The 109,114-nt window shown below is 63.5% G+C and carries 117 protein-coding genes, 1 pseudogene and 1 riboswitch; of the genes and pseudogenes, 57 read left to right on the plus strand and 61 right to left on the minus strand.

From position 1 onward, the window contains the following. The 6 genes and pseudogenes from J2Y68_RS09580 to J2Y68_RS09605 form a co-directional block, all read right to left on the minus strand. Window positions 1-734, minus strand: a pseudogene (locus J2Y68_RS09580) (urocanate hydratase); the annotation flags it as partial. A 44-nt stretch (window positions 735-778) separates the two neighbouring features. Continuing rightward, the gene (locus tag J2Y68_RS09585) at window positions 779-1,693 is read right to left on the minus strand and encodes an ABC transporter substrate-binding protein (RefSeq protein WP_309992636.1); all 915 of its coding nucleotides are present in this window, start codon (window positions 1,691-1,693) and stop codon (window positions 779-781) included. Between the two features lie 72 nt (window positions 1,694-1,765). Then, a complete protein-coding gene (locus tag J2Y68_RS09590; protein WP_309992638.1) occupies window positions 1,766-2,518 on the minus strand; it encodes an ABC transporter permease in 753 nt (250 codons plus the stop codon). Next, window positions 2,479-3,129: an ABC transporter permease gene (locus J2Y68_RS09595; RefSeq protein ID WP_211710713.1), complete on the minus strand. Its 651-nt coding sequence runs from the start codon at window positions 3,127-3,129 to the stop codon at window positions 2,479-2,481. Before J2Y68_RS09595 ends, J2Y68_RS09590 begins: the two co-directional genes overlap by 40 nt. Further along, entirely contained in the window at window positions 3,126-4,232 is a 1,107-nt protein-coding gene (locus J2Y68_RS09600; RefSeq protein ID WP_309992642.1) for an ATP-binding cassette domain-containing protein, read from the minus strand. The genes J2Y68_RS09595 and J2Y68_RS09600 overlap by 4 nt, the downstream gene beginning before the upstream one ends. Beyond that, a complete protein-coding gene (locus J2Y68_RS09605) occupies window positions 4,229-4,915 on the minus strand; it encodes an IclR family transcriptional regulator (RefSeq protein ID WP_309992644.1) in 687 nt (228 codons plus the stop codon). The genes J2Y68_RS09600 and J2Y68_RS09605 overlap by 4 nt, the downstream gene beginning before the upstream one ends. A 245-nt stretch (window positions 4,916-5,160) precedes the next feature. Between J2Y68_RS09605 and J2Y68_RS09610 the strand changes: the two genes are divergently transcribed. From J2Y68_RS09610 to J2Y68_RS09620, 3 genes are all read left to right on the plus strand, one after another. Continuing rightward, window positions 5,161-6,360 carry an allantoate amidohydrolase gene (locus tag J2Y68_RS09610; RefSeq protein WP_309992647.1) on the plus strand — a complete coding sequence of 400 codons (1,200 nt, stop codon included), beginning with the start codon at window positions 5,161-5,163 and terminating at the stop codon, window positions 6,358-6,360. Then, window positions 6,357-7,712 (plus strand): formimidoylglutamate deiminase, encoded by a 1,356-nt coding sequence (locus J2Y68_RS09615; RefSeq protein WP_309992649.1) that lies wholly within the window; start codon window positions 6,357-6,359, stop codon window positions 7,710-7,712. Before J2Y68_RS09610 ends, J2Y68_RS09615 begins: the two co-directional genes overlap by 4 nt. Window positions 7,713-8,044: 332 nt before the next feature. Beyond that, complete coding sequence (locus J2Y68_RS09620) at window positions 8,045-9,514, plus strand: sugar porter family MFS transporter (protein ID WP_309992652.1); 1,470 nt, start codon at window positions 8,045-8,047, stop codon at window positions 9,512-9,514. 54 nt (window positions 9,515-9,568) lie between these two features. Here the strand turns inward: J2Y68_RS09620 and J2Y68_RS09625 are convergent, their stop codons facing one another. The 3 genes from J2Y68_RS09625 to J2Y68_RS09635 all read right to left on the minus strand — a co-directional run bounded on the left by J2Y68_RS09625 (window position 9,569) and on the right by J2Y68_RS09635 (window position 11,836). Further along, window positions 9,569-10,807 (minus strand): MFS transporter, encoded by a 1,239-nt coding sequence (locus J2Y68_RS09625; RefSeq protein ID WP_309992654.1) that lies wholly within the window; start codon window positions 10,805-10,807, stop codon window positions 9,569-9,571. 32 nt (window positions 10,808-10,839) lie between these two features. After that, a complete protein-coding gene (locus J2Y68_RS09630) occupies window positions 10,840-11,283 on the minus strand; it encodes a MarR family winged helix-turn-helix transcriptional regulator (protein ID WP_309992655.1) in 444 nt (147 codons plus the stop codon). 82 nt (window positions 11,284-11,365) lie between these two features. Beyond that, window positions 11,366-11,836, minus strand: a complete 471-nt coding sequence (locus tag J2Y68_RS09635) for a GNAT family N-acetyltransferase (RefSeq protein ID WP_309993647.1) — start codon at window positions 11,834-11,836, stop codon at window positions 11,366-11,368. A gap of 138 nt (window positions 11,837-11,974) precedes the next feature. On the opposite strand from J2Y68_RS09635, the gene J2Y68_RS09640 reads away from it, so the two are divergent. From J2Y68_RS09640 to cycA, 5 genes are all read left to right on the plus strand, one after another. Further along, window positions 11,975-12,304: a PadR family transcriptional regulator gene (locus tag J2Y68_RS09640; RefSeq protein WP_309992658.1), complete on the plus strand. Its 330-nt coding sequence runs from the start codon at window positions 11,975-11,977 to the stop codon at window positions 12,302-12,304. A 1-nt stretch (window position 12,305) separates the two neighbouring features. Continuing rightward, window positions 12,306-12,671, plus strand: coding sequence for a DUF1048 domain-containing protein (locus J2Y68_RS09645; RefSeq protein ID WP_309992662.1), 366 nt, complete (start codon window positions 12,306-12,308; stop codon window positions 12,669-12,671). Continuing rightward, entirely contained in the window at window positions 12,668-13,462 is a 795-nt protein-coding gene (locus tag J2Y68_RS09650) for an ABC transporter ATP-binding protein (RefSeq protein ID WP_309992664.1), read from the plus strand. The genes J2Y68_RS09645 and J2Y68_RS09650 overlap by 4 nt, the downstream gene beginning before the upstream one ends. Continuing rightward, window positions 13,459-14,220 carry an ABC transporter permease gene (locus J2Y68_RS09655; protein ID WP_309992667.1) on the plus strand — a complete coding sequence of 254 codons (762 nt, stop codon included), beginning with the start codon at window positions 13,459-13,461 and terminating at the stop codon, window positions 14,218-14,220. Before J2Y68_RS09650 ends, J2Y68_RS09655 begins: the two co-directional genes overlap by 4 nt. Window positions 14,221-14,381: 161 nt before the next feature. Continuing rightward, entirely contained in the window at window positions 14,382-15,842 is a 1,461-nt protein-coding gene (gene cycA, locus J2Y68_RS09660) for a D-serine/D-alanine/glycine transporter (RefSeq protein ID WP_309992669.1), read from the plus strand. Window positions 15,843-15,923: 81 nt separating this feature from the next. Here the strand turns inward: cycA and J2Y68_RS09665 are convergent, their stop codons facing one another. The 3 genes from J2Y68_RS09665 to J2Y68_RS09675 form a co-directional block, all read right to left on the minus strand. Beyond that, entirely contained in the window at window positions 15,924-17,072 is a 1,149-nt protein-coding gene (locus J2Y68_RS09665) for a mannitol-1-phosphate 5-dehydrogenase (protein ID WP_309992672.1), read from the minus strand. After that, window positions 17,072-19,105, minus strand: a complete 2,034-nt coding sequence (locus tag J2Y68_RS09670; protein WP_309992674.1) for a PTS mannitol transporter subunit IICBA — start codon at window positions 19,103-19,105, stop codon at window positions 17,072-17,074. The genes J2Y68_RS09665 and J2Y68_RS09670 overlap by 1 nt, the downstream gene beginning before the upstream one ends. 66 nt (window positions 19,106-19,171) lie before the next feature. Further along, complete coding sequence (locus J2Y68_RS09675) at window positions 19,172-19,894, minus strand: TetR/AcrR family transcriptional regulator (RefSeq protein ID WP_211710727.1); 723 nt, start codon at window positions 19,892-19,894, stop codon at window positions 19,172-19,174. A 117-nt stretch (window positions 19,895-20,011) separates the two neighbouring features. On the opposite strand from J2Y68_RS09675, the gene ptsP reads away from it, so the two are divergent. The 5 genes from ptsP to J2Y68_RS09700 all read left to right on the plus strand — a co-directional run bounded on the left by ptsP (window position 20,012) and on the right by J2Y68_RS09700 (window position 23,603). Then, complete coding sequence (gene ptsP, locus J2Y68_RS09680; RefSeq protein WP_309992678.1) at window positions 20,012-21,697, plus strand: phosphoenolpyruvate--protein phosphotransferase; 1,686 nt, start codon at window positions 20,012-20,014, stop codon at window positions 21,695-21,697. 32 nt (window positions 21,698-21,729) lie between these two features. Next, window positions 21,730-22,008 (plus strand): HPr family phosphocarrier protein, encoded by a 279-nt coding sequence (locus J2Y68_RS09685; protein ID WP_309992680.1) that lies wholly within the window; start codon window positions 21,730-21,732, stop codon window positions 22,006-22,008. Between the two features lie 24 nt (window positions 22,009-22,032). Next, entirely contained in the window at window positions 22,033-22,434 is a 402-nt protein-coding gene (locus tag J2Y68_RS09690; protein WP_211710730.1) for a helix-turn-helix domain-containing protein, read from the plus strand. Beyond that, entirely contained in the window at window positions 22,415-23,224 is an 810-nt protein-coding gene (locus tag J2Y68_RS09695; protein WP_309992684.1) for an alpha/beta fold hydrolase, read from the plus strand. Before J2Y68_RS09690 ends, J2Y68_RS09695 begins: the two co-directional genes overlap by 20 nt. Before the next feature lie 115 nt (window positions 23,225-23,339). Next, a complete protein-coding gene (locus tag J2Y68_RS09700) occupies window positions 23,340-23,603 on the plus strand; it encodes a DUF6480 family protein (protein WP_235521087.1) in 264 nt (87 codons plus the stop codon). Between the two features lie 63 nt (window positions 23,604-23,666). On the opposite strand, the gene J2Y68_RS09705 is transcribed toward J2Y68_RS09700, so the two are convergent. Further along, window positions 23,667-24,731, minus strand: coding sequence for an ATP-dependent DNA ligase (locus J2Y68_RS09705; protein ID WP_309992687.1), 1,065 nt, complete (start codon window positions 24,729-24,731; stop codon window positions 23,667-23,669). A 46-nt stretch (window positions 24,732-24,777) separates the two neighbouring features. On the opposite strand from J2Y68_RS09705, the gene J2Y68_RS09710 reads away from it, so the two are divergent. Continuing rightward, window positions 24,778-25,023 (plus strand): hypothetical protein, encoded by a 246-nt coding sequence (locus tag J2Y68_RS09710; RefSeq protein WP_309992690.1) that lies wholly within the window; start codon window positions 24,778-24,780, stop codon window positions 25,021-25,023. A 114-nt stretch (window positions 25,024-25,137) separates the two neighbouring features. Beyond that, a riboswitch (cyclic di-AMP (ydaO/yuaA leader) is annotated at window positions 25,138-25,283 on the plus strand. 2 nt (window positions 25,284-25,285) lie between these two features. Continuing rightward, window positions 25,286-26,428, plus strand: coding sequence for a hypothetical protein (locus J2Y68_RS09715; protein ID WP_309992692.1), 1,143 nt, complete (start codon window positions 25,286-25,288; stop codon window positions 26,426-26,428). 159 nt (window positions 26,429-26,587) lie between these two features. On the opposite strand, the gene J2Y68_RS09720 is transcribed toward J2Y68_RS09715, so the two are convergent. Next, on the minus strand, window positions 26,588-27,805 hold the full coding sequence (locus J2Y68_RS09720; RefSeq protein ID WP_397334968.1) for a PucR family transcriptional regulator: 1,218 nt from the start codon (window positions 27,803-27,805) through the stop codon (window positions 26,588-26,590). A 205-nt stretch (window positions 27,806-28,010) separates the two neighbouring features. On the opposite strand from J2Y68_RS09720, the gene ald reads away from it, so the two are divergent. Beyond that, window positions 28,011-29,129, plus strand: coding sequence for an alanine dehydrogenase (gene ald, locus J2Y68_RS09725; RefSeq protein ID WP_018780201.1), 1,119 nt, complete (start codon window positions 28,011-28,013; stop codon window positions 29,127-29,129). Between the two features lie 84 nt (window positions 29,130-29,213). Here ald and J2Y68_RS09730 read toward each other — a convergent pair whose 3' ends face one another. The 3 genes from J2Y68_RS09730 to J2Y68_RS09740 form a co-directional block, all read right to left on the minus strand. Next, window positions 29,214-30,029, minus strand: coding sequence for a hypothetical protein (locus tag J2Y68_RS09730; protein WP_309992701.1), 816 nt, complete (start codon window positions 30,027-30,029; stop codon window positions 29,214-29,216). Further along, window positions 30,026-30,577, minus strand: a complete 552-nt coding sequence (locus J2Y68_RS09735) for an RNA polymerase sigma factor (RefSeq protein ID WP_309992703.1) — start codon at window positions 30,575-30,577, stop codon at window positions 30,026-30,028. Before J2Y68_RS09735 ends, J2Y68_RS09730 begins: the two co-directional genes overlap by 4 nt. Before the next feature lie 87 nt (window positions 30,578-30,664). Beyond that, window positions 30,665-31,396 (minus strand): hypothetical protein, encoded by a 732-nt coding sequence (locus J2Y68_RS09740; protein WP_309992705.1) that lies wholly within the window; start codon window positions 31,394-31,396, stop codon window positions 30,665-30,667. A gap of 264 nt (window positions 31,397-31,660) precedes the next feature. On the opposite strand from J2Y68_RS09740, the gene J2Y68_RS09745 reads away from it, so the two are divergent. Further along, entirely contained in the window at window positions 31,661-32,854 is a 1,194-nt protein-coding gene (locus J2Y68_RS09745; RefSeq protein WP_309992708.1) for a hypothetical protein, read from the plus strand. A 17-nt stretch (window positions 32,855-32,871) separates the two neighbouring features. Further along, complete coding sequence (locus J2Y68_RS09750) at window positions 32,872-33,372, plus strand: hypothetical protein (RefSeq protein WP_309992710.1); 501 nt, start codon at window positions 32,872-32,874, stop codon at window positions 33,370-33,372. On the opposite strand, the gene J2Y68_RS09755 is transcribed toward J2Y68_RS09750, so the two are convergent. From J2Y68_RS09755 to J2Y68_RS09780, 6 genes are all read right to left on the minus strand, one after another. Then, the gene (locus J2Y68_RS09755) at window positions 33,338-34,384 is read right to left on the minus strand and encodes a Gfo/Idh/MocA family protein (RefSeq protein ID WP_309992712.1); all 1,047 of its coding nucleotides are present in this window, start codon (window positions 34,382-34,384) and stop codon (window positions 33,338-33,340) included. The two genes, J2Y68_RS09750 and J2Y68_RS09755, sit on opposite strands and share 35 nt — an antisense overlap. A gap of 196 nt (window positions 34,385-34,580) precedes the next feature. Further along, window positions 34,581-36,308 (minus strand): ABC transporter family substrate-binding protein, encoded by a 1,728-nt coding sequence (locus J2Y68_RS09760; RefSeq protein WP_309992714.1) that lies wholly within the window; start codon window positions 36,306-36,308, stop codon window positions 34,581-34,583. A 78-nt stretch (window positions 36,309-36,386) separates the two neighbouring features. Beyond that, the gene (locus tag J2Y68_RS09765; protein ID WP_309992717.1) at window positions 36,387-38,546 is read right to left on the minus strand and encodes an ABC transporter ATP-binding protein; all 2,160 of its coding nucleotides are present in this window, start codon (window positions 38,544-38,546) and stop codon (window positions 36,387-36,389) included. Continuing rightward, window positions 38,543-39,514, minus strand: a complete 972-nt coding sequence (locus J2Y68_RS09770; protein WP_211710745.1) for an ABC transporter permease — start codon at window positions 39,512-39,514, stop codon at window positions 38,543-38,545. Before J2Y68_RS09770 ends, J2Y68_RS09765 begins: the two co-directional genes overlap by 4 nt. Beyond that, window positions 39,514-40,497 carry an ABC transporter permease gene (locus tag J2Y68_RS09775; RefSeq protein ID WP_309992720.1) on the minus strand — a complete coding sequence of 328 codons (984 nt, stop codon included), beginning with the start codon at window positions 40,495-40,497 and terminating at the stop codon, window positions 39,514-39,516. Before J2Y68_RS09775 ends, J2Y68_RS09770 begins: the two co-directional genes overlap by 1 nt. A 306-nt stretch (window positions 40,498-40,803) precedes the next feature. After that, window positions 40,804-41,409 (minus strand): TetR/AcrR family transcriptional regulator, encoded by a 606-nt coding sequence (locus J2Y68_RS09780; RefSeq protein WP_309992723.1) that lies wholly within the window; start codon window positions 41,407-41,409, stop codon window positions 40,804-40,806. A gap of 96 nt (window positions 41,410-41,505) precedes the next feature. On the opposite strand from J2Y68_RS09780, the gene J2Y68_RS09785 reads away from it, so the two are divergent. Both J2Y68_RS09785 and J2Y68_RS09790 read left to right on the plus strand, forming a co-directional pair. Next, window positions 41,506-42,072 (plus strand): NAD(P)H-dependent oxidoreductase, encoded by a 567-nt coding sequence (locus J2Y68_RS09785; RefSeq protein ID WP_235521117.1) that lies wholly within the window; start codon window positions 41,506-41,508, stop codon window positions 42,070-42,072. A 218-nt stretch (window positions 42,073-42,290) separates the two neighbouring features. Further along, entirely contained in the window at window positions 42,291-43,094 is an 804-nt protein-coding gene (locus J2Y68_RS09790; RefSeq protein ID WP_309992726.1) for a GerMN domain-containing protein, read from the plus strand. 104 nt (window positions 43,095-43,198) lie between these two features. On the opposite strand, the gene J2Y68_RS09795 is transcribed toward J2Y68_RS09790, so the two are convergent. The 3 genes from J2Y68_RS09795 to J2Y68_RS09805 all read right to left on the minus strand — a co-directional run bounded on the left by J2Y68_RS09795 (window position 43,199) and on the right by J2Y68_RS09805 (window position 45,710). Continuing rightward, window positions 43,199-43,738 carry a hypothetical protein gene (locus J2Y68_RS09795; protein WP_309992729.1) on the minus strand — a complete coding sequence of 180 codons (540 nt, stop codon included), beginning with the start codon at window positions 43,736-43,738 and terminating at the stop codon, window positions 43,199-43,201. After that, window positions 43,719-44,765 carry a hypothetical protein gene (locus tag J2Y68_RS09800; protein ID WP_309992732.1) on the minus strand — a complete coding sequence of 349 codons (1,047 nt, stop codon included), beginning with the start codon at window positions 44,763-44,765 and terminating at the stop codon, window positions 43,719-43,721. Before J2Y68_RS09800 ends, J2Y68_RS09795 begins: the two co-directional genes overlap by 20 nt. A 96-nt stretch (window positions 44,766-44,861) precedes the next feature. Then, a complete protein-coding gene (locus tag J2Y68_RS09805) occupies window positions 44,862-45,710 on the minus strand; it encodes an isocitrate lyase/PEP mutase family protein (protein WP_309992733.1) in 849 nt (282 codons plus the stop codon). Window positions 45,711-45,820: 110 nt separating this feature from the next. On the opposite strand from J2Y68_RS09805, the gene J2Y68_RS09810 reads away from it, so the two are divergent. From J2Y68_RS09810 to J2Y68_RS09820, 3 genes are all read left to right on the plus strand, one after another. Next, entirely contained in the window at window positions 45,821-47,128 is a 1,308-nt protein-coding gene (locus J2Y68_RS09810; RefSeq protein WP_309992736.1) for an aminotransferase-like domain-containing protein, read from the plus strand. Continuing rightward, complete coding sequence (locus J2Y68_RS09815; RefSeq protein ID WP_211710752.1) at window positions 47,125-47,553, plus strand: universal stress protein; 429 nt, start codon at window positions 47,125-47,127, stop codon at window positions 47,551-47,553. Before J2Y68_RS09810 ends, J2Y68_RS09815 begins: the two co-directional genes overlap by 4 nt. A 170-nt stretch (window positions 47,554-47,723) precedes the next feature. Continuing rightward, entirely contained in the window at window positions 47,724-48,035 is a 312-nt protein-coding gene (locus J2Y68_RS09820) for a hypothetical protein (RefSeq protein WP_309993650.1), read from the plus strand. Here J2Y68_RS09820 and J2Y68_RS09825 read toward each other — a convergent pair. Further along, entirely contained in the window at window positions 48,032-49,471 is a 1,440-nt protein-coding gene (locus tag J2Y68_RS09825; protein WP_309992739.1) for an APC family permease, read from the minus strand. The genes J2Y68_RS09820 and J2Y68_RS09825 overlap by 4 nt on opposite strands. 222 nt (window positions 49,472-49,693) lie before the next feature. Here J2Y68_RS09825 and J2Y68_RS09830 point away from each other — a divergent pair, with 222 nt between their 5' ends. Beyond that, window positions 49,694-50,794: an amidohydrolase family protein gene (locus J2Y68_RS09830; protein ID WP_309992741.1), complete on the plus strand. Its 1,101-nt coding sequence runs from the start codon at window positions 49,694-49,696 to the stop codon at window positions 50,792-50,794. On the opposite strand, the gene J2Y68_RS09835 is transcribed toward J2Y68_RS09830, so the two are convergent. The 5 genes from J2Y68_RS09835 to J2Y68_RS09855 all read right to left on the minus strand — a co-directional run bounded on the left by J2Y68_RS09835 (window position 50,791) and on the right by J2Y68_RS09855 (window position 56,558). Next, window positions 50,791-51,357, minus strand: coding sequence for a phosphatase PAP2 family protein (locus J2Y68_RS09835; RefSeq protein WP_309992744.1), 567 nt, complete (start codon window positions 51,355-51,357; stop codon window positions 50,791-50,793). The two genes, J2Y68_RS09830 and J2Y68_RS09835, sit on opposite strands and share 4 nt — an antisense overlap. A 109-nt stretch (window positions 51,358-51,466) precedes the next feature. Next, the gene (locus tag J2Y68_RS09840; RefSeq protein WP_309992746.1) at window positions 51,467-53,059 is read right to left on the minus strand and encodes a dihydrolipoamide acetyltransferase family protein; all 1,593 of its coding nucleotides are present in this window, start codon (window positions 53,057-53,059) and stop codon (window positions 51,467-51,469) included. A gap of 55 nt (window positions 53,060-53,114) precedes the next feature. Further along, a complete protein-coding gene (locus J2Y68_RS09845; protein WP_309992748.1) occupies window positions 53,115-54,095 on the minus strand; it encodes an alpha-ketoacid dehydrogenase subunit beta in 981 nt (326 codons plus the stop codon). Beyond that, the gene (pdhA, locus tag J2Y68_RS09850) at window positions 54,095-55,288 is read right to left on the minus strand and encodes a pyruvate dehydrogenase (acetyl-transferring) E1 component subunit alpha (protein WP_309992750.1); all 1,194 of its coding nucleotides are present in this window, start codon (window positions 55,286-55,288) and stop codon (window positions 54,095-54,097) included. The genes J2Y68_RS09845 and pdhA overlap by 1 nt, the downstream gene beginning before the upstream one ends. Before the next feature lie 151 nt (window positions 55,289-55,439). Then, window positions 55,440-56,558, minus strand: a complete 1,119-nt coding sequence (locus J2Y68_RS09855) for a histidinol-phosphate transaminase (RefSeq protein ID WP_309992755.1) — start codon at window positions 56,556-56,558, stop codon at window positions 55,440-55,442. A 72-nt stretch (window positions 56,559-56,630) separates the two neighbouring features. Between J2Y68_RS09855 and J2Y68_RS09860 the strand changes: the two genes are divergently transcribed. Further along, window positions 56,631-57,059 carry a phage holin family protein gene (locus J2Y68_RS09860; protein ID WP_309992757.1) on the plus strand — a complete coding sequence of 143 codons (429 nt, stop codon included), beginning with the start codon at window positions 56,631-56,633 and terminating at the stop codon, window positions 57,057-57,059. 11 nt (window positions 57,060-57,070) lie between these two features. Here J2Y68_RS09860 and J2Y68_RS09865 read toward each other — a convergent pair whose 3' ends face one another. Both J2Y68_RS09865 and J2Y68_RS09870 read right to left on the minus strand, forming a co-directional pair. Beyond that, a complete protein-coding gene (locus J2Y68_RS09865) occupies window positions 57,071-58,420 on the minus strand; it encodes a hypothetical protein (protein WP_309992759.1) in 1,350 nt (449 codons plus the stop codon). Continuing rightward, window positions 58,420-58,731, minus strand: coding sequence for a hypothetical protein (locus tag J2Y68_RS09870; protein WP_309992761.1), 312 nt, complete (start codon window positions 58,729-58,731; stop codon window positions 58,420-58,422). Before J2Y68_RS09870 ends, J2Y68_RS09865 begins: the two co-directional genes overlap by 1 nt. Window positions 58,732-58,905: 174 nt before the next feature. Between J2Y68_RS09870 and purB the strand changes: the two genes are divergently transcribed. The 4 genes from purB (at window position 58,906) to J2Y68_RS09890 (ending at window position 62,414) form a co-directional block, all read left to right on the plus strand. Further along, window positions 58,906-60,312 (plus strand): adenylosuccinate lyase, encoded by a 1,407-nt coding sequence (purB, locus tag J2Y68_RS09875; protein ID WP_309992764.1) that lies wholly within the window; start codon window positions 58,906-58,908, stop codon window positions 60,310-60,312. Window positions 60,313-60,568: 256 nt separating this feature from the next. Then, window positions 60,569-61,231 (plus strand): histidine phosphatase family protein, encoded by a 663-nt coding sequence (locus J2Y68_RS09880; protein WP_309992766.1) that lies wholly within the window; start codon window positions 60,569-60,571, stop codon window positions 61,229-61,231. Between the two features lie 183 nt (window positions 61,232-61,414). Continuing rightward, a complete protein-coding gene (locus J2Y68_RS09885) occupies window positions 61,415-61,918 on the plus strand; it encodes a GNAT family N-acetyltransferase (RefSeq protein ID WP_309992769.1) in 504 nt (167 codons plus the stop codon). A 61-nt stretch (window positions 61,919-61,979) separates the two neighbouring features. Then, window positions 61,980-62,414: an acyl-CoA thioesterase gene (locus tag J2Y68_RS09890; RefSeq protein ID WP_159706417.1), complete on the plus strand. Its 435-nt coding sequence runs from the start codon at window positions 61,980-61,982 to the stop codon at window positions 62,412-62,414. Window positions 62,415-62,582: 168 nt separating this feature from the next. Here J2Y68_RS09890 and J2Y68_RS09895 read toward each other — a convergent pair whose 3' ends face one another. From J2Y68_RS09895 to J2Y68_RS09920, 6 genes are all read right to left on the minus strand, one after another. Then, a complete protein-coding gene (locus J2Y68_RS09895) occupies window positions 62,583-62,816 on the minus strand; it encodes a hypothetical protein (RefSeq protein ID WP_207595360.1) in 234 nt (77 codons plus the stop codon). A gap of 146 nt (window positions 62,817-62,962) precedes the next feature. Next, window positions 62,963-63,712, minus strand: a complete 750-nt coding sequence (locus tag J2Y68_RS09900) for an SDR family oxidoreductase (protein WP_309992774.1) — start codon at window positions 63,710-63,712, stop codon at window positions 62,963-62,965. Window positions 63,713-63,797: 85 nt separating this feature from the next. Next, window positions 63,798-65,138, minus strand: coding sequence for an MFS transporter (locus J2Y68_RS09905; RefSeq protein WP_231340885.1), 1,341 nt, complete (start codon window positions 65,136-65,138; stop codon window positions 63,798-63,800). A 55-nt stretch (window positions 65,139-65,193) separates the two neighbouring features. Then, complete coding sequence (locus J2Y68_RS09910) at window positions 65,194-66,207, minus strand: 5-oxoprolinase subunit C family protein (RefSeq protein ID WP_309992778.1); 1,014 nt, start codon at window positions 66,205-66,207, stop codon at window positions 65,194-65,196. Continuing rightward, on the minus strand, window positions 66,204-66,941 hold the full coding sequence (locus J2Y68_RS09915; RefSeq protein WP_309992780.1) for a 5-oxoprolinase subunit B family protein: 738 nt from the start codon (window positions 66,939-66,941) through the stop codon (window positions 66,204-66,206). Before J2Y68_RS09915 ends, J2Y68_RS09910 begins: the two co-directional genes overlap by 4 nt. Window position 66,942: 1 nt before the next feature. Continuing rightward, window positions 66,943-67,731, minus strand: a complete 789-nt coding sequence (locus J2Y68_RS09920; protein ID WP_309992783.1) for a LamB/YcsF family protein — start codon at window positions 67,729-67,731, stop codon at window positions 66,943-66,945. 332 nt (window positions 67,732-68,063) lie between these two features. Here J2Y68_RS09920 and J2Y68_RS09925 point away from each other — a divergent pair, with 332 nt between their 5' ends. Then, window positions 68,064-69,017, plus strand: a complete 954-nt coding sequence (locus J2Y68_RS09925; RefSeq protein WP_309992785.1) for a LysR substrate-binding domain-containing protein — start codon at window positions 68,064-68,066, stop codon at window positions 69,015-69,017. A gap of 124 nt (window positions 69,018-69,141) precedes the next feature. After that, window positions 69,142-69,363, plus strand: coding sequence for a hypothetical protein (locus J2Y68_RS09930; protein ID WP_309992788.1), 222 nt, complete (start codon window positions 69,142-69,144; stop codon window positions 69,361-69,363). Window positions 69,364-69,531: 168 nt separating this feature from the next. Here the strand turns inward: J2Y68_RS09930 and J2Y68_RS09935 are convergent, their stop codons facing one another. Together J2Y68_RS09935 and J2Y68_RS09940 are read right to left on the minus strand one after the other, a co-directional pair. Then, complete coding sequence (locus tag J2Y68_RS09935) at window positions 69,532-70,206, minus strand: 4-carboxy-4-hydroxy-2-oxoadipate aldolase/oxaloacetate decarboxylase (RefSeq protein WP_309992790.1); 675 nt, start codon at window positions 70,204-70,206, stop codon at window positions 69,532-69,534. A gap of 22 nt (window positions 70,207-70,228) precedes the next feature. Then, entirely contained in the window at window positions 70,229-71,437 is a 1,209-nt protein-coding gene (locus J2Y68_RS09940) for an aspartate transaminase (RefSeq protein WP_309992793.1), read from the minus strand. Window positions 71,438-71,744: 307 nt separating this feature from the next. On the opposite strand from J2Y68_RS09940, the gene J2Y68_RS09945 reads away from it, so the two are divergent. Next, window positions 71,745-72,314, plus strand: coding sequence for a hypothetical protein (locus tag J2Y68_RS09945; RefSeq protein ID WP_309992795.1), 570 nt, complete (start codon window positions 71,745-71,747; stop codon window positions 72,312-72,314). Window positions 72,315-72,345: 31 nt separating this feature from the next. Continuing rightward, the gene (locus tag J2Y68_RS09950; protein ID WP_309992798.1) at window positions 72,346-72,702 is read left to right on the plus strand and encodes a nuclear transport factor 2 family protein; all 357 of its coding nucleotides are present in this window, start codon (window positions 72,346-72,348) and stop codon (window positions 72,700-72,702) included. A gap of 1 nt (window position 72,703) precedes the next feature. On the opposite strand, the gene J2Y68_RS09955 is transcribed toward J2Y68_RS09950, so the two are convergent. From J2Y68_RS09955 to J2Y68_RS09990, 8 genes are all read right to left on the minus strand, one after another. Further along, on the minus strand, window positions 72,704-74,134 hold the full coding sequence (locus J2Y68_RS09955) for an MFS transporter (RefSeq protein WP_309992800.1): 1,431 nt from the start codon (window positions 74,132-74,134) through the stop codon (window positions 72,704-72,706). Window positions 74,135-74,196: 62 nt separating this feature from the next. Next, window positions 74,197-75,690, minus strand: coding sequence for an NAD-dependent succinate-semialdehyde dehydrogenase (locus J2Y68_RS09960; RefSeq protein ID WP_309992803.1), 1,494 nt, complete (start codon window positions 75,688-75,690; stop codon window positions 74,197-74,199). 70 nt (window positions 75,691-75,760) lie between these two features. Continuing rightward, on the minus strand, window positions 75,761-76,564 hold the full coding sequence (locus tag J2Y68_RS09965) for an HpcH/HpaI aldolase/citrate lyase family protein (protein ID WP_309992805.1): 804 nt from the start codon (window positions 76,562-76,564) through the stop codon (window positions 75,761-75,763). Further along, window positions 76,549-77,334, minus strand: coding sequence for a 2-oxo-hept-4-ene-1,7-dioate hydratase (gene hpaH / locus J2Y68_RS09970; protein ID WP_018779811.1), 786 nt, complete (start codon window positions 77,332-77,334; stop codon window positions 76,549-76,551). Before hpaH ends, J2Y68_RS09965 begins: the two co-directional genes overlap by 16 nt. 3 nt (window positions 77,335-77,337) lie before the next feature. Beyond that, window positions 77,338-78,432 (minus strand): 3,4-dihydroxyphenylacetate 2,3-dioxygenase, encoded by a 1,095-nt coding sequence (gene hpaD / locus J2Y68_RS09975; RefSeq protein ID WP_309992807.1) that lies wholly within the window; start codon window positions 78,430-78,432, stop codon window positions 77,338-77,340. Between the two features lie 28 nt (window positions 78,433-78,460). Then, complete coding sequence (gene hpaE, locus J2Y68_RS09980) at window positions 78,461-79,972, minus strand: 5-carboxymethyl-2-hydroxymuconate semialdehyde dehydrogenase (RefSeq protein ID WP_309992808.1); 1,512 nt, start codon at window positions 79,970-79,972, stop codon at window positions 78,461-78,463. An 85-nt stretch (window positions 79,973-80,057) separates the two neighbouring features. Continuing rightward, on the minus strand, window positions 80,058-80,711 hold the full coding sequence (locus J2Y68_RS09985) for a GntR family transcriptional regulator (RefSeq protein WP_309992810.1): 654 nt from the start codon (window positions 80,709-80,711) through the stop codon (window positions 80,058-80,060). After that, entirely contained in the window at window positions 80,704-82,227 is a 1,524-nt protein-coding gene (locus J2Y68_RS09990; RefSeq protein ID WP_309992812.1) for a fumarylacetoacetate hydrolase family protein, read from the minus strand. Before J2Y68_RS09990 ends, J2Y68_RS09985 begins: the two co-directional genes overlap by 8 nt. Window positions 82,228-82,405: 178 nt before the next feature. On the opposite strand from J2Y68_RS09990, the gene J2Y68_RS09995 reads away from it, so the two are divergent. Continuing rightward, a complete protein-coding gene (locus tag J2Y68_RS09995; protein WP_309992815.1) occupies window positions 82,406-83,110 on the plus strand; it encodes an alpha/beta fold hydrolase in 705 nt (234 codons plus the stop codon). On the opposite strand, the gene J2Y68_RS10000 is transcribed toward J2Y68_RS09995, so the two are convergent. Continuing rightward, window positions 83,107-83,529 (minus strand): hypothetical protein, encoded by a 423-nt coding sequence (locus J2Y68_RS10000; RefSeq protein WP_309992818.1) that lies wholly within the window; start codon window positions 83,527-83,529, stop codon window positions 83,107-83,109. The genes J2Y68_RS09995 and J2Y68_RS10000 overlap by 4 nt on opposite strands. A gap of 574 nt (window positions 83,530-84,103) precedes the next feature. Between J2Y68_RS10000 and J2Y68_RS10005 the strand changes: the two genes are divergently transcribed. After that, window positions 84,104-84,373 carry a GlsB/YeaQ/YmgE family stress response membrane protein gene (locus tag J2Y68_RS10005; RefSeq protein WP_309992821.1) on the plus strand — a complete coding sequence of 90 codons (270 nt, stop codon included), beginning with the start codon at window positions 84,104-84,106 and terminating at the stop codon, window positions 84,371-84,373. Further along, complete coding sequence (locus J2Y68_RS10010) at window positions 84,366-84,626, plus strand: hypothetical protein (RefSeq protein ID WP_211710777.1); 261 nt, start codon at window positions 84,366-84,368, stop codon at window positions 84,624-84,626. Before J2Y68_RS10005 ends, J2Y68_RS10010 begins: the two co-directional genes overlap by 8 nt. Before the next feature lie 186 nt (window positions 84,627-84,812). Here the strand turns inward: J2Y68_RS10010 and J2Y68_RS10015 are convergent, their stop codons facing one another. From J2Y68_RS10015 to J2Y68_RS10025, 3 genes are all read right to left on the minus strand, one after another. Further along, complete coding sequence (locus J2Y68_RS10015; protein ID WP_309992825.1) at window positions 84,813-85,616, minus strand: DUF1206 domain-containing protein; 804 nt, start codon at window positions 85,614-85,616, stop codon at window positions 84,813-84,815. 134 nt (window positions 85,617-85,750) lie between these two features. Further along, entirely contained in the window at window positions 85,751-85,954 is a 204-nt protein-coding gene (locus tag J2Y68_RS10020; protein ID WP_211711779.1) for a hypothetical protein, read from the minus strand. A 147-nt stretch (window positions 85,955-86,101) separates the two neighbouring features. Further along, a complete protein-coding gene (locus tag J2Y68_RS10025) occupies window positions 86,102-86,380 on the minus strand; it encodes a hypothetical protein (RefSeq protein WP_309992828.1) in 279 nt (92 codons plus the stop codon). Window positions 86,381-86,570: 190 nt separating this feature from the next. On the opposite strand from J2Y68_RS10025, the gene J2Y68_RS10030 reads away from it, so the two are divergent. From J2Y68_RS10030 to J2Y68_RS10090, 13 genes are all read left to right on the plus strand, one after another. Continuing rightward, window positions 86,571-87,047: an Asp23/Gls24 family envelope stress response protein gene (locus J2Y68_RS10030; protein WP_309992830.1), complete on the plus strand. Its 477-nt coding sequence runs from the start codon at window positions 86,571-86,573 to the stop codon at window positions 87,045-87,047. Next, window positions 87,044-87,235 carry a DUF2273 domain-containing protein gene (locus tag J2Y68_RS10035; protein ID WP_309992833.1) on the plus strand — a complete coding sequence of 64 codons (192 nt, stop codon included), beginning with the start codon at window positions 87,044-87,046 and terminating at the stop codon, window positions 87,233-87,235. Before J2Y68_RS10030 ends, J2Y68_RS10035 begins: the two co-directional genes overlap by 4 nt. Further along, window positions 87,232-87,609, plus strand: coding sequence for a hypothetical protein (locus tag J2Y68_RS10040; RefSeq protein WP_309992835.1), 378 nt, complete (start codon window positions 87,232-87,234; stop codon window positions 87,607-87,609). The genes J2Y68_RS10035 and J2Y68_RS10040 overlap by 4 nt, the downstream gene beginning before the upstream one ends. After that, window positions 87,606-88,187 (plus strand): Asp23/Gls24 family envelope stress response protein, encoded by a 582-nt coding sequence (locus J2Y68_RS10045; protein WP_309992838.1) that lies wholly within the window; start codon window positions 87,606-87,608, stop codon window positions 88,185-88,187. Before J2Y68_RS10040 ends, J2Y68_RS10045 begins: the two co-directional genes overlap by 4 nt. Then, window positions 88,184-88,789 carry a hypothetical protein gene (locus J2Y68_RS10050; RefSeq protein WP_309992840.1) on the plus strand — a complete coding sequence of 202 codons (606 nt, stop codon included), beginning with the start codon at window positions 88,184-88,186 and terminating at the stop codon, window positions 88,787-88,789. The genes J2Y68_RS10045 and J2Y68_RS10050 overlap by 4 nt, the downstream gene beginning before the upstream one ends. A 47-nt stretch (window positions 88,790-88,836) precedes the next feature. After that, window positions 88,837-89,421: an RNA polymerase sigma factor gene (locus J2Y68_RS10055; protein WP_309992843.1), complete on the plus strand. Its 585-nt coding sequence runs from the start codon at window positions 88,837-88,839 to the stop codon at window positions 89,419-89,421. Next, window positions 89,412-90,026, plus strand: a complete 615-nt coding sequence (locus tag J2Y68_RS10060; protein WP_309992845.1) for an Asp23/Gls24 family envelope stress response protein — start codon at window positions 89,412-89,414, stop codon at window positions 90,024-90,026. Before J2Y68_RS10055 ends, J2Y68_RS10060 begins: the two co-directional genes overlap by 10 nt. Next, entirely contained in the window at window positions 90,023-90,373 is a 351-nt protein-coding gene (locus J2Y68_RS10065) for a hypothetical protein (RefSeq protein WP_309992846.1), read from the plus strand. Before J2Y68_RS10060 ends, J2Y68_RS10065 begins: the two co-directional genes overlap by 4 nt. 83 nt (window positions 90,374-90,456) lie before the next feature. Further along, entirely contained in the window at window positions 90,457-91,554 is a 1,098-nt protein-coding gene (locus J2Y68_RS10070; protein WP_309992847.1) for a substrate-binding domain-containing protein, read from the plus strand. A gap of 137 nt (window positions 91,555-91,691) precedes the next feature. Beyond that, complete coding sequence (locus J2Y68_RS10075) at window positions 91,692-93,005, plus strand: sugar ABC transporter substrate-binding protein (protein ID WP_309992849.1); 1,314 nt, start codon at window positions 91,692-91,694, stop codon at window positions 93,003-93,005. Between the two features lie 59 nt (window positions 93,006-93,064). Further along, complete coding sequence (locus J2Y68_RS10080; RefSeq protein ID WP_309992850.1) at window positions 93,065-94,012, plus strand: carbohydrate ABC transporter permease; 948 nt, start codon at window positions 93,065-93,067, stop codon at window positions 94,010-94,012. Beyond that, complete coding sequence (locus J2Y68_RS10085; protein ID WP_309992851.1) at window positions 94,009-94,920, plus strand: carbohydrate ABC transporter permease; 912 nt, start codon at window positions 94,009-94,011, stop codon at window positions 94,918-94,920. The genes J2Y68_RS10080 and J2Y68_RS10085 overlap by 4 nt, the downstream gene beginning before the upstream one ends. After that, a complete protein-coding gene (locus tag J2Y68_RS10090; protein WP_309992853.1) occupies window positions 94,917-95,921 on the plus strand; it encodes a hydroxyacid dehydrogenase in 1,005 nt (334 codons plus the stop codon). The genes J2Y68_RS10085 and J2Y68_RS10090 overlap by 4 nt, the downstream gene beginning before the upstream one ends. Window positions 95,922-95,977: 56 nt before the next feature. Here the strand turns inward: J2Y68_RS10090 and J2Y68_RS10095 are convergent, their stop codons facing one another. Continuing rightward, window positions 95,978-96,376, minus strand: a complete 399-nt coding sequence (locus J2Y68_RS10095) for a DUF7793 family protein (RefSeq protein ID WP_309992854.1) — start codon at window positions 96,374-96,376, stop codon at window positions 95,978-95,980. A gap of 216 nt (window positions 96,377-96,592) precedes the next feature. Here J2Y68_RS10095 and J2Y68_RS10100 point away from each other — a divergent pair, with 216 nt between their 5' ends. Continuing rightward, on the plus strand, window positions 96,593-97,822 hold the full coding sequence (locus J2Y68_RS10100; protein WP_309992855.1) for a GAF domain-containing sensor histidine kinase: 1,230 nt from the start codon (window positions 96,593-96,595) through the stop codon (window positions 97,820-97,822). Window positions 97,823-97,892: 70 nt separating this feature from the next. Here J2Y68_RS10100 and J2Y68_RS10105 read toward each other — a convergent pair whose 3' ends face one another. Beyond that, on the minus strand, window positions 97,893-99,245 hold the full coding sequence (locus tag J2Y68_RS10105) for a serine/threonine-protein kinase (protein WP_309992856.1): 1,353 nt from the start codon (window positions 99,243-99,245) through the stop codon (window positions 97,893-97,895). A 448-nt stretch (window positions 99,246-99,693) separates the two neighbouring features. On the opposite strand from J2Y68_RS10105, the gene J2Y68_RS10110 reads away from it, so the two are divergent. After that, entirely contained in the window at window positions 99,694-99,843 is a 150-nt protein-coding gene (locus J2Y68_RS10110) for a hypothetical protein (RefSeq protein ID WP_309992857.1), read from the plus strand. A gap of 119 nt (window positions 99,844-99,962) precedes the next feature. Beyond that, window positions 99,963-100,556: a histidine phosphatase family protein gene (locus J2Y68_RS10115; protein WP_309992860.1), complete on the plus strand. Its 594-nt coding sequence runs from the start codon at window positions 99,963-99,965 to the stop codon at window positions 100,554-100,556. A gap of 23 nt (window positions 100,557-100,579) precedes the next feature. On the opposite strand, the gene J2Y68_RS10120 is transcribed toward J2Y68_RS10115, so the two are convergent. Together J2Y68_RS10120 and J2Y68_RS10125 are read right to left on the minus strand one after the other, a co-directional pair. After that, window positions 100,580-100,864: a hypothetical protein gene (locus J2Y68_RS10120; protein ID WP_309992862.1), complete on the minus strand. Its 285-nt coding sequence runs from the start codon at window positions 100,862-100,864 to the stop codon at window positions 100,580-100,582. Between the two features lie 28 nt (window positions 100,865-100,892). Beyond that, window positions 100,893-101,525 (minus strand): TetR family transcriptional regulator, encoded by a 633-nt coding sequence (locus J2Y68_RS10125; protein WP_309992865.1) that lies wholly within the window; start codon window positions 101,523-101,525, stop codon window positions 100,893-100,895. Window positions 101,526-101,629: 104 nt separating this feature from the next. On the opposite strand from J2Y68_RS10125, the gene J2Y68_RS10130 reads away from it, so the two are divergent. Together J2Y68_RS10130 and J2Y68_RS10135 are read left to right on the plus strand one after the other, a co-directional pair. After that, on the plus strand, window positions 101,630-103,165 hold the full coding sequence (locus tag J2Y68_RS10130) for an APC family permease (protein WP_309992868.1): 1,536 nt from the start codon (window positions 101,630-101,632) through the stop codon (window positions 103,163-103,165). After that, the gene (locus J2Y68_RS10135) at window positions 103,166-104,074 is read left to right on the plus strand and encodes a carbon-nitrogen hydrolase family protein (protein ID WP_309992869.1); all 909 of its coding nucleotides are present in this window, start codon (window positions 103,166-103,168) and stop codon (window positions 104,072-104,074) included. It abuts the gene before it with no gap. Window positions 104,075-104,152: 78 nt separating this feature from the next. Here the strand turns inward: J2Y68_RS10135 and J2Y68_RS10140 are convergent, their stop codons facing one another. After that, complete coding sequence (locus J2Y68_RS10140) at window positions 104,153-104,383, minus strand: DUF6458 family protein (RefSeq protein WP_211711755.1); 231 nt, start codon at window positions 104,381-104,383, stop codon at window positions 104,153-104,155. Between the two features lie 109 nt (window positions 104,384-104,492). Further along, window positions 104,493-105,392, minus strand: coding sequence for an SDR family oxidoreductase (locus tag J2Y68_RS10145; RefSeq protein ID WP_309992872.1), 900 nt, complete (start codon window positions 105,390-105,392; stop codon window positions 104,493-104,495). A 111-nt stretch (window positions 105,393-105,503) separates the two neighbouring features. On the opposite strand from J2Y68_RS10145, the gene J2Y68_RS10150 reads away from it, so the two are divergent. From J2Y68_RS10150 to J2Y68_RS10160, 3 genes are read left to right on the plus strand one after another with little or no spacing between them, the layout of a single operon-like run. Continuing rightward, window positions 105,504-106,106, plus strand: coding sequence for a helix-turn-helix domain-containing protein (locus tag J2Y68_RS10150; RefSeq protein ID WP_309992873.1), 603 nt, complete (start codon window positions 105,504-105,506; stop codon window positions 106,104-106,106). After that, the gene (locus J2Y68_RS10155; protein ID WP_309992875.1) at window positions 106,103-107,029 is read left to right on the plus strand and encodes an EamA family transporter; all 927 of its coding nucleotides are present in this window, start codon (window positions 106,103-106,105) and stop codon (window positions 107,027-107,029) included. The genes J2Y68_RS10150 and J2Y68_RS10155 overlap by 4 nt, the downstream gene beginning before the upstream one ends. Window positions 107,030-107,074: 45 nt before the next feature. Beyond that, window positions 107,075-108,934: a glycoside hydrolase family 15 protein gene (locus tag J2Y68_RS10160; protein WP_309992878.1), complete on the plus strand. Its 1,860-nt coding sequence runs from the start codon at window positions 107,075-107,077 to the stop codon at window positions 108,932-108,934. Here the strand turns inward: J2Y68_RS10160 and J2Y68_RS10165 are convergent. Next, entirely contained in the window at window positions 108,903-109,103 is a 201-nt protein-coding gene (locus tag J2Y68_RS10165) for a hypothetical protein (RefSeq protein ID WP_309992879.1), read from the minus strand. The genes J2Y68_RS10160 and J2Y68_RS10165 overlap by 32 nt on opposite strands. Window positions 109,104-109,114: the final 11 nt, after the last annotated feature.

Genomic DNA, 109,114 nt, shown 5'->3' on the forward strand with positions numbered 1-109,114 from the left:
ATCGCGGTATCCAGGTCCGTTTCGACCTCGTCCAGGTACCGCTTGCCGGCACGGCGGCGCAAACGGGTTTCGTCAACATCAACAATCAGGCACGCACCATCGTTCAGGGTCACAGCCAGCGGCTGCGCACCGCCCATGCCACCACACCCACCAGTCAACGTCAGGGTGCCCGCCAACGGACCCTCATTTGAGCCTTCCGTGGCACCGGCCGCCGCCGGTACCGGGTGAGGACCCGTGTTCTCCCTGGCGGCGGCGAGCTTATTTCCGACCGCAGCGAACGTCTCATACGTGCCCTGCAGGATGCCCTGCGTACCAATATAGATCCAGGAACCAGCCGTCATCTGGCCGTACATCATCAGGCCCTCGGCCTCCAGGCGGCGGAACTCCGGCCACGTCGCCCAATCCCCCACAAGGTTCGAGTTAGCCAACAACACCCGCGGCGCCCACTCATTGGTCCGGAACACACCCACCGGCTTGCCGGACTGGACCAGGAGGGTCTCGTCCTTTTCCATGGTTTCCAGGGTCCGGGTGATCGCATCGAAAGCGGCCCAAGAACGGACGGCGCGGCCCGTGCCGCCATACACCACCAAGTCATCGGGGCGCTCAGCAACCTCGGGATCCAGGTTATTCATCAGCATCCGCAACGGCGCTTCGGTCTGCCACGACTTGGCAGTAAGTTCAGTACCCCGCGCGGCCTTGACCGGACGGGCACCAGTAGTGAAATCGGCGGTCATTCTTTACTCCTAAAAAGCCGGTATTCCAGGTAATAACAGTGGGCTTAGCCCAGGTTCTTGTTCTTGAGCCATTCCTTGGCGATTTCGCCGATGTCTTCGAACTTGGCCACGCGGCCGTTCATCTTGATCAGGTCCTCAGTGGTGAGCGCAGCAGATACCTTGTCCAAGGTTTCCTTGACGGTGCCAGTGGACTTCTTCTGGTTGATGACCGGAACGATGTTCTCCGAGAGGAAGAGGTTCTTGTTGTCTTCAAGTGCCACAAGGTTGTTTTCCGCCAGGGCAGGATCGGTGCTGAAGAGGTCGGCAACCTGGATCTGACCCGAAAGCAGGGCGTTCAGCGTAAGCGGACCGCCGGCGTCGAGCGCTGAAAATTCCTTGAACTCAAGGTTGTAGACGGACTTCAGCCCGGCCACGCCGTTGAGGCGGGTCTTCCACTCCGGCGGCCCGCCGAGGACGAGGTCCTTGGCAACGGGCTGGAGGTCCTCGATGGTCTTGAGCTTGTACTGGTCGGCGATTTCCTTCTTGACGGTCAGGACATCCTTGTCCTCCGCCTCGGATGCCGTGAGCGCAGTCAGGCCGGACGGGATCTTGGTGGCGAGTTCCTTGGTGACGTCCTCGGAAGACACTGCCTTCGTGCCGGAGTCAAGGTACTGCAGGAGGGCTCCGCCGTACTCGGGCATGAGGTCGATGGAGCCGTCCTTGAGGGCAGGGATGGTGACTTCACGGCTGCCGATGCTCGGCTTCTCGGTGACCTCGACGCCCTTTGCCTTGAGGGCCTCGGCGTAGATCTTGGCGATCAGCTGGCTCTCCGGGAAGTCCGCAGAGCCGACGATGATGCTGTCACCCGAGGCTCCCGCTGCGGCTGTGTTGGACGTACTCATGGGGTCCCCGCCGCCGCAGGCGCTCAGGGTGATGGCGGTAACCGCCGCGAGGGTGAAACCGGTCAGGTACTTCTTCATGTCAACTCTCCTGGTTTGGCGCTCACAGGGCATGCGGCGGCCAGATGGGGGGTGTGGTGGGAGGTGAAGCGATTAGACCGTGGCGGGGGTTTTCACGGTCTCGGCTGCGGGAGCCGACTTGATGGTGCGCCGTGTCAGTCCTGGTGAGACAACCCGGCGGGTGATGAACGCGAGAAGCTGGTCGAAGAACAGGGCCAGCAGGGCAACGAGGACGGCGCCGGCAACCATTTGGCTGTAGTCGTTCTGGGCCTTGCCGTCGATCAGAAGACGGCCGAGGCCGCCGAGCGAAATGTATGCGGCGATGGTGGCCGTCGAGATGATTTGCAGCAGAGCGCTCCGGACACCGGACAAAACCAGCGGAAGTGAGCACGGCAACTGGACATCCGTGAGGATCTTCATGGTGCGGAAGCCCATGCCTTTGGCAGCGTCGACGGCGGCAGCATCCACTGCGCGCACGCCGGCATAGGTGTTGGTCAGGATGGGCGGCACCGCCAGCAACACCAGCACGATGAGGCTCGGCAGGATGTAACCCATCCGGGACGGGAACGCGGGCGAGATCAGCAGGACCAATAAAATGAGCAGGCCGACGCTGGGAAGTGCCCGGAGTGCGTTGGCCAGTCCTGCGATCATGAACACACCCTTGCCCGTGACGCCGATGTAGATGCCCAGGGGTATGGCGATGACGGCAGCTACGGCCAGTGCGATGAGGGAGTAGAGGAGGTGCTCGGCGATCAGGGTTGGGATGCCGTCGGCGCCGCTCCAATGTGCCGGGTCGAACAAGTAGTTCACGATGCCACCACCTTGGGGGTCCACGGTGTCAGCCACCGGTTGATGAGGATGATCAGCCCGTCCAGGATCATGGCCAGGACCACGCAGAGGACGATGCCCGCGATGATCGGGGTGAAGAAGCGGAGCTGGAAGCCCTGTGTGAAGAGCGAGCCAAGTTGGGGAATGCCCAGCAGCGCGGCTACGGAAACGAGGCTGACGTTGGAGACGGCGGCAACGCGCAATCCGGCGCAAATGACCGGGACGCCAACGGGAAGCTCCACCTTCAGGAGGCTCTGGTACCCGCGGTAACCCATGGCCTTGGCAGCCTGCACGGTGTCCTCGGGAACGGAATCCAGCGCGTCGGCCACTACCCGGACCAGAAGAGCCACGGTGTAGATGGTCAGTGCAGCCACGATGTTGAGCGGATCAAGGATCTTGGTGCCCAGGACCAGCGGGAGCAACACGAACAAGGCAAGCGAGGGAACCGTGTAGAGCAGCCCCGCCACGCCCACAAGGAGCGGGTAAATGCGGCGGCTCCGGTGCGCCCACCAGCCAAGGGGCAAGGCAATGAGCAGCCCCAGGATCAGCGGGGTGACGGCCAACAGGACGTGCCAGCCGAGCAGGAACACGATGTTGTCGAACTGGCGGCCCAGCCATTCAAAGTTCATCGCGCCGTCTCCAGGTGGGGTTCGGCTTCGATGGCCTTGACCACGTCGGTGGCTGTCACGGTGCCGATCAGTTCGCCATGCTCATTGACCACCACACCTCGCCGGCTCGGCGAAGAGAGGGCTGCGTCAAGGAGTTGGCGCATGGTGCCGGAGGCCGCTGCAGGAATGCCGCTGAGGTTCAGGTGTTCGCGCTTCAGCTCACCGGTAACCTGCTCCGGCTGCGCCCACCCGAGCGGCTTCCTGCCGCCGTCGACTACCAACACCCAAGCACCCGACGCCTTGGCGCGGGCCTCATCTGCGGAGGCACCAAGCTGGACAACGGCTTCTTCAGCGATGGCCACGGCCCCGGCAGTTTTGGTGAACCCGAGGGAACGGTAGCCGCGGTCACGGCCAACGAAATCGGCAACGAATTCGTCCGCGGGCGAGGTAAGCAGCTCGGAAGGCGTAGCCATCTGTGCCAGCTTGCCGCCAACACGCATCACGGCCACCTGGTCGCCAAGCTTAAGGGCTTCGTCGATGTCGTGCGTGACCATAATGATGGTCTTGCCGATCTCACGCTGCAAACGAAGGAACTCCTCCTGCAGCTGACCGCGAACCACGGGATCCACGGCACTGAAGGGCTCGTCCATCAGCATGAACGCCGGGTCCGAGGCGAGCGCCCTGGCCACGCCCACGCGCTGCTGCTGGCCACCGGAAAGCTGCCACGGATAGCGCTTGGCGAAGCTGGCGGGGAGGCCCACCCGCTCCATCAGTTCCAGTGCGGTGGTCCGGGCCTTCTGGCGGCTTTCGCCGAGGAGGACCGGCATGGTGGCAACGTTGTCCACGATTGTTTTGTGCGGGAAGAGCCCGGCGTGCTGGATGACGTAACCAATCCGGCGGCGGAGCAACGCTGCGTCCATGCCGGAAGTAGGTTCGTCGTCGAGGTAGATGGTGCCACTGGTGGGTTCGATGAGGCGGTTGATCATCCTCAGCGAGGTGGTCTTACCGCAGCCGGAGGGACCAACCAGGATGGTCAGCTTTCCGGTGGGCGCTTCCAGATTGAGGCCGTCGACGGCGACAGTACCGTCGGGGTAGGCCTTGGTGACGTTTTCAAACTTGATCATTTTGCTTCCATGCTTTCCTGGGGTAGCTCATGGTTGTCGGTGTTCAGGGTGAGGATGTTGTCAGCTTCCTCAACCAGTTGCTGGCCGATCTTGAGGGCCTTCAGCTCATCCACGCGATAGCTGGGAACCACGATGCTCAGTGAAGCCACCGTTCGGCCTCCCATCACCACGGGCGCGGCAATGGCCGTAACGTCGTCCTCCACACCGCTGCGAACCACGGCAAAGCCACGCTCGGGCTGTTCGCCCTTGAGTACCTGGCCGGACGCTGTGCCTTCGAGTGGGATACTCCGCCCGACCCAGCTTGAGTGCCTGATCGAGTGGGTTCCCTCAACGATTGCGATGTAGATTCCCGTGTCCCCCACCCCGGGAATGCTCAGATAGCAGGACTCGCGCGTTGTTGCCACGAGCCGCTTCATGGCCGGCGTGCACAACGAAACAAGTGATTCCTTGCCGAGCGCGAGCGCACCCAGCTGGATGATGCTGGCACCCGGACGGAAGTTGCCGCCGTCGTCCCTCGAGACAAAGCCGACGCCTTCAAGGGTGCGCAGAAGGCGAAGAGCCGTGCTGGGCGAGAGGTCCGCAACCCGTGCGGCGTCACTCAATGCAATGGCTCCCTCGGAGCACACGGCCCCCAAGAGCGCGAGCGCACGCTCTACCGTCCGGGTCGAAGAATCTGCTGCCATTGCCTGGCCTGCTTTCAAGTGGTCTGGATCACCATGTCTTGCCACTTAGTAAAAACCACTTTTCACAGCATGGCAAGAGTCTTCGGTAAATTTCGCGGGATTCCGGGAAATATGTCGCGTCACATCACCGTGGTGTGACGCCGACGTTTCCAGCTCGCTAAATACGGATCACCAGCCACGAAACCCTTGCCATGTGATGAAAACTACTTTTTACTTGGTGGCAGTCGTCAATATCGGAGGAACACGTGGAAACCGTCAATAAGCTCCTTGGGTCCATCAAGGACGTAGGCCGGGATGGCGTGCGCGGAGGCTACTCCAGGGCCGTATATACAACACCCGAACTCGATCTCCGGGAGTGGTTCAAAGAGCAAGCTACGCAGCGGGGCCTGGACGTCGAGACGGACCGCAACGGCATCATCTGGGCCTGGTGGGGCGAGCCGCAGGACGGGGCGCTGGTCACAGGAAGCCACCTCGATTCAGTCCCCGGCGGAGGCGCTTTCGACGGACCCCTCGGCGTCGCTTCCGCACTGGCCGCCGTCGACATCCTCAAAGACCGCGGGCTCCAGCCGCGGCGCTCCTTGGCAGTCACAGTCTTTCCGGAGGAAGAAGGGTCCCGTTTCGGCGTGGCATGCCTGGGTTCCAGGCTCCTGACGGGTGCGATCGACGTCGACAAGGCGCTGAACCTCCGCGACGTCAACGGTGACACTTTCGCGGATGTCGCACGGTCCAACGGCCTGGATCCCCAGCATGTCGGCCCTGATCCGGAAGCGATGGCGCGAATCGGTGACTTTGTGGAACTGCACGTGGAGCAAGGCAAGGGACTGGGGCAGGATGGTCCGGCCATCGCCGTCGGAAGTTCCATCCTGGGTCACGGGCGCTGGAAGATCAGCGTCAGCGGACAAGGAAACCACGCGGGCACCACGCTGATGGCAGACCGCGCTGATCCGATGGTAGCTGCAGCCCAGATCGTCCTGGCTGTGCGCGACACCGCAGCCAGGCAGCCGGACGCCAGGGCAACGGTGGGCCGCTTGACCCCTGTTCCCGGCGGCACCAACGTGATCGCATCCCGCGTGGACCTGTGGCTTGATGCCCGCCACCCGGATGACGCCGTAACCGCCCACCTGATTGAGGCAATCTATGCCACAGCGCGGGAAGTCGCCGCAGCTGAAGGTTGCACCGCGAGCCTCACCGAGGAGTCATACAGCGGGACCGTTCATTTTGACTCGGAACTAAGCCGTCGGATCGGTGGCCTGCTGCCCGGAGCGCCGGTGCTGGCCACGGGTGCCGGGCATGACGCTGGCGTGCTGGCCGGATACGTACCCTCCGCCATGCTTTTTGTCCGCAATCCCAGCGGTATCTCGCATTCGCCCGAAGAATACGTCGCCGATGAAGACGCTTCGTCCGGAACCGTTGCCCTCGCGGATGTTTTGGCTGGCCTCCTGTGAACGCGTTCTGGTGTGAAACGGCGATCATCGCGTCCAAGAGCGGGTCACGGGAGCCCGAGGCCGCTTCTGGAGTGCGCTTGGAAACCCACGACGGACGGATCACCAGTGTCACCGCAGGCACCCAGCCTCAGCCCGGCGACAGAAGACTGGAGGGCATCGTCTTCCCGGCAGCTGCCAACGCCCACTCGCACGCCTTCCACAGAGTCCTGCGTGGGCGCACCCATGAAGGGCGTGGGGACTTCTGGGTGTGGCGGGAGCAGATGTATACGAGCGCTTCGGAGCTGACCCCGGAGAAATACGAAAAGCTTGCGACCGCCGTTTTTGCGGAGATGGTGGTGACCGGCTTCAGCAGTGTTGCGGAGTTCCACTACGTCCACCACCAGCCCGATGGTGCGCCTTATCCGGAGCCCCACGCCATGGAATTGGCGCTGGCCCGCGCCGCCATGGCGGCCGGAATCCGCCTGACCCTTTTGGATACCCTGTACCTGGCCGGCGGAATCGGAACGCCTCTCAGCCCCGAGCAGGCACGGTTCGGAGACTCGGACGTCCATGCATGGCTGGACCGCCTGGCCTCGCTCCGAGCTGCCATAGCCGGGAGTTTTCCTGCGGATCGCGTGAGCGTCGGGGCTGCCTTGCACTCGGTGCGGGCGGTCCCCGAGGAGGACCTGAAGGTGGTGGCCACGAAATTGCCGGCAGACATTCCTCTCCACATTCACCTGAGCGAACAACCTGCCGAGAACGAGGCTTGCCTTGAAGCGTATGGCACTACCCCTGCTGGCCTCCTGGGGCGTCACGGGCTGTTGACGGGCAGGCTCTCAGCCGTTCACTCCACGCACCTGACTCCGGAGGACATCATTTCGCTTGGCGAAGCCGGCACCACCGTGGTGATGTGCCCGAGCACCGAAGCGGACCTCGCAGATGGGATTGGCCCGGCGAGGGAGCTTTCCGACGCGGGAGCAACGATCGCCCTGGGTACCGACCAGCACGCAGTGATCGATCCATGGACTGAAATGCGGTCCCTTGAACACGGGGAGCGGTTAGGCAGCGGTCAGCGCGGGAGGTTCTCGCCGCAGGAATTGCTGCGGGCCGCAACCGAAGGAGCAGCCCGTTCCATGGCCACCCCGGTGGCTGGCCCGGTCCTTGAAGTGGGCGGTGTTTGCGACCTCATGGTCATCGATCCTGCCTCCACGCGCACCGCCGGATCGCGGCCCCTGCAGATGGCATTCAGCGCGACAGCCAGCGACGTCACCGAGGTGGTCATCGCTGGGGAGCTGCTCGCCTCGAACGGCGTGCACGCACGGCTGGGCAAACCTGGCACCGTGCTGGCGGAGGCGTTGAAGGACCTCTCCTAGCGCTGGCACTCCGGCTGACAAGCGGCCGACGGCGGCCCTTGGGTTTGGCACCAGACTCAAGGGCCGCCGTCGTGCTTTGTGTTCAATTAGTTGATCCAACAGGAAGGTTTAGCCCCCGAAAATGCCACGCCAGCGCTCACAGGGAACACACAGCTGACAGCCAGAGCCTGTTGCGTTAAGGAAGTGAACACAGGTCATCTGACACGGCTTGACTGGAACTTGCGTGATGGGCCGTGCCACACTGTGTAGCGCGAGTGCACCGGCGTCCCCGTCGGAACAGCCGACGACGTCCCGCACTGCGATCCCACACCACCATTCCCAAAGGGAGTCCCATGTCCAGTTCCAGCACCGAAGGCGCACCCCCAGTTTCGCGGAAGGTGATCGGCCTGGCCGTTGCCGGCGCGGTGGGCGGCTTCCTCTTCGGCTTCGATTCGTCCGTGGTCAACGGCGCCGTGGACGCAATGGCGGACGAGTTCGTCATGAGCGAGGCCGTAACGGGCTTCGCAGTCGCTGTCGCCTTGTTGGGCTGTGCCGCCGGCGCCTACCTGGCCGGAAAGGTAGCCGACCGTTACGGACGCATCCCTGCCATGAAGATCGGCGCGCTCCTGTTCCTTGTGAGTGCTGTGGGAACCGGCCTGGCGTTCAGCGTGTGGGACCTTGTCTTCTGGCGCTTGGTGGGCGGTTTGGGCATTGGACTGGCGTCCGTCATTGCTCCCGCGTACATTTCCGAGATCTCCCCCCGCCACGTGCGCGGGCGCCTTGCTTCGCTTCAGCAACTGGCCATCACCACCGGTATCTTCGCCGCGCTCCTGTCCGACGCAGTCCTTGCCAACTCGGCCGGCGGCGCCGGTGGAATGCTGTGGCTGGGGATCGAAGCCTGGCGCTGGATGTTCATAGCTTGCGCCATTCCGGCTGCCGTGTACGGGTTGATTGCGTTCCGCTTGCCCGAGTCCCCGCACTTCCTGGTGCTTAACGGCAAGGAAGACCAGGCCCGCACCATCTTCCAGAGGCTTATCCCGGGTGACGACATCGAACGGCACATCCGTGAGATCCGTGAGTCCATCCAGCAGGAAAAGCTCTCCACCAAGAAGGGCTCCCTCCGCGGCAACCGATTCGGCCTGCTTCCCGTGGTGTGGATCGGCATCATCCTGTCGGTCCTGCAGCAGTTCGTGGGCATCAACGTGATCTTCTACTACTCAACGACTCTCTGGAAGGCAGTCGGGTTCCAGGAAAAGGACTCCTTGACCATCTCCGTCGCCACCTCAGTCACCAACATCCTGGTTACACTGGTGGCCATCGCCCTGGTGGACCGCATCGGCCGCCGCCCTATCCTGCTGACCGGTTCGATCGGCATGGCCGTGTCCCTGGCTGTCATGGCGTTGGCGTTCTCCTCGGCAACCGGAACGGGTTCCGAGATCTCACTGCCCGGCGCCTGGGGTCCCGTCGCCCTGGTGGCGGCCAACGTCTTCGTCATCAGCTTCGGAGCTTCCTGGGGTCCACTGGTGTGGGTCCTGCTGGGCGAGATCTTCCCATCCCGTATCCGTGCCCGCGCCCTGGGCCTGGCAGCGGCCGCTCAATGGATCGCGAACTTTGCCATCACGCTCAGCTTCCCCATCATGGCGGCGGGTTCGTTGCCCCTGACGTATGCCATGTACGCAGCGTTCGCGGCGGCGTCGTTCTTCTTTGTGATGTTCAAGGTTCCCGAGACGAACGGCATGTCCCTTGAGCAGGCCGAGACACTGTTCGTTCCCAAGGGGGCGCCGGTAGCGCCGCTGCCGGTCACCTCGGACGAAACCAAGTAGACGCACAACGAGCCCCGCGGATTACCGCGGGGCTCGTTTGTTTGGTTGGAAGCGTTACACCAGGTGCGGCTCGTGCGAACTGAGGTAACTGCGGCCTCCGAAGGCTACGAGGATCGCGATCACCATGGCAACGGCGCCTGCAAAGAACGGAACCTGCGGGCCGAAGTGCTCGCCGAGCTGGGCCGCCGCGAACGGGGCCAGCGCACCACCCATCCAACGCACAAAGTTGTAGCCCGCCGACGCGACGGGTCGCGGCGAATCCGAGACGCCCATGGCCAGCTCGGTGTAGACCGTGTTGTTGATGCCCAGCAGGGCACCTGCCACGATGACAAGCACGACGACGGCAGTCACTGAGTGCCCGGCGGCCAGTCCCAGCCCGATCAAGTCGAGCATCAGGGCAGCGAGAGTGCCGGTCAGGACCTTGACGGCACCGAAGCGCTTCTGCAACACGGGAGCAACGAACACGGAGAAAACGGCCACAGCGACGCCCCACCCGAAGAACACTCCCCCGATCCCGTAGGCGTCCATGCCCAGGATGAAGGGCGTGAAGGCCAGGATGGTGAAGAAGCCGTAGTTGTAGAACAGTGCGCTGGCCGCAGTGGTGCGGAGGCCTTTGTGCCCAAGCGCCAGGAGCGGGTCGCGGAGCCGGGATTTCTTTGCCGGGGCAGGTGTTTTAGGCAGCAATGCCAGCAGGGCAATAAAGGCTGCAGCCATGAGGACTGCCGTGCCGAAGAACGGCGCGCGCCACTGCCAGCCGCCAAGGAGTGCTCCGAGCAGCGGGCCAAGCGAGATGCCCAAGCCGAGGGCTGCTTCGTACAGGATGATGGCTGTGCCGGTTCCACCGCTGGCCACTCCCACGATCACAGCCAAGGCAGTTGCCACGAACAACGCGTTGCCGAGTCCCCAGCCGGCGCGGAAGCCCACCAGCTGTTCAACACTGCCGGACAAACCGGAGAGCGACGCGAACACCACGATGATCGCCAAACCGATCAGCAGCGTCTTCTTGCCGCCGATGCGGGAGGACACGAAACCACTGATCAGCATCGCCACGGCGGTCACCAGGAAGTAGCTGGTGAACAGCAACGAGACTTCGCTGGTGGACGCCTCGAGGTTCTTGGCTATCGCCGGGAGGATCGGGTCCACGAGCCCGATGCCCATGAACGCGAAAACTGCCGCGAGCGCGGTGGCCCATACAGCCTTCGGCTGTTTGAGGAGGGATGCTTTCTCAGCCTCGAGGGTGTTTTCGATGGTTGTTTCGGCGCTTGCTGAAGCGTCAGCCAACTGGCGTGACATTCAATGGCTCCTTGTCGGTGCGTTGATTCTGGTTAGTTCTGGAATGAGCTGTTGAGCTTGGCGATCACGGGCAGGGCGGCCGCGAGCTGCTCAATCTCTTGGCTGTCGAGGCCCTGGAGCAGTTCGGCCACCATGGCGTTGCGCCGCTGGTTGGCGGATTCGACGGCGGCTGCCCCTGCCTTGGTGATGGCTACCTGGACAGCGCGGGAATCGTCGGGGTCGGGCTGTCGAGTGACTAGACCTGCGCGCTCGAGCTTGATGATCTGCTCCGTTGCACTGGGCACCTTGATCCCCAGGTTCTTGGCGATATCTCCCACCCGGAGGCCGGCGTCGAAGATCATGGAGAGCAGGCTCAGCTGCGCGGCGGTGAGTTCACCTTCTGGGTCCAGTCGGCGGAACATGTACACGCCCAGGCGCAAGGCCTCGCGGAATTCCTGGGCGAGGTTGGTGAGGGCGTTATCCGAAGTGCTCGTCATATTTAGGTAGCCTAATAGTTAGGGTACCTAAAAGTCAAAAGCGGCTTTGTCATCCAGGGCCCCAAAGGGGCCTCCTTGCGGGCTAGAGCGTGAGCTTCATACCTTCGTGGCTCGCAACAAATCCCAGGCGCTCATAGAAGCGGTGCGCTGCGGTCCTCGACTTATCGGTAGTCAGCTGCACCAGCGAACAGCCGCGCTCCCGGGCCTGGTCGATCGCCCATTGGATCATGAGCGCGCCAACGCCTTTCCCACGCAGCACGTCGGACACGCGCACGGCCTCGATCTGCGAGCGCCAGGAACCCTTGCGGGACAAGCCTGGAATGTAGCTGACCTGGAAGGTGGCCACCACATCGCCGTTGAGTTCACCCACCACCAGAAGGTGGGCCGGGTCGGCGTCGATCGCGTCAAAGGCACGCTCGTACGGCGCCGGATCGTCGGCACTTTCGCGGGCGGCGCCCAGCCGGTCATCGGCGAGCAACGCGAGAATCTGGGGCAGATCGCCCTTGCGGGCGCGCCGCAGGGAAAACAATCCACCCTCGACGGCGGCGGTCATCAAAGCGGGCGCGGCAGCAGGTTCCGTAGTCACTACCCCAGCATGCCATTTGCTTGGAACTTAGTGTTGCTAAGTACCGGTACTTAGTTCTACTATGTAGTGGTAGCTAGTAATACTGAGTAGCGAGGGAGGTGTCCGATGGGCAAGCAAATGACGGAGATGCTCAAAGGCACATTGGAGGGCATCGTCTTGGCCCTCCTGACCGGAAAGGCAGCGTACGGGTATGAAATCACCACGTTGCTCCGGGAGCAGGGCTTCACCGAGATCGCTGAGGGCACCGTGTACGCGCTGCTGGTCAGGATCGAACAAAAGGGGCTGGTGGACGTCGAGAAGCGGCCGTCCGAAAAGGGGCCACCCCGGAAGGTGTACACGCTCAACGCTCAAGGCAAAACCGAACTGAACGAATTCTGGAACACATGGAGCTTCTTGTCCGAACGGCTTGAACAGCTCCGCAAGGAAGGGAACTGACATGGCAGCAAAATGGATCGAACTGGTCACCGGATCGCTCGAACAGAAGAAGCAGTACAAGCAAGCCAAGGCACGGCTGGATGCCTTGCCCGAGCCATACCTCACCGTGGCAACCGCCTTCAACCGGTACCTGATGTACTACGGCGGCGTGACCGAGGGCGACACCATGGTCCAGATGTTCACGGACTTCGCAGACCTGTGGGAGCGCGCCGCCGTCGACGGCACACCTGTCAGCGAGATCGTCGGCGACGATCCCATCGAATTCGCAGAGACCTTCGCCCAGGCCTATGGCGGGAAGCGCTGGATCGACAAGGAACGCGAGCGCCTGCAGAAGGCGGTCAACAAAGCGAAAGAGGCAGAGTCATGACATCAACTGCAATCCGTGTTCAGGGTATCGAGAAATCCTACAAGGATCTCCATGTTCTCCGCGGGGTGGACTTCGAGGTAGCGTCAGGCAGCATCTTCGCCCTTCTCGGCTCCAATGGCGCGGGCAAGACCACTATGGTGAAGATCCTATCCACGCTGCTCACAGCGGATGGCGGAACGGCCGCCGTCGAGGGTTTCGACGTCGCCGCCGAGTCGCTCCAGGTGAGGCAGTCCATCAGCCTCACCGGTCAGTTCGCCGCAGTGGACGAGGTCTTGACCGGCAAGGAGAACCTGGTGCTCGTGGCGAAGCTGCGGCACTTGAAGAACGCCGGGCAGATCGCGGACGAGCTCCTGGCGCAGTTCAGCCTCACCGAGGCCGGGCCCCGCAAGGTGGCAACGTACTCCGGCGGTATGCGACGCCGGCTGGACATCGCCATGAGCCTGATCGGCAACCCGAAGGTGATCTTCCTGGACGAGCCCACCACCGGACTCGACCCGGAAGCCCGACTGGAGGTGTGGCAGATCGTCAAGAACCTTGCCAACAAGGGCACCACTGTCCTGCTCACCACCCAGTACCTCGACGAAGCCGAGCAGCTGGCAGACCGCATCGCCATCCTTCACGAGGGACGCATCATCGCCAACGGCACGCTCCAGGAGCTGAAGCAGCTGTTGCCGCCAGCCAAGGTGGAATACGTGGAGAAGCAACCAAGCCTGGAGGACATCTTCCTGGCGCTCGTGGGCACCGGCAACGAGTCAACCCACAGCAACGAGTCAGTAAAGGACAGGTCATGAACACCCACTTCTTCGCCGACACCTCTGTCCTGCTGGGCCGCTCCATGCGGCATATCTTCCGCAGCGTGGACACCATCATCACCACCGCAATCACCCCGATAGCCCTGATGCTGCTGTTCGTCTACGTGTTCGGCGGCGCCATCAGGACCGACACAGAGAACTACGTCAACTACCTGCTCCCCGGCATCATGCTCATCGCCATCGCTTCGGGCATCGCCTACACCGCGGTCCGCTTGTTCACCGACATGCAGAGCGGGATCTTCGAACGCTTCCAGTCCATGCCGATCGCACGCTCGTCAGTGCTGTGGGCACACGTCCTGACCTCACTGGTGGCCAACGGGCTCTCGCTGGTGATCATCGTGCTGGTGGCGCTCCTCATGGGGTTCCGCACCTCGGCCAACGTGCTGGAATGGCTCGCTGTTGCAGGAATCCTGGCATTATTCACCCTGGCCCTCACCTGGATCGCCATCATCGCAGGCCTCTCCGCCAAGTCGGTAGATGGCGCCGGCGGCTTCTCCTACCCGCTGATCTTCCTGCCGTTCATCAGCTCGGCCTTTGTCCCCACAGAGACAATGCCGGGTCCGGTTCGCTGGTTTGCGGAGAATCAACCGGTCACGTCGATTGTGAACACCATCCAGGATCTGTTCGCGCAGCGCCCGGCGGGCGGCGACATCTGGGTAGCCCTGGCCTGGTGCTTGGGCATCCTGATCCTCGCCTACGCATTTGCCACCGCGGCCTATAAGCGCCACATCGCCTGATTCCACCAGCCAAAACAACGGTCTAAGCTCCCCTTCTGATCAGGGGAGCTTTCGCCATGCAGACCGATTCGCCATTGGTCAGACATTAGCTATAGCTTTATCGAACACATTTGTAACGGCCGTCACTATTGTGGCGGGTCCTTCGAAGGGTTCTTGAACTAATGTCCGACCAGACAACACAGGGGCGACTCCGCGCCTCCAGCAGGGACAGCGAGCCCCACCTGTCACGCTCGCTCAGCAACCGCCACATCCAACTCCTGGCCATCGGCGGTGCCATCGGAACGGGCCTCTTCATGGGCTCCGGCAAGACCATCTCTGTTGCCGGTCCCTCCGTAATCTTCGTGTACATGATCATCGGCTTCATGCTCTTCTTCGTGATGCGGGCCATGGGCCAGCTCCTGCTGTCCAACCTGAACTACAAGTCCTTCAGCGACTTCGCGGGCGACCTCCTGGGCCCGTGGGCCGGCTTCTTCACCGGTTGGACGTACTGGTTCTGCTGGGTAGTCACCGGCGTTGCGGACGTCATCGCGATCGCAGGCTACGCCAACGAGCTCTGGCCGGGAATCCAGCTATGGATCCCGGGCCTGGCCACCATCATCATCCTGCTCCTGCTCAACCTGCCCACCGTCAAGGCGTTCGGTGAGACCGAATTCTGGTTTGCCCTCATCAAGATCGTGGCCATCGTGGCACTGATCGTAGTGGGCCTGGTCATGATCTTCACCGGTTTCCAATCCAACGCCGGCACCGCGAGCTTCACCAACCTCTGGAGCCACGGCGGGTTCTTCCCCAAGGAATTCATGGGCTTCGTAGCTGGGTTCCAGATCGCCGTGTTTGCGTTCGTGGGCATCGAATTGGTGGGCACAGCCGCCGCTGAAACCAAGAACCCGGAGCACAACCTCCCCCGCGCCATCAACGCCATCCCCCTGCGTGTCATGCTCTTCTACGTGGGCGCCCTCATCATCCTGATGTCCGTCACCCCATGGACCGAGTTCAAAGCAGGCCAAAGCCCGTTCATCGCCATGTTCTCCCTTGCAGGGCTTGGCATGGCTGCCACCGTTGTGAACCTCGTAGTCCTCACGTCCGCTATGTCCTCGGCCAACTCCGGCATCTATTCGACGTCGCGCATGGTCTACGGCCTGGCCAACGACGGCGACGCACCCAAGCTCTTCGGCCGGCTCTCGAGCCGCAAAGTACCCCAAAACGCACTCTTCCTCTCGTGCGTGCTGCTGCTGGCCGGCGTCGCGCTCCTCTATGCAGGCAAGGACGTTGGCGTTGCCTTCGACATGGTGACCACCGTGTCCGCCGTCTGCTTCATGTTCGTCTGGTCCATCATCCTGGCCAGCTACCTCGTGTACCGCAAACGCCGGCCCGAGCAGCACGCCGCTTCACCGTTCAAGATGCCCGGCGGCATCCCCATGGTCTGGGTGGTCTTTGCTTTCTTCGCGTTCCTCGTCTGGGCCCTGACCACGCAGCCGGACACATTCACGGCACTGCTGGTGACACCCATTTGGTTCGCGATCCTCGGCGTTGCCTACGCGGTGGTCCGCAAGTCCCCGCTGCACCAGGCCCGCGTGGCCGAATGGAAGGCGATGTCCGAAGCGGAAACCGCGGCAGCGCGCTAGACCCCGCACCCGAAAAAGCCCGACGTCGGGCACTCACTTGAGTGCTCGACGTCGGCCCTTTATGTGGAACGTGAGAGAGCGTCAGAGCTCGGCTTGGCGGTCCTCCACGAGCTTCTGCAGCGCCGCGAAAAGCGGGTGCGCAGGCGTCAGTTCCGTGACACGCTCGACGACGGCGGCCGCGTCCAGCTCGGACAACATGTTGGCGAGCTCCACGGCTTCGTCGTCGGCTCCGTCATCAAACCGCAGGGCCGCGGACATTGCCTCAAGCAGTGCCACGGGGGTGACACCGCGCTCGGCGAGCTCAGCTGCCGGACCAACGAACCGCTCGTGCCGGCCGAGCTTACGCAGGGGCGCGCGGCCCACGCGGTTTACGGTATCGGGGAGGTGCGGGTTGGAGAAGCGCGACAGGATCTTCTGCACATACGCCTCCTGCTCGGCCTCGACGAAACCGTGCTTGGCCACCAGGAGTTCCTTGGTCTCCTCCAGCACAGCCCGGACCTTGGCGGCCACCGAAGGATCGGCCATGGCGTCCGAAATCTTCTCAACGCCGGCCGCGTAACCGAAGTAGGCCGCAGAAGCGTGGCCGGTGTTCACGGTGAACAGCTTCCGCTCGATGTACGGTCCCAAGTCGTCCACGAACGTGGCGCCCGGGATCACCGGCGCGTTGCCCTTGAAGGGCGTGCGGTCGATGACCCACTCGTAGAACGTCTCCACCGTGACATCCAGGCCCTGGCCCGGCGCCTGGTTGGGGACGATTCGGTCCACCGCGGTGTCGGCGAAAACGGCGACGGCGTCAAGATCCCCGGCGGAGTCATCCCAGGCAGCCCGGATCTCGGCGTGCAGCAGATGGGTGGCATTGATGGCGTTCTCGCACGCCATCACCTGCAAGGGCGGCAAATCCGTGGGGCGGGCAGCCAGCCCGCGGGCTATCACAGGCGCCACGAACTTCAGGATGTGGGGCCCCACAGCGGTGGTGACCACATCCGCCGTCGAGATTTCCTCCACAACGGTGGCTTCCTGCGTAGCCGAGTTCAAAGCCCGGAAGCCTTCGACAGTTTTCACCGAAGGGTTGTCGCCCACCTCATGGACGTCATAGCTGGTGGCCTCCGCAAGCTGGCTGATCAGGGCGTCCGCGACATCGGCGAACACCACCTCATAGCCCGCTTCGTGGAGCAGCAACCCCACGAAGCCGCGCCCGATATTACCTGCCCCGAAATGGACTGCCTTCACTATGCGTTGACCTTTCCGAACAGCTCCAGGACTTCCTCAACCGTGGTGGCCTCCTCCAACTGGGCAACCTGCGCCTTGTTGGTGAAGATCTTCGCGATGGAGGACAGGATGTGGAGGTGTTCGTTGTTAATGCCGGCAACGCCGACCACGAACTTCACTTGCTTGCCGCCCCAATCGATGCCCTCGGGGTAGCGGATGATGGACACTGCCGAGTGCATGATGTGCTCTTTGGCATCGTTGGTGCCGTGCGGAATGGCCAGGAAGCTGCCCATGTAGGTGGACACGGATTCTTCGCGTTCGTGCATGGCGTGGACGTAGCTCATGTCCACTGCACCACGGTCCAGCAGGAGCTGCCCGGCTTCGTCGATCGCCGAGTCGCGGTCCCGTGCCTTGCCGGCCAGGATCACGCTCTCGCGCAACAGTACGGATTTACCTTCGACGTCGGTGGCTGGCTCGGCGGCATGTGCACCATGGGCGGCGGCTGCTTCAGTTGTGGCAGCGGCTGGTTCCGTGATCGTGCCCGTACCCGAAGCCACGTCTTCGCTGTTGCTGGAGCGGACCAGGTCGACGATTTCGTCGTACTTGGGGCTGTTCATGAAGTTGTCCACCGAGTAGTGCACGGCGCTGGAGGTTCGGGGCTGCGCACGTTCGGTGAGGTCCTGGTGCGTGACCACAACGTCATAGCTGTCGCTGAGGTTGGCGATGGCCGAGTTGGTGACCTTGACGTCCGGGAAGCCGGCAGCCTTGATCTTGTTGCGCAGGACCGAGGCTCCCATGGCGCTGGAACCCATACCGGCGTCGCAGGCGAAGACGATGGTCTGCACGGGGCGAGTCAGGACAGTGCCTTCACCCTGGGCAGCGACCCTGTCACCCACCAGCGCGGAGGAAACGGAGCTCTTCTTCCCCTTCATTGCCTCCATACGGGACGTGGCTGCGGACAGATCGTCCTCACCATTGTTTTTGGAGGTGCGGAGAATCAGCGAGGCAATAAGGAAGGACACGGTAGTTGCAAGGACCACCGCGAGGATGACGCCAACGTAGCTGTCGCGTGATGTCTGGGCAATGACCGCAATGATGGAACCTGGAGCAGCAGGTGCCACCAGGCCGGAGTTGGTGATGGCCAGGGTTGCGATACCGGTCATGCCGCCACCAATGGCAGCGAGGATCAGGATGGGCTTCATCAGGACGTACGGGAAATAGATCTCGTGGATGCCGCCCAGGAAGTGGATGATCGCAGCACCGGGAGCCGAAGCCCTTGCCGCGCCACGGCCAAAGAACATGTACGCCAGCAGGATGCCCAGGCCCGGGCCGGGGTTGGCTTCGAGCAGGAACAGGATGGACTTGCCCTGGTCCAGCGATTGCTGGATGCCCAAGGGAGTCAGCACGCCGTGGTTGATGGCGTTGTTCAGGAAGAGGACCTTGGCAGGTTCGATGAAAATGCTGGTCAGCGGGAGCAAGCCGTTGTCCACCAGGAACTGGACCACTGAACCCGCGCCGGCGGTGAAGGCCTTGACCACAGGGGTGAGGCCGTAGAACCCGAGCAGGGTCAAAATCCCGCCCCAGATACCGGCGGAGAAGTTGTTGACAAGCATCTCGAAGCCGGGCCGGATCTTGCCGTCCCAGATGCTGTCGATCTTCTTCATGGTCCAGCCGCCCAGCGGGCCCATGATCATGGCGCCAATGAACATGGGGATGCCGGTGCCAACGATCACGCCCATGGTGGCAATGGCACCCACCACGCCGCCTCGAACGTCGTAGACCATCCGGCCACCGGTGTAGGCGATCAGCAGGGGAAGCAGGTAGTTGACCATGGGACCCACAAGGCCCACATTGGCTACGCCGTCAGCGTTGGTGCCGAAGCCACCGAGCGCAGGAACCGGAATCCAGCCCTTCTCGATGAACAGGGCTGTGATGAGGCCCCAGGCGATGAAAGCGCCAATGTTGGGCATGATCATGCCGGACAGGAATGTTCCGAACTTTTGGACGCCAACGCGGGCGCTGGTACGGGGCTTCGCAACTGTCTCTGTTGCCATGTGAATTCCTAACGTGTGTCCCGCGGCGGCGCGGGGTCAGTCGATACAGATCGAGCGAGAACAGCCTTAGGAGCTGCTGGAAATGCGGTGAAGCCACTCAAGGAAAAGCTTCAGTTCAGAGCTGGATAGTTGGTCCGAATGCGAGGCCTGCAGTGCCGCATTCAGGGCGATTGCCGCAACAACAACCGAGGACTTACCGGAGTCTTCCGCTGCGGCGCCACGGGCGGTGTCCGTGGAGACGGCAAAAATCATGGAATCCCGGGTCATCGTTGAGAGCTCGAGGTTCCGTTCCTCTACCGGTTCTGCGATCAGCATGAGCGTGACGCCCACGTTGGCCGCCAGGATGCTTCGGGCCGCTTCGCGGGGCGGCACGTTGATCTGACCGGAGATAGCGGCCTTGTTCAGCATCTCTTCCAGAAGCGCTTCAGCATCGGCCACGATTGCTGGGCGGCTTTCCGGCCTGATGTTGCCGAACATCACCAGATACAGGTGGGGTTGGGTCAGCCCGAACTGGACGTGGTTGTCCCACATCCGCCGGACGTCTTCCAAGGGCTCCCCGGACGGTGCAAAATCCCGCTCCCCCGCCACATACTCTTCGAAACCGGCGGAAACGACGGCGTCGAAGAGCCCTTCTTTGTCGCCAAAGTGGTGGTAGAGCGTTGGCGCCGTGACCCCGGCAAGCTTGGTGATCTGACGCGTTGAGACCGCTGACCCCTCCGAATTCGCCAGCAATTCGGCAGCTGCGCGAAGCAACCGAATTTTGGGCGGAAGCTGGTCATCGAAACTCATAACCGCTACCCTAGCACCTATAGCGTTGCTATATGAAGTGGCTCACAAGAGTTATTTATGGGGCTCCCGGTGCCGTCGCCGGTGGGTCTGAACCAACAAGCAGGAACAGAGGATTCAGTGCAGAATTTCCAAGGCGTAGGGGTAAGCCCTGGCCGCATCATTGGTTCCGTCCGCCAGATGCCCAAGCCGGTGAGCGAACCGCCGTCGGGCGAACGGTTGGCCGAGGGCGTAGCTCCGGAAGACGCCGTCGCCGGCTTGAAAGCGGCAGCCCAATCGGTCCACGACGAACTCAAGAGCCGCGCGGACACCGCCTCGGGCGATGGCAAAGCCGTCCTTGAAGCCACGGCCCTCATGGCCAAGGACACCATGCTCCTGAAATCGGCGGCCAAACTCATCAACGCGGGTTCCTCGGCTGAACGCGCCATCTGGGAAGCCGGCGCATCCGTCTCCGAAATGCTGCACAACCTCGGCGGCTACATGGCTGAACGCGCCACGGATGTCCTGGACGTTCGTGCACGCATCGTCGCCGAACTTCGCGGCGTGCCCGCGCCCGGCATCCCGTCCTCCGAGACCCCCTTCATCCTGGTGGCCGAGGACCTCGCCCCCGCCGACACCGCGACGCTGAATCCGGCCGTGGTGCTCGCCTTGGTAACGTCCGGCGGCGGACCGCAGTCGCACACCGCGATCATCGCCCGCTCACTCGGCCTGCCGGCAGTCGTAGCCGCCCACGGCGTGGACTCGATCGCCGACGGTTCCGAGGTTTACGTGGACGGCGCGGCGGGATCCGTCGCCCTCGAGCCCGGCGAGGAACAGCGTGCCGCTGCGACCGCTTGGGCGGAAACGTCCGCCACGCTCGCCGAATTCGACGGAAACGGCACGACGGCGGACGGTCATCTGGTACCGCTCCTCGCCAACGTTGGTGGAGCCAAGGATGCCGTGGCAGCCGCTGGCCTCGGAGCACAGGGAGTCGGCCTGTTCCGCACCGAGTTCTGCTTCCTTGAACGCGACACCGAACCCTCCGTGGACGAGCAAGCTGCAGCGTACAAGGCCGTGTTTGACGCATTCCCGGGCAAGAAAGTGGTCCTCCGCACGCTCGATGCCGGTGCGGACAAGCCACTCCCCTTCCTCACGGACGCCACCGAACCCAACCCTGCACTCGGTGTGCGTGGGTACCGTACGGACTTCACCACGCCGGGCGTCCTCGAGCGCCAGCTTGAAGCAATCGCCCGGGCGGCCTCCGAATCCGAAGCAGACGTGTGGGTCATGGCTCCCATGATCTCCACGGCCGCCGAAGCCGGACGTTTTGCCTCGCTGTGTGCTGCGGCCGGAATTCAGACGCCGGGCGTCATGGTGGAAGTCCCCTCAGCCGCATTGACCGCAGCCACCGTCCTTCGCGAAGTCGGATTCGCCTCCCTTGGCACCAACGACCTCACGCAATACGCCATGGCCGCCGACCGCCAGCTCGGGCCCCTCGCAGAACTGAACACCCCCTGGCAGCCCGCAGTCCTCCGACTCGTGCAGCTCACGGTGGAAGGTTCAGCCCAGGAGGGCAACAACAAGCCGGTGGGTGTCTGCGGTGAGGCAGCCGCGGACCCGGCCCTCGCCGTCGTACTGACCGGGCTGGGTGTCACCACGCTGTCCATGACCGCGCGCTCGTTGGCCGCCGTCGGCACTGTGTTGAAGACGGTCACGCTGGAACAGGCACAGGAGCTGGCCCGCCTTGCCCTGTCAGCCCCCAGCGCCACCGAAGCACGCGACTGGGTCCGCGCCAAGCTCCCCGTGCTTGAAGAGCTCGGCCTCTAGCCCCTATCCATCCGGAATACCAGGAGAAACCCATGCCTGAACGCACAGCTACCATCGCCAGCCGCTCCGGCTTGCACGCCCGGCCCGCCGCCCTCTTCGCCGAGGCTGCGGGCGAACAGCCCGTGGAGGTCACCATTGCCATGCAGGGTGCCCCTGCCGATGACGCCCTCGACGCCGCCAGCATCCTTTCGCTCATGACGCTCGGTGCCGCCAAGGGCGACGTTGTGGTGTTGCGGGCCGAGGGGGAAGGTGCCGACGCTGCGCTGGACGCACTGGTGAAGCTGTTGGAGACGGACCTGGACGCGGAGTAGCTTCTTCCGGGCTAGGCTTCTGGCATGGCACTGATAGCTCCCCGCGTCACGGCCGGGCTCCCCGCCGACGACGCCCGGAATCTCGCGCGTTCCCTCCAGGACAGCAATGACATCACCGTGTTCGTGGACGGCACAGTCCACCGCCTGCCCGATCAGGCGAGGGACGCCGTCGTGGACCTCCTCGCGCGACTGGGCCGGGGCGAAACGGTGACGGTCAGCAGCGTGGAGGAAATGCTCACCACATCCCAGGCAGCGGAACTCGCGGGCATCTCGCATACGTACCTGCGCAACATGACTGATCGAGGCGAGATTCCAGTGGAGTACCGGGGTACACATCGTCGGATCCGGCAGGCCGCAATTATGGAGTGGCTGGAAACGCAGAGAAAGAAGCAGTCCGGGGATGGCGATGACCACATCAGCGAGTAGGCAGCGGCCCACGTTTGAGGCGGCGGACGTCGAGATTTCGGGCCTGACCGGCCGGATCCACTGGACCGAAGGGACACCGGCGCCGGGCGAAGGCTCCGGGAACGAACCGGCGTACGTCCTGATCCACGGCATTGGAGTATCGCATCGGTACTTGGCGCGGCTCCACGCCGCCCTCGCCGCCCACGCGCCAACCTATTCTTTTGACCTTCCCGGTTTCGGGGGGACCGCCAGGCCGGGCCGACAACTCCAGGTGGAGGATTACGGCGCTTTCATCGCGGAGGCCCTGGCGTCGCGGGGCATCGAATCGTACGTCCTGGTGGGTCATTCCATGGGAGTGCAGTTTGCCATCGAAGCGGCATTGCATGCGCCCGAGCGGGTTCAGCGCCTGGTGTTGATGGGGCCGGTGGTCGATTCCAGGTACAAGAGCGTCTTCCGGCAATCACTGGCGCTCACCTTGGACGGTGTCCTTCGCGAGAGTCCTTCGTCCAACTGGATCGTGGTCTCCGACTACTTCCGTTGCGGACTCCGCTGGTACCTCACGGAGCTCCCTGTGATGATGGGCTATCCCACGGAAAAGCGGCTGGCCGGCATCAAGGTGCCGGTGCTGGTCCTGCGTGGGAGCCGCGACCAGGTGGCGGGCCCTGACTGGTCACTGCGGCTTTCCCGAACCGTGGACCAAGGACGCCTGGTGGAGATTCCCGGGGTGGGACACGTGGCGCAGCACATGCGTCCGCAAGCGGTGGCGGATGCCATCCGCAGCTTCGTCGCCGCGACCACGCAGCGCAGTTAGGCGCTGGGGCACGACGTCGGAGCAAGGGTTGGGTGCCCCTTGTTGGTCCCGGTTGGATCAGGCTAGGCTGGCCAGGCAAGCGAATAGTAAGTCTGCTTACGAAAGGGTTTGAACCATGACCAGCTATGACCCGGAAGACGATCCCCAAACCTTCGGCGTGAGCGGCGCGACCGGACCCTTCGACACCACCGCCGATGCCGACAGCATCCACGAAGATCCAGACATGCGCCAGGACGAGGACGATGATCCCGCGGCCTCCGCCAACCCTGATCCCCTGGACGGCAACGTCACTGGATTGGAGCCAGGTGGCGGGGTACCCCCGGGTGAAACGCCGCCGGCCGAAGGCAGCATGAGCAGCGACCAAGGACACGAAGAGTAGCTACGTCGCCAACCCGCTGTTACGTTGCGGGCCAGCAACGTAACAGCGGTCTGGCAACGTGCCCTACGGCAGGCTCAGGATCTCCCCAAGATCGTAATCCGCAGGCTCCTCCAACTGCGCGTACGTGCAGCTTTCCGGAGTCCTGTCCGGGCGCCAGCGGCGGAACTGCGTGGTGTGGCGGAACCTGTCGCCCTCCATGTAGTCGTACGCCACTTCGATCACGAGCTCGGGGCGCAGTGGCACAAACGAGAAGTCCTTACCCCCGCTCCACCGGCTTTGCGCACCAGGCATCCGCGAACCACCGGCAGCCTCGTCCTGCTTGGCCCACTCGCCCCACGGATGATCGCCCAGATCCACCCGGTACGGCTCAAGCTCGGCAACCAGCGCTTCACGCTTGGCCATGGGGAATGACGCCACCACGCCCACGTGGTGCAGCCGACCGGCGTCGTCGTGAAGCCCCAACAGCATGGAACCCACCACTTTCGCCGTCTTGTGCCATCGGAACCCGGCCACCACGCAATCCGCCGTCCGAACATGCTTGGTCTTGAACATCACGCGCTTATTTGGTTGATAGGTTCCACCCAACGGCTTGGAAAGAATCCCGTCCAGGCCCGCGCCCTCCAACTGCACGAACCACTCCTTGGCCCGCTCGAGATCCGTTACTGCTGGAGTGACGTAGACAGGGGGTTCGGCCTTGGCAAGCGCGGATTCCAGGATGGCCCGGCGCTCTGAGAACGGCTTGCCCATCAGGTCTTCCTCGCCCAAGGCCAGGATGTCGAACGCGATCATGGAGGACGGCGTTTTCTCGGCCAGCATCCGGACCCTGCTGTCGGCGGGATGGATCCGTTGTTGGAGGACCTCGAATTCCAGCCTGTTGCCCTCGATCAGGACGATTTCACCGTCGATCACGCATTTCTCCGGCAGGTTCTTCCTCAGCGCCTCAACCAGCTCGGGAAAGTAGCGCGTCATGGGCTTCTCGTTGCGGCTGCCCAGAATGACCTCGTCACCGTCCTTGAAGACAATGGTTCGGAACCCATCCCACTTGGGCTCGTAGTGCCCCACGTCGGGAATGTCCGGAACTGATTTGGCAAGCATGGGCGAGACGGGCGGCATCACTGGCAGGTCCATAGGAAATGTCTACCCTGCCGTCGGACGCCGAAGCTAGTCTTAGTCGGTGGATATCTTGGCCGTGTTGGCGGCAGTTCTCGGAGTTCCAGTGCTCCTGGCGGGCTTATGGTTCTGGATAGCGCGGCAACACCGGCGGGGATCAGGGCGTGCAGCGGTGGGCGGCATGCTGGGAATTGCCGACGAGATCTTCCGGCCGGAAACACACCAGGCCCACCAAATCCAGAAGATCCAGTACGAGCTGCCGGCTCCCGCGCCGGCCCCGAAGCCTAGGCGCACAGAGCCTCCCGCCTAGCTCGACGTACCGTCCGTTACATTAATGTGACTTTACTTTCCGGCTCATGTACCGTCGTAGGGCGACCCGTATCTCCGCTGGGCCGCTTCCGGATTGACGCCGAGCTCTGCCGCAATCCGGGATCCGCCAGACCCGCGGCAGAGGCGGGGGACCCACAGTTCCCGGGCTTGTTTCCAAGCCCTCGGGGTGAAGCCGCTGAGGCGGCCGGACGGCCTCGTCCGAACCCGACAGCTAACCTCGAAGGCGTTGAGAGGCAACCACCATGTCCCCAACCATGGATCAGCCGCGCCGCGCCCAGATCGAACGCGAGCGCACCAAACCAACCGGACGCCGTCGGGCCGAACCCAGCGGATCCCCCACCGGACCAGCAGCAGCGCCTGAGGCACCAAGCACGACGCCGGAAGCCGCCGCTGCTGCCAAGCCCACCACGCGCGCGGCCGCCCGTGCAGCGGAGCGGGAACGGGCAGCCCGGGCTGAAGCCGAACCCGCAGAACCGGCCACCGCCGCGATCCCGGCAGTACAGGCAGCCCAAGCCGCGGCTCCAAGGTCGACCACACCGGGCCCTCCCACTGCAGCCATCCCCATCGTTCCGCCGGCAGCCCCCAAGCCGGGGACACAGCAGGCCACGCAGCCGGAGCCCACCACGGCAGCCATCCCCGTAGTGGCCGTTGGCAGCAAAGCACCTACTCCCAGTCCGGCCAGGACTGGCTTTGGATCTACGGGCTCGTTCAACCGTGAACCACAGGCCGTCCTTAGGAAGGCCGCCTCGGTCAAGCACATGAGCCAGCGCATGGCCGTGGTCGCCGGCGCCGTCGGACTGGTCCTCACGGCAGGAGGCCTCGGCCAAGCACTTGAGCTGCCGTTCTTCGGCCATGAAACGCCAGCCCAGGATGCGAGCGGCCAGGGCGACCGGCAGTCAGCTTCAGCTGCGCCGGGGCCTCGCGCTTCCTATTCCACCGCGTCTTCGCCGTCGGCCTCGGGCGCGGCAGCGCCAACAGCTTCCTCCGCATCCGCAGCCGGCCAGCCGGCGACTGTCCCGGAGGCACCTTCTGTAGTGTCGCCGTCGTCGGTTCCGGCCCCTCACGTCTCGCTTGCGGACCCTGTGTGGGTTCCTTCGGCAGCGCCATCGGCAGCCAACCCTGCGCCAGGCACGTCCGCGGCAGTACCGACGCAGCCCGCCCCGGCTCCCACCGATGTGCCCGCCGATACGATCACCACGCCCCCGTCTCCGGTCCCGACAACCACGCCCGCGCCGACCGTCACCCCGACCCCGACGCCCACCCCGACACCGACCCAAACGCCTAAGCCGCGGCCTACCGGAAACCCCAACACCGGTACCAACCCGCAATCCACTGGAACGGCCCTCGACACGATCCTCGACGCGGCCAAGAAAGTAGTGAAGTGAGCACGCGGCTACCCCGCACGGCTACGCCCGTCGGCTGGCATGGCCGGTACTGCACCAGCAGCCGGACCGCTACCTTTCGGCGAAGGGTGGGCCGTTGGAGCTGCCAGCGGATGAGGCGTTCCTAGGGGTCCGATCCCGGGAACAGGGCGCGCAGGACGCCTAGATCCTGGGGCGCCGTGCCCAGCGGTGTGCCTTGAGTGCCGCGTGCAGTTCAAGCCGGATCGCGCCACTCAACGGGTCAGCCCCGATGAGCTGGCGGATCCGGCCGAGCCGGTTGTAGATGCTGCTCCTGTGAAGGTGGAGCTTCGCTGCGACATCCTGGACGGAACTGTCATTGTCGTAGAGCAGCTCCAGGACCGGCAGGAGCTCGCCGTTCCTGTCCTGGTCCTCCAACGTCCTGTAGTGGACCGATCCGGTGTCATCCCAGCCACCGGGTGCCAACAGGCGATCAAAAAGTTGGTAGACGCCTACTGCCCGGCTTTCCACGAGCTCGCCCAGCGGCAGGTCCACCGCGGCAGCCTGGGCCGCCACCTTGGACTGGCGGTACGCACCAGCGAGCTGCCGGATCACCTGGAATGGTTCACTGATGCCCAGGATGACCCGGTCCACGGTCCTACCGGCCCGTTTGGCGAGCTCCAGTTGGTAGTGCACCAGCACCTGCGCGTGGTCAGCCCGTCCACCGGATTCCCGGAACAGGACCACCGAATGCGTCTCTGTTCCGGCACTGAACAGGGCAGCGTTGACACCTATCGTGGACTGCAGTGCCGCGGAGCGGTGGGTCAAGGTTGCCGCGATGGGGTCGACGGCGGACCCGGCACCGTCCGGGTCCAGGATGGTCACCAGTTGCCACGGACCCCGCCCTTGGATTTCCTTCCATCCGGCAACGGCCGCCACCGCGTTGGATTCGCCGTTGCAAGCCGAAAGGAACTCCTGTTCGCGGCGGCGGCGAAACTCTGATTCGGCCGTGTTTGAGTCAAGGAGCAGCCCCGCCAGCAGGTCCAGTTCGTCCCGTACCCCAGGCAATTCGGCGAGTATCGCCGTCGCGCTTTGCTCTTCGACATCCAGTTGCACCCACAGGTAGCCGACGCGGAATCCGCGGACCAGGAGAGGGACGCAGACCCGGCCCAACATCCCTAGTTCATCGTTGGCGGGGACTACCACTGGACGCACTGCCGTGGAGATGCCGTGGGAGAGCTGCCATGCGCTGACGTCGGTGGGGACGCGCTTGCTGAGCAGGAAGTTCACGCGCACGCGGTCGGCGTGGGATTGGTTGGAGCTGTAGGCGAGGAGGACGCCGTCGAGGTCTTCCAGTGACAAGCCGCGGCCAAGCTTCAGTGCGACGCGTTCTACGATCTGTTCCACGTCCTGCTGCATCAGGAAAGCGTACCAACAGGAGGCGACACCTGACGCTCCACTGCTCGACAAATGTCGAGCGCAGTGCCTCAGGATCGTTGGATTTCCGGGCTTTGCGTGCTGGGCGCCCCGGCATTCCATGTCGCCTGCCTCACAGCCGGATTTATTCTGGAATCACAGCCCGCAGCAAACTTTCGGCCGAACAGGCCGCTAACGATGGAGCCAGCAAATGATCATCGGCGTCCCCAAAGAAATCAAGAACAACGAGTTCCGCGTAGCCATCACGGCTGCCGGTGTCCACGAATTCCGCACCCACGGACACACCGTTCTGGTTGAGCGCGGCGCAGGCCTCGGCTCGGGCATTACCGACGAGGAATACTCGATCGCCGGCGCTGAAATCGTCAACGAAGCTGACGACGTCTGGGGCCGCGCGGACATGGTCATGAAGGTCAAGGAGCCCATCGCGGCCGAGTACCACCGCTTCCGCAAGGGTCTGATCCTCTTCACCTACCTGCACCTCGCCGCAGAGCCCGAGCTCACCGCCGAGCTCATCAACTCCGGCGTCACGGCCATCGCTTACGAAACCGTGCAGGAAGGCCGCACACTTCCGCTGCTCGCTCCCATGTCCGAGGTCGCGGGCCGCCTGTCCGTCGTGGTCGGGGCTTCCTCCCTCATGGCCCCGGCCGGCGGCAAGGGCGTCCTCCTGGGCGGAGTACCGGGCGTCCGTCCGGCCAAGGTTGTCGTCCTCGGTGCTGGTGTTGCGGGAACCAACGCCGCTGCCATGGCGCTGGGCCTCGGTGCTGATGTCACCATCATGGACATCAACATCAACCGGCTGCGCGAACTCGACGCCCTCTACCAGGGCCGCCTGAAGACCGTTGCCTCCAACGCCTACGAGATCGAGAAGTCAGTCATCGACGCAGATCTCGTGATCGGCTCCGTCCTGATCCCGGGTGCCAAGGCTCCCAAGTTGGTCACCAATGAACTTGTCTCCCGCATGAAGCCGGGCTCGGTTCTGGTGGACATCGCTGTGGACCAGGGCGGCTGCTTCGAGGACACGCACCCCACCACCCACCAGGAACCGACGTACAAGGTCCACAACTCGATCTTCTACTGCGTTGCCAACATGCCTGGCGCTGTTCCGAACACCTCCACGTACGCACTGACCAACGTCACATTGCGCTACGCCGTGGCACTGGCCAACCTGGGCGTCAAGGCCGCCTTCGATCGCGACCCCGCCCTGGCTGCCGGCCTCAACATCGCCGCCGGCCACGTGGCACACCACTCCGTTTCCGAGGCGCACAACCTGCCCCTCGTGAACGACTGGCACAGTCTGGTTTCCGCCTAGCGTTTGAACCGTCGTTGGCCCGCTGTTTCGTTGCTGCCCAGCAACGGAACAGCGGGCTTTCCACGTATTAGCGGCCGAGTTCGTCTACGGTGTGTTCGGAACCTTCGGAACTGCGTGAGTGGGAACAGGCACAGGGAGGTCCGACGGGCGGAGTTGTGACGGATCGATAGTGGATGGATCGATGGCAGGCGGCGTCACGGGCACCACCGGGGGCGTGGGAATAACGCCCTTGCCTGGCACATCGCGCTGGGGAGCCTTGGGGGTTTGCGGTGGTACCGCCCCACCAGGCTGCGGAACGCCAGCAGGGACTCCCGGGGCCGAAGACTCCGGGGCCGGTACTGGCTGGCTCTGCGCAGGAGTCGGCTGGGCTTCTTCCAGTGGTGGCTGCGGGCTCGAACCGCCCGGGGCGCCTTGCTGGGGAGCATGCCCTGAGCCCGGAGCCAACTGCGAGGCCACCGATCCGATTGCTGCTCCAAGATGCTCGAAAGCACCCGGAATTCCGCCTTCGGACGCGGCCGCTGCTGTGGCGCCGCCGGCCAAAGACACGGCAACAGCGAGGCCGGCGATGGTCGTGCGACGCTTCTTCCGCCGGCGTGCAGCAAGCTCATCCACACGGACCGGGACTTGGCTCGGGTCAACAGTGGCAAGAACCGCGGTCGGTGCCCCAGACCACGCGGAGGGACCATCCGCCGTCGTGAGCTGCCGGGTGACGGCCGCATGGCCGCCGCTCATCAAGGCCCGGACGGCGTCGGACGGCAAAGGCGCGGTGCTGGCCAACGCGCGGAGTTCCAGCAGTTCGGTGCGGAGCGCGGCGTCGCCTTCGTGGCCGGAACCGGCCAACAGCTGGTCGATCGCCTGCTGGTGGTGACGTCCGCCTTGCGGGGCGCTGTGTTCGCTCATGATGTGCCGTTCGTTCGTTGTGCCCGTTTCTTCAATGCGCCCAAGGCCCTGCGTTGCAACTGCTTCACGGCGCCCTGGGACTTGCCCATGATGGCCGCTGTCTCCTCCACGGAAAGGTCCGCTACCACCCTCAGTGCCAGGACATCCCTGTAGTCGTCCGCCAGGCCCTCCAGGAGCTCCGTTACCCCCAAGCCGGAGGTCCGCCCAAATGCCTGATCCTCGGCCGACGGGGCGCGGCGGCCGTCCAGGTCCGGCTCGTAGGGAGTGGAACCGGGCGTTCGGGCACGCTTGCGGTAGTGGTCCACCATCCGGGCATGCGCGATGGAGAACAAGAGTGCCTTGGCCCCTTGGAGCCCGCCCTGCAGGGTTTCCAGCTGCGGATGGAGGGCCAGGAAGACGTCCTGCGTAACGGCTTCGGGGTCATCCACGCCCCGGGCCCGGAGGTAGCCAAAGACCGGCCCGGCGAAGCTGTTGTAGGCGGCCGTGAAGAGCAGCGCGGGGTCGTCATGATCCGCCTGCACATATTCATCAGCTAAAGGGTCAAGCACCCGTGGACGCCTCCATCCCACGTTACGTAGCGGGGCTCCTTGTCCTAAGCCAAGGAGCCCCGCCCTTAAACCGTAGCCGCTGCCCGCTTAGCGGACAGAATCGAGTGGAGCGCCCGGAACGGCCGGAACGTGGCTGGGAACCTGCGCCGGGACCGCGGGACCTGCGGGGACAGCGGGCGTTGCGGGGACCGCGGGCGTTGCGGGGACCGCGGGCACGGCTGGGACGGCCGGAACCGCGGGCATGGCCGGACGCCCGGACGTCACTGAAGCACCGACGTCGGCGTTTGCCTTGGCGGAGCCGTCCACTTTCAGGCCCGCGGCCTTGCCGGCGTCGACGACGGCGTGGCAATGCGCCTCAACCTTTGCATCGCCCCCCGCGGCGATCGCCAGGGACTTGAAGCCCGGAACAGTGGTGTCGGACTTCAGTCCGCCATTGAGGAATGACGTGCAGAGGCCGAAAGCCTCGGGTGAGGTGGCGAGGGCGTGCTCGGCTGTGGCCTTCGCGTCGGATACAGCGTCGGCTGCCTTTCCTTGGCCAGCCCCGGCAGCGTCGGTGGCCTTGGACTGCGCGGTCCCGACGGCGTCAGTCACCTTGGACTTGGCCGTTTCGGCAGTGGCGGCTGCTTCAGAGGTGGCTGTTTTGGCGGTGTTCCCGTCGAGCGGTGCCGGCGCGCCAACAAGATCGTGCGCCGTCTGCTGGAAACCGGTGGGGAGCGCTCCGTTGAAGGCAGCTACGCCTGTTCCGCCAGCCGCTACGGCTCCCGCGGCCAGGACGCCCGCGGCGACTTTGCTGGTGGCAAGGACAGTGAAAAAGGACATGAAACCCTCCGAAAAACTTGGGATTGCCCCGGCAGCTGTTGGGTCGCTGCCGGATGATCAGTGCACGGACGTGGCCCGCACACCACCTACATCGCTTGAGGCTGCCGCGAGGTTACGCACATGGTGAAAGTTTTTCGGCTGGCTTTACCCACACCGGTAGTTCTCCCCATGGCAGCCCCGTTCCGCAGTAGTCATGCTCGGGAGACGCCTGGCACCAAACTGGTCTGCAGGTTTTCTAATGTCGCTACGTTCAGGGGATGCGTGATGGGACAAGGATTGGTAGGCGCCGACGTCGGAGACCTCCGGCGGCTCTCGGCTGTAATGGACTCTGAGGCCCAAAAGATCAGCGACCTGCGGCTGCAGCTCAACGCATTGATCCAGCAAGGCAACTACTGGCGGGGTAACGACGCCGACCGCTTCCGCAGCGCCTGGCACAGTGATCTCCAAGGCCGGCTGGGCGCCGCTGCAGCATGCCTCAAGGACAACGCGCGTGCCCTGAAACTCAATGCCGAACAGCAGGAGCAAGCCTCCCTGGGCGGACCGGGACGTGGGCTGGGTGACGGAAAGGGCAGGAGCGGCTCAGAGACTCTGGGCTTCACGTTTGATCCCACCACCTACGGTCCCGTCACGGTTGAAGGCGAAGGTTCATTCGACAGCCAGGCAACAGGGGAAGCGCACGGTTCCATGGGCCCGGACGGGATCGCAGTTGGCGGCTCCGGTGAAGCATCCACCGGCGGGCAGATGACGTGGACGGCGAAGGGCGAGTACGGGCCCATGGACACCACTGTCACCAACGAGACGTTCGTCGGAGCGCGCGCCGACGGCGAGTTCGAGGCCAGCGTGCCGTTCGGGCTGGGACTCCCCAACGCCAGCGCCAAGGGCGAAGCGTTTGCAGGGGCCGAGAACACCACCACGGTTCGTTCCGACTTCTTTGACGGTTGGGTTACCAACACCTCCACAACCCGGGCCATGACCGGGGTAGAGGCCAGTGCCCATGCCAACGCGAGCAGCCCCTTCCTCTTTTCCGCCGGCGGTGAGGGGTTCGCCGGTCAAAAAATCACCACGGACAATGAAACGGAGTTTGCCGGAGGCTTGTTCAGTGTGGGCCAGGGCGGAGAAATACGCGCCGGTGCCTGGGCCAGTGCCGGCGAAGGCGAAGTCAGCGTCAAGAACAAAGACGTCACAGGCAGCGCGTTCAGCGCCGGAGCCGGTGCGGAACTGACCGGAAGCCAATACGTGGAAGTGCTGGGGCAGAAAATAACCCTCAACGGCACAGTAGCTGCGGGCGCAGGTGAGAGTCACTTCTACACCGTCTCCCTGGACGAAGACGGCCTCACACTCGGCGCCGGCGCCAAGATCACCGCAGAGCTGGGCCTTGGCGCTGGCGGGCAGATCACGCTCAGCCCCAAGGGATTCGTGGACTCCGTCACCGGATTCATCGACTTCGTCAACAACTAGCCTCCGAAAGGGCTCCCGTGACATCGCAGCAGGTTTTCCCGTCCGAAGCATTCCCCGCGTACCCCACCATCAAGCTCAACCCACCCGCCGGCTGGACCCAGCAAGTAGTCCCCGAAGCGGTGGGCGCACTGATGGCACCGGCCACGGAAGGCAACTACACGGCGAATGTGGTCATCTCCGTGTCGCGCCGCCGGCCGGGGTACGGACTCCAGGACATCGCCGCTTCCGTGGACCGGTTCCTGGATTCCTTGCCGGAGGCTGTCCTGCTCGGCACAGAGCCGGTGACCATCAACGGCCGCGATTGGTACGTCCGGGAAGCCCGCTACACCCACCCCCAGGCCGGGCCCCTGGCGCAGTTCACGGCCGTCACCGTGGTGGATCAGGAGGCTTCTGCGGATGTTGTCCAGCTGACGGGAAGTTGCCAGCCGCTGGAGGGCAACAACGACCTGAAGGCGATTTACTCGGTAGTTGCGAGCGCCGAAATCACACCAGCCCCCGGGCCTGCTCAATCAGTTTGAGTACCGCCACCGAATCAGCCGGATCAACAGGCAACGGCCGCGCTGAAGCCGTACCGCCGTCGTCGAGCTTGCCTGCCAGCAACCGGTAGAACTCTGGATAGGCCCCCCGTTCAGTGGGGACCGCGGTGCGCTCGCCGTCCACCGCCAGGGTTCCATGGTTTTGTGGCGGCTCGACGCCGTACTCCGGGTCCGTGGGCAGCCCGCCGCCGGACAGGTAGGGTTCCTGCGGGTCGGCCCCGAACTTCACGAAACCGCCACGGGTGCCCAGAACCCGGAAGCGTGGACCGGGCAGCTGGCTGGTGAGGTTGATGGTCACGTGGCTGACCACTCCGGATCCGTGTTCCAGGACCAGGAAGACGTCGTCGTCGGCGCTCTCCTGGGGGCGGCGGGCCCGGATCTCCGCGTGAGTCACTTCAGCGGGCCCGAAGAACCGTAAAGCCAGGTCCAGCACATGGGTGCCGAGGTCGAAGAGGACCCCGCCCCCGTCCTCTGCCGTGGCACTGGCCTTCCACTCCTTCGCGATCGCCGGAGCCCACCGCTCCATCGCGGCTTCGAACCTGGTCACCGTCCCCAGCGTGCCGGCGTCGAGCAGCTTCTGCACGGTTAGGGCGTCGGCGTCCCACCGGCGGTTTTGGTAGACCGTGAGGACGCGGCCCAGTTGCGCGGCCAGGTTGATCAACTCCTCGCCTTGGAAACTGTGGACTACGAACGGTTTGTCCACGACGACGTCGAGGCCGGCTTCCAGCGCCGCTTTCGCGAGCGGGTAGTGGGTTGCGGGCGGTGTGCCTATAACGAGCAGGTCCAGCTGGTCCGCGAGGGCCAGGATGTCGTTGGGGGTGTCGACGATCTTTACCTGCGGGTACCGGTCCTTCGCTTTGGCTTGGCGTGCTGCGTCCGATGTTGCGATGACGGCGAGCTCGTACGCGGGGTTGGCCTCGATGAAAGGAGCATGGAAGACGCTGCCGGAGAGCCCGAAACCGGCAACGGCCGTGCGGATTGGCGTGGAAGTCATGTCCCTAGGCTACCGACCCTCTCTCACGTAACAGCCCCTTCCCGGGATCCCTCTCTCACCGGGTGAGAGAGGGATCGGCCCAAACGGGAGGGATGTGAGGGAGGGTTGGGGGGTATGGCGAAGGCCGGGAACCGCCCCCGAACCTTGTGAAAAGTTTGGGGAGGATCCCGGCCTTCAGGAAACTACAGCGGGAAGGCTACTTCTTGGCGCCCTTTTCCCAGCCGAGGGTTGTCCAGTCCGGAACATTGGAGAGGCTCTTGAACAGGGACGGGCCGTAGTTGGCCAGGCCCGTGCGCACGAACTGGATCTCCGGGCCGTTCAGGACGGTGCCCATGGAGTAGTACTTCTCCATGTGCTTCTTCTCTACGTCCATGGCGGCCTTGTTGCGCTCTTTGTCATCGGAGATGGTCGCCAGGCGCTTGATTTCGGCGTCGAGCTCGGCATCGCCCAGGCCGTTTTCGTTGGTGGTTGAGTCGTAGTACTGCTTCACGGCGTCAGTGGCGTCCGGACCCACGGTGTAACCGGAGATGGTGAGGTCGAACTCGCGGCCGCCGATGACCTTGCCGAAGTCGGCGTCACCGCGCTGGTCGATGGTCACGTCCATGCCGGCAGCCTTGAGCTGGTTCTGCAGCGTCTGCGAGGTTGCGGCTGCGGTGGGGTCATCACCGAAGTTGGTGATCTTGAAGGCGATAGGAGTGCCGTCCTTGGCCATGATCCCCTTGTCGTTGGCTGTGTAGCCAGCGTCGGTCAGGACCTTCTTGGCAGCCTCGGCACCGGTGTCCTTCACGGGGTAGTTGTCCTGGTAGTACTGGGAGAACGGCATCAGCATCATGGAGCCCGAGCTCTCTTCGGACCAGTTCAGGCCGTTGAAGCGGACGTCGCGGATGGCCTTGCGGTCGACGGCGGTGAAAATCGCCTTACGCACGGCAACATCGGTCAGGGCCGGCCGCTTGGCGTTGATGTTGAGTCCACCGGCAAAGAGGCGCTGGCCACGGCGGACCTCGGAGTTAGTGGTGCCTTCCAGCTGCTTGTAGCGGCCCAGGGTACGGCCGTTGGCGGCGTCGATCTCACCGTTCTTGAAGGCAGCGATGGTTGCACTCGGTTCCATCTGGCGCCAAATGACCTTGTCCAGCACCGGCTTCTGTCCCCACCACTTGTCGTTGGGGATCATGGTGACGGTCTTGGCGGTGGTGTCGTAGTTCTCCACCTTGAAGGGACCGGCCATCCATTCGGGGTGCATCTCACCGGCGAAACCCTTGTTGAAGATTTCCGGAGTGTTGATAGCCGGGTGGATCAGGCCGAAGAAGAGGCCTTCCAGCGGGAAGACGGGCTGCGTGGTGGTGACAATGACTTCTTTGTCGTTGGCGCCGGCCTTGACCGAATCCACGAATGCGTAAGCGCCCGCGGTGACAATGTCGATCGACTTGTCTTCGCCGCGGAGCATCTTCCAGGTGTTCTCGAAGGTCTTGACGTCGATGGGGGTCCCATCGTTCCAGGTTGCCTTGTCGTTCACCTTGATGGTGATGGTCTGCTTGCCGTCTTTTACTTCGCTCTTGACGTCTTCGCAGAAGTCCTTATTCGGCGAGGCCTTGCCGTCGAAGTCCAGCTTCCAGCAGCCGCCAATCCCGCCGCTGCTGATGGAAGCGGTGTTGACGGGAGTCATGAGCGCTGAATTGTCAGCGCTGTTGCCCACATTGGAGAATCCGTTGAAGTCGGGACCAATGCTGCCTACGCCCAAGGTGACCGTGCCACCCTGTTCCAGGTCCTTCGCTTCCTTGGCGTTGACGCTGATCAGCTTGCTGATGTCGCCGCCACTTTCTTCTGCCTTCTGGGAGGCAGGACCCGACGGCGTTCCCCCGCCGCAAGCGGTCAGCATGAGCGTCGCTGCGAGCGCTACGCCGCCGATCGTCGTGTACTTCTTCATGGTTTGCCCTTCATGTTTACGACTTGGAATATCTTTGCGAGTTGAGACCAGGGATATATGTCAATGCGTCATGTGTTGTCAGGCATGCACCACCAGCATGTCGGCATCTATTTCTCCGTCCGGGAAGAAGCAGGCGAAGTCCTGAGCCCCTTCGGAAGCCAGTGGCGGCTCCAGAGTAAGGCACTTCTCCTGCTTCCCCGCGGGAAGCGCGGCGAATACGGGACAACGTGTAGCGAAGTTACATCCCTTGGGCGCATCAAGCGGGCTGGGCAGGTCGCCCTGCAGGATGATGCGTTCGCGGGTGCGTTCGAGGTTCGGGTCCGGAACCGGGATGGCAGAGAGCAGGGCACGGGTGTAGGGGTGGCGTGGGTTGTCGAAGACTTCGTCTACGTCACCGGTCTCCACGATCTTGCCCAGGTACATCACGGCCACGCGGTCTGAAATGTGCCGGACCACCGAGAGGTCGTGGGCCACCATGAGGTAGCTCAGGCCCAGTTCGGCGCGGAGCTTGTCCAGCAGGTTGATCACGCCAGCCTGCACTGAAACGTCCAAAGCAGAGACCGGCTCGTCCAGGACCACCAGCTTGGGGTTGACGGCGAGTGCCCGGGCGATGCCGATGCGTTGGCGTTGGCCGCCGGAGAACTGGTTGGGGAAGCGGTTGACGTGGTCCGGTTGCAGGCCCACCAGCTTCATGAGCTCCATGATGCGTTTCCTGATGGCGGGCTTGGGCATCCCCAGGTTTTCCAAGGGCTCGGCCAGGACTTCGTAAACCGTGAAGCGTGGATCCAGGGCTCCCGTGGGGTCCTGGAAGACCATCTGCATTTCCTTGCGCATGGCCATCTTGGTCTTGTGGTCCGTGGCGACCTTGTTGCTGACTCCGCCGATAATAACTTCGCCCACCTGGTCCGGGTGGAACTCCATGATTTCCAGCAAAGTGGTGGTCTTACCGCAGCCGGACTCACCCACGATCGAGACGCATTCACCCTCGCGGATGTCGAAGCTCAGCCCATCCACGGCCTTTACCGTGCCAATGCGCCGTTTGATGAGTGCACCCTTGAGCAGCGGGAAGTGCTTCTTCACGTCCTTGAGTTCCAGGACCTTTTCGCGCTCGAGGCGGGCCACGCCGTCGAACTTTGAAACGGGCTTGGGCGGTGCCTGGAAAATCTTGTGTGCGTCGGCATCGCCGCTCAGCTGATCGGCCTTGATGCAGGCTGCCTTATGTCCAAGCGTCTGGCCCTCAACACCCGGCACGGAGAGGAGCTCCGGTTCGCCGTGCAGGCAGGCGTCGCTGACCATCGGGCAGCGGGCCGCGAAGGAGCATCCGATGACGGGCAGCGCCAGGTTGGGCGGCGTCCCTTCGATGGGTACCAGCGACTGCTTGTCCGAGGAGTCCACGCGTGGAACGGCTCCCAGCAGGCCCAAGGTGTAGGGCATGCGCGGGTTGTAGTAGATGTCCTCCACGGTGCCGGTCTCCACCGGTTTGCCCGCATACATGACCATGATGTCGTCGGCCATGCCCGCGACGACGCCGAGGTCGTGCGTGATCATGACGACGGCGGCGCCGGTCTCCTCCTGCGCGGTGTGCAGGACCTCCAGCACCTGCGCCTGGATGGTGACGTCCAACGCCGTCGTGGGTTCATCGGCAATGAGGACGCGGGGATCGTTGGCGATCGCGATGGCGATCATGACGCGCTGGCGCATGCCGCCGGAAAACTCGTGGGGGAATGCCTTCAGCCGGTCCTTCGGGCTGGGGATGCCCACCATCCGCAAGAGGTCGACGGCGCGGGCTTCTTTTGCCTGCTTGGTCATGGTCGGGTTGTGGACCGTGAGCGCCTCGATGATCTGGTGGCCCACCGTGTAGACGGGGGTGAGCGAGGACAGCGGATCCTGGAACACCATGGCGATGTCGCTGCCGCGGTGCTTGCACATGGCCTTATCGCTCAGGCCCAGGAGTTCCTTGCCCTTGTATCGTACCGAACCGGTGATGTCCGCGGTTTCGGGGAGGAGGCCCATGATGGCCATGGACGTGACGGACTTGCCGGAGCCGGACTCACCCACGATGCCCAGGGTCTTGCCCGGCATGAGGTCGAAGTCGACGCCGCGGACGGCGTGGACCACCCCGTTTTCGGAATTGAAGCGGACGTTGAGGTCCCGGACGCTGAGCACGGCGTCGCCCGACGCGTACAGTCCGGCGTCGCGGAGGCGTTCGGCAGGGTTCTGGGAGGTGTTGGTGCTCATTTGTTGATCTTCTTCGCAGTCTGGGGCTTGGTCCGCTTGGCCCGTCCGATGGAACTGGAGCTGGGGTCGAAGGCGTCACGGAGACCGTCATTCATCATGGCCAGCGAGCCTGTAAGCAGGAACATGACGGTCAACGGAACCCAGAACATCCAGGGGAACGACGAGACCTGGCCCGTGGCCTGGCCGATCAGGACACCGAGGCTGACGTCAGGAAGCTTGATGCCGATACCGATGAACGAGAACGCCACTTCGGCCAGGATCGCACCCGTGATGCCGCGGGTGAAGTCGAGCACCAGCAGCGAGCCGATGTTCGGAACCAAGTGCCGCCACACGATGCGTCGCGAGGGGACGCCCATGTACCTGGCCGCTTTGACGTAGTCGCGTTGCATGAGCGACATGGACAGCGAGCGCACCAGGCGGGCAGTACCCATCCAGCTGAAGAAGAGCAGGACGATAACCAGCAGGAGCCAGCTGGGGAGGTTCTTGAGTCCTCCGCTGCCACTGGTCGCCACGGCTACCACCAGGATGGCTGGCATCATGATGAGCGCTTCCAGGATGAACAGCATGGTGGCGTCCACCTTGCCGCCGAAGAACGCCATGGTGCATCCGTACACAGCGGAGATCAGGACGGAAAGGCCACCCACAATCAGGCCAATGAGGATGGAGGTCCTGGTGCCATCAACAATGAGCGCCATGAGGTCGATGCCGGCCTGCGTCGTACCGAGCAGGTGGTCCGGGGACGGCGGCATCCCGATATTGAACGGATCCAGGGTTTCCTTGTCCCACGGGGTCAGGAACCCGCCGAAGATGGAGAAAAGAAACAGGGCAAGGAAGATGAACAAACCGGCGACGGCGGTCCGGTTCCGCATGAACCGGCGGAAGATGATGCGGGATTTCCCAATGACGACGTCCTGGTCAGCAACCCTGGACTCGTCGATTTCCGCGATGGGATCGATGATGTTCGTCATTACTGGACCCTCACTCGTGGATCAACCAGCGTTGTGGCGAAGTCGGCCAGGATAGCGCCGATGGCGAAGATCACTGAGCCGTAAGCCAACGTGGCTGTAGCTACGTTCACGTCCTGCAGCCCGATGGACTGGATGCTCCATAAACCAATGCCGGGCCAGGCGAAGATGGCTTCGGCGAAGAAGCCGCCGGTGAAGATTGCCGGGATGGTGAACGCGATGCTTTGCGCCACGGGAATGAACGAAACTCTCAGCGCATGGCGGGTGATGGCCTGGTTCCTGGTGAGTCCTTTGGCGCGTGCGGTGCGGACGAAGTCGGCGTTGACGTTGTCCAGGAGGTACTGACGCTGGGCGATCTGGTACCCGGCCCAACCGAAGATGGTCATCGCGAAGGTGGGCACGGCGTAGTGGGCCACAAGGTCAACGAAAGCCGGCCACCCAGGGTCGATTCCCGGCGTCGAAATTCCCGTCACGAAGAAGATGCGCTGCCCAACGGTTTCGTTGATGCTGATGGCCCCAAGCTGGACCAGGAAGTAGGCGATGGGTGCCGGAAGAATGTGGACCAGGTAGCTGTAAGACGTGATGACACGGTCCTGGAACTTGTACTGGCGCGCTGCGGAGTAGACGCCAAGTGCGACGCCGATGATCAGCGTCAGGATGATCGAGGCGATGAAGAGCCGGGTGGAGACCAGGACACGGTCGGCGAATTCCGCATTGACGAATGCGCCGTTGGGGCTGCGGCCCCAGTCCCAGCGGGTGACTATGCCGCCGAGCCATTCCACGTAGCGCTCCCATGGATTCTTATCCGGATCCAGGCCGAGCCCCCGGAACGATGCCGCTACCTGTTCGGGCGTGGGCCTCGGAATCTTTTCCTGTTCGAGGACCGCTGGTTTGAGCGATGAGACAGCCAGGAAGTAGCCGGCGCTTGTGGTCAGGAAGATCATGATCAGGTAGATTCCCGATCGCTTCATCAGATATTTCAGCATGTCGGGTGGCTGCCCCGAATCGTGGCAAAACTCAAAGCTCGTCCTTCCGCGGTTCCCGGCTGTGGCCGGCGTCAGCTACGAATTGGCGTAGCGGGTTGTTGAGCCCCCCACGCCCTTTCAGTGATCACCAGCCCTGTATGGCATGCGTCACATTCAAGAGGAAACTACCACAATAACTGCTTCACGTTTTGCTTCCGCGGGGTCAGTTTCCCGCCTGCCGCCAGATTGTTATGTGCAGACTGCGTCACGAATTGGACCGCGAGGGTTTCATCGTGGCGCCGGGATGCCACCCACAAGGCAGAGGGCTCAGGTGGTACGCATCAAACGGGCCACCACATCGCGCCAAGAATCAGTGAGCCGCTTGGGAGAAATCCCACGGACGCGGACGTCGTCGACAATCCGCTCAGGGTCCAGTGCGTAGGTCAGGGACATGGCCATGACCCAGGGGTCGGCAATACCGGCCTCCCGCAGCAGAACCTCCATATGCCGATGCGAGAGCTTCGTCGCGGGGACATCGAACCGGTTCCGCGTGGCAGCACCGGCCGCCTTCAGCAGTTCCCCGTTTTCGAGGACAAAGTAGATGCGGCCCTCGCCGAATGCCGTGAGGCGGTCCGCCGGAGATGCCCCGGGACCCAAGGGCGGAGGCCCGAACATGAAGGCACGCTGGAAGTCCGACTCTGCGTCGCTCAGCAGGGTCATCATGAGCCCCGCGCGACTGCCGAAACGGCGGAAGACCGTCCCCTTGCCCACCTTCGCCTTGCAGGCCAGCGCGTCCATGGTTAGGGCTTCAGCCCCGAACTCGTCCACCAGCTCGCGTGCAGCACTGAGAAGCCGTTCACGGTTCCGCGCCGCGTCGCTGCGCTCATGCGGGGAACCGAGAGGCAGATCCGGCTGGAGGGGGATGAAGCTCACAAGAAATATTCTAGACCCGGGAATAGAAAGCGGACCGTGGTCCGTTTAGTATCGATGAAGGCATCAACGCTTACACCGCTTCCCAAAGGAGACACCATGTCCAAGAGCACCGTTCTTACCCTCGTCGGCAGCCTCCGCGCCGATTCCCACAACAAGAAGCTCGCCGAGGCCATCCAGCTGAACGCACCGGAGAACGTGGACGTACAGATCCACGACTCCCTGGGCAACATCCCCTTCTACAACGAAGACATCGACGTCGAAGGCCAGGTTCCCGCCGAAGCCGCCGCACTGCGCGCAGCCGCAGCAGACGCCGACACCATCCTGCTGGTCACCCCCGAGCACAACGGCACCGTTCCCGCCTCCCTGAAGAACGCCATTGACTGGCTGTCCCGCCCGTTCGGCGCCGGCGCCCTCTCCGGCAAGCCGACCGCCGTCGTCGGAACCGCCTTTGGCCAGTACGGTGGCGTGTGGGCACAGGACGAGGCCCGCAAGGCTGTCGGTATCGCCGGCGCCAAGGTCCTTGAAGACGTCAAGCTCGCAGTCCCGGGTTCCATGATCCGCTTCGCAGAACTCCACCCGAAGGACGACGCCGAGATCGTCGAGCAGATCAAGGGCATCTTCGAGCCCCTGACAGCTGCCCAGGACGAAGAAGCAGCCGCCTAGTCTTTTCGCTTTCGATGCCCCCGTGCCGCAACTTGCGGTGCGGGGGCATTCGCGTACCCGGGACCTGCGCATGATCCGGCGGGCGTGACCAACTCTTGTCCGAACCGTCACCGTATCGGCATGTTGTGAACTGCCCGGCGGCCCTAACGTGGGACGTACAGGTGGACGGACAGGAGCGCGGGGCTGTCATGCATGCCGGACGGGGACTCACAAGTACCATGACGATCGCCGCTGCCTGCGTGGCGTTGGGTCTGTGGCTGGCTGGCTGCACGACGGTTCCCGACACCCACCCACAGCGAAGTACCGCGCCGCTGCCCACGGTCTCCGTGACACCTCCCGCCAAACTGGCCAGCCCTTCCCCGTCTGCTTCGGCTTGGGGTTCCCTTGCCTCGCCTGCCCCTTCGGTTACGTCGGTTCCCGGCACCCCTTCCGTTGCCGTCCCCGCCGCACCGCCCACCCTGGCCACCGACACTCCCCCATCACCCGCTACCCCTGCCAGCAGTCCCGTGCCTGTCCCAACCGGGCCAGGTTCCGCCGTCGAGCCTTCCGCTGGCCCGGCAACCTCGCCGTCTACCACGCTCCCCACAAACCGCGCCGCTCTTGTCCCGGACGTCGCCGACACTTTGGGACCTGCGGTCTACTACGTGGCAATCGACGACGGCGGCTCCCGCGGCGTACGGTTCGGCTGCAACGACAGCCTGGTTCCGGTCCGCGGAGTAACCATCCCCGGCGACCCACTGTCCGTGGCGCTGGGACGGCTGCTGGAAGGTGGCATGCCAGTGGACGGTGACGCAGCCCTTTACGATGCACTCGCAGGCTCATCGCTGCGTTATCTGTCCGGCTACATGAGTGGCTCAACCGTCGTGGTGAACCTCAGCGGATCCCTGCGGCCCGGAGGTGTCTGCGACATTCCCCGCATCCAAGCACAGCTGACGCACACCGCAGTCGCGGCCAGCGGGGCTTCGCGGGCTGAGATCTACGTGAACGGCAAGACACTCACCGAGGCGCTGAGCGTACGGTAGGCTGCTTTCTTCTCCGTTTCTCGCCCGCTTATCCGTTGCTGCCCGGCGACGGATTCGCGGGGCAGCGACGGATTCGCTGCCCCGCGACGGGTTCGCCGGGCAGCCTAGGCCGTGGCGATAGCCAACACCCGGCGGAGTGCCCACGCCACCCGCAAAAGGGCGAGGACCGAGGCGAATGCCAGCACGAACACCACGGCCTCCGGGATCCACAGACCGGTGGGCCTATCACCCTCGAGGACAACGGTGACCAGCGCAGCAACCACCAACAGGCCAAGTCCAGGAATGGCGAAAAGGAACACCTCGCCAATCTGGCGACGATGAATGGGTGAGAGTCTTTCCAGCGGCAGTTCCCTTTGCCCCGGGGCAGACTTCTTACCAAGCACGTTAATCAGCATGGAAACACTGGTCAGGGTCAGGCCGGCCGTCGCCCCCGCCAAGGTTGCCAGGGTTTGGAACAGCGCCCGGCGCGCGCCGGCGTCGACGTTTTCCAGCATCAGCGGGTGCGCCGCGATCAGGGCTACCCCCAGCCACAGCAACACCGCCGCGTCCGCCCAGAGATAGTCAGCCGTGGGATGCAGCAGAAACCACCGCCAGGCGGTCCGACGGGGGCCCGCGGACTCCACATCAACCCCGTACAAGCTCATGGCCGGCACCGCCCGCTTCTTCTTCAACGTCGGCGACTTCAACGTCCGCGGCGGCGTCGACGAGGGCAGCGTGCATCGCGGCCATTCCTCCGCTGACAAGGTCAGGCACAAGCCCCGCGTCCGCCGTGCCCTTGAGGTCCGGCAACGTCCTTGCGAAAAACGCCTCATTGTCCCGTGCCTGCTTGTTGAGGATGGCGATGGCTTCCGCCACCGACTTTTGGGGATCGTTGAATACATCCGGGTCCACCTCGATATGCGAGATGAACCGTTCCTTCAGGAGGTCCACCACCTCCCGGTCTCCGGTTAAGGAATCCTTCCCCTCGGCCACCACGTAATCGAAGTGCTCCACTGAACCGGCCCTACGGAAGAGGTCGATCAGTTGCTGGATACGGTCGCGGATCCGCTGCTTATCCTCAGCCCTGCCAGACCTGCCGACGCTCAGGGAAATCCGGAACGTCCCCTCGTTCACGAGGCGCGAGGCACTGTCCAGCACATCAGCCCATTCACCTTCCATGAGCTTCCCGGACAATCGCTCAGCGGGCAGCGCGAACTCGAACCGGCTCACCTCGAGCCGGCCAAGGATTTCCTCGATGTCCTCCCTGACCACCGGTACCAGGTTGGGTTCCAGTCCAAGCATGCCCTCGAGGTACTCCGCCATCCGGGACGCCCTTGGACCGTTGCCACTGGTAAGGACAGCGATGACGTTCCTTTTCAGGAAAGCGAAATACGTCGTCTCCAAAAGGTGGTCGCCGGGCGCCAAAGGAAGTGGTTTGCGGCGTCCAAGAACGTCACCCACACTTGGCAGGTTGGTGTCGCGTACCCGGTCCAGGAGAAGGACAGGATGGGGCGCCAAGGACGCCGCCTGCGCAAGCAATACCGTGCCGTCCACGCTGGTGAAGTGCCTGTCCGTCCCGACGTCCTGGGCATTCTTCAAGACCTCGGCAACACGCCGGGCAGGAAACGGTCGGCTGAGCTCGTCACCATTCAGCTGCTCGATCCGCCAGAACTGCACGCTGCGTCGCGCCATGGACCCTCCCCTCGTCTTCCACGGAACCAAAGCTACCGGCGAGGCCCGACATTAAAGCCAGGGGCCGCCGTCGTGCCTCAACAGCTTTTGCCGGGCCTAGAGGCTGTACTTGGGTCCCTCCGCGAACAACGCGTCCATTTGGTCGTGGCTGCGCGTCCCGGCCAGGCCGGCCCAATTCCCGTCCCCCAAAATCTCCGTGGCAACCCTGGCCACCTTGGCGTACGCGGCTTTGGCGGTGTTGCCGCCGATACTGACGCGGCGGACGCCGGCGTCGTGCAATTCCAAAGGCGACGGCGCCCCGACCCCCGCCAGCGCGTTGAGCGGTGCCGGAATGCGGCTGGACAGCTGGTGCAGGACATGCAAATCCACGACGCCGGGCACGAAGATTCCGTCCGCCCCCGCTGTCAGGTAGGCATCGGCACGGCGCAGGGTTTCTTCGTGAGCAGCATCATTGAACTGTCCCGACAGGTAGGTGTCGGTGCGGGCATTGATGAACAAGGGGATGGCGCGGTCGTCTGCCGTTGCGCGGATCAAGGCGATGCGTCGGGACTGTTCGTTGATGTCCGTGAGCGGCTCGGCACCAGAGTCTTCAATGTTGATGCCCACAGCCCCTGCATCCAAAACGGCGTGGACCGTTGCCCGGAGCTCGTCATCCGTACGTCCATAGCCTGTCTCTATATCCGCCGTCACGGGCAGCGTGGTGGCGGCAACCACGCGGCCAAGGGCTGCCATCGCGAGCCCCCACGGCACGTGGTCGCCGTCCCGATACCCCAGGCTCCAGGAGACCGCCGAGCTCGACGTGGCGATGGCCGCAGCACCGGCTTCCTGGACAACCCGGGCGGAAGCCGCGTCCCACACGTTGACCAACACCAAGGGCGCAGGCCCGGCGTCGTGGAGCTTATGGAAGTGTTCGGCTTTGGTCACGGATCCCCGGTGTGCTGTCATAGCTACATTCCAGCCCCTCCCGCCCGCGGCGTAAAGCACGGTCGAGGAAATTGAGAATGGATGAAAACATATGTTGCCTAATTAGCAACACCGAGGAGTATCCTTTCACTGTGACCCACGAAACATTGGATGCCGGCGCAACGCTGCCCGCTGAAGCCATCGACGCCATTGAGCGGGCCGCCACGGCCGCCCACCCGCACGAGGAACTGTTCTCCGCGCGGGCCGCCAACATCAAGCAGTCCGCTGTCCGGGATGTCTTCGATATCTCGATGCAGCCTGGCCTTGTCTCCCTGGCCGGGGGCAACCCCTACCTGCAGTCGCTGCCCCTGGAGCAGCTTGGACAGACCGCAGCCCGCATCATCGCGGAAGAGGGCATGACCGCCCTCCAGTACGGCGGCGGCCAAGGCACCGAGGAACTCCGGGCGCAGATCTGCGACATCATGGCCGCCGAAGGCATCACCGACGCCCGGCCCGAAAACGTCGTCATCACCGCCGGATCGCAGTCCGCGCAGGATGTCGCCACCAAGGTCTTCTGCAACCCCGGCGACGTGGTCCTGGTCGAGAACCCCACCTATGTGGGCGCGCTGAACACGTTCGAGGCCTACCAAGTCCAAGTGGAACCGATTGAAATGGACGACGACGGCCTGGTACCGGAGCTTCTCGAGGCCAGGATCGCGGCGCTCCAGGCAGAAGGCAAGAACATCAAGTTCCTCTACACGATCCCCAACTTCAACAATCCCTCCGGGATCACCCTTGCCCAGGAACGCCGGCAACGGATCGTCGACATATGCCGCGAAGCGAATATTATTGTCCTCGAAGACAACCCCTACGGGCTTCTGCGGTTCGACGGCCACCCGATCGCGCCGATGCGTGCAGCAAACCCGGACGACGTCATCTATTTGGGCTCGTTCTCCAAGATCTTCGCCCCCGGACTGCGTATCGGCTGGGCGCTGGTACCCGCGCACCTCCAGCGCCGCTTCTACCTTGCTTCCGAGGCCGTGACGCTGTGCCCACCCCCGCTGAACCAGATGCTCGTTTCGGCCTACCTCCGCGAATACGACTGGAAAGGCCAGATCGACACGTATAGGGCTCTGTACGCTGAGCGGTGCGAGGCCCTGCTTTCGGCACTGGACACGTACATGCCCGCAGGCCTCTCATGGACCCGGCCGGACGGCGGGTTCTTCGTCTGGGTCACCCTGCCGGAAGGGGTAGACACCTATCCACTGCTGGGTAAAGCGATCGACGCCGGCGTCGTCTTCATCCCCGGCGCAGCCTTCTCACCCGCCGACGGACCATCGAACAAGCTGCGGCTCGCCTTCAGCGCAGTACCCCCGGATACGATAGCCGAAGGCGTCCGCCGCCTGGCACCTGTCCTGGCAGAAGCCATCGAAGCCACCACTGAAGGAGCAGCACAATGACCGGAGTTGTGATTGTAGGAGTAGACGGCAGCGAAACGGCAATGAGGGCGGCAAAGGCAGCCCAACAATTGGCCATCGGCTTGGGTGCGAGCCTGCGCGTCGTGAGTGCCTTCGACAGCAACCGGACAGAAGTCGTGGAGATCGGCACCGACAAGTGGATTGTCTCCGACGCCGCCGAAGCTGAAGCTGTAGCCCGCGACGTGGCAGACCGGCTCAAGGACGAACGCCTTGAGGTGACCTACTCGGCGGCCCGGGGCAAGCCGGGAGAAGCGCTGGTCAAGGAAGCCGAGATGCAGGACGCCCGGCTGATCGTCGTGGGGAACCGCCGCATGCAGGGCCTGGGCCGGGTGCTGGGGAGCGTCGCCAACACCGTTGCCCACACAGCACCCTGCGATGTCTACATAGCCAAGACCGACCAGCCGTAAGCGAGCTGAATCACGCCGCCGGGTGGGGAGCCTCACCCGGCGTTTGGCGTCTTTTAGCACTGCCTGCTGACTGAACCGTTATAAAATCGAGATGACCCCAATGGCGCGTGCCACCTTCACTTCTCGATTTTCAGGGGATTTTCTTGCTTACCTTGCAGCCGCGCCAACGCGTGGGACATGACATCCTGCTTGCCCGCCACGGCAACAACATCAGCACCATGCGCTTCGACCGCGCCAACGACCGCATCATTGCCATGCTGGACGACGGCTCTTGGGACAGCGCGCCCAACGTGATCTCCCCCAGCCTCGAGATGCCCGAGACCATCCGCAGCGTTTTCCGCAAGGACTGGCGTTTCCTGTCCGTAGCATGCGTCGCCATGGTCACTGTGGCCGCAGTTGCAATGGGTATCAGCGTGGAAATGGCGAACCACATGTCCACCACGGAACTCCAGGCCCTGTTGGTCAACTACCCGGCCTTCTAGGGGATCCGGGCGCCGTCGGCCGACTCCGACGGCGCATTGGCGCCAGTGACGTCGTCGTCGTGAGCGGCGTCGTCGTCGTGAGCGGCGTCGTCGAAGTCCAGGGCCAGCAGATTCCCGCCCCTCCCGCGGCGCAGCACCAGGATCACCACTCCCACGGCAAGCCAGGCGGCCCCCAACAGGTACGTGAACCAGGCGAGTGACGTCCACAGCCAGGCAATAAAGGCGAACCCCAGCAGCGGCAACAACAAATTCCGCAAGGTTCCCACCCACCCCCGCTTCCGCAGGTCAAAGAACAGCACCTTGATGGTCGCCAGGTTCACCACCGCGAAAGCAATCAGTGCTCCGAAGTTGATCATGAAGACGGCTTGCTCCAAGGTGATGAGCAGGGCAACCAGCGATACCGCCGAGACCAGCAAAGCAGCAACATACGGAGTGCGGAAACGCGGCTGGAGCCTGGCCAGGACGGAGGGAAGGATCCGGTCCCTTCCCATGGCATAGATGACACGGCTGACGCTCATTTGGGCCGCCGTTCCGCACAGGACCAGGCCGCCGAGATTCACCACCACGAACACCACCATCAGCACATCTCCGCCGGCTGCCTGCATGAGCTCCGTTCCCGCGGCGTCCAGGTTTTGAATCGTCCGCCACTCCGGTGCGACCAAGCTCCCGGCTACGGAAAACAGGGTGTAGCCCAGGCCGGCGAAGAGCGTGGAGAGGATAATTCCCCGCGGGATGTCCCTCTTGGGGTTCCGGGCTTCCTCAGACAAAGTGGAAACCCCATCGAAGCCGAGAAAGGCAAAAGCCACAACTGCGCCCGCGGCCATGACCGGCGCTATCCCGCCGTCGCCAAGAGAAAGAGGACGGACCACGTTTTCCAGCGAAAGGCTCGGCGCGTTCAGGATCGCCAGGACAACGAAGACCAGGATTACCGCAACGGATGCGGACACCACGACGAAGTTCATCTTCTTGATCCAAGCCACCCCGATCACGCTGAAGAGGCCTACCGCCAGCAGGCACAGCAGGACGGCAAGCTGAGGCGGGATGCCGGGCAGCAGGCTGTTGAGGTAGAGGCCGAAGAGCAGGAAATTAACCATCGGCAGGAACAGGTAATCCAGCATCATTGCCCAGCCCACCAGGAAACCCACTGGTTGGCCAAATGCCCTCGAAGCGTACGCGTATGCCCCTCCGGTGACGGGGACATGGCGGGCCATCTGGCCATAACTGTGAGCCGTAAACAACATGGCTATCAGTGCCGCCAGGTACGCTGCGGGCAGGTGCCCATCGCTGATTTCCGTTCCGGCCCCGTAAACCGCCACGACCGACAGTATCCCCATGGAGGTCAGGCCAAAGGCGACCAATGATGGCAGTCCCAGGACACGCTTGAGCGTTGGACCCCCGGAGGGCTTTCCCGCTGCGGGTTTGGGCTTGGTGTTCATGGCGTTCTCCTTGATGCGATCCGCGTCACATAAATGAATGTTGTTCATTAGAGTAGGGCGTCGAGGTTCGTCTTGCATAGGTTTGGTATCCCAAATTCTGTGAACTACCTTTCGCAGGGAGCATCCAGATATAGTTTGGCGGCTTTTAGGCCGCTCCTAACGGTCGCCGCCTCCGATTGCGCCTATTCGGTATACCATAATGAATCCAGCGATAGGAGTCCCATGAGCACACCCTCGATTCCGGCGGAGTCCGGTGCACGTCCTACCGGCGGCATCCTCCTGACCACGCCGGGATTTGTCGACGCACACATCCACCCCGATAAAACGACGTGGGGCTCGGGCTGGTTCTCCCGTCCACCGGCGAACGATCTGGCAACCCTCATCCGTAATGACCTGCAAGCACAGCTGGCTGCCGGGGACAGCGTGGAGGAACGCGCCTTCGCCCTGATGCGGCAGGCCGTCCTCAACGGGACAATGGCCATGCGGGCGCACGTTGACGTCGGTTCACAGATCGGCCTGAAGAATATTCATGGGGTCAGGGCCGCAGCGGAGCGGCTGGCGTCATTCCTGGACGTACAAATCGTCGCGTTCCCCCAGTTCGGTTTGCTGAGCAACCCCGGCACCTTGGAACTCATGGAGGCATCGCTGGGAGAAGGAGCCGACTTGGTAGGCGGCATCGATCCGGAATCTCTGGACGGCGATGTCCACGGTCATCTGGACGCCGTCTTCAGCCTCGCGGGAAGGCACAGCAGGGACCTGGATATTCACCTGCACGATACAGGACCTGGAGGCTTGGCCCAGTTGCGGCTGATTGCGCAGCGGACCATGGCGGAGGGCATGCACGGACGAGTCACCGTGGGGCACGCCTTTGCTCTCTGCGACAGCACCCAGCCGGAGCTCGGGGCTACCTTGGATCTCATGGCTGAGGCCGGAATGTGGATGGCGACGTGCGCCCTCGGGGCAGACCCCGTCCCTGTCCTTGATTTGCTTGAACGCCATGGCGTCAGGGTTGCGCTCGGGTCGGACGGAGTGCGGGATGCATGGTCACCGTTCGGCACGGGCAGCATGGTGGACCGGATGCATCTGTTGGGTTACCGGACAGGGGCTTTGACCGACTCGGATTTGGAGCGATGCTTCCGGATTGCCACCTCGTCCGGGGCGGATCTGCTGGATACGCCTGCCATTAAGGATTTTAGCGGAGCAGGCTCCGCGGACCGACTCGAGTTCGCAGCAAACTCCATACCTGAATTGGTGGTTGACCGGCCCTCTCCGCTGGCTGTCATCAGGAAAGGGAGGGCGGTTTCCCGGGAGTCGGTCGGCTAAAGCACCAACCCGCGTAACAGCCACCACAGGCCCGCGATGACGACGGCGCCGAACAAAGACCCCGCGACGACCTGCGCCAGCGTGTGCGCACGCAACACCAAACGGGACCAGCCCACTGCCGGGATCAGCAGGAGAAGGGGCAACCACGCGGGTCCGAACATCAAGACGGCGATGACCACTGCCGCGGCTAGCGCCGACGCGTGCCCGCTCATCTTCCAAAAAGCGCTGACCAGAGCCAACACAGCGATGCCGACGATCAGCGAAATGATCATCACGGAAACGCTGGCGGGACCGTTCAGCAGCTGCAGCACCAGGAGGCCCGCAACAACTGATATCAAGGTCATCAGCAGCAAGGCCGGCCGTTGGCGCCGATCGCTGACATGGTGGTCCGTGATCCGGCCCAGCTTGACCATCACCAGCACGTAGGCCAGCGGCAGGATACACACGAAGAATGCTCCGAGCAGGCCAAACCATATGGTCCCGGGGAATCCCGGTTCCACGGCGGGGCTGATCAACAGCAGGACCAGCACAACGACCGGCGGCTGGAAGACCTCTGTAAGCACCCGCGCAACCGTCCGCCACGGCCCCGTTACCAGCTGGGGAGGGACGTGACCGGACTCCTCGCCAGGGCTCGGGGCCGTTTGGGTGCCGGTTTCCGCCACACTCTTCCGGTCAGTCAAGCAACAGGGCCGGTTCTTCCAGGATGGCCGCGACATCAGCCATGAAGCGTGCCGACAGGTCCCCGTCAACCACGCGGTGGTCGAAGGAACCGCCAAGCGTCGTTATCCAGCGCGGAATGACTTCCCCATCCAGGACCCACGGCTTCTGCTTGATGGTTCCGAAGGCGATGATGGCCACTTCACCCGGGTTAATGATGGGCGTGCCGGTGTCGATGCCCAACGCGCCGATATTGGTCACCGTCAGGCTTCCGCCCTGCATCTCCGCCGGTTGCGTCTTTCCAGCACGCGCCTTGGTGGCCAGCTCGTTCAGCGCCAGTGCCAGCTCCTTAAGGGACAGGTCCTGGGCGTCCTTGATGTTGGGAACCATGAGCCCACGCGGCGTCGCAGCAGCGATGCCGAGGTTCATGTAGTGCTTCACATGGATCTCAGCGCCGCCGTTGCCGTCAGCGTTCTCCACCCAGGTCGCATTCACGCTGGGGTTGCGGGCAGCGGCCCAGATGACAGCCTTGGCCAGGATGAGGAGCGGCGACACCTTGATGCCTTCGAAGTCGCGCGAAACTTTAAGCCGCTTGACGAACTCCATGGTGCGGCTGGCATCGACATCCACGAAAATGCTCACGTGCGGAGCCGAGAATGCCGAATCCACCATGGCTTTGGCGGTGGCCTTGCGCACGCCCTTGACCGCCACACGTTCAATACGCTGGTCCTGCGGTTTCTTTGATGCGCCCCAGAACGAATCGGCCTGATCGTGCTCAGCGTCGCGCTGGGCCTGGTAGCTTACCAGGTCCTCGCGGGTCACCTCTCCACGTTGCCCGGTTGCGACCACGTCGGCGAGGTCAATGCCCAGGTCACGGGCGAACTTACGGACCGGCGGCTTGGCCAGGACCTTGCTGACCAGACCACTGATGGTTCCGCCGATGGCAGCACCCCGTGAGGCCGTCGGCGTTTGGGTGACCGGAGCTTGCGCGACAGGTGCCGAGGCGGCCGGCACCTGGGTGACGGGTTCGACGACGGCGCGCGCCGGCGTCGTACGGTGCGGAACCGTCGCTTCGGCTGCTTTGGCGGCCAACAACGCCTGGTTGTCCTGAACGGTACCTTCCGCGTTCTCAGCAACCGTAGCCGCCGGAACCACGGACCCTGCCGGGCGTTTGCGCGCGCGGCGTTTGACGGCGTCGGCCTTGGGTCCGGACCCCACCAACGGACCACCGGCGAGCCCTGATTCCGAACTGTCGTCCGCGGCAAGCTTGCCGTATGTGGGGGTGAAAACTTCCTCCGCAGCAGGGGCTGGTGGAGCCGCTGCCGGTTCGCCCGGCTGGCCTTGGGTAGCGGCGGCTTCGGGTTCAGCTCCTTCCGACACGGCGATGATCGCGGTGCCGACCTCCACCGTGATGCCTTCCTCCACCAGCAGCTCCGTGACGGTACCGGCGAAGGGCGACGGGAGCTCGACGAGGGATTTGGCGGTTTCGATCTCGCACAGGACATCGTTGATCGCAACAGTGTCGCCGGGCTTGACCTTCCAAGCCACGACCTCGGCTTCAGTCAGGCCTTCGCCGACGTCCGGCAGGTTGAATTTCTTAACAGTCACAGTGGTCCTCGATTTCCGGTTACCCAGCGGCGAAGCCGGGCTGGATCAGGGCGGTTTAGTAAGCCAGGGAGCGGTCGAGCGCTTCGAGGATCTTGTCGATGTCCGGCAAATAGTCCTCTTCCACCTTGGCAACGGGATACGGCATGTGGAATCCGCCCACCCGGATCACCGGGGCTTCCAGGTGCAGGAAGGCGCGTTCGCCGATTCGTGCGGCGATCTCGCCCCCGATGCCTCCAAAGGTCGGGGCTTCGTGGGCAACAATCAGGCGCCCGGTCTTCTTAACCGAAGCTTCGACGGTGTCGAAGTCCAGGGGCGAGATGGAACGAAGGTCAATGACCTCCACGCTTCGACCGTCCTCCGAGGCAGCGTTGGCAGCTGCGAGGGCAACCGGAACCAGTGGTCCGTAGGCCACGATCGTGGCGTCGGTACCTTCACGGACCACGTGCGCCTTGAAGGGGTCCGCGGACAGGCCAGCGTTCTCCACGTCAACCTCGCCCTTGAGCCAATAGCGGCGCTTGGGTTCAAAGAAGATCACCGGGTCCTGGCACTCGATGGCTTTCTGGATCATCCAGTAGGCGTCGTGGGCGTTGGACGGCGAAATGATCCGCAGACCGGCGGTGTGGGCGAAGAGTGCCTCCGGCGACTCGGAGTGGTGTTCAATCGAACCGATGCCGCCACCGTACGGAATGCGGATGACCACGGGAACGGTGAGCTTGCCCAGGCTGCGGGAATGGATCTTGGCCAACTGTGTGGTGATCTGGTTGAACGCCGGATAAACGAAACCGTCAAACTGGATCTCGCACACAGGAGAGTAGCCGCGAAGCGCCAAGCCGATGGCGGTGCCGACAATGCCGGACTCGGCCAGGGGCGTATCCAGGACGCGTTCATCCCCAAATTCCTTGATGAGACCGTCAGTCACACGGTAGACCCCACCCAAGTGTCCGATGTCCTCGCCCATCAGAAGCGATTTGGGATTCTTCGTCAGCGATGCGCGGAGGCCTTCGTTGATGGCCTTCGCAATGGTCATGGTAGCCATCAGTTAGCTGTCTCCTCATCGCTTTCGAAGCCCGCCGAGTATTCCTCGAACCAGGCAAGTTCTTCCGCGATCAGCGGGTGCTGCTCGGCGTAGACGTTGGCAAAGGCTTCACGGATGTCCGGTACTTCCAGGCCGTGGGTGGTGCTGCGGACGTACTTGGCCAGCTCATCGCCGTCGGCATCCACTTGGTCAAAGAACGCTTCGTCCGCGAGACCCTCGGCGCGCAGGTACTTCTCCAGGCGGTCCAGTGGATCCTTCTCGCGCCAAGCTGCTTCTTCTGCGGATTCCCGGTACTTGGTGGGATCGTCCGCCGTGGTGTGCGCTCCCACCCGATACGTGTAGGCCTCGATCAGCACCGGTCCTCGTCCCTCGCGGGCGTGCTCGAGTGCCCACTCGGTGACGGCATGGACGGCGATGACGTCGTTGCCGTCCACACGGATGCCCGGGAAGCCGTATCCCTTCGCGCGGTTGGCCAGCGGCACTTTGGTCTGGACTTCCGTTGGCACGGAGATTGCCCAATGGTTGTTCTGGCAGAAGAAGACCACCGGGGCGTTGTAGGACGCGGCAAACACCATGGACTCATGGACGTCACCTTCCGAACTGGCACCGTCGCCGAAGTAGGCGATCACTGCAGCCTTGGAATCGGTGGAGTCCTGCGCAGCAGCCAACTTCTGGTCGCGCTGGATGCCCATGGCGTATCCCACTGCATGAAGGGTTTGCGCGGCCAGCACCAGGGTGTAGAGGTGGAAGTTGTTCTCCCGCGGATCCCAGCCACCGTTCGAAACGCCGCGGAACTGTTTGAGCAGTTCGGCAAGATCCACGTTCCGGACCAGGGCGACGCCGTGCTCGCGGTAGGTCGGGAAGATGTAATCCTGCGGCTGGCTTGCATGGCCGGAGCCAATTTGCGCTGCTTCTTGACCCGTCAGGGGAACCCACAAGGCAAGTTCGCCTTGCCGCTGAAGCGCAGTGGCTTCCTGGTCGAAACGCCGGATCCTGGCCATGTCCGTGTAGAAGACACGGAGTTTCTCAGGATCAATACGCTTGGCGTAGTCGGAGAAAATTGGATCAGTGCCCAGCTTTCCGTCGGGCCCGAGCAACTGAACCATTTCGACTGGTTCGCCTGGCGCGGCCGCTGCCGCGGTGGTTGCCGCGAGAGTTTCTTCCGTCCCGGGGGGCAGTTGTGTCGAGCCCATTCCGTCTCCTTGCTTGCCGTTGGCGGGGCGCCAGGCAATGTCTGTCGCTGGGATATATGCCTGTTCCGGAATGCATTCCGGAACAGGCATACTTTTGGCTTTCGTCCCTTACTTTATCGGCAGTAAGTAACGGAGGCGCATTTGTTAACCGCTAGGAACCGTGCGGAGCCTTTGTATAACTCGCACAGAGATTCAAGAATCGGGTATTGGCCTCAACCTCGCCGATGCTTACCCGGACTCCTTCATTCGCAAAGGCCCGGACCGACAGTGCCTGCTCCGCTGCCAACGCCGCGAAATCAGCACTGTTCTCGCCGAGATTCAACCAAACGAAGTTGCCTTGGGCTTCTGGGACAAACCAGCCCAATTCTTTCAGCCCGGCAGAAACGCGGTCGCGCTCCTCCACAAGGCTTTGTACCCTTTCCACAACCTGGTCGAAATGCTCGATCGACGTCACAGCGGCGCGTTCCGCGATTTGCGAAACAGCAAAGGGGGTGGCGGTGACCCGGAGGTGCTGGGTCAGCGAGGGCCCCGAAACGCTGTATCCCACACGCAATCCAGCCAAGCCGTGCGCTTTGGAGAAGGTCCTGAGCACTACGACGTTGGGATATTTCCGGTACAGCTTGATACCGTCCACCGCGTCATCGTTGCGGACGAATTCCTGGTAGGCCTCATCGATGACCACCACCACGTTTGAAGGCACGGATTGGATGAAACGCTCCGTTTCCTCTGCGGTGAGGATCGGTCCGGTGGGGTTGTTCGGAGTACAGAGAAGGATGACTTTCGTGCGCACAGTGACCGCCGAAGCCATGGTTTCGAGGTCGTGCCGGCCATCTGCCAGCAAGGGTATCTGGACACTGGCAGCGCCAGCGAGACCTACGCAAATGGGGTAGGCCTCAAAGGAACGCCAGGCGTAGATCACCTCGTCCGGCTTTCCGTCGTCGTTTTGTCCGGCAAAGGTGGCGAGGATCTGGTTCAGCGCCCCCAGGCTTCCAGCACCCGTGACAACATCGTCAGCGGGGACGTTGAGGAATCCTGCAAGGGCGGTGCGAAGCTTTGTGGCCAGCGGATCCGGGTAGCGGTTGATGTCGGACTGGTCGGCAATGGCCTGCAACACTGCAGGAATTGGCGGCAGCGGGTTTTCGTTGGACGACAATTTGTAGCTGGTGAGGCCCTCAATCGGAACTGGTGGTTTACCTGCCGCGTATTTAGGGAGCCTGTCTACGACCGGACGAGGGAGTACGCCCTCCGGTGCGTTGTCAGTAGTAGTCATGGCTTCAAGCCTACTTGCCCTTCCGCAGGTGATGCCGACCCCTTTAACAGGTCCGTGTGAAAGCATAGGGCCATGGGTTCATTCATCATTCGCGTCCTGATCAACGGGCTTGCCCTCTGGGTGGCTACGTGGTTGCTGGAGGGCATGGACATCACCACCAACGCCACCGAAAAGGCTGCCACCAACGCGGGACTAACCCAAGGGGCAGACACAGCCGGCATCATCCTGGCGTACCTGTTCATCGGCGTGATATTCGGTGTGGTGAACGCCTTCGTCCGCCCCTTGGTAAGGCTACTGTCCCTACCGGTGACCATCCTGACGCTTGGCTTGTTCACCATCGTCATTAATGCCGCGATGCTGTACCTGACGGCATGGCTCAGCAGCTTCACTCCAGTACACCTCACCCTGGACTCCTTCTTCTGGACGGCCATCCTGGCCTCAATCATCATCAGCATCATTTCCATGGTTGCCGGGCTCATCCCTGGAGCCCGGAAGCGCTAGCCAGGACCGCATCACCGCGTCCCTGCCGCCGTTTTCGCCTCCCGGACCGTCGGTGGCACGTCAGGCTTGATGCCCGCCGACGGAGCGGGCAAGGGCGCCCTCATCAACTTGTAACGGGTGACCTTGGCTGCCCCGCCAGCCCCAACTACGCTTGCGAACACCGCGGTGGAGGCCATCAGGGATTCGTCGTGGCTCGCGCCCACACGGTCCGCTCCTTCCGCGTAGTACTCCTGGTTGTGCCCCGGGCCAAGTCCGAGCCCTTCCCCATCCGGCGTCCTCACCTCGTTGTTGATCGTCACCGTCACCCTGTCCTTCGTGTCAGGATTCATCCGGCCGTCAGTGCCGGGAACCCAGTCCTGAGCGTGTTCCAAATGCAGCGAACTGATTCCTGGTTCAGCGGTGATCCCGCCAACGGGTGCTCCGGCCGTCAGCACAAACTTGAGGTCGAATTCGCTGAGGAACGCTTTGTTCTGGCCCAGGTTCATCGCGTGGATACCTCCCTGGCTGTGCCCTACGGCCACCACCTGATCCCCGGATTCGGCACCCGCCTCGTGGAGCGCCTGGCTTATGGCAGGGATGATCTCTTCGGAGTCGTAACCCAGCCCTTCTCCAATTCCCTGCATGTCGAAAGGGTTGGTTGCCGGTGAATCGGGCTGGGTTCCAGGGATCAGGACCATCCATGTTGCAGGGCCTTTGTCCTCCAGGCGAATGACCTCAATCTCGCCGTCCCCTCGGGCGTGGAGCTCCTCCAGTCGGCGGAGGCTCGCCCCCATGGTGGGTTCCACGTTCTCGACCGATTCGGTGGTTCTTTCCACGCTCACGGGCCTTGGCCGCAGGTCAGGACGGAAGGGTGACCCCAGGACACCCCGCACGGCTCCCCGCGTGCCAAGCCAGAACGGCACGATGGCTGTTGCGATATTGCTCGTTACCGCCCGGCCCGGGGGCCAAGGCTGGCTGGTCAACCGCATCTCGTCAATGCTGAGAATCCGCGGGAGCGCAGTCTTGGCCTCCGCCTCAACGTAGGCCCGGTGGCTGGCCCGCACATCTGAGCTGACTTCCACCAGTTTCTGACGCACCCGCCCCACTTCTTGACGGCTATCAGCTACCGCATTGATGGCATCGCACCCGGAACCATAGGAGTCGTGGAGGAAGGGCTCCAGGTCATCCTGGACCCGCCGTGCCTCCGCTTCGATCCCAAGGAGCTGTTGAACCAAGTCATCAAGCTGGCTGGCACCCCGAAGCAGTTCCTCAAGCTGGAATGACACCCCTCCCACTCCGCCCCTGATAGCGAGGGGCCCATCTGGAGCCGGCGGCAGGGCCTTAGGCGCTTCACCAGCACCCACCGGAGCTGCGTCAGACATCACGGACCCCTCTCGCCCGAGACGGACACGTTCTGGGAGTGCCGGAGCACCCGGGCCACCGCGGAATCCAAGGACTCCCGGGCCCTCATCAGCGCAGATGCGTGCACGGCAAGGGTGGTCCGGTAGGCGCGTCCTGCTGGGGATAGCCAATGCTCCATCTGCGCCCGTCGCAGTGATGCCAGGACGGCGTCTGCCTGGTCAACGCATGCCTTGATACGCCATGCGAGCCTCTGAACTTCATGGCTACGTGACGCGCATTCCAGGGGATCGAAGACTGGCGGGTTGGCTGCTGGCATCAGGCCGACGCTCATGGCCATGTACTCCTTGATTGTTTGGTTGATTGGTTGATTGGTTGATACGACGCTACGGAGCGCCATCACCTGACGGAAGCGCCGCCGTCGTGTATGTGGATAACCCGAGGGGCTGTCCACATAGCCCTGTCACCAACTCCCGGCCTCCGCGCCGAGCATGAAAGAATAGGCATCATGGCTGAATCCCCTCGCGTGTCCCTCGCTTCCGAACCCCTCGCCCTTGGCCCCCTTGACGGCCGCTACCGCGCCGCCGTCGCGCCCCTCGTCGACTACCTGTCCGAGGCGGCCCTGAACCGCGATCGCGTTCACGTCGAAGTCGAGTGGCTGATTCACCTGACCAGCCAGTCGGTACTGCCGGGCGCCGGCCCCCTGTCGGACGAGCAGAACGCCAAGCTGCGTGCCATCGTTAGCGAATTCGACGCCGCATCGGTGAACGAACTTGCCGAAATCGAGGCCGTAACGGTCCACGACGTCAAGGCAGTCGAGTACTATATCGGCCGTCGCCTGCCCGCCATCGGGATCGAACACCTGACGGCCATGGTGCACTTCGGCTGCACATCCGAGGACGTCAACAACCTCTCCTACGCTGTGGGCATCAAGGGTGCCGTGGAGAACGTGTGGCTGCCCAACGCCACCGCCCTGGTCCAGCAGATCGAAGCCATGGCAGAAGCGAACCGCTCGGTGCCCATGCTGTCCCGCACCCACGGCCAACCGGCGACGCCCACGACGCTGGGCAAGGAACTGGCTGTCATTGCGCACCGCCTGAACCGCCAGCTGGCACGCATCGCCAAGACCGAATACCTGGGCAAGATCAACGGCGCTACCGGCACCTACGCCGCCCACGTAGCCTCCGTCCCGAGTGCGGACTGGGAAGGCGTCGCCAAGTCGTTCGTGGAAGGCCTTGGCCTCACGTGGAACCCGTTGACCACGCAGATCGAAAGCCACGACTGGCAGGCTGAGCTCTACGCAGACATTGCGCGCTTCAACCGCATCCTGCACAACGTCTGCACGGACATCTGGAGCTACATCTCCATCGGCTACTTCCGCCAGATTCCGGTTGCCGGCGCCACCGGGTCATCCACTATGCCGCACAAGGTCAACCCGATCCGCTTCGAAAACGCCGAAGCCAACCTGGAAATCTCCAACGGCCTCCTTGACACCCTGGCGGCAACGCTGGTCACTTCCCGCTGGCAGCGCGACCTCACGGACTCCTCCTCCCAGCGCAACATCGGCGTAGCCTTCGGCCATTCGCTGCTCGCGATCTCCAACGTCGCCAAGGGCCTCAAGGCCCTCGATGTGGCCGAGGAAGTCCTCGCCGGCGACCTCGACACCAACTGGGAAGTCCTGGGTGAGGCCATCCAGATGGTCATGCGCGCCGAGGCCATCGCAGGCGTCGAAGGCATGGAAAACCCCTACGAGCGCCTCAAGGACCTCACCCGCGGCCAGCGCGTGGACGGAGCCCGCATGCAGGAATTCGTTCAGGGCCTGGGCCTCTCGGCCGACGCGGAAGCCCGCCTGCTGGCGCTGACCCCGGGGAAGTACACCGGCATCGCCGACAAGCTGGTGGACCACCTGCAGTAGGACGCAACGTTCGACGACGGCGGGCCGGGGCTGGGTGCCTCGTCCCGCCGTCGGCGTTTAACGCGTCGTGGACGTATCAGTGGGCAGGCGGAAGAGCGCTCCTTCCCAGTTGTTTTCCTTAGCATCCCGTCCAAGGGTTCGAGACACGGCGTGTCGGGCTCTCGCCGGGCTGATGCAGCTGATTGGCTTGAAGCAACCGGGCAGGAGCGCAGCCAGTCCACACCCGAACAGCTAGACGTAGAGGAGCGGAGCGGCCATGAAGCTCCTGTTGATCAGGCACGGACAGACCCCCGGAAATGTTGCTGGCCAGTTGGACACGGCTTTTCCTGGACCTGGCCTGACCGAACTTGGGGAGCGACAGGCGGCTGCGTTGCCGGAGGCGTTGGCGGGCGAAGGCATTGAGGCCCTGTACACCTCCACCCTGTTGCGGACCCAGCGGACCGTGGCACCCTTGGCGAAGGCTACTGGCTTGAAGCCGACAATCCTGGACGGGGTCCACGAAATCGAGGCCGGCGCACTTGAGAAGAAGACCGACCACGAATCGCACATGCGCTACATGGGCACAGTTTTCGCCTGGACGGACGGCGACTTGGACGTCCGGATGCCGGGTGCCTTCACCGGGCACGACTTCTTCGCCCGGTTCGATGCTTCGATAGTGCAGGTAGCGGCGGCGGGACATCAAACGGCCGCAATTGTCAGCCACGGTGCTGCGATCCGCTGCTGGGCAGGACGCAGGGCAACGGACATCGACACGGTATTCGCCGAAACTCATCAACTGCCAAACACAGGAATCGTGGCTCTCCAAGGCGACCCGGAGAACGGCTGGAAGGTGCTGCACTGGGACCAGATTCCCGTGGGCGGCATGGCCCTGGCCGATCGGACCGCAGAGGACCCCACGGGCGAAGCTCTCCAACCCTGATCTGACACTGCGAGGCCCGCTCTTCACCCTAAAACCACTCCGAAAGGTGCAGACCGGGCCCAGCAACGCGTGAACGCCCGGCAATTCTCCCGACGCTTACGCGCAGGAAACACTGCGGAAACCACCGCTGCCTAGGCTTGAGACGCATAGACACCTCCCCGAAACCCGGCGAAAAGAGGCAAGATGCAGACCAACCCACGGCTCAACATCCGGCAGGTCACATGGGCCAACCCCGTGGGCGCAGACCTCCGCGCCGCGCAGCAGGCCGAACTGGATACACGGTTCGGGAGCACGGATCACGAGCCTGGCCCGCCTCCGTCGGAAGCCGACACCGCAGTGTTTGTTGTGGCCTATGAGAAATGCTCGGGACAGCCGCTGGGCTGTGGCGGCCTGAGGATGCTCGACGAGAAAACAGCGGAGATCAAGAGGCTGTACGTGGTGCCCTACGCCCGAGGCTCCGGAGTCGCCAGCTCCATCCTGGCGGCCCTTGAAGCCCAGGCGCATTCCCACGGCTTCAGTGTGATTGCGGCGGAGGCAGGTTCGGCCCAGTCGGATGGAAGGAGCTTCTATGAAAGTGCAGGGTTCGCTCCGGTACCGAATTTTGGCCCTTATGTCGGGGTGAACGAATCGTACTGCTACTCCAAGCGGATCGACTCCCACAGTGCCTCGCACACGGCAATGGCCTGAGCTGAGCCGCGACGGTAAGCAACATCAAGCGGAGGGCGCCACAGTTCGATAATCTCGGATTATGGAAAAAGCAGACATCACCTTTCGCACCCGCAAATGGGTGCGGCCCGAGGACCTGAACGCCAACGGCACACTCTTTGGTGGCAGCCTGCTGAAGTGGATCGACGAAGAGGCAGCGATCTACGCCATCCTCCAGCTTGGCAACGGCCGGGCCGTGACCAAGTACATCTCCGAGATCAACTTCGTGAGCTCGGCTGTGCAAGGCGACCTGATCGAGATGGGGCTGACGGCCAAGCGCTTCGGCCGCACCTCCCTGACCATGCGCGCCGAAGTGCGCAACATGATCACCCGCCAGGCCATCTTGACCATCGAGGAAATAGTCTTCGTAAACCTGGGCGCCGACGGACGGCCGCAGCCGCACGGCTACACGGAAATCACCTACGACCGGGACCGCATCCCCACGCATCACCTGACGGAAACGCTGGACGAGGACTGAACCACCCGGCGTCGCGCGCTTAATCCGGACGCTGGGATGGCGGCACAACGTTCCGTCCCGCTTGCTGACTCCGGCGCACGGGATAACGCCAAGGTGCGGTCCGGTCCGGTGCTGGTCAACGTCACGCGGATCAAGGTCGCCGGCAGGATGACGTGTGCTCGGAGCAACCTACTGCAGGTACCGGAAGACAGTCCAGGACCTGGAATTCAGGCAGCAGTCGGCGGAGTGTCGCGCGCTGAAAGTTGCCTTGCGGCCAACACCGGCTGAGCGGAACATGGCCTTGCCTCCGCAAGCCAAACAGACCAATTGCTGCCGCCGCGGTTCCTGCCGGTACTCATCAAGGTTGTCGAAGTCCTCGGCGTCCCAGTCCTTCCGGTCGGCGAGGCACAGTGCCCTTCTCATCTGCGGTGGCTTTCGATCGTAAACAGCTGTTAAAACGGGTGCTGGCGGCCGCGGGAACGCGGCCGCCAGCTTGTATTTCCGGTGACGGGAGTGATGCCACCGGAACCTGTGGGCTGCTGACCGGAAGGATCAGCAGCGGTCGAACGTCAGCGCCGGTCGAACGTCAGGCCGCCGGGCACCTGGAACGTCGGCATGAGTTCGAGCATGCCCACGTTGACGTGGCGCGGCGTTTCGATGGCGTAGTCCAGGGCATTGACGATGTCGTCCGTGGTCAGCGACTCGTAGCCTTCGTAGTAGGTCTGCCAGGCTTCTTCCATGGCCTCGGGCGTGCCGCCCATGTTGCGGCCGAAGATCTCAGTCTCCACGCGGCCCGGGCAAATCTCGGTGACGCGGATGCGCTTTCCCACGGTGTCATTGCGGAGCTGTCGGGAAATCTGGTGCACTGCGGCTTTGGTGGCGTGATAGACCGTGTGGCCGTAGAAGTTGTACACGCCGGCGATCGAGCTGATATTGATGACATGCCCCAGGTCGCGCTCCACCATGCCGGGCAGCACCAGGCGGGTGAGCTGCAGAAGGCCGCGAAGATTCACGTCCACCAGCTCGTCAATGTCCGCTTCGGACGAGTCCAGGATGTTGCCTGGCCGGGAGACACCGGCACAGTTCACCAGGACGTCCACCTTGAGGTCACTCACGACGGCGGCCAGCGCGGCGGTGTCGGTCAGGTCCACTACGTGCGGGACTGCTCCGGTGCGGTCTGCCAACTCGGCGAGGCGTTCCTCGTTGCGGGCCACGGCGTGCACGGTCAGGCCGCGCTTGGCGAGGCGTTCGGCGATGGCTGCGCCCATACCGGTTGATGCTCCGGTGACGAGGGCTGTGGTGTAGTCGGAAAAAGACATGGGGTCCTCCAAAAGGTGGGAAGTCGTTGGCGGCTCAGTGCGCCGGGCCCGGAAGCCCGGCGCACTGAGCCGGAGAGAGTGGCGGCTACGCGTCGCGCAACGGTTCGTGGGCCCGGTCCTTGACAGTGCTGACGGCGATCAGCGTGCCGAGGGCCGTGATGACTGCGTAGAACGCGGGCATGTAGATGTTGCCGGTGCTGCCGATCAGCCAGGTCATGAGCAGCGGGGCCGTGCCGCCGAAGAGGGCCGAGGAGATGTTGTAGCCAAGGCCGTACGCGGAGTAGCGGACGCGGGTGGGGAACAGTTCCACGATCAGGATATGGATGACTGCGGTGTGGCCGGCGAAGACGATGGCCATGATGCAGGCACCGAGGATGGCCAGGCCCATTTCACCGGTGGCGATGAGTGCGTAGGACGGGATGCCGAGGACTGCCATGGCGATGGCGGATCCGGCGATGACCTTCTTGCGGCCAACGCGGTCCGACAAAGCTCCCATGAACGGGATGGCGATGCAGATGACCACGAGGCTGCAAGCGGTGACAAGGAGGGCTTCGCCGATGGTGAAGTTCAGCTGCTTGCCCTTGAGGAATGTGGGCATGTAGGAGAACAGAACGTAGTAGCCGGAGCCGTTCATCAGCGGGATGAAGAGGGCCAGGAGCATGGCACGGCGGTGTTCCTTGGACTGGAAAGCTTCCTTGAGCGGGTTCTTGGAGAGACCGCCCTCTTCCTTGAGCTTCTCGAAGTTGGGGGTATCGCTGATGGCCTTGCGGATGTACCAGCCGATGATCCCCATGGGGATGGCGACCAGGAACGGGATGCGCCACGCGAACGAACCGAACCCGCCGCCGTCGATCGCTGCTTGGGTGAGCCACGGCGACATGGAGAAGGCGACCAAGGTACCGGTAAGCAGAGCAGCGAAGGAAGCAATCTGCGCATAGGAGGTGATGATGCCGCGCTTGCCTTCGGGGGCGTGTTCAGCGAGGAAGGTCATGGCGCCGGCAGCTTCGCCACCGACCGAGAAGCCCTGCAGGAGACGCAGAAGGACCAACAGGATCGGCGCCGCGACGCCGATGGCCGCATACGGGGGCAGCAGGCCAATACCTGCGGTGGCAACACTGATCAGCAGAATGACGAAGACCAGTAGCTTTTGCCTGCCGATCCGGTCACCAAGGTAGCCACACACCACTGCGCCGAGCGGGCGGACGAAGAAGGAGACCGCATAGCCTGCGAACACGAAGAGGAGGGCGTTGTCCGGATTGCCCGGCGCCAGGAAGACGAGCGCCAGCGTTCCCGCCATGAAGGCGAAAATGCCGTTGTCGTACAGCTCCACGAAGATGCCAACACAACCTGCGGTGACAACCTTGCGGGTTTGGCGGCTGGTGAGCCGCTCATGCTGCACTGGCGCAGCGTTGGTGCTTGCGGTCATGACTTTTCCTTACTGGGATGAGCGTAGCAACGCCTACTGGTATGACGACAGGGTTTTAGCTGCATGCCGCAACCGGTAGGTCCTGCCACTGGGGACGGCATCCAATGCCGAGGAGTCCGAAGACGGTGTTGACGGATTCGCGGAGGGTCTCAAGCTGGGTCCGCGAGCGTCGATGGGCGGCAGTTGCTTCTGCCACTGTGGTTTTCCGAAAACGGACTTTGTCCCCTGGCCTTGCTTGGGCCAGGACATCCAGTCCGGTGCTGGTGACCACTGCGAGTACGGGATAACCGGCGGTGACGCCGCGTCCCCGGTGCAGTACCAGCAGCTCTTCCCTTGAGGGAACCTCGACGGCGCCCACTGGCACTCCGCGGGACAGGACCTCGCCGTTTGAGGTTCTTTCCGGAAGTTCTCCGCCGAGCCGCAGGCCGATGTGGTTGCTGCGGCCGCTCACGGCGTACTCCGAGGTGAAGAGCAGTTCACCGGATTCGCCAAACTCGGCGACGTCCGGTCCGTCGGTCACGTCGACCAACAGGTCTGAGTCCATGCTGGGGCGTTCAAGTCCCAGCCGGAAAAGGGGAAGGTCGAAGTAGGGCTGGCGTACGGGGCCAACGCTCCTGCGGGTCAGGAGGCGGGTGCCTTCCTTGAGTTGCAGTCCGAAGCCCACCACGGTGTCCGGAGCTACACTGCCCAGCAGGGTTTCTGCCTCGATGGAGCCGTGGATCGCCAGGTACGCGCGGAGGCCGCAGTGGATTCCGCGGACGGACACTGTTTCTCCGGCGCGCACCGACACTGGTTCCCACTGGCTCGCCTGACGACCACCAACTGTGAGCGTCAGGGGAGCCCCGGTGACGGCGATCAGGATGTCGGTGGTGGCCTTCATCCGGAAGTCCAGGGCCGCGATCTCCACCAGGGGATGGTTGTCCAGGTTCCCTGCCAGGATGTTGGCGGCACGGGCCGAGTACTGGTCCAGGGCCCCGTTGACCGGAAGGCCGAAGCGGGGGCCACGGGTCCTGCCGAGGTCAGTAACCACCGAGTTGCCTGGCTGCTGGATGAGGATTTCGCCGGTCATGGCTGCACTCCTGGTTCCAAGGGTTCCAGCTCCAGGCCGGCGTAGTCGCTGAACTCCTCTGGGCGGATCTGGCGGAACCGCAGGATGTCCCCCGGCTCGTAAGGCACCAGAGGCTCGCGGTGAATGTTCAGTACCGACAAGGGAGTCTGTCCGATGACGCACCAACCACCCGGGGCCATTGCCGGAGCGATGACTGCCTGCCGACCGGCCACGGAGACGGCTCCAGCCGGGACGCTGAGCCGGGGATCCTTGAGCCGCGGCACGGGCTTGGGGAATGCGGGCCCGTCCATCATCGGGGACCCGGCGGGCGCGCCGAGGCAGCGGACGGTGTACGTCTTTTCGATGTGGAGGCGGATGACCTCCTCCACGGAGATCCCCTGGTGCTCAGCGACGCGCTCCAAGTCGGGGCCGTACCCGCCGCCATACACGACGGGGACATCGAACTCGCGGGGTGCTTTTGCGGACTCGTCGGCGTGGGCGAGCTCCAACAGTCCCAGCTTCACGAAGGCCCGGACCTGGCGGGCAGAAACGAGGAGGGGATCGAACTCCACCAACACCGAATCGTAGGTGGGAACCGCGCCGTGTAGACCTTCGGCACCGCAGTTTTCGAGCCAGTTGGCCAGCCCATGGACGGTGAGCCAGTTCTGTTCGCTCGCTTCGGAGATGGCAACCACACGCACTGCGGAGTCTCCGGACTCGTAGATCTCGGTGGGAGACGCTGTGAGGACGGACATGTCAGGCCGCTTTCTTCTTTGCGTCCATGACCTCAGCCAGGGGTGCGATGTGGACACCGGCGGTAATGAGTTCCGAACGGATCCGACGGGCCAGCTGCACGGCGCCAGGGTTGTCCCCGTGCAGGAGGAGGGTGTCCACGGCGATGTCCAGGTCCGCACCGTTGGCGCAGCGGACCTTGCCCTCAACCACCATGCGCAGGGTACGGTCCACGATCTCCGTAGGATCATGCAGCACGGCACCGGGCTGGCTGCGGGGAACCAGCGTGCCGCCTTCCTGGTAGGCGCGGTCCACGATGCCCACGATTGCGACGTCCAGCCCGGCGTCGCGTGACGCTGCAGCCAGTTCGCCTTCCTGGGCCACCACGATCAGTTCGTTGTCGACGCGGACCGCGGCTTCAGCCACAGCCTTGGCATAGTCGTCGCGGACTGCGACGAGGTTGCCAAGCCGGCCGTGCGGGGCCAGGTGCGTGACCTTGGTGCCGTGGAAAGCGGCGAAGCCGTTCAACGCGCCCAGCTGATACAGAACATCGTTCCGGACCTCGTCGGCAGTGAGGCCCATGTCCCGCCGTCCGAACCCTCGCAGGTCAGGGAAGCTTGGATGTGCCCCGATGCCGACTCCGCGGCGAACGCACTCAGCCACCGTGGCCGCCATGATGTCCGGATCACCGGCATGGAACCCGCACGCGATATTGGCGCTTGAAACGATCTCCAGGAGCTCGGAATCGTCGCCAATGGTGTAGGCGCCAAATCCCTCTCCAAGATCCGCTACAAGATCAATTATCGGGTTCACGTGGTTCTCTTTCCGTGTGGTTCTGCAGGTAATGCGGGAATTTGCCAACGCCGCGTAATGGGTCATAAAAGAATTCCCGGTAAATGGCAGTCGCCGGAGTAAATCGAGGGCGTTGTCTGAAGTTCGTTCCAAAAGTCTCGCACCCGTCGGGACCCCTGCACAAAGACCTAATAGCTATCCCGTGATAGGTCTCCGTTATGACGTACACCACCCGGCCCTGTGGCATGGGTCCCAGCGGAACCCTGCTGGGAGATGCGTCTATATTTGAACATCGGGACCTGCCACCCAGGGGACTTCCCACCCACGGGGCACGGCTCCAGGAAGGTACATCCATGGACACGCGGAAGCTCTCATACTTCGTTCAGATCGTTGACTCCGGGAGCATCACGAAGGCCGCGGCTGCCCTCCATGTGGCCCAGCCGGCCCTCAGCCAGCAAGTCTCGGCACTGGAGAACGATCTCAAGCAGCGGCTGCTGATCCGCAGCAAGCAAGGCGTCGAACCCACGGCAGCCGGGCACACGCTCTACCGCCATGCACAGTCGATCCTGCGGCTGGTGGAGCAAGCCCGCCAGGACGTCGCTTCCTCCGGCGCCGCACCCTCGGGCCGGGTGTCCATTGCCATCGCGCCGTACAGCATGGCCTCCAGCCTGACTCCCCAGATCATCAGCGAGGTCGGCCGCCGCTACCCGGATATCGTGGTCCACCTGACCGAGATTTTTGGCGGAGTCCTGAGCGAAGCCATCAAGAACGGCCGCCTCGACATGGCGTTGATTTACGAGCCTGGAAAGATCCGGGGCGTTCAATTCACCACCATGATCGTCGAAGACCTCCACCTGGTGGTGCACCCGGACGTGGACCTCGCCCCCGGCAAAGACGGCAAGAACACCATCACGCTTGCGGAAGCCAGCACAGTAGGGCTGTTCCTGCCGGAGAAGAACCACACCCTTCGCCAGCTCATCGAAAAAGGCTTGGCGGACCAGGACCTGCCTTTGAGGCTGGTGGGCGAAGTGGAATCCGTCCCTTCCCTGACCAGGCTCATCCGGGCGAACCTCGGCGGCACGGTGTTGCCCAAATCAGCAGCGGATGCCCTCTTCCCGGACCAGGACTTCAAGGTGCTGCGGATCGTGGAACCCGGCCTGCAGAGCAAGATCGCCCTGTGCACCCCGGACCACGAGCCCTTGTCCGAGGCCGCGTCTGCCGTGCTGCTGGTGGTCAAAGAGATGCTCCATCAGCAACTGATCAACAAGTACGGGACCGACCCCGTGCAACTCCCGGCCCATCCATAACAAAGCCTTATCCGGACAGACAGCTTTGGTCTTATTCAAGACCGTTTTAATTTCCTAATATCGAATCAGCAAACAATTCGAAACCAGCTCACGGATTCCGCGGGCACGTTCAAAGGAAACAACGGTGAAAAAGATCAGCACAGCCGGATGGGTGTCGAATCCAACCCGCGGAACCCTCAGCGCACGAACCGGATTCCATTGCCCACGGAACGGCTTCTGGCGCCCCCTTGGCGGGATCGGCGAACCGCTGTTCGTCTTTGAAGGAAGCCTGATGCCGGCGCACGCGGGCAACAGCATTGAATGGCACTTGGTGGACACCCGGCCCGGTCGCGCCGGCCTCGACTGACCCGGCCACCCGCCGTCGTACCTTAACCGAATCTGCACCACGTTGAGGCGCCCTGCCACCGGCAAGGCGCCTTTCTTGTGCTCGAATACAGCAAGCCAAAGAGTCAACGGCACGCCAAAGACCGGCCGCTGCTGATGTACCAGCAGCGGCCGGTCCGGGCCGGAGCTCCTAGTCTTCGACCAGGAGGCCCTTCTCTTTCAGCTTCTCCGTCAGGCCGCACAGCTCAATGGTGTTGCCGCCGTCGTGGTAGAGCTTGATGAGTTCGCGTTCGTGGTCGTCGCGGGCCTGGGACAGTGCGATGACTTCCTCGGCCTCTTCGCGGCGGACCACCACAACGCCGTCGGCATCACCGCGGAGGATGTCGCCGGGGTAGATGATTTCGTCTCCGAAGACGATGGGGTGGTTGATGGGGCCCAACGTTTCCTTAACGGTGCCCTTGATGCTGACGCTGCCGGAGAACACGGGCAGGCCCAGCTCGATCAGGTCCTGGGTGTCGCGCACGCCGGAGTCGGTGACCATCGCGGCGATGCCCTTGGCCTTCATGGCGTTGCCCAGGACGTCGCCGAACGTGCCGGCCTCGGCCATTTCCTGCGCACCGACCAACACCACGTCGCCAGCCTGCGCGTAGTGGATGGCCACCTGGAGCATGAGGTTGTCCTGCGGTGCACACGCGACGGTGACGGCCGGGCCGCAGAAGGACATGGAGCGGTCGATCGGCTTGATCCTGGAGCTCAGTGCGCCGCGGCGGCCTTGGGCTTCGTGGATCGTAGCGGAGGAAAAGGCGGCGAGGCGGTTGACGACGTCAGCGTCCGGGCGCTCGAATTTGGTCTTGACGTGGATCATGTTCGGGTTCTTTCTCTGGGGCTTAGGTCAGGGCGTTGACGGCGTCGCGGATCGAATCCACGCCGGCGTTGATGGTCTCCAGCGAGGTGGCGAAGGAGATCCGGAAGTAGGGGCCCAGGCCGTAGGCCGAGCCTTGGATGACAGCCACCCGGGCGGCATCCAACAGGTAGAGCGTGAAGTCCTGGTCGTTCTCGATGACCGTGCCGTCCGGCGTGGTCTTGCCGATCACCCCGCTGCAGTTCACGTAGGCGTAGAAGGCGCCTTCAGCCGGCGCGACCGACAACCCCTCAATAGCGTTCAAACCCTCGACGGCGGCGTCCCGGCGTTTGCGATAGACCTCCACGCTGTCTCGAACGAAAGCCTGGTCACCATTCAGCGCAGCAACGGCGGCCGCCTGGCTGATGGAGGACGGGCAGGACGAGGTTTGCGACTGCAGCTTGTTCATCGCCGCGACCAAGGGTGCGGGTCCCACGCCGTAGCCGAGCCGCCAACCGGTCATCGCGTAAGCCTTGGAGACACCGTTGACCAGCAGGATCCGGTCTTTCAGTGCCGGTGCGGCGGTGACCAGGCTGGTGACGCGGCCGTCACCGAAGTGGATTTCGTCGTAGATCTCGTCGGTGAGGATGAAGACGTGTGGGTGCTGCTCCAGGACTTCGGCGAGCGCCTGCAGTTCCTCGCGGGTGTAGACGGCGCCGGTCGGGTTGGACGGGGCGTTGAGAATGAGCCATGTGGTCTTGGGCGTGATGGCTTCGCGGAGGGCGTCCGGCGTGAGCTTGAAGCCAACGTCCTCGCCGCACGCGACGATCACCGGGGTTCCGTCGTTGGCCAGGACCATGTCTGGATACGAAACCCAGTACGGCGCCGGGACGATCACTTCGTCGCCTTCGTTGAGAGAGGCCATCAGGGCAACATAGAGGACCTGCTTGGCACCGCCGCCGATGGTGAGCTGGTTGCTCCCGTAACGGTGCCCGGCGTCCCGCTCGATCTTGTCCAGGATGGCGGCCTGCAGCTGGGGCGTGCCGGTCACCGAGGTGTATTTGGTCTCACCGTTGGTGATCGCCTCTTTCGCTGCGGCCTTGATGTGCTCCGGGGTGTCGAAGTCCGGCTCGCCGACGGTGAGGTCGATGATCTGGACGCCTTCGGCTTTCAGTTCGCGGACGCGGGCGGCCGCGGCAACGCTGGCTGAGGCCTTGATGCGGGTGACCCTCGACGCCGGCAGGAACTCGGACATGTCTCCTCCAGGAATGTGGAACTCGGGACGCGCGGATTCGCGGATCCCTTTTTCGAGACTAGGTACTGAGGGGGTGCGCTGGATAAGACCGAATGTGCGTGGATCTATAAGCGGGTCTTATGACAGGGATCCCTGTATAGGGTTTTCAGAACTCATGACGCGCACAGAGTGCGTAAGAACGCGCTTTGGGGCGCTTCTTCCATGCACTTTGCTTATGGCTTCACTCGGTTTTGGTATTTCCTTGCCCGCGCCATCGACGCCTACATTCGAGGGATCACACACCTGTTCTCAAGCCGAAAGGGAGCCAATGCCACCACGAACCCGCTCAGCCTCGGCCGTTTCCCTGCACACCCGCCCAGCCAGTGGACGGTACGCCTACCGGGCCAAGGCGCCCCAGGCTTCGGATCGTGCCGAGCATGCCAGGCTGGCGCGCGCGCTGGGGGTTCATCGGCAACTCCTGTCCCACGCGGCCAGTGCCATCCGCACGTTGACCGCGGCCAGGAACGAATTGATTGCCCAGGCGATTGAGGACGGGCTCACCCTTGCCACCATCTCTGCGATCACCAGGGAGAACGTGAGGACTGTCAGGACCATCGGTTTGGCTTATGACGATGTCCATCCGAGCGGACTCCCCCGTAACGCACATATGTCCGCACTCCAGCAGAAAACCGATGAGCTCAGGGCGGTCGAAGGCCGCCGGGATCAGATCATGGAACGTCGCGCAGACTTGATCGTGACGGCCCTCCGGAATCAGGTCTGCGATGACCTCGAGCTCGCTTCTTTGACCGGCCTCACTCCGGACCACATCCGCCGCGCCAGCCGGGGCCTCGCCCGCCCCGCCACCGATAAGCCCGGCCCTGAGCCCACCCACCGTTGAACCCTGCCGCCGCAGACGGTAGAACGGTGGGATGAGCGACGTAAACGCATGGATGGACCTGTACCTGCAGGCGTGGACCTCGAACGAACCCGATGACATCCGGGCCATGTTCACCGAGGACGCCGTCTACTACGACCGGCCAAACACAGAAAAGCCGTGGAACGGGCATGAGGAGATCGTTCAGCACTGGTCCGGCGATTCGGCCGATCAGCCAGAGGACTGGACGTTCGAATGGACTCTCCTGGGCCAGGACGGGGACACGGCGTTTGTCCAGGGCCTGACCACGTACCTCAACGGCGACCCCACTTACGACAACCTTTGGGTCATCCGCTTTGCCGAAGACGGCCGTGCCCGCGAATTCACCGAGTGGTACATGGCCCGGAAGTGATTCAGACGCCCTGGTCGACCTTGCCCGTGGAGGCAGTGGAGGCAGTGCCAGAAGTCGTGCGGCGGTCAAAAATGGTGGCGCCCACTTCCTGCTCGGCCTGGTTATCGATCCCGAGGTCGATCCCCTTGCGTTCGCGCGTCAGCAGCACAGCACCCGTGGAGATCACGGCGACAATCAGCAGGTACGCCGAGACGCTCATGGTGGTTCCGGTGGCCTGAACCAAAGCCGTTGCGATGGTCGGGGCGAAGGCTCCACCAATGATCGAACCCAGTGCGTAAGAGATGGCCACGCCGGAGAATCGGATGGACGCTGGGAACAGCTCGCTGTACAGGGCAGCCTGCGGTCCATACGTCAGTCCGAGACCCAGGCTGAACAGTGCCAGTCCTGCCACCATCGCCCAAATGTTGCCGGTGTTGATCAGCCAGAAGAGCGGGAAGAACGTGACGATCAGGCAGCCGTAGCCGATGAGGTAGGTCTTCTTGCGGCCGATGCTGTCCGCCAAGTACCCGGACACAAGCGTGAAAACGAACCACAGTGCCGCGGAGGCTGTGATGGCCAGGAGGACCTGGGTCCGGTCCATCGCCAATCCCTTGGGAGCAGTGGCGTAGCTGAGGATGTACCCACCAGTGGTCATGTAGCCGGCCGCGTTGTTGCCCGCGAAGATCAGTGCGGCAAGGACGACCAGCAGCCAGTGCTTCTTGAACAGTTCCACAATGGGGACTTTGGTCTGCTGTTTGCGTGTAGCGATCTCGGCGAAGACAGGGCTCTCATCCACGCCCCGGCGCACAATGAAGCCCACAATGATCAGGACGAAGCTGAGCAGGAACGGTACCCGCCAGCCCCACTCTTCGAATGCCGCGCCTGGCGTGATCACGCCGGACATAAGGGTGAGGACACCGGAGGCGAGGAGCATGCCCAAGGGCACACCCAGTTGGGGGAACGAGCCGAAGAGACCGCGTTTGTTGCGGGGTGCATGTTCCACAGCCATCAGAACGGCACCTCCCCATTCGCCGCCTGCGGAGATGCCCTGCAGGATGCGCAGGAGCAGCAGCATGATGGGTGCTACCAGACCGGCCGTCTCGTAGGTGGGCAGGACACCAATCAGCGTGGTGGCGGTGCCCATCAGCACGAGGGTCAGCACCAGCATGGCCCGGCGTCCGAGCTTGTCCCCGAAGTGCCCGGCAAGGAACGCACCGAGCGGCCGGAAAAGGAAGCTCAAGCCTACGGACGCGAACGAAATCAGCAGGGCAATGTCGGCGCCCGCAGGTTCGAAGAACAGCTTGGCAAAGATCAGGCCCGCAGCGTTGGCGTAGATGAAGAAGTCGTACCACTCCACGGTGGTTCCAACGATCGTGGCAAACGCTACGCGCCGGTTGTTTCGCGCCGAGTGGCGCTGCTCCGAGCCAGGCAGTGCAGATGGTGATGCGCTCATGAGTGTGACTCATTTCCCGCGGAAACAGCCTTGTATCCGCGATAGGTGCATTGATGGGATGGTCAGGCTGCGTACGGGTCGGCGATGCCGATGTATTGGGTGGTGCTGTATTCGGCGATGCCTTCGGAGCCGCCTTCGCGGCCGAGTCCGGATTGCTTCACACCGCCGAAGGGCGCTGCGGCGTTGGAGATGACGCCTGCGTTGAAGCCCACCATGCCGAATTCGATCTGTTCGGCCACCCTGAGCAAGCGGTTGAAATCCTTGCTGTAAAGGTAGGACGCCAGACCGTACTCGGAAGCGTTCGCGAGGCGGATCGCGTCTGCCTCATCCACGAAGGTGGTCACTGGCGCGACGGGCCCGAAGATTTCCTGGCGAAGAATGTCCGCATCATTGGGTACGTCTGCCAGCACGGTGGGTGGGTAAAAGTAGCCGGGGCCGTCCACTGGTTTGCCGCCGGTGACGGCGGTAGCCCCGGCGTCGACGGCGGCGCTCACCAAAGCGTGTACGTCATCCCGGGCGCCGCTGTCGATCAGCGGCCCGACCTGGGTGGTGGCCTCGGTGCCTCGGCCGGTCACCAGGGCGCCCATGGCGGCGGCGAACTTGGCCGTGAACTCCGCAGCTACAGAAGAGTGGACCAGGAAGCGGTTCGCCGCGGTGCACGCCTCGCCCATGTTCCGCATTTTCGCGGCCATGGCTCCTTCGACGGCCTTGTCCAGGTCCGCGTCCTCGAACACGATGAACGGGGCGTTCCCGCCAAGTTCCATGGAGGTACGGAGCACGTTTTGCGCGGCGTCGGCCATGAGTCGCCTGCCCACTGGGGTGGACCCGGTGAAAGAGACTTTCCGCAGGCGCGGGTCGGCGAGCAGCGGACCGGAAATCCCCGAAGCGGACGAGGAGGAAACAACGTTCAACACCCCCGGCGGCAGGCCGGCGTCCAGCATGGTCTGGGCGAAGTACTGGGCAGTCAACGGTGTGAGCTTGGCTGGTTTGAGGACCATGGTGCAGCCGGCCGCGACGGCGGGCGCTACCTTGCGGGTCGCCATGGCAAGCGGGAAGTTCCACGGAGTGATGAGCAAGCACGGGCCCACGGGTTTGTGCTGGACCAGGATCTTGTTTTTGCCTTCGGGCGTGGTCAGGTAACGGCCGTAGTCACGGACAGCTTCCTCGGAGAACCAACGCAGGAACTCCGCCCCGTAGGTGACCTCACCGCGAGCCTCCGCCAGGGGCTTGCCCATCTCCAAAGTCATGAGCAGTGCGAAGTCATCAGCGCGTTCAATGACCAGGTCGAAGGCCCGTCGCAGGATCTCGGCGCGCTCGCGCGGTGCGGTTCGAGCCCAGGAAGCCTGGGCGGCGTCGGCGGCGTCGAGGGCCGCCACCGCATCGGCGCTCGTGGCGGATGCCAGCGTGGCCAGCACCTCACCGTTGGAAGGATCGTGGACGTCAAACGTCCCGCCGTCGGACGCGTCCCGCCATTGTCCGCCGATCAGCAAACCAGTGGGAACGGACGCCAGCAAAGACGCTTCATGGGACGACAAATCAACAGGTGAAACAGACATGGGTGTCTCCTAGGAAATGCGCGGACAGGACCCACTTAGTGGGTTGTAGCCGCGAGAAGAGGGGTGAAAGTCAGTAGCTTTCGCGCTCCGCCGTTTTGGAAACGGGAATGAACGTGGACGCGAAGCCCTCAGAAGCGCGGGCCAGCACGGCCACATCGGCCCCGACCAGCACAAAGGAGGCACCGGCGTCGAGGTAGGCCCGTGCGGTGGCCTCGTTGAAGGCGTTCACGCCGGCCGGTTTCCCAGCCGCCTTCGCGGCTTCCAGGCAATGTTCGACGACGGCCCTCACCAAGGGGTTTTCCTGCTGTCCCAGCAGGCCCATGGAAGCTGCAAGATCCGAGGGACCCAGGAAGATTCCGTCTACGCCGTCGACGGCCAGGATCTCCTCCACAGCCGACGCCGCAGCCTCGGATTCGATTTGGACCGTCAGGCTGATGGACTCCGACGCGGATGCCAGATAGTCGGGGACACGGTTCCAACGCGAAGCCCGGGCGAGTGCCGAGCCAACGCCGCGGACACCATGCGGCGGATAGCGGACAGCGGCGACGGCGGACGCGGCCTCGAACGCCGAGTTCACCATGGGAATGAGCAGGTTCTGCACCCCAAGGTCCAGGTATTGCTTGATGACCACTGTGTCGTTGACCGGTGGCCGGACCATGGCCTGCACTGGGTATCCGCTCACGGCGTGGAGCTGGGCCAGGATCGACTCGAGGCCGTTGGGACTGTGCTCGGCGTCGATCAGCACCCAATCCAGTCCGGACCCGGCGCAGATTTCTGCAACCAGCGGACTACCGGAACAGACCCACATACCGGCCAACGGACGACCGGCCTCGGAGAGGGCCGAATAGAAGGTAGGGCTCAGCTGAAGTGACATGTCACAACTCCCAACGGTCCGTAGTCCGCATGAACGGTATCCCCTTTGTACACCCACAAAGGCCTGGTAAACGAGCCCGCCAGGATGATATCTCCGGCCTTCATCGAATCACCGTGCGCGGCAATCTTGTTGGCCAGCCAGTGCACGCCGTTTGCCGGGTGGTCCAGCACTCCAGCAGCGACCCCGGTCTCTTCCACGGTCTGGTTTTTGTACAGGATCGCGGACACCCAGCGGAGGTCGACGGCGTCGGGACGCACCGGCCGTCCGCCCACCACCATCGCACCCATGGCGGCGTTGTCAGAGATGGTGTCCACGATGGTCCGGCCCTCCATCTCGATCCTGGAGTCCAGGATTTCGAGGGCCGGAACCACGTAGTCGGTGGCGTTGAGGACGTCGAAAATGGTGCAGCCGGGCCCCTTGAGGCCCGACTTCAACACGAAGGCCAGCTCCACCTCCACCCGGGGATGGGTGTACTTGTCCCACTCCACGGAGCACCCGGTTTCGAGGACCATGTCATCGAAAATGGCACCGTAGTCCGGTTCGGTGATGCCCGTGGCGGCCTGCATGGCTTTGGACGTGAGGCCGATCTTCCGCCCCACCAACGTGCGTCCGGCTTCCTCGTTCCGCCGCATCCACAACTGCTGAACGGCGTAGGAATCCTCCACCGTCATGTCGGGGTAGCGGGCGGTGAGGCGCGGCACCGGTTTGCGGTTCCGGCCGGCTTCGAGGAGCTCGTCGGCAATGGCTTCGATCGTCTTCGCGTCCAGCATGGTTTAGACCTGCGCTCCCAGCTTGAAGCCCTCCGCCGCAGCTGAAGCGCCTTCGGGGCGGGTGTAGGAGAAGCCGTCGGCGCCCACGGTGACGGCCATTTCGGACTTGTCTTCGCGTTCGATGATGGGCTGTGGGTTGCCGTCGAGGTCTAGGACCAAGGAGGCCTCGGTGTACCAGGAAGGGACCACGGGGTTGCCCCACCAGTCGCGGCGCTGGTTGTCGTGGACGTCCCAGGTGACGGTGGGGTTGTCCGGGTCGCCGGTGTAGTAGTCCTGGGTGTAGATCTCCACGCGGTGGCCGTCCGGGTCCAGGATGTAGAGGTAGAAGGCGTTGGACACGCCGTGGCGTCCGGGGCCGCGTTCGATCCGGTCGCTGATGCGCAGGGCGCCCATCTTGTCGCAGATCTGGATGATGTTGTGCTTCTCGTGGGTGGAGAACGCGATGTGGTGCAGGCGCGGGCCGTTGCCGCCGGTCAGTGCGGTGTCGTGCACGGTCTGCTTGCGGTGCATCCACGCCGCGTACGTGACGCCGTCGGAATCCTTGATGTCCTCGGAGACACGGAAGCCGAGGTCTTCGAGGTACTTGCGGCCGCGGGGAACGTCCGGGGTGACCTGGTTGAAGTGGTCCAGGCGAACCAGTTCACCGGCGGAGTAGAGGTCGTAGCGCTGGGTGAGGCGTTCGACGTGCTCCACGTCGTAGAAGAACTCGTAGGGGAAGCCAAGCGGGTCCTCCACGCGGACGGAGTCGCCGACGCCCTTGGTGAAGCCTTCCTTGCGGCGCTCCACGCGGCAGCCCAGCTCGCGGTAGTAGGCCTCGGCGGCATCGACTTCGGCAGGCGACTTCACGCGGTAGGCGAAGGCAGCGGCTGCGGCAACGGGGCCCTTGCGGAGGACCAGGTTGTGGTGGATGAACTCCTCGAAGGAGCGCAGGTAGATGGTGTTCTCGTCCTCTTCGGTGACGTGCAGGCCGAGGAGGTCCACGTAGAACGCGCGGGACTTCTCAAGGTCCGTGACCACGAGTTCCAGGTAGGCACAGCGGACGATGTCCGGAGCCGGAACTGTGGGAGTGGGGATGGGGCCGGTGAAGGGGTTGCTCATGATGGTCTCTCTTCGTTGAAAGGGGGTATTAAGCGCCGAACTTGGGTGTGTGAACAGCGCCGAGCGTGATGTGCACGGCCTGCTGGTCGGTGTAGAAGTCGATGGAGCGGTAGCCGCCCTCATGACCCAGGCCGGAGGCTTTGACGCCGCCGAACGGGGTGCGAAGGTCGCGGACGTTGTGGCTGTTGAGCCACACCATGCCGGCTTCGACGTTCTGGGAGAAGTTGTGGGCCCGCGTCAGGTTCTGGGTCCAGATGTAGGCCGCCAGGCCGTACTTGGTGTTGTTCGCCAAGGCGAGGGCTTCGTCGTCGTTCTCGAAGGGCGTGATGGCCACGACAGGACCGAAGATTTCCTCCTGGAAGATTCGCGCATCAGGCGCGACGTCGGCAAACACCGTGGGTGCGATGTAGTTGCCTTCGGGCAGGTGGGCAGGACGGCCGCCGCCGGCAAGGAGCTTGCCCTCGGACTTGCCGATCTCCACGTACGATGCCACCTTGTCATAGTGCTCAGGGTGGACGAGCGCGCCCACCTGGGTCTTGGGATCGTGCGGATCGCCCACCACGATGTTCTTGGCGCGGGCGGCGTACTTCTCGCAGAATTCGTCGTAGATGGCGCGTTCAACCAGGATGCGTGAGCCGGCGGTGCAGCGTTCGCCGTTGAGGGAGAACACCCCGAACAGGGCCGAATCAATCGCCGCGTCCAGGTCGGCGTCGGCGAACACGACGCACGGGGACTTGCCGCCGAGCTCCATGGACAGGCCCTTCAGGTTGGCTGCGGCGTTCCGGAAGATGGTCTGGCCTGTGGTGGTCTCGCCGGTGAAGGAAATCAGCGGTACGTCCGGGTGCTTCACGAGCGCGTCGCCGGCTTCTTCGCCAAGGCCGTTGACCAAGTTGAACACGCCGTCGGGCAAGCCGGCATCCTTGAAAATCTGAGCCCACAGCGACGCGGAGAGCGGCGTAAACTCGGCCGGCTTGAGGACCACGGTGTTGCCGGTGGCCAACGCCGGGGCGAGCTTCCAGGACTCCAGCATGAACGGGGTGTTCCACGGGGTGATCAGGCCAGCGACGCCGATCGGCTTGCGGTTTACGTAATTGATCTGGGAACCCGGGACCTTCATGGCGTCGTCGAACTGGGCCACGATCAGGTCGGCGAAGAAGCGGAAGTTCTCGGCAGCTCGCAAAGCCTGGCCCTTGGCCTGGGTGATCGGCAGGCCGGTATCGAATGTCTCCAGCTCCGCTAGCCGGGCTTCCTGGGCTTCGACGGCGTCGGCGATCTTGTTCAGCACGCGGGCACGTTCGCGCGGCTTCATCTTCGGCCACGGACCGTTCACGAACGCTTCGCGGGCGGCGGCGACGGCGAGGTCGATGTCTTCCTTCTGGCCAGCCGCGGCCGTGGCGTAGTTGCCGTTGGATACCGGATCCAGAACGTCGAAAGTCTTCCCGGAGAGGGAGTCAACGAATTCGCCGTTGATGAAGTGCTGGATGTGCGTGGGCAGGTTCTCGGGGATGTAGTGCTTGGTGGTTTCTACTGAGGTCGTCATCGTTGTCTTCCTTTTCTTCCAACGCGGGGTCACTTATGGCCCATTCGAGGTGGGTTTATGGGCCATAAGTGACCCCGCGTTGCTTTTAAGTGGTGGTGGAGAGGTATGCCTCGAGGGTGGCGGCGCGGTGTTGGCGGGCTGCTTTTTCGATGGTGTCGGCGTCGGCTGCGGACTCGATGAGCTGCAGCAGCGCCTCATGTTCACGCACGGATTCCTGGGCGCGGCCGGGGACGAAGCGGAACGTGGAAGAGCGAAGGGACGCCAGCCGGTTCCAGCCCCGGTGGACGAGGTCAAGGATGTGCGGGTTGGGGCAGTGTTCGAACAGGATGCTGTGGAAATCCTGGTTCAGCGTAGTGAAGCGGACAGGGTCGAAGTGCTCCAGGCACTCGCGCATCTCCTCGTTCACTGCACGCGCCCTGGCGATCGCGACGGAATCAATCAGCGGCGCCGACAACGCTGTGGCAGCACCTTCCACGATGCTCAGGGTTTGCATCGTGTACAGGTACTCGGTGGGGTCGATCCCGGACACCGTCGCGCCGACGTTCCGTTCGAACTTCACCAGCCCTTCGGCCTCCAGGCGGCGAATCGCTTCGCGCACCGGAACCACGCTGAAGCCCAGGTCCTCGGCGATCTTCGCGAGCACCAGCCGGTAACCCGGAGTGTAGGTGCCCTCAACGATCCTGGCCTTGACGGCGTCATAGGCCTGCTGGGATTTACTTCCGACGGCGGTTTCAGTCACCGGATGCTCCTTCCGGGCTTTGCTTGGCGGACCAGTCGGCGTAGCGCGCCTGCCATTCCTTGTTCATGGGGTAGAGCCCATCAACGCTGTTGCCTTCCTGGACCATCTGGAAAATGAACGTCTCTTCCTTTTCCTGCTGGATGCAGTCGTCCGCGAGCTCCCCCGCGATGGCTGGCGGGATGACCAGGATCCCATCGGAGTCGGCCACGATGATGTCGCCGGGCTGGACAGTTGCGCCGCCACAGGCGATGGTGATGTCCGTATCCCAGGGAATGTGGCGGCGGCCCAGCACTGCAGGGTGCGGGTTAGCGAAGTATGTGGGCATCTCCAGATCGGCCACGGCGGAGTAGTCGCGGACGCCGCCGTCGGTAATGATCGCCGCGGCACCGCGGACCTGGGCCCGCAGTGCGAGGATGTCCCCAACAGTGCCAGTCCCCTTCTCTCCCCGGGCTTCCATGACCAGGATTTCGCCTTCGTTGACGGAATCGATAGCGCGTTTCTGGGCATTGAACCCGCCGCCGTGGGTCTTGAAGAGATCCTCCCGGTTGGGCACGTAGCGCAGCGTTCGCGCGAGGCCCACGACTTTGCGGTCCGGGCGCGTGGCCTGCAGGCCGTCGATACTCACGTTGTTAAGGCCGCGCTTGCGCAGCTGCGAGGACAAAGTGGCTGTCGCGACGGACTCGAGCTTGGCCTTCAACTCCGGCGTCAGGACATTCCCGGTGCCGGCATCAGCCGCGGCGGGGGCCAGTCCCGCAGCCTCCCGGGAGCCGTACGCCTCTTCGCGCTGGGTGTCATCGGACTTGGGCAGGGCACCAAAGTCCGCGAACGGCGTCGTGCCTTCCGTCACCTTTGTAACCAGGCGTCCGCTCCTGAAGTCACCGCCGGTGACTTCAATCTCGACGACGTCTCCCGGCTGGGCGACCGACGCGCCGGCGGGGGTGCCGGTGAGGATGATGTCGCCTTCTTCGAGGGTGAGCAGCTGGGAGAGGTCCGCGACGAGCTGCGCAAACGGGAAGAGCAGGTCCTCGGTGGTGTCGTCCTGGACGAGGTCGTTGTTGTGCCAGGTCCGGATCCGCAGTGCAGCGGGGTCAACGGCGTCGGCCGGAATCAGCGCGGGACCGACGGGGGTGAAGCCGTCGCCGCCCTTGGACCGGACGTTGGAGCCCTTGTCCGCGTAGCGGAGGTCGTAGACGCCGAGGTCGTTGGACGCGGTAACCCACTCGACGTGGCTCCAGGCATCCTCCAGCCCTACCCGGCGGGCGGACTTGCCGATGATTAGGGCGATCTCGCCCTCGTAACCGAGCAGCTCGCAACCCGCCGGCCGTTCGACAGTGCCGGGGGCGCCGGCTGTGCCAAGCGCCAAGGACGATGAGGGTTTCAGGAAGTAGGAGGGCTGCTGCGGAGTGCGTCCCCGCTGGGCTGCGCGGCTGGGGTAGTTGATGTGGACGGCAATGACTTTGCGCGTCCGCGCCAGCATGTCCTGGTCGACTTCCTGGGTCCGGAACTCCAGCGTCACGGTGCCTCCTCTTCACTGAGCGTTATCAAGTACGAAATCGTATACGATAACTATGGCCCGTGATTCACAGCACGTCAACCCCTTGTCGGGGACCAGCCGAGTTGGCATATGCAGCTACGGGCGAGTGGAAGGGAACGGCCCCTTACATCCTGTCGGTGAGCTCACGTAGGGTACCGGCATGGACATCATCCTGGTACCCGGCTTCTGGTTGGACGCGTCATCCTGGGAGGAAGTGACGCCGCCGCTGGTAGCAGCGGGGCACACGGTTCATCCGCTCACGCTGCCCGGGCTGGAGTCCGTTGACGCCAGCCGTGCGGAAATAGGCCTGCAAACACATATCGACGCCGTCGTCACCACGTTGGACACCCTCGAAGGCAAGGTCGTCCTGGTGGGGCACTCAGGCGGTGGGGCAATCATTCATGGCGCCGCGGATGCCCGCCCGGACCGAGTGGCACGCGCCGTCTACGTGGACAGCGGGCCGCTGGGTGAGGGCGGGGTCATCAATGACGAACTGCCCGAGGACGGCGACGAGATCCCGCTGCCGCCGTGGGAGGCGTTCGAAGACGAAGACCTCGTTGACCTCACCGGCGAGCTGCGCGAGGCCTTCCGTGCCCGCGCGATTCCCCAGCCGAAGGGTGTTGCTTTCGATCAGCAACATCTCAAGGACGTGCGCCGCTATGACGTCCCGGCCACGATCATCGCCTGCGAGTTTCCCTCCTCGCTCCTCCGGGAGTGGATGGAGGCCGGGCACCCGTTCACGGCGGAGCTCGCAAGGATCCGGAACGTGGACTACATCGACCTGCCCACAGGGCACTGGCCACAGTTCACCAGGCCCAGGGAGCTGGCCGATGCAATCCTGTCGTCCGTGGAAGGAACCACTTAGGGGCGGGGTCGCGTATTCGTTGCCGGTCCCTCCGGTGCGGCGCCGCCCTCGTCCGTCCAGTCGCTGCCCGTAGTGTCATCCAACGCGGGATCCGAAATGACGTCCGACTTAACCGTGGGCACCGTCGCAACAGTGGGCTTGGAGCTGGAATCCTGGCCCGACTTTGGGGCGTTGATCCCCGGGAGAAGGGTCTCGGCCTTCTCGAGCAATTTCTTTCCGGCGTCGTAGAGGTTGTCCAGGATGTCCGGCACGGACTCTTGGACGGCCTCAGTAGCCTGGTGAACATTTTGCTGGACTTCGGGGTTGTTCAGCACCTTCTCGGTACCCCCGCGAAGCCGGCGGTACACCTCCGGCCAGGACTTGGATCCCCACACGTAGCCGACAGCCACGCCAACGGCGAACAATGCCTTACCTTTCACAGCAATCACTCCTTCCGAGGTGTTTATCCTTCGACACTAGTCCGGCAGCCCACCCGCTGTCACGCACGCATTCTTCATGTACTCGGTTAGTGAACATTTGCTGAATTGGAAGAAACAACTAATCTCTTATGCCAAGCAGCGGGAAACCGCTCACGGTAACCGCATCACGCCCGAGGACTGAAAACCATGGGACTGGGCGACAGGATTAAAAACAGCACCGAAGAAGCAGCGGGCAAACTGAAGGAAAGACGGGCGACTCGACCGGTGACAGGGAGCTTCCGGCAGAGGGCCGAGGGCTGGCGCCACGCGATGACAAATAGACAGGTTACTTGCTACTTGCCCCGGTAGCAGCTAGCGTTACTGGTGTAGCAGCAAGACCGACCCAATCGGCAGGAGTGCTTTATTGGCCGTCGTTAACAAATTCATCGGGGTTTCGTAACCGTTCCACTCCCCGCATTGAAAAGGGCCTTCAGGGGCCCCATTATGGTGCCTGAACACTGGAACAGGCACCCGATGAACTGAACCTCTTCATAATGTTCATGGAATTTCCATCAACAAGAAAGAAGGAACAAAAATGGGTTTCTTTGGTTTTCTACTGCTCGGTCTTTTGGCCGGCGCTATCGCTAAACTTATTCTTCCCGGCCGCCAGGGTGGCGGCTGGCTGGTAACCCTCCTGCTGGGCGTCGTGGGCGCTCTGCTGGGTGGTTGGATCGGCGGCCTCATCTTCGGCACCGGCCTGCAGGAATTCTTCTCCTTGACCACATGGCTGCTGGCCATCGGCGGATCCATCATCGTCCTGCTGATTTGGGGCCTCGTCACCAACCGCAGGACCCACCATGGCTAACAACCAGAATCGGGACGCCAACGGCGAGGAACTGGACGGCCAGTACGTTGAGGGTGACTACGGCGATGCCGGTGCTTCACCGGAAACCCTGAAGGACGACGCCGGCGGGGACTACACCGAAGGTGACTACGCCGAGAAGACGGTCCCGTCAGCTGACGCCGAGCTTGATGAGCGCAACACGGAGGAGACCCCGAAGGATCGTCCGTTCTCATCCGAGCCGGACGACGAAGCCTCGGGCTCCAGCCGACCGTAACAACTGGACACAGTGAAGAACCCGGAGGACTGCGTTTGCAGCCTCCGGGTTCTTGCGTTTACGGCGTCCTTGCGTATCGGGCTCCAGAAGGGGCCGTGACTCGCTGGGACCTGGCGGGTCAGAGCCCCTTTCCGCCAGTGACCGGTCTGCTGTGTACCCGGGCACACCCTGCCTAAACCTTTGGGGCTAAGTCCGCAAGGTCTTGGACTTCACCATAAGGAAGAGTCCATAAGCGATGAGGCCAACGGCCACTGCGGCCAGAAGGTATGGTCCGTATGGCTGCTCCTTAAGGGCCTTCAGGCTCCCGTCCAGCCCCGTGGATTGCTCGGGCTGGGCCCGCAGCGCGGCGATGACCACCAGGAGCCCCACCAGGAAAAGCGCTATGCCCTTAGCTATGTAGCCCACCACGCCAACACCGGTTTGGAACTTGCGGACGGCCTGGGTGGAGGACAGCGACAGGTCCCGGGTGAACGTTTGCCGGAATCCACGGACCGCGAAAACGATGCCTGTGATGGCGATTCCGGCGCCAACGGCAACCAGCAGGAAAACCCCGAAAGGAGCTTTCAGGAGTGTCAGGGTCCAATCGCTGGTGGATTCCCGGCTGTTCTGGCCCTTGCCCATGACGAAGGAAACAATCGTGGCGGCGAGTGCGGCGAATACCAAGGCCTGGCCAGCTGCTGAGAGCCGCTTGGTGAGCTTATTGTCCGACTTCCTGCGGTACCCCAGGACGGCGTTTCCCAACTGCCAGAGTGCCAACGCTGCACAGGCGGCGAAGCATGCCCAGAGCAGGAACGGTCCGGCAGGTTGGCTGGCCAGGGATGAGACGGCCCCGGAGACGTCGGCTTCACCGGTACGCCCGAATGCCAGTTGCAGGGCGATGGCACCGATGAGCAAATGCAGCAGCCCACTGACGGCAAATCCGGCCCTGGCAACGATTTCGAAGGCACGTGAGTTTGAGGCATCCTCGGCCGCGTCAGCTGCCTTCTTCATCTCCTCTTTGATGACAAGCCTCCTTAGCTATTGCCTGCACTCCATCGTGCCATTCGATCGTTGTCCAGGCCACCGCTTTAACGACGGCGGACAGGCACCTTGGGTGCCTGCCCGCCACAACTCGTTTGCGGGCCTTAGAACCCGACGACCGACTGAGGCCAGATACTCCTCAGGCCCACGCCAAGGGGGTTGAACTGCTCACGGACACTCACCACTGCACGGGCCTGGCCCGGGACCTCTCCTGTGTGACGGGCAGCGTCAGCGGTGCCGGCAAGGGGATCGGACGTGACGAGCGCAGGGCCGGTACTGACAGATATGGCGGTGATCTGGTCAGGCATTTTCGGTGGTCCTTCCTGGAAGTTCCCATCAGCTTTGATTGGCTGATGTTTCAACCATCGGACTGGGCGCTCAAGAACCACGCCGGGTCATCTCAAGATTGGCTCAAGAATTCCGGGGACTGACCGAACCCGCCTGAACGGCGGCTGCTATGCCAATAAACGCTCGATATCGGCGAAGCCCAGCCCCGAAGCGATCGCGAGATCGGGGAGTTGCGCTCCCGCCTCAGCGGCACTTCTCATGGCGCGCAACAGGGTGTCCTCAGCACCGTCCATTTCCCACTGCAGGCTTTCAACCCGGGCCGAGGCTGCCCAGACATCGTCCAGCAACATCGTGCGCCGCGATGGCGCGGACAGGGCGGGAGCACCCTCGTTCGCAGGCCCAGGAAGAGCTCGGTCAGTCGTTTCCGCCCTCAGTGCCACAGTCATAGCGCGCCTTCCTCCATGGGGAAATGTAACTTGATTAGCTAGTTATATGGCAATCTAACTACATGAATCAATCACCGGAAGTCGCTAGTGATGCACGTCACACATTATGAGGCGTGAGGATTCATCACACCGGAACGTCTTATTCATGACGGCGCAAAGGGCGCCGCACCAACGCATAGGAGTGAATGCAATGACTGTCCAGACGCACACCCCCGCAGACGTACCGGCCAAGAACACCGCAGCAGCCACCCAGGCGCCGGTGCTGGATAAGGGCAAGGATGGGCGCGGAGCCACCACAGTCGCCGACGGCGTTGTAGCCAAGATCGCCGGTATTGCCATCCAGGAAATCCCCGGCGTCCACGCCCTCGGCGGCGGCGCAGCCAGGGCCATCGGAAGCCTCCGCGAAAAGGTCGGCCAGAAGGACCTCACGCAAGGTGTCAGCGTTGAGGTTGGACAAACCCAAGTAGCAGTAGACGTCACCCTGGTTGTTGAGTACCCCCACCCGCTCCAGGAAGTGGCTGACAACGCCCGCAACGCCGTTTACACGGCAATCGAGGACCTGGTGGGCATGGAAGTAACCGAAGTAAACATCACGATCACGGACATCCACGTCCCGTCCGAGGATGCGGACGCCGATGATGCCGGGCGTGAGCCGAGGGTCGCATGAGCCCCACCATCACCGGTTTGGCCATAGGCGCGGTCCTGGCTGTTGTTTCGCTGGCCTTCGGGTTCTGGGGCTTGCTGGTGACAGCCCTGTTCATGGCGATAGGGGCGGTGTTGGGCCGCTCCGCCGAGGGAAAGCTTGACCTGCGTGGGGTACTGGATGCCTTGCGGGGCAAGCGCTCCTCCACATGAGCGGGGAAACAGGGATCCAGCCAGCCGGGACAGCTGCGGCCAGGGCAGGCCACACCCGCATCGCCCGGGCCGCGCTCCAAAAGACCGTAGAAGCAATCACGGCCCGTGCTTTTCGGGTGGACGCTCACCAGGTGCGGGCTGAGCTGGAGGACGATGCCGGAAAGCTGGGCGTCAACCTCACAGTGAAGATGGCTCTTCCCCCACTGCTGGCACCGCGGAAAGAAACGGGCGGCACCATCTTCGACCAAGCCCACGCCGTGCGCACCGAACTGGTGGCCCGGGGGCTGGAGCTGACCGGGTTGGAACTTGGCCGCGTGGACATCAGGCTCATGGGAGCCAAGCCCCGGCAATCCAAGGAAAGGAGAGTGGAATGACCCAGGATCGAACCCTCCGCCGGATGATCCGACGCGAAACCCACTCGTCGCGGGCCGTGCCGTCGATCGTGGCGGCAAGCATCCTGCTCCTCGTTTTCCTTTGGTTGGCTGTGGAAGGCGTACTGTGGCTGCTCAACGATCAGCCCCTGCTGGCCAGCCCCGCCCACATCCGTCAATGGCTGGTCGCGCTTCCCGGTGCCACCGTCCCGGCAGGATTGACCGCAGCCGGGGTCGGGCTGGGGATCCTGGGGATCCTGCTGGTGGGCCTGGCCGTGGGCAAGGGGCGCCGGGCCCGGCGCGCCTTGGCCAGCGACCGCACCGCCACTGTGGTGGACGACGACGTGATCGCCGCCGCTGTGTCCAGCAAGTCCCGGATCGCAGCAGGCCTCTCACCGGGGCAGGTGACCACCACCGTCGGCGGACGGTCCGTACGCGTCCAGGTGCGTCCGACGTCGGGCGTTCCCTTGGACCTTGCGTCCATCAAAACAGCGCTCGACGGCGAACTGGCCGCCTACGCGCTCGACCGTCAGGTCACGACGAACATCCGGGTTGCGAACGAAGGAGCGGTAGGACAATGAGACGGACCAATCGGGCGCTTAACCGCATGCTGCTGGCCATCCTCGGCATCATCCTGGTGGGGGCCGGAGCCGCACTCATCGCGGCCGGAACCCTGCCGGGAGTTGCCGACGCGTGGGCCGGCATCGGCGCGAACCTCACGGACCAGATCCGGAATTTGGCCAGCACCGCACCCCTGCCGGAGCCGGCCCGGACCTGGTGGCTGATAGCCGGAATCGTCGTCCTCCTGCTCGGCGCTGGACTCAGCACCGCATGGCTGGCCTCCCAAGGCGGGGGCCGGACGCCGCGCCTGGCTGAGAAATCCGAGGGAGCCGACGGCCGGACCGTGGTGGACGTGGGCCTCATTTCCGCGGCAGTGCAGGAGGCGCTTAGTGGGAACCGGAACGTCCTGGCCACGTCGGTCTCTGCGTGGGAATCGCGGCGTGGAACAGCGTTGCGGCTCCGTATGGAAGCCCGTCACGGAAGCTCGCCGCGGGAGCTTGCCGATACCGCTGAACAGCTGGTCAGGCAGATCGATTCGTGGCTGGGCCATCCCTTGCCTGTACTGGTACGAATCACCAGCGGTGCCCGGACCCGGACGTCCGGTTCCCAGCGCGCAAAGTAAGCCGAGGGGCTTCCGCGCAGACCACCGTGGATAGGGAAGGCAGGAACGTGACTGGTTCACCCGCAGCGCAGCATCAACTGGACCTCGTGCCCGACGCCCTGCTGGCAGGCCGGGCCGCCGACGGCGACACCGCCGCCTTCGAAGCGCTCGCCAGGAGGCACGGGCCGTTGATGCGGGCCACGGCACGACGATTGACCGGCTCGTTGGCAGACGCCGACGACGTCGTCCAGGAAACACTGGTGCAGGCCTGGAAGCAACTGGACAACCTGCGCGACCCTGCAGCGGTCAAGGGCTGGTTGCTCAGGATCGTTGGCAGCCGGAGCATCGATTACCTGCGCAAACGCCGCAACCACGCGGACCTCGATGATGCGGAGAACCTAGTGGACCACCACGCGCGGCCGCGGCCGGAAGACCCCGAAAATAATGCCCTCAGCAGCTCACGAGTGGAGGCCCTGAAAGCCGCACTAGCGGGTCTTCCCGAGGAGCAGCGGCGGTGTTGGGTGCTCAAGGAATTCAATGACCAGAGCTACGAGGAGATCGCGCTGACGTTGAACATCAGCGCGGACAGCGTCCGGGGACGTCTGGCCCGGGCCCGGGTCACCCTCGCGCGCAGGATGGAGGAATGGCGATGAACACACCCCGCGACACCCTCGACTGCGGGCATAGCCTGGCGGAATTGAGTGCCTACCTGGATACGGGGCAGATTGCCGACCCTGCCCACATGGATTCATGCCCCGAATGCCAGGCAGGCCTGGCATCCCTGCGCAACCTCTCGGCTTTGGGCAAAGACCTCCTCAGGTCGGACGTGGCCGATGCAGGTTCCGGCAATGACGACTGGATGCAGTCAATACTTGACAACCTTCAGCTGGAATTGAGGCCAGGTCGTAGCATCCCCCTGCAGTCTGACCATCCGGACGACACCCTGTGGGAAACCGAGGGATCCATCTCGGCACTCATCCGTTCCGTCGTTGACGCCCTACCAGGCACAGCTGCCGGCAAGTGCCGACTGCACGGCGACGTCACCACTCCTGGCGCCGGGATCACCGTGGAGGTAGAGATAGCGGTTGTCTACGGACACTCCATGGAGGAGCGCGCCGGTCAGTTGCGGCAGGAACTTGCCCAGACCTTGGCCACCCACACAGAACTCGCCATCGAAGCCATCAACATCACCGTTACGGATGTACTGGAAGCGCTGGCAACCCCAACCACCCCATCCACCATGGAGGAGCAGCCATGACCGAGCCCCTGGAAGCCGCGGAGTCATCTGCGTCCACCCCTCCCACCGGCCTGGCTGTGGAACTACTGGACGTGGTCCAATCCCTTCCGGGTGTCAGCGCGGTCTACCCGGCACAGCCCCTGTGGCAGTCCATAGCCGGCGCCGCGTTGTCCGCGGTGACAGGAGAAGACCTTGCGCCGATCAGCCTGACGGATACGGCAGAGACTCTGGCCGTCAAAGCACGGATAGGTGTAAACACTCCCCATCCGGCCCCAGCCGTGGCCCGCGAAGTAGCCCAAGCTATCCGGACGCACCTCCTCCCCCGCGCCGCCGTCGTCGAGGTTTACGTGGTGAAAGTGGGCGGTTAGGGTGCCGCCGCTCCCGCAGGTGAGGTGTTCTGGTTCATAATGAACAAACTGAACACAAATGAACGTGATAGGCGGAGTCCTGCATGCTGTCCGAGGATCGTCAACAGCTCATCCTGAAGGAACTCGCCCTCCACGGGTCCCTTAACGCCGGGGAATTCGCCGCCAAGATCGGTACTTCCGGGATGACCATCAGGCGGGACCTGGCGGTCCTCGCCGAGCGGGGACTGCTGGAACGGGTCCACGGGGGTGCGATCTCCAGCGGAGGACAATCCGGCCCCGGCACCTCGAGGTCCACCACTTGGCGTCCCGGCGGCAGGCGCCCGCTGGCGACGATAGGCATGATTGTGCCGTCGGCGTCGTACTACTTCCCGGGCGTGATCCGAGGCGCGGAAGCGGCCGCTCAGGAAGTGGGGGTCCGGCTGGTACTGGGAGTATCAAACTACTCGGGCCCCGAAGAACGCCGGCAGCTGAAGCGGCTCTACGAGCACGGCGTGGACGGCATCCTTGTCACGCCAAGCGGGCAGTCGCTCGCGGGCACGGAAACGCTGGGGCTGCTCGCGGAAGCCGAGGTTCCCGTGGTGGTGGTTGAGCGGTCCATCGACGATGCCCTGGACCACGGCCGCCTGGAATCGGTCCGCAGTGACCATGTCCGCGGCTCGGAAATCGCAGTGAACCACCTCCTGGGACTGGGCCACCACCGCATCGCCATCTGCCTCCGCGAGGACAGCCCCACGGCCCCGCAGCTCATCGATGGCTTCCACTTGGCCTTGCAGCGGGCAGGCCATTCCCGTGACGATTCCCTGGTGCGCAACATGCCGCGCGCGCAAAACGATCCGCAAGCGCACCGGGTCATGGTGGACGGGATCCTGTCCTGGTGTGCCCGGTCGCAGGTCACGGCGGCAATCGTCCACACCGACGAGGACGCCCTCCAGTTCGCCAGCGCCTGCCAGGAAAGGGGAACCCGGATCCCGGAGGACTTCGCAATCATCGCGTACGACGACGAGATTGCGGCGTTGGGGGCAGTACCGCTGACTGCCGTGGCTCCGCCCAAATACGACGTCGGCCACCAGGCCTTGGTGATGTGCTTGAACCGTATCGGAGCCGGTCGTGGAGCCACGTCCGCGCTGCAGCGGGTCAATCTTTCGCCGGCGCTGGTGGTCCGGGACTCGACGCAGGTGTGAGCTCCTGCTTCCTTGGCGTTGTTTACTTCTGTTCACTTTGTAGGAATTGTTCACTTTTGTGGATTTGATGGTGTGTAGTTCGAAAGTGCCTTGGAGCACTTCACAACTTCGCATCGTGAACTTCAAAGGAGAACAGAATGAAGCGTCGCCAGCTTCTGCTCGGAACGGTCAGCCTCATGGCCAGTGCTGCCCTCATCGCCGGTTGCGGCAGTTCCCCGGCCTCCACATCCGCGCCAGCACCCACGGGGGACCCCACCGGCACCGTTACGTTCTGGTCCTCCCTGGCTGGCATGGACAAGGTGGCTGCTGCCTTCAACGCCAGCCAGGACAAGATCAAGGTCACGTTCGAGACCGTACCCAACGGCGCCAGCGGCGGTTACGCAAAACTGTCCACCGCCATCACTGCCGGGAACGGCCCCGATGTTGCCACCATCGAATACCCGCAGCTGCCGCAGTTCGTCAGCAACGGCCAGCTGCTGCCCCTGGACGGTTTGATCGATAAGGCCGGAACACTGGACAAGCTCACGGATGAGACCAAAGCCCTGGTGCAGTTCGGTGAAAAGACCTACGCGCTCCCCTACGACGCCGCCCCCATGATCATGTGGTACCGCAAGGACATGCTGGAGAAGGCAGGCGTTGGGGTCCCAAAGACCTGGGAAGAGTTCGAAGCAGCCGGCCAAAAAATCAAGGCCGTGGCTCCCGAGGCCCACCTGGCCAGCTTCAATCCCAACGAAGCTGCCCTGACCGCCGCCCTCTCCTGGCAGGCCGGGGCGAAGTGGTTCGGCACCGAAGGGGACAGCTGGAAGGTCGGAATCAACGACCAGGCCACCCGGAAGGTAGCGGACTACTGGCAGAAGCTGATCGACCAGAAGATCGTCAAAGTCCAGCAGTCCTTCAGCGACGAGTGGTCCGCGGACCTGGCCAGTGGCGCCGTCGTGGGTGTTCTCGGCGCCAACTGGAGCGCCACCGGCATCCAGAAGCGTACCGAAGCCAGCGGGCAGAAGGGGCAGTGGATCGCAGCGGAGGTGCCCAACTGGGGGTCGCCGTCGGACGCCTTTTACGGTGGATCCAGCTTCAATGTCACCAAGAGCAGCAAGAATCCCGCGGCGGCAGCGAAGTTCATCGAGTTCCTGACCACCAGCCCGGAGGCCATCAAGGCCCGCGGCAACACCGGCTCGGCCTTCCTCGCCTCGCCTGGGCTCACTCCCATCGCACAAAGCGCCTTCGATGCCAGCTACTTCGGCAACGACATCTACGAAGTCTTCGACAAGGCTTACTCCACCATCACGCCCGGCTGGCAGTGGGGTCCCAACTGGGACATCACCAACACGGCCCTCAAGGACGCTTACGGGACGTTGACCACCGGCGGCAAAGTCCTGGCTGCAGTGGACACCGCGCAGAAGGCGACAGTTGACGGACTCAAGCAGAACGGCCTCTCCGTCAAGGAGTAGGCCCGCGAGGCGGGTGGGTCCGGGAGTCCTGGACCCACCCGCCGGCGAGGAGATTAACCATGGTCACCCAAGTACCCACCGTCCGAGGCGTCGATCGCCTGCAATCCCGCAAACAACGCGCCATGTCCGGAACGGGAGGACGGACCGCAGCACTGTTCCTCACCCCCTTCTTCGCAGTATTTGCCCTCGCGATGGTGGCCCCCGTCATTTACGCGGTGGTGCTGAGCTTCTTCGCCCAGCAGAAATCCGGCCTGGGCTTCGGCGAGGCCAAGACCTCGTTCGTGGGCCTGGAAAACTACCTGCAGGTCCTCCAGTCGGAGAGCTTTGTGGGCGGAATCGCCCGCCTCGCCATGTACTGCGCGCTCTACATCCCGTGCATGGTGGGCGGAGCGCTCGCTTTCGCGCTCCTGCTGGATGCCGCTGTGGCGCGGGCAAGGAAACTCTTCCAGCTCCTCGTCTTCCTCCCGCATGCTGTACCCGGGGTCATCGCTGCCCTGATCTGGGCGTACCTCTACACGCCCGGTGTCAGCCCGATCGTCTCCGTCCTGGAATCGGGTGGGATTGCCGTGAACTTCCTGGACAACCAGATGATCCTGCCCTCCATCGTGAACATCGCGGTGTGGGAATGGACCGGCTACAACGTGATTGTGCTCTTCACGGCGTTGCAGGCCGTGCCGCGGGAGATCCTGGAGGCAGCCAGGGTTGACGGGGCCGGTGAAATACGGACTGCCCTGAGTATCAAGTTGCCGTTGATCCTCCCGGCCCTGAGCGTCATCATGCTGTTCACGGTGATCGGAACGCTCCAGTTGTTCACGGAGCCTTCGATTATCTCCAAGGCCACGGCGTCGGTCACCAGCACGTGGGTACCCAACATGTGGGCCTACGACGCCGCGTTCAACAGGCATAACCTCAACCAGGCCGCTGCCGCTTCCATCATCATCGCGCTCATGGCCGCCGTGCTGTCCTGGGCCGTCACCCGCTTCAGCTCAAGGACGGACAAAGCATGAGCACCTCAACGTTGTCGCGCCGGGAAATTTCCGCCCCGGCCGCTCCGCGGAAACGACGGCGATCTGCCCGCAGCGGCGGTTTTGCCAGTTCGTTCACCGTTAATGCGCTTCTGGTCCTGGGCTGCGCCTATATGGTCCTTCCCGTCGTGTGGCTGCTCTTCGCCTCCACCAAGAACACGGCAGATCTCTACGGCACCGCCGCCTATGCGTTCGGCCAGCCGGCGTTCTTCGACAATGTGGGGGCGGTGCTGAACCAGGACGGCGGAGTGTTCCTCCGGTGGATGGCGAACTCCATGTTCTATGCGGCCTTCGGCGCGGTCTTCGGCGGGCTCATCTCCGTCATGGCCGGTTATGCTTTCGACAAATTCCAGTTCCGCGGCCGGAACTCATTTTTTGGCATCGTCCTGGTGGGGGTTCTGATTCCCAACACCGCGACCGTCCTGCCCATGTATCTGCTGGCCTCCGTCTTCGGGATCACCAATACCGTCTGGGCGATCCTCATCCCGGTGTTGTGCAATCCCTTCGGCGTGTACCTGGCCAGGGTCTACTCCGCCGCGTACGTCCCCGCCGAAACCCTCGAAGCCGCCCGGGTGGACGGTGCGGGACCCATCCGGTCCTTCTTTTCCCTGGGCTTGCCCATGATGATGCCCGGCTACGTCACCATCGCCCTGTTCCAATTCGTGGGGGTGTGGAACAACTTCATGCTTCCCCTGGTGATGCTCCAGGACCAGCAACTGCTTCCCGTCAGCGTTGGTATCTCCATCTGGCAGGGATACGCCGTACCGCAGCCCGAGTTCACCCCCATGGTCATTACCGGCTCGCTGCTTTCCATCATCCCCTTGCTGTTGGCGTTCATCATGCTGCAGCGGTTCTGGAAGTCGGGCCTGACCGCGGGGAGCGTCAAATGAGTTTGAACGTTGCCTTGGCCATGCCGGTACACACAGCACAGGCCGTGTTTCCGCCGCGAAGCCTGGACCCCTTGGAACCTTCCCTGAACCTGCTTAGCCGCGATCCCATCCAGGACTTCCATACACCGGCGGGCCGTTCCTTGCTGGCGAAGGCCGACATCCTCATCACCGGCTGGGGCTGCCCCATCATTGACGAAGCTGTCCTGGAAGCGGCGCCGCGTTTGCGTTATGTCCTGCATGCGGCGGGGAGCGTGAAGCACCACATTGGCGACGCCTGCTGGGAACGTGGTGTCCAGGTCAGCTCGGCCGCCGATGCCAACGCCATCCCCGTGGCCGAGTACACCGTGGCCATGATCGTCCTTGCCAACAAACGGGTCCTCCAGATTGCCCGGACCCTGCACTCCACGCGGACGGACGTTCTCGCCGAGCAGCTCTTCCCGGACATGGGCAATTACCGCAAAAAAGTAGGGATCATTGGAGCATCGAAGATCGGCCGGCACGTCATCCGCTTGCTCGCCCCCTACGATCTGGACGTCGTCGTCTCGGACCCCTACCTGGACGCGACGGAGGCTGCGGCCCTCGGCGTGCAGCTCGTCAGTTTGGACGAGCTAGTGGCGGAGAGCGACGTCGTCAGCCTCCACGCGCCGTCGTTGCCCTCCACGAGGAACCTCATGGACGCCGCGCTGGTGCGGCGGATGCGGCCCGGTGCCACGTTCATCAACACGTCGCGCGGCGAACTGGTGGATCAGGACGCGCTGCTCGCCAGGGTGGAACAGGGCGACCTGTACGCAATCCTGGACGTCACGACGCCCTGGGTGCTGCCCTCCGATTCCCCGTTCTACACCCATCCGAATGTGCTGCTCACCCCGCATGTGGCGGGCTCCCTGGGCAACGAGCTTGAGCGGATGGCGGCGAGCGCCGTGGACGAGGCACTGCGGCTGGCACGCGGCGAATCACTACGGTTCAGGGTCAGGGTTGAGGACCTCGCCTTCACGGCGTAGGTGACCGCACAGCGGACTGATGCAACGCACGACGGGGACCTCCCGCCGTCGTGCGTTTATTGGACCGTATCGCCCTTCTGGTCAGCGTCGCTGGGATTCTTGAGCCACATCATCGCCTCGTCTTCGGAGACAAAGAACCGGGTTGGGCAGGGCGGGTCATGGGCGGCGATTTGATAGTCGGCGAGCATGCGGTCCACTGGGTTGCTTCCGAGCAGCGCAATCCTGGAAGCGGCGCAGGGTTCCACGAAAACGTCGCGTGCGGCACGGCTGAGGTGGTCGGCGTTGGCCATCTTCACCAGCAGCGGGTACCGGCTGCCCGCCGCGAAATCGTTAACCGCGTCCACGGCTGCGCGGGCGTTACCGGCCTCAATGCGCACACCGGGCTTCCAAGCCAACGACATGACATTGTCCGGCTCGAACTGGATAACGAAATCGTCAGGTTCGGCCTGAGCCATAAAAATTCCTCCATCCCTGCAGAACTACCCGCTTGCCAGGCGCTGCCTCCACCCTGCACCAGTGGGCGAATACAGAGACTCATCCTAAAGAGTGATCTTTCAGTTGCTCGACGTGTCGGCCGGGTCCTGCCCGGTCATGCGTCCCAGTAAACCGTCTGCTCCAACAGCCCGGTAGTATCGGCAGGGAATGCTGGAGACGCTTGGGGGAATATTCTAATGACGGAAGTTCGGGGGCAGCTGTCCTTCACCGATGACCTGGGCCGTGACCTGCAACTGCAGGAGTACGGATTGGATCCCGAGGCGGGCTCCACCTTGCTTCCCAACGCAGCGGTCATGAACGCCCTGCAGAACCTCGTCCGCCTGGCAACTGAGCTGTGCGGCGCTCCCTTCGGAGTGGTCAACATCATCAGTGCCGAGTACCAGCACCAGATCGGTGCCTGGGGCGTAGACCCCGGCGTGTGCTCGCGCGAAGATTCGATGTGTGCCAAAGTGTTCCTTTCGCGTGAGCGGACCGTAGTGGCCGACGCCTCGCAGGACCCGCGTTTCGCCGACAACCCTTTCGTCACCGGGGAAATCGGCAAAGTCCGCTTCTACGCCTCCGTGCCGCTGCAGACAGAGTCAGGTTTCGTCCCGGGCACCCTCTGTGTTTTCTCCGACAAGACCAAGGAGCTCCGCCCCGAACAGGTGAGCATGCTGGAGGTCCTTGCCAAGCAGGTGGTGGAGCTGCTTGAACTGCAACACCGCACCGTCCAGCTGGACCGGACCTACAGCGAGCTCAAGGCCAGCAACGCCAAGCTCGCCGGTTTCGCGGGCCGGGTCAGCCACGACCTCCGGATCCCGCTGACCACCATCCTGGGCTATGTGGAGTTAGTGGAGGACGACCCCGACGTCGAGCCAAGCAGCACCGCCGCCAGGTACCTGGACCGGATTGGTGCCAGCGGGCGACGGATGCTGGGAATGCTCGAAGACGTCCTCAGCTACTCCCGCGTTGGCGGCGGAATCCGGCGGGAACAGTTGTCCTTGCAGGACATCGCTGAAGAGGTTGTCCGCGACCTCGGGGTGGAACACGACGGATTCGTGGAGGTTGAAGACGTCAGCTTGCATGCGGACCGCGGGCAGCTCCGCACCCTCCTGCAGAACCTGGTGTCGAACGCCATGAACTACCGCAGCACCGAACGGGAACTCCGGATCCGTATCAGCGGCACCTCCAACTACCACGGCACCACCGTCTTCGTGGCCGACAACGGCAAAGGCATCGCACCGGAGGACCGCGCCAAGGTCCTGGAACCCTTGGTGCGCTTGCGACGCAGTGGTGATGGTCCCGGCTCCGGGCTCGGCCTTGCCACGTGCAGCAGCGTCGCCAAAGCACACGGCGGCGATCTCAACCTCACCGAGACACCGGGCGGCGGAACTACCGTCGCCGTCAGTTTTCCCGCCGGAGCCTAACCACGGACCTGGTGATGGGACCGCACGACGGCGGACACCCGCCGTCGTGCCTCTCCAACCGGGTCCTGGCCTACTTGTTGGGGCCGCTTCCTTTGGGCTTGTCCGGTTTATTGCCACCGCGTTCCTTGCCCTTGTTATCCGGCGTCGTTGCGCCCGGTGCCACGGCCGGAACGGGTACGGGCGCCTGAACGGCAGGGACCGGCGCAGGTTCCGGCAGGTTGACGTTCTCAGCAGGAACGGCACTCACGGGCTCGGCGTCTACGGGATTGGCACCGGCGGGAGTCGGGGCAACCGGGACAACTGGGGCGGTTGGCTGCGGATCCGCTTGGGACACCTCGGATTCTGCCGGCAGGGAGTTGTCCGCCGTGGAACCTGAGGAAGCTAACCCTTGAGTGAAGATCACCAAGGCCAACGGCACTGTTACCGCCGCTGCTGCGACACCCCACATAGCCTTGGGACGCCGCTTGCGGAACGTCCGGACCGTGGCCAGCGAAGCTTTGGTTTCCGCTGCCGGTACGGGCGGCCGCGTAGGCAGGGGCGGCAGCACCGCTGTCCTCCGCCCCGATTGGATTCCGTCCTCTGCCAGCGCCTGTTGTACATCAGCCGCGACGGGACGTTTTTCGGGATCCATGTCAGTCATGGACTCCAGCAGCGAACGCAGCGGTGCAGGCAACCCGGCCGGTATTTCGGGGGCGCGGTGCAGGCGTGCGGAAGCGGTCTCGATAGGAGTTCCGGGGTATTCAGCCCTGCCGGTGAGGCACTCCAGGAGCACCAGCCCCAACGAGTAGATGTCGCTTGCGGGTGTCAGGCCCAGGCCCTGCGCTTGTTCGGGGCTGAGGTACTGGGCGGTGCCCACGGTGAAGCCCGTTGCCGTCAGGCGGCTGTCATTCACCACCAACGCGACGCCAAAGTCCGCCAGCTTGACCTTTTGGGCGAGTCCGGCGTCGTCGGATACCAGGATATTGGCTGGCTTGATGTCCCGGTGGATGACGCCGTGGCCATGCACCTGGGAGAGTGCGCCCGCGATCTGTACACCTATACGGGCAACCTCGGGAACGGTGAGCGGACCGTCGGCCAGCACGGCTCGGAGGTCGCGGCCCTCGGCGAGTTCCATGACCAGGTACGCCCGCTCTTCGTCATTCCGCGTATCAACACCTACGTCGAAGGCGGCCACGAGTCCCGGGTGGTCAAAACTGGCCAGGAGGCGCATCTCTGTTTTCTGCCGGCCACGGAACGAATCGTCGCCGGAGCCCGGGAGGAAAATCTTGATGGCCACGTCACGGCCCAGAAGCAGGTCCGTCGCCCGGTACACAGTTGACATGGCCCCTCGGCCCAATATTGGACCCAGCTGGTATCGGCCATCCAGTGTGTCGTCGATGGAATCGGGGACGCGGGAGTCCACGGCCTCGTCATTGTTGCCCACGAATTGTCACGCCCTTCAGGCCCCACCCGGCTGCACGTGACCCATCGGGGTCCGCCGTCACCAAGCAATGCCGTCAATCAAACTTTCACGGTAGCCGCGCGTCGCCGACTGCTTCAGCCACCGCGGCTTGAGCGACCCCCAGCCCAAACAGCATCATCCGGATTCACCAGATAAGTCATCAGGATACTGATTAAAGGCTCGGATAGACAATGCGGGACCACCCGGTCAACCTACCTCAGCCGCGGAAGCGCCCTGAAGTGGTCGGCGACGGCCCGCAGGGTGATCCGTGGATTTCCATGGCCATGGATCACCGATGCGGGAGCGCGGCTGGCTTTCGGCACCGACTCCCCCACGTCTCCCCATGCACCATTGCCCAATATGTAAGTGGCCACCACACGCAACCCGGGACTCCGCGTGGACATGCGGCGCGGCGCACCAGATCGGCCGATTGGCTGCCGGCTTGTACGCCGACTTCGTCGTTCCGGACACTGATGTCTGTTCTGCCGGCAACCATGCCGCCCTCCTGGACACGAAAATTCTTCGGACCGTGGTGGGCGGGCGAACAGTGCACCAGGCCGACCACACCAGCGCGGGCTGACCACAACCTTGTGCGGGCCGAACGCCCGACGGCGGCCTCCCGCCGTCGGGCGTTTCGTTACAAAAGGTGCTGTCCGCACGTGACCTACGGAACTGCGGCCAGCGGCCCCACAGGGCACAATGGAAAGCATGACCCGAACAACTTTCGCCCTCGTCCGTCACGGCCAGACCGATTGGAACGCGGAGCGGCGGTTGCAGGGATCTACTGACATCCCGCTCAACGACGTCGGTCGTGGCCAGGCGCGCGACGCCGTCGCGGCACTCTCGGACCAGCAGTGGGATGTGGTGGTATCTTCACCGTTGGGCCGTGCTGCGGAGACCGCGGAGATCATTGCCGAGGGTCTGGGACTCACTGTTGCGCGGCTGGTTCCGGAGCTCATTGAACGCAGTTTTGGCCCCGCAGAGGGCTTGCAGGCGGGCCCCGAATTGGAGGCCCTGCGCATCCCGGGCGGCTTCCGCGGAGGCGAGAGTGATGACGACGCCGCTGCCCGCGGCTTGGCAGCGCTTGAGGCTTTGGCCGTGGAGTTCGCCGGGAAGCGCGTCCTGGTGGTTGCGCACGGCACCCTGATTCGGTTGACGCTCAATCGCGCCATCGGCCGGACGCTGGACAGCGTCCAGAACGCTGTCCTGAACCTGGCCCACCACCACGTCACGGACGGCTGGCAGCTGGAGTACTTCAACGGCGAACGGGTCACAGCCGACGTCGACGCCTGAGATGACCGTCTTGGCCCCGCCAACTACCGGGACTGAAGCCGCGCCCTAAGCTGCTCCGCATAGTCCCCATAGGCTGCCGCGATCTCTTCCAGGTCCACAGTCTGGGGAAAGTCGATCACCGGCTGGTGCTCGGCCAGGTAGGTGGCGGTTTCCTCAACTACCAGCTGCTCATCGAAGCTGTCCAAGCCGGCTTCCGCGAGGAACTCCGGGTTGGTGTGGACCAGCGATTCCCCGGTTTGCCCTTCGGATCTCCAGCGCACCAGGTATTCGTTCTGGTTCACGGGCTCGATGTCGAATGTCTTCTCCATGGAAGCAGCCTACGCCGTCAGGACGCGGTCACTTTCCGGCCCGGGCTCCGATTAACCCGCAAAGAGTCTCCGCATTGATTCCCAGGAGGGCGGCCGCAAGGCTTCCCATCAGGTCCAGGACGGACTCGCTGCTGGCACTTCCGGCCAGCACATCCATCACCAGGCCATCCTCCTGCGCAACAAGGGTGCGGGCGATCTTGGCTGGATCCAAAAGCGGTGAGAACTCTCCGGAGTGGGTTCCGGCGTCGATAATGTCTCGGTAGACGCGCTCCTGAGAGCGGGTGAGCTCCTCTTGAATCCCTCGCTGTTGGGCGTCCCGGAGCATGTGGGGCCAATACTCGTACAGGATCCGGGAAACGTCATCATCCAATCCCGCCGTTGTGCCAGCGCTGATAACGGCAGCCAATCGTGCCGTGGCACTCATGTCAGGCTCAAGGGCTTCTGCGAGCTTTTCAAGGAATCGGTCTGATGAGGCGCTTACAGCTGCGGCGACGATCTCCGAGTGGCTCCCGAAGTAGTAGAGCACAGCGTTCGCCGCCATACCCGCCTCGGCGGCAATGGCTCGAAGAGTGGCGCCCTCGGCGCCGTCGCGTGCAGCTACAGCCTGTGCGGCGGCGATGATGTCCCGCCGCCTGATTTCCTTCTTGTCCATCTTGGCCATGGCCAGTCCCCTCATGGATACCTGTTGACTTTGAGTCTAGACAGGGATTGAATGGCATTCAAATTTGAATGCCATTCAAATTATCGATTCAATGAGGAGTCCCCATGCCACAACCGCGTTCAGTACCTTTACTAAGGGATGAGGCGCCATCCAAGGGCCTAAAAGCCGGGTCCATCGGAATCGGCCCCACCGTCGCTCTGGGCCTCGCCGCCGTCGCACCGGCCTACAGCCTGGCCGTGACACTCGGCTTCGTGGTCCTCGCTGTTGGGTCAAGCACTCCGGCCGCCTTTCTGCTCGGCTTCCTGCCGATCCTGTTTACGGCGTTGGCCTTCCGTGACCTGAACAAGGAAATGCCCGACTGCGGCGGCGTTTTCGTATGGATTACACGCGTCTTCGGCCCCTCGGCGGGCTGGTTCCTGGGCGGATGGGTTCCCCAGATGGCCACGCTCATTGCCAGCGCCGCACTGGCCCAGGTGGCCACCACATATCTCCTCACCGTCCTCGGCTTGGCGTGGCTAGCTGCGGAACCGGTTGCCGTTGCGGCCATCGCCTGCGGGCTTATCGCCTTCAGCGCCTACATCGCAGTGAGGGGCATCGAACTCTCCGCCTGGGTCCAGTACGGGTTGATAGCGCTGCAATTGGTGGCATTGGGAGGCTTCGGCATCTCCGCTTTCAGCGCCATGGCCACCGGCCGCGCCATGGCGGAAGCCGAACAGCCCAGCCTGGAATGGTTCAACCCGTTCGCGTCAGACGACGTATCCGGGCTGGTATCCGGCGTTATCCTTTGCCTCTTCATCTACTGGGGCTGGGATGCGCTGATAGCCGTGAACGAGGAAACCACAGACAGCAAAGCAACACCAGGCAGGGCCGTGATCATCACCACGATCATCCTGCTGTTCTTCTACGTCATGACTGCGTCTGCCGCCGTCGGGTTTGCCGGAACGGCAGGCATCACCGATCCAGGCACCGTCTCGGATGTCCTCACAGTCCTTGGCCCGCAAGCTGCGGGCGAGGTGTTCGGCCACGTGATTATGCTGGCCGTAGGCCTGTCAGCGCTCGCAGCCCTGATGACCGTCGCAGTAAGCACTCCCCGCACTTGGCTCAGCATGGGCACCTACCAGGCCCTTCCGCGCGCGACCACCAAGATGTACCCAAGGAGGGGAACGCCCCGCACCTCGATCGTCTGGTGGGCACTCATCACCATCGTCATCACAATGCTGCTGTCAGCCATCAACGCCAACTTCATTGGTCTCGCAATACTCTCTGTTGGGCTGATGATCGCCGCCTACTATGCAGCGACAGCACTGGCCTCGGTGGTGTACTTCGCACCGCTGATGCGCGCGTCGACCTCCGCCCTGGTCTTCCAAGGGATACTCCCTGGGCTAGGCGCACTCTTGATGGTTGGCGCGTTTGCGTACAGCGCAGTGGACATGATTTCCCCCGAGTATGCGGGGCTGTCATGGCTGGGCATCGGCTCGGTCTTCTGGATCGGCGTGGGGGCATTGGCACTTGGCCTCGTGGTTACAGTCGCCATCCGGCCAAGGTTCCGCCCGTTCTTTTCCGGTCAAACCATCCCTCGCGGAAACGTCAGAACCCGCCATGAACTTCCCGCAATTCTCAACAATGAAACCGAGGCCTAAGTGCGCATCCTGTCCATCGCAGCAATCCAGACGAACCCCGCCCCCGACGATCCCGAGGCAACATGGGCGCGCTTTGCAGCCCAGGCTGAGTCAGCCAAGAAGCTGGGTCCCGAGGTTGATGTCATCGTGGTTCCGGAACTGCTGCTCTCCGCCCCCGGAGAGTTCCTGATACCGGATCCCGACGCCGAGACCCGTTCAGCCGCGCCGATCCCCAGCCCGCTCACGGATCGCATCTCAGCGCTGGCGCAAAAGCTGAATGTGTGGCTTGTGCCGGGTTCACTTTTGGAGACCGATGGCGGGAAAACCTATAACACCGCCATCGCCGTGTCGCCGGCAGGTGAAATCGTGGCCCGCTACCGGAAGCTCTTCCCCTGGCGCCCCTTCGAAACCACCACTCCCGGCAATTCCTTCGTGACCTTCGATATCCCCGGCTGCGGACGCATCGGCTTGGCCATTTGCTTTGACGGCAGCTTCCCCGAGGTCGCGCGCCAGCTGGCCTGGCTCGGAGCAGAAGTCATCATCCAACCCACTCTCACCACCACGCGCGACAGGGCCATGGAGATAGTCATGTCGCAGGCCAACGCCTTCGCCAACCAGATCTACGTGGTGAACGTGAACGGCGCGTCACCGTCCGGTGTGGGCGAGAGCATCATCGTGGACCCCGAGGGCACCATCATGCAGCAGGCACGGGGTGGGGAGGAGATCCTGTTCGCGGTCCTGGACCTGGACCGCGTCAGCCAACTCCGACGCTATGGAACCCATGGCATCAACCGCCCTTGGGCCCAACTCAGGGATCAGGAAGGCCTGCTGTCCTTCCCCATGTTCGGAGGCGCACGCTTCCAGTCACCGGGCTGGGCTGCGGACCCGGCCACGGGCCGTGCAACGACTCCGGCGCGAGCAGTCCCCTAACCCAAGCAAAGGCACGACGGCGGAAGGTCGCCGTCGTGCCTTTCTTGCCTCAACCTCGGCTGCTGAACCTGCGGTTGCTTAGACCTCGGGGCGCCGTTCAACCACCGTCGCCGGTGCCGTGCGCCGCTCAACGACCGTACGCCGGGTCCTGTTGGACATGGCGATGGAGATGATCAGGCCGATGACGCCTACCACTATCAGGATGTAGCCAACCAGGACCTGGTCCAGGAAGGGGATGAGTCCGGGGGCGAGCGCGAAGGCCAATATGGCACCGATGGCGATCAGGGCAATGGAAGAACCGATTCTCATAGCGTGCTCCTCATGTTTGTCCGGCGCGAGGTCAAAGCCCCCGGCCGGATTCGTATCATCAGGATACTTATCTTTAGCCGGTCCCACCAGCACCAGCCGAACGCCGGATTCAGCGCCCGAATCGGGCCGCCAGCCGGGCGATTGCATCCTCCGGGGTGGGAACCGGCCCAAAGACCTGCTCCTGGCGGGTGGTGTTGGCAACGTATTTTCCTGTGTCCCACCAGGCGACCATGCTCGCCATGTCACTCACCAGCGGGACGACTTTCGAGGTGACCCTGCCGAGGCCAATGAGCAAGGGCTCGGGTATTGCCATGACCTTGACCGGCTTATCGGAGTGCTTCTCAACCAGTGACGCTACCTCGAGGATGCTGACTGGACGGGTCCAGCCGATATCGATCCTCTCCCCAGCAGCGACGTCCGCGTCCACGGCCTCAGCCAAATAACCGGCAAGGTCGCTGGCGAGAACGAAAGTGAGTGGCACATCCTTGGAACCCATCCAATTGAGCCGGCCCTTGCCGAAGGGGTTCCCACCACCCGTGGTGGCCACCTGGTCAAAGAAGGCCCCCGGCCGGAGTGCGACGAAAGGCACTCCCAGTTCCTCCAGCTTGTCCTCGGCAAGTTTCTTGTTCCAGAAGTGCGGGATCTGCGGCGTTTGGTCGCTGGTGACGATGCTGATGAGAACGAACCGCGGCACCCCGGCGTACTTGGCCGCAACCGCGAGGTTGCTGTTGCCGTAGGTATCGATGGCTTTGGCGCTCTTGTCGTTCCGCGTATACCCGGCGGCCGTCGAGACGACGGCGGACACGCCCGTCATCGCGGTGATCAGCGAGCCGGCGTCGAGCATGTCGCCTCGGACCACCTCCACGCCCTTCGCTACAAGCTTCGCCGCGCTGGACTTTGGCCGGACCAACGCGCGGACCTTCTTGCCGCGCTTGAGCAGCTCGTCAACCACTTGGCCGCCCAGGAAACCGGTGGCGCCAACTACGAGGACAGGCAGATCGTCAGCCATGGATTCTCCCGGGAATAGTTCCTGGCTCATTGGTAGCACGACCGCCAACGCGAGGCCAGACCTGTCGACTTCATTGAGCGCGTTGCACTATCAGTGCACTATGATGCACTTATGGATGAAAGCACCACAACTCTGTCCTTGGCCATCGGCGCCAGGGTCAGGCAGGAACGCCAAGCCCGCGGCTGGACCTTGGATCAACTGGCCGAAGCTGCGGACGTGAGCCGCAGGATGATCGTCAATGTGGAACAGGGAGCAGCGAATCCCAGCGTGGGGACGCTGTTGAGGATTAGTGACGCCCTGGGCGTAGGACTGCCCGCGCTGGTGGAACCTCCACGCCCGAAACCCGTGAAAATCACCCGCAAGGGCCAGGGCGCCACGCTTTGGACCAGCGCACAAGGCGGCCGTGGAACGTTGGTGGCTGGCACCGAGTCTCCGGACGTGGTTGAACTCTGGGACTGGACGCTCGGCCCGGAAGACAGCCATGCCAGTGAGGCTCACGCATCCGGCACCAAGGAACTCCTGCAGGTCCTGGGCGGGGAGGTCACCGTTGACGTCGCAGGCCAGGTCGCGACCCTCCAAGCCGGGGACGCCATGACCTTCCCCGGAGACGTGGCGCATTCCTACGCCAATCTGGGCACCGAGCCAGCCCGGTTCTCCCTTGCGGTATTCGAACCAGGAGTGGGTTCGGGACACCGGCAGGAGGCCGGCTCATGAGATCCCGCAAGGGCAGTTCCGTTCCACCGTGGATGCTTGCCGTGGCAGCGATGATCTCGGTGCAACTGAGCTCTTCCCTGTCCGTAGGGCTCATCGCCGAAGTGGGTCCTGCCGGAACAGCCTGGTTGAGACTGACCATGGGCGCGATCATCTTCCTGGCCATCGCCCGGCCTCCGCTGCGATCAGTTCGCCGGAACGACATCCCCACCCTGCTGGGGCTCGGCGTCGCAACCGGCCTGATGACCATCATGTTCCTCGCCGCCATCGAGCGCATCCCACTCGGCACCACGGTAGCCATCGAATTCCTCGGACCACTGACAGTCGCCGCCGTCCTCAGCCGCAACCGGAGCGCCCTGGCATGGCCGGCGCTGGCCTTGGCTGGCGTTGTGTTGTTGACCGAACCCTGGCAGGGCAGCATCGACCCTCTTGGCGTGCTGTTCGCGGCCATTGCCGCCGCAGGCTGGGGCGCCTACATACTCCTGACGCAGCGGATCGGGGATCGCTTTACCGGGATCGGTGCGCTCTCCCTTACCGTTCCGGTTGCTGCGGTGACCTCCGCAATTGTGGGTATCCCGCAGGCCGCCGGAAACCTGAGCCCTACGGTTCTGTTGGGCGCGCTGGGGGTGGCCATACTGATGCCTGTCCTTCCCTTCATTCTGGAACTCACGGCACTGCGTCGCATGACATCCACCGCATTTGGCACGCTGATGTCTTTGGAACCAGCCTTCGGGGTGCTCCTGGGACTCGTGGTGCTGCACCAGCAACCCTCCGTGATCCAGTTCCTGGGCATCACCTTGGTGGTGATTGCCGGGGCCGCGGCACAACGCGGCGGCGACAGGAACCCACCAGCACTGATCGAACCCGGGATCAGCGGGCCTGCCACGGAAACGGCAATCACTGGCGGTTCCGGCAGCAAATCCTGACGGGCCTGCAAAGCCTCCCCAGCGACGCGGGCTAGGATCGGTTCCATGGCCAGGATTGAGGATTATGCGATCGTCGGGGACCTGAACACTGCCGCCTTGGTGGGGCGCAGCGGGTCCATTGACTGGATGTGCCTGCCACGGTTTGATTCACCCGCATGCTTCGCAGCGTTACTGGACTCCCCCGAAGCCGGCCGCTGGTTGATTGCACCCGCCGGGACACCTGCCGACGGCGTCTGCACCCGCCGCCAATACCGCGAAGACACGCTGATCCTGGAAACGGAATGGGACGTGGACGGGGGCTCCGTCAGGGTCACCGATTTCATGCCTGTCCGCGATGATGCGGTGGACCTGGTCCGGATCGTCGAAGGACTGTCCGGAGAGGTGGACATGCATATGGAGCTGGTCCTCCGCTTCGATTACGGCCGGGTAGTGCCTTGGGTCCGGCACGCGAAGCATGGCATCAGCGCGGTCGCCGGTCCGGACTCCGCCTACCTCACCACGCACGCCCCACTCGAAGGCCGGGACCGCCGGACGTACAGCGACTTCACTGTTCGGGCAGGCGACAAAGTACCTTTCGTGTTGCGCTGGGCACCGAGCCACGAGCGCGAACCACGGCGGATCGACCCCTACAGGGCCCTCGGGGCCACTGAGTCTTTCTGGCTTGAGTGGATCGGCCGCAGCGAAATGACGGGAAAATACAAGGAACCCGTCGAGAGGTCCTTAATCACCCTCAAGGCCCTCACATATGCGCCCACCGGCGGTATCGTCGCAGCAGCAACCACGTCGTTGCCGGAACAGATCGGCGGTCCCCGCAACTGGGATTACCGCTACTGCTGGCTGCGTGACGCCACCTTGACCCTGCAATCCCTTCTCGCTGCCGGCTACACGGAAGAGGCGGCCGCCTGGCGCGATTGGCTGCTTCGCGCCATCGCCGGGGACCCTTCCGAGCTTCAGATTGTTTACGGGCTCGACGGCGCCAGGAGACTCCCCGAGGCAGACATACCGTGGCTGTCCGGTTACGAGGGTTCACAGCCGGTCCGCACCGGCAACGCCGCCGCACCGCAACTGCAGCTGGACGTTTGGGGCGAAGTCCTGGACGGCCTCTCACTCACGCGCGCCGCTTCTCCCGAAGGCACGGTGGATAATTCCTGGGACATCCAGGTGGCGTTGATGGAGTACCTCGAAGGGGCATGGGATAAGCCCGACAACGGTCTCTGGGAAATGCGTGGGCCACGGCAGAACTTCACGCACTCCAAGGTGATGGCATGGGTTGCCGCTGACCGCATGGTCAAGGCCGTACGCACATCGGGGTTGCCGGGACCCCACGACCGGTGGGCCGCCCTGCGCAGCGAAATACACGCCGACGTGATGGCCAAGGGCTTTGACGCAGAACGCAACACTTTCGTCCAGGCATACGGAAGCAAGGAACTGGACGCGAGCCTGCTCTTGATACCCCGGGTCGGCTTCCTGCCGCACAAGCACCCCGGGGTGGTCGGGATGGTGGACGCCATCCAAAAGGAGCTCACCGAGGACGGCTTCGTGCTGCGCTACCGCACCGAGTCCGGCCATGACGGACTACCCGGCGATGAGGGCGTTTTCCTTGCCTGCTCATTCTGGCTGGTCGACGCATTGTTGGGCATAGGCCGCACGGACGAGGCCACAGAACTCTTCGAACGGCTCCTGGCCCTGCGTAACGATGTTGGCCTGCTCAGCGAAGAATGGGATCCCCGCGCCCAAAGGCAGTTGGGCAACACGCCGCAGGCCTTCAGCCACTTCCCGCTCATCCACAGCGCCATGCAGCTACACCATGGCGCAGCACACAGCAGCGACCAGCCGATGGGCCGTCCAAAGCATCCAAACTCGGCCAGCGGCTCTATGCTTCGGAATGATCCTCGCCTTCGGTAACTGACGCTTCACCCTTGTGGCTGGCTTCTTCGAGGTGCAGGTCCAACTTGCGTTCGGCCTCACGCCGCCGCTGCCCTACGGTCCTCATCTGCTGGGTCGTCGGGTCTCCCCGGTCCTCTGACACTGCGCCGGACGGCTCGGCGGGCTGCTCGTGCTGATGTTCGCCCATATGGAAATCGT

This window comes from Paenarthrobacter nitroguajacolicus (assembly GCF_031455195.1).
Classification (GTDB): domain Bacteria; phylum Actinomycetota; class Actinomycetes; order Actinomycetales; family Micrococcaceae; genus Arthrobacter; species Arthrobacter nitroguajacolicus_D.

Coding starts and splice junctions, on each gene's coding strand:
- J2Y68_RS09645 (WP_309992662.1), top strand. CDS start 12,306: ATGGCAGCAAAATGGATCGAACTGGTCACCGGATCGCTCGAACAGAAG.
- J2Y68_RS09695 (WP_309992684.1), top strand. CDS start 22,415: ATGACCACATCAGCGAGTAGGCAGCGGCCCACGTTTGAGGCGGCGGAC.
- J2Y68_RS10010 (WP_211710777.1), top strand. CDS start 84,366: ATGGCTAACAACCAGAATCGGGACGCCAACGGCGAGGAACTGGACGGC.
- ald (WP_018780201.1), top strand. CDS start 28,011: ATGATCATCGGCGTCCCCAAAGAAATCAAGAACAACGAGTTCCGCGTA.
- J2Y68_RS09790 (WP_309992726.1), top strand. CDS start 42,291: ATGACGATCGCCGCTGCCTGCGTGGCGTTGGGTCTGTGGCTGGCTGGC.
- J2Y68_RS09815 (WP_211710752.1), top strand. CDS start 47,125: ATGACCGGAGTTGTGATTGTAGGAGTAGACGGCAGCGAAACGGCAATG.
- J2Y68_RS09705 (WP_309992687.1), bottom strand. CDS start 24,731: ATGGACCTGCCAGTGATGCCGCCCGTCTCGCCCATGCTTGCCAAATCA.
- J2Y68_RS09880 (WP_309992766.1), top strand. CDS start 60,569: ATGAAGCTCCTGTTGATCAGGCACGGACAGACCCCCGGAAATGTTGCT.
- J2Y68_RS10140 (WP_211711755.1), bottom strand. CDS start 104,383: ATGAGAATCGGTTCTTCCATTGCCCTGATCGCCATCGGTGCCATATTG.
- J2Y68_RS09650 (WP_309992664.1), top strand. CDS start 12,668: ATGACATCAACTGCAATCCGTGTTCAGGGTATCGAGAAATCCTACAAG.
- J2Y68_RS10030 (WP_309992830.1), top strand. CDS start 86,571: ATGACTGTCCAGACGCACACCCCCGCAGACGTACCGGCCAAGAACACC.
- J2Y68_RS10125 (WP_309992865.1), bottom strand. CDS start 101,525: ATGGCCAAGATGGACAAGAAGGAAATCAGGCGGCGGGACATCATCGCC.
- J2Y68_RS09770 (WP_211710745.1), bottom strand. CDS start 39,514: ATGACGAACATCATCGATCCCATCGCGGAAATCGACGAGTCCAGGGTT.
- J2Y68_RS09675 (WP_211710727.1), bottom strand. CDS start 19,894: ATGAGTTTCGATGACCAGCTTCCGCCCAAAATTCGGTTGCTTCGCGCA.
- J2Y68_RS10025 (WP_309992828.1), bottom strand. CDS start 86,380: ATGACTGTGGCACTGAGGGCGGAAACGACTGACCGAGCTCTTCCTGGG.
- J2Y68_RS10050 (WP_309992840.1), top strand. CDS start 88,184: ATGAGACGGACCAATCGGGCGCTTAACCGCATGCTGCTGGCCATCCTC.
- J2Y68_RS10095 (WP_309992854.1), bottom strand. CDS start 96,376: ATGGCTCAGGCCGAACCTGACGATTTCGTTATCCAGTTCGAGCCGGAC.
- hpaH (WP_018779811.1), bottom strand. CDS start 77,334: ATGCTGGACGCGAAGACGATCGAAGCCATTGCCGACGAGCTCCTCGAA.
- J2Y68_RS09945 (WP_309992795.1), top strand. CDS start 71,745: ATGCCACCACGAACCCGCTCAGCCTCGGCCGTTTCCCTGCACACCCGC.
- J2Y68_RS09800 (WP_309992732.1), bottom strand. CDS start 44,765: ATGGCGCGACGCAGCGTGCAGTTCTGGCGGATCGAGCAGCTGAATGGT.
- J2Y68_RS09860 (WP_309992757.1), top strand. CDS start 56,631: ATGGGTTCATTCATCATTCGCGTCCTGATCAACGGGCTTGCCCTCTGG.
- J2Y68_RS09905 (WP_231340885.1), bottom strand. CDS start 65,138: ATGACCGCAAGCACCAACGCTGCGCCAGTGCAGCATGAGCGGCTCACC.
- J2Y68_RS09995 (WP_309992815.1), top strand. CDS start 82,406: ATGGACATCATCCTGGTACCCGGCTTCTGGTTGGACGCGTCATCCTGG.
- hpaE (WP_309992808.1), bottom strand. CDS start 79,972: ATGACGACCTCAGTAGAAACCACCAAGCACTACATCCCCGAGAACCTG.
- J2Y68_RS09595 (WP_211710713.1), bottom strand. CDS start 3,129: ATGAACTTTGAATGGCTGGGCCGCCAGTTCGACAACATCGTGTTCCTG.
- J2Y68_RS09925 (WP_309992785.1), top strand. CDS start 68,064: ATGGACACGCGGAAGCTCTCATACTTCGTTCAGATCGTTGACTCCGGG.
- J2Y68_RS09775 (WP_309992720.1), bottom strand. CDS start 40,497: ATGCTGAAATATCTGATGAAGCGATCGGGAATCTACCTGATCATGATC.
- J2Y68_RS09700 (WP_235521087.1), top strand. CDS start 23,340: ATGACCAGCTATGACCCGGAAGACGATCCCCAAACCTTCGGCGTGAGC.
- J2Y68_RS09955 (WP_309992800.1), bottom strand. CDS start 74,134: ATGAGCGCATCACCATCTGCACTGCCTGGCTCGGAGCAGCGCCACTCG.
- J2Y68_RS09635 (WP_309993647.1), bottom strand. CDS start 11,836: ATGACCGCCGCCGTCGAGGGTGGATTGTTTTCCCTGCGGCGCGCCCGC.
- J2Y68_RS09630 (WP_309992655.1), bottom strand. CDS start 11,283: ATGACGAGCACTTCGGATAACGCCCTCACCAACCTCGCCCAGGAATTC.
- J2Y68_RS09655 (WP_309992667.1), top strand. CDS start 13,459: ATGAACACCCACTTCTTCGCCGACACCTCTGTCCTGCTGGGCCGCTCC.
- J2Y68_RS09885 (WP_309992769.1), top strand. CDS start 61,415: ATGCAGACCAACCCACGGCTCAACATCCGGCAGGTCACATGGGCCAAC.
- J2Y68_RS09960 (WP_309992803.1), bottom strand. CDS start 75,690: ATGTCTGTTTCACCTGTTGATTTGTCGTCCCATGAAGCGTCTTTGCTG.
- J2Y68_RS09935 (WP_309992790.1), bottom strand. CDS start 70,206: ATGATCCACGTCAAGACCAAATTCGAGCGCCCGGACGCTGACGTCGTC.
- J2Y68_RS09895 (WP_207595360.1), bottom strand. CDS start 62,816: ATGAGAAGGGCACTGTGCCTCGCCGACCGGAAGGACTGGGACGCCGAG.
- J2Y68_RS09900 (WP_309992774.1), bottom strand. CDS start 63,712: ATGTCTTTTTCCGACTACACCACAGCCCTCGTCACCGGAGCATCAACC.
- J2Y68_RS10150 (WP_309992873.1), top strand. CDS start 105,504: ATGGATGAAAGCACCACAACTCTGTCCTTGGCCATCGGCGCCAGGGTC.
- J2Y68_RS09745 (WP_309992708.1), top strand. CDS start 31,661: ATGGGACAAGGATTGGTAGGCGCCGACGTCGGAGACCTCCGGCGGCTC.
- J2Y68_RS10145 (WP_309992872.1), bottom strand. CDS start 105,392: ATGGCTGACGATCTGCCTGTCCTCGTAGTTGGCGCCACCGGTTTCCTG.
- J2Y68_RS09640 (WP_309992658.1), top strand. CDS start 11,975: ATGGGCAAGCAAATGACGGAGATGCTCAAAGGCACATTGGAGGGCATC.
- J2Y68_RS09910 (WP_309992778.1), bottom strand. CDS start 66,207: ATGACCGGCGAAATCCTCATCCAGCAGCCAGGCAACTCGGTGGTTACT.
- J2Y68_RS10065 (WP_309992846.1), top strand. CDS start 90,023: ATGACCGAGCCCCTGGAAGCCGCGGAGTCATCTGCGTCCACCCCTCCC.
- J2Y68_RS10045 (WP_309992838.1), top strand. CDS start 87,606: ATGACCCAGGATCGAACCCTCCGCCGGATGATCCGACGCGAAACCCAC.
- J2Y68_RS09690 (WP_211710730.1), top strand. CDS start 22,033: ATGGCACTGATAGCTCCCCGCGTCACGGCCGGGCTCCCCGCCGACGAC.
- J2Y68_RS10075 (WP_309992849.1), top strand. CDS start 91,692: ATGAAGCGTCGCCAGCTTCTGCTCGGAACGGTCAGCCTCATGGCCAGT.
- J2Y68_RS10090 (WP_309992853.1), top strand. CDS start 94,917: ATGAGTTTGAACGTTGCCTTGGCCATGCCGGTACACACAGCACAGGCC.
- J2Y68_RS09965 (WP_309992805.1), bottom strand. CDS start 76,564: ATGTCACTTCAGCTGAGCCCTACCTTCTATTCGGCCCTCTCCGAGGCC.
- J2Y68_RS10165 (WP_309992879.1), bottom strand. CDS start 109,103: ATGGGCGAACATCAGCACGAGCAGCCCGCCGAGCCGTCCGGCGCAGTG.
- J2Y68_RS10120 (WP_309992862.1), bottom strand. CDS start 100,864: ATGGAGAAGACATTCGACATCGAGCCCGTGAACCAGAACGAATACCTG.
- J2Y68_RS09890 (WP_159706417.1), top strand. CDS start 61,980: ATGGAAAAAGCAGACATCACCTTTCGCACCCGCAAATGGGTGCGGCCC.
- J2Y68_RS09625 (WP_309992654.1), bottom strand. CDS start 10,807: ATGTCACGCCAGTTGGCTGACGCTTCAGCAAGCGCCGAAACAACCATC.
- J2Y68_RS09855 (WP_309992755.1), bottom strand. CDS start 56,558: ATGACTACTACTGACAACGCACCGGAGGGCGTACTCCCTCGTCCGGTC.
- pdhA (WP_309992750.1), bottom strand. CDS start 55,288: ATGGGCTCGACACAACTGCCCCCCGGGACGGAAGAAACTCTCGCGGCA.
- J2Y68_RS09600 (WP_309992642.1), bottom strand. CDS start 4,232: ATGATCAAGTTTGAAAACGTCACCAAGGCCTACCCCGACGGTACTGTC.
- J2Y68_RS09620 (WP_309992652.1), top strand. CDS start 8,045: ATGTCCAGTTCCAGCACCGAAGGCGCACCCCCAGTTTCGCGGAAGGTG.
- J2Y68_RS09940 (WP_309992793.1), bottom strand. CDS start 71,437: ATGTCCGAGTTCCTGCCGGCGTCGAGGGTCACCCGCATCAAGGCCTCA.
- cycA (WP_309992669.1), top strand. CDS start 14,382: ATGTCCGACCAGACAACACAGGGGCGACTCCGCGCCTCCAGCAGGGAC.
- J2Y68_RS09765 (WP_309992717.1), bottom strand. CDS start 38,546: ATGAGCACCAACACCTCCCAGAACCCTGCCGAACGCCTCCGCGACGCC.
- J2Y68_RS10040 (WP_309992835.1), top strand. CDS start 87,232: ATGAGCGGGGAAACAGGGATCCAGCCAGCCGGGACAGCTGCGGCCAGG.
- J2Y68_RS09740 (WP_309992705.1), bottom strand. CDS start 31,396: ATGTCCTTTTTCACTGTCCTTGCCACCAGCAAAGTCGCCGCGGGCGTC.
- J2Y68_RS09760 (WP_309992714.1), bottom strand. CDS start 36,308: ATGAAGAAGTACACGACGATCGGCGGCGTAGCGCTCGCAGCGACGCTC.
- J2Y68_RS09605 (WP_309992644.1), bottom strand. CDS start 4,915: ATGGCAGCAGATTCTTCGACCCGGACGGTAGAGCGTGCGCTCGCGCTC.
- J2Y68_RS10060 (WP_309992845.1), top strand. CDS start 89,412: ATGGCGATGAACACACCCCGCGACACCCTCGACTGCGGGCATAGCCTG.
- J2Y68_RS10160 (WP_309992878.1), top strand. CDS start 107,075: ATGGCCAGGATTGAGGATTATGCGATCGTCGGGGACCTGAACACTGCC.
- J2Y68_RS10070 (WP_309992847.1), top strand. CDS start 90,457: ATGCTGTCCGAGGATCGTCAACAGCTCATCCTGAAGGAACTCGCCCTC.
- J2Y68_RS09915 (WP_309992780.1), bottom strand. CDS start 66,941: ATGTCCGTCCTCACAGCGTCTCCCACCGAGATCTACGAGTCCGGAGAC.
- J2Y68_RS10015 (WP_309992825.1), bottom strand. CDS start 85,616: ATGAAGAAGGCAGCTGACGCGGCCGAGGATGCCTCAAACTCACGTGCC.
- J2Y68_RS10100 (WP_309992855.1), top strand. CDS start 96,593: ATGACGGAAGTTCGGGGGCAGCTGTCCTTCACCGATGACCTGGGCCGT.
- J2Y68_RS09830 (WP_309992741.1), top strand. CDS start 49,694: ATGAGCACACCCTCGATTCCGGCGGAGTCCGGTGCACGTCCTACCGGC.
- J2Y68_RS09785 (WP_235521117.1), top strand. CDS start 41,506: ATGTCCAAGAGCACCGTTCTTACCCTCGTCGGCAGCCTCCGCGCCGAT.
- J2Y68_RS10130 (WP_309992868.1), top strand. CDS start 101,630: ATGCCACAACCGCGTTCAGTACCTTTACTAAGGGATGAGGCGCCATCC.
- J2Y68_RS09865 (WP_309992759.1), bottom strand. CDS start 58,420: ATGTCTGACGCAGCTCCGGTGGGTGCTGGTGAAGCGCCTAAGGCCCTG.
- J2Y68_RS10080 (WP_309992850.1), top strand. CDS start 93,065: ATGGTCACCCAAGTACCCACCGTCCGAGGCGTCGATCGCCTGCAATCC.
- J2Y68_RS10035 (WP_309992833.1), top strand. CDS start 87,044: ATGAGCCCCACCATCACCGGTTTGGCCATAGGCGCGGTCCTGGCTGTT.
- J2Y68_RS09870 (WP_309992761.1), bottom strand. CDS start 58,731: ATGAGCGTCGGCCTGATGCCAGCAGCCAACCCGCCAGTCTTCGATCCC.
- J2Y68_RS09715 (WP_309992692.1), top strand. CDS start 25,286: ATGTCCCCAACCATGGATCAGCCGCGCCGCGCCCAGATCGAACGCGAG.
- J2Y68_RS10020 (WP_211711779.1), bottom strand. CDS start 85,954: ATGCCTGACCAGATCACCGCCATATCTGTCAGTACCGGCCCTGCGCTC.
- J2Y68_RS10005 (WP_309992821.1), top strand. CDS start 84,104: ATGGGTTTCTTTGGTTTTCTACTGCTCGGTCTTTTGGCCGGCGCTATC.
- J2Y68_RS09585 (WP_309992636.1), bottom strand. CDS start 1,693: ATGAAGAAGTACCTGACCGGTTTCACCCTCGCGGCGGTTACCGCCATC.
- J2Y68_RS09730 (WP_309992701.1), bottom strand. CDS start 30,029: ATGAGCGAACACAGCGCCCCGCAAGGCGGACGTCACCACCAGCAGGCG.
- J2Y68_RS10155 (WP_309992875.1), top strand. CDS start 106,103: ATGAGATCCCGCAAGGGCAGTTCCGTTCCACCGTGGATGCTTGCCGTG.
- J2Y68_RS09755 (WP_309992712.1), bottom strand. CDS start 34,384: ATGACTTCCACGCCAATCCGCACGGCCGTTGCCGGTTTCGGGCTCTCC.
- J2Y68_RS10115 (WP_309992860.1), top strand. CDS start 99,963: ATGGAAAGCATGACCCGAACAACTTTCGCCCTCGTCCGTCACGGCCAG.
- hpaD (WP_309992807.1), bottom strand. CDS start 78,432: ATGAGCAACCCCTTCACCGGCCCCATCCCCACTCCCACAGTTCCGGCT.
- J2Y68_RS09670 (WP_309992674.1), bottom strand. CDS start 19,105: ATGGCAACAGAGACAGTTGCGAAGCCCCGTACCAGCGCCCGCGTTGGC.
- J2Y68_RS09845 (WP_309992748.1), bottom strand. CDS start 54,095: ATGGCTACCATGACCATTGCGAAGGCCATCAACGAAGGCCTCCGCGCA.
- purB (WP_309992764.1), top strand. CDS start 58,906: ATGGCTGAATCCCCTCGCGTGTCCCTCGCTTCCGAACCCCTCGCCCTT.
- J2Y68_RS09950 (WP_309992798.1), top strand. CDS start 72,346: ATGAGCGACGTAAACGCATGGATGGACCTGTACCTGCAGGCGTGGACC.
- J2Y68_RS09795 (WP_309992729.1), bottom strand. CDS start 43,738: ATGAGCTTGTACGGGGTTGATGTGGAGTCCGCGGGCCCCCGTCGGACC.
- J2Y68_RS09825 (WP_309992739.1), bottom strand. CDS start 49,471: ATGAACACCAAGCCCAAACCCGCAGCGGGAAAGCCCTCCGGGGGTCCA.
- J2Y68_RS10085 (WP_309992851.1), top strand. CDS start 94,009: ATGAGCACCTCAACGTTGTCGCGCCGGGAAATTTCCGCCCCGGCCGCT.
- J2Y68_RS09805 (WP_309992733.1), bottom strand. CDS start 45,710: ATGACAGCACACCGGGGATCCGTGACCAAAGCCGAACACTTCCATAAG.
- J2Y68_RS09685 (WP_309992680.1), top strand. CDS start 21,730: ATGCCTGAACGCACAGCTACCATCGCCAGCCGCTCCGGCTTGCACGCC.